At 56.3% G+C, this 115,343-nt stretch carries 97 protein-coding genes and 2 pseudogenes (2 of these 99 only partly in view); 50 read left to right on the top strand and 49 right to left on the bottom strand.

The annotated features are described in order from the left end of the window. The 6 genes from Electrica_RS17220 to moeA all read right to left on the bottom strand — a co-directional run. On the bottom strand, positions 1-737 hold the 5' portion of the coding sequence (locus Electrica_RS17220) for a DUF1479 domain-containing protein (protein ID WP_141965035.1). It extends 529 nt beyond the left edge of the window; 737 of the gene's 1,266 nt are visible here — the first part of the coding sequence; the start codon lies at positions 735-737; the stop codon falls past the left edge of the window. Positions 738-883: 146 nt separating this feature from the next. Next, on the bottom strand, positions 884-1,699 hold the full coding sequence (locus tag Electrica_RS17215; protein ID WP_141965034.1) for a Cof-type HAD-IIB family hydrolase: 816 nt from the start codon (positions 1,697-1,699) through the stop codon (positions 884-886). A 1,117-nt stretch (positions 1,700-2,816) separates the two neighbouring features. Further along, positions 2,817-5,249, bottom strand: coding sequence for a formate C-acetyltransferase/glycerol dehydratase family glycyl radical enzyme (locus tag Electrica_RS17210; protein ID WP_141965033.1), 2,433 nt, complete (start codon positions 5,247-5,249; stop codon positions 2,817-2,819). A gap of 4 nt (positions 5,250-5,253) precedes the next feature. Continuing rightward, complete coding sequence (locus Electrica_RS17205) at positions 5,254-6,153, bottom strand: glycyl-radical enzyme activating protein (protein ID WP_131047738.1); 900 nt, start codon at positions 6,151-6,153, stop codon at positions 5,254-5,256. 152 nt (positions 6,154-6,305) lie between these two features. After that, the gene (gene moeB / locus Electrica_RS17200) at positions 6,306-7,061 is read right to left on the bottom strand and encodes a molybdopterin-synthase adenylyltransferase MoeB (RefSeq protein ID WP_141965032.1); all 756 of its coding nucleotides are present in this window, start codon (positions 7,059-7,061) and stop codon (positions 6,306-6,308) included. Next, positions 7,061-8,296, bottom strand: a complete 1,236-nt coding sequence (gene moeA / locus Electrica_RS17195) for a molybdopterin molybdotransferase MoeA (RefSeq protein ID WP_141965031.1) — start codon at positions 8,294-8,296, stop codon at positions 7,061-7,063. Before moeA ends, moeB begins: the two co-directional genes overlap by 1 nt. 269 nt (positions 8,297-8,565) lie before the next feature. Between moeA and iaaA the strand changes: the two genes are divergently transcribed. The 5 genes from iaaA (at position 8,566) to gsiD (ending at position 14,880) form a co-directional block, all read left to right on the top strand. Continuing rightward, positions 8,566-9,507 (top strand): beta-aspartyl-peptidase, encoded by a 942-nt coding sequence (gene iaaA / locus Electrica_RS17190; RefSeq protein WP_100684020.1) that lies wholly within the window; start codon positions 8,566-8,568, stop codon positions 9,505-9,507. Between the two features lie 12 nt (positions 9,508-9,519). Further along, positions 9,520-11,376, top strand: coding sequence for a glutathione ABC transporter ATP-binding protein GsiA (gsiA, locus tag Electrica_RS17185; protein WP_141965030.1), 1,857 nt, complete (start codon positions 9,520-9,522; stop codon positions 11,374-11,376). A gap of 37 nt (positions 11,377-11,413) precedes the next feature. Continuing rightward, positions 11,414-12,955 carry a glutathione ABC transporter substrate-binding protein GsiB gene (gsiB, locus tag Electrica_RS17180; protein WP_141965029.1) on the top strand — a complete coding sequence of 514 codons (1,542 nt, stop codon included), beginning with the start codon at positions 11,414-11,416 and terminating at the stop codon, positions 12,953-12,955. 91 nt (positions 12,956-13,046) lie between these two features. Next, complete coding sequence (gene gsiC / locus Electrica_RS17175; protein WP_100684017.1) at positions 13,047-13,967, top strand: glutathione ABC transporter permease GsiC; 921 nt, start codon at positions 13,047-13,049, stop codon at positions 13,965-13,967. 1 nt (position 13,968) lies between these two features. Further along, on the top strand, positions 13,969-14,880 hold the full coding sequence (gsiD, locus tag Electrica_RS17170; protein ID WP_100684016.1) for a glutathione ABC transporter permease GsiD: 912 nt from the start codon (positions 13,969-13,971) through the stop codon (positions 14,878-14,880). 294 nt (positions 14,881-15,174) lie between these two features. Here gsiD and rimO read toward each other — a convergent pair whose 3' ends face one another. The 4 genes from rimO to Electrica_RS17150 form a co-directional block, all read right to left on the bottom strand. Further along, positions 15,175-16,497 (bottom strand): 30S ribosomal protein S12 methylthiotransferase RimO, encoded by a 1,323-nt coding sequence (gene rimO, locus Electrica_RS17165; protein WP_191119332.1) that lies wholly within the window; start codon positions 16,495-16,497, stop codon positions 15,175-15,177. A gap of 329 nt (positions 16,498-16,826) precedes the next feature. Then, the gene (ppk2, locus tag Electrica_RS17160; RefSeq protein WP_131047744.1) at positions 16,827-17,741 is read right to left on the bottom strand and encodes a polyphosphate kinase 2; all 915 of its coding nucleotides are present in this window, start codon (positions 17,739-17,741) and stop codon (positions 16,827-16,829) included. A gap of 22 nt (positions 17,742-17,763) precedes the next feature. Continuing rightward, positions 17,764-19,374 carry an inorganic phosphate transporter gene (locus tag Electrica_RS17155; protein ID WP_131047745.1) on the bottom strand — a complete coding sequence of 537 codons (1,611 nt, stop codon included), beginning with the start codon at positions 19,372-19,374 and terminating at the stop codon, positions 17,764-17,766. A 421-nt stretch (positions 19,375-19,795) separates the two neighbouring features. Next, positions 19,796-20,311 carry an Lrp/AsnC family transcriptional regulator gene (locus Electrica_RS17150; RefSeq protein WP_131048278.1) on the bottom strand — a complete coding sequence of 172 codons (516 nt, stop codon included), beginning with the start codon at positions 20,309-20,311 and terminating at the stop codon, positions 19,796-19,798. A 276-nt stretch (positions 20,312-20,587) separates the two neighbouring features. Between Electrica_RS17150 and Electrica_RS17145 the strand changes: the two genes are divergently transcribed. The 5 genes from Electrica_RS17145 (at position 20,588) to Electrica_RS17125 (ending at position 29,247) form a co-directional block, all read left to right on the top strand. Beyond that, positions 20,588-22,072, top strand: coding sequence for an amino acid permease (locus tag Electrica_RS17145; RefSeq protein WP_131048279.1), 1,485 nt, complete (start codon positions 20,588-20,590; stop codon positions 22,070-22,072). Then, positions 22,069-22,950, top strand: coding sequence for a universal stress protein (locus Electrica_RS17140; protein WP_141965028.1), 882 nt, complete (start codon positions 22,069-22,071; stop codon positions 22,948-22,950). Before Electrica_RS17145 ends, Electrica_RS17140 begins: the two co-directional genes overlap by 4 nt. A gap of 113 nt (positions 22,951-23,063) precedes the next feature. Then, a complete protein-coding gene (gene cphA, locus Electrica_RS17135; RefSeq protein ID WP_141965027.1) occupies positions 23,064-25,802 on the top strand; it encodes a cyanophycin synthetase in 2,739 nt (912 codons plus the stop codon). 103 nt (positions 25,803-25,905) lie between these two features. Then, complete coding sequence (locus tag Electrica_RS17130; RefSeq protein WP_266095168.1) at positions 25,906-27,996, top strand: cyanophycinase; 2,091 nt, start codon at positions 25,906-25,908, stop codon at positions 27,994-27,996. A 93-nt stretch (positions 27,997-28,089) separates the two neighbouring features. Continuing rightward, positions 28,090-29,247 carry a succinylglutamate desuccinylase/aspartoacylase family protein gene (locus tag Electrica_RS17125; protein ID WP_131048283.1) on the top strand — a complete coding sequence of 386 codons (1,158 nt, stop codon included), beginning with the start codon at positions 28,090-28,092 and terminating at the stop codon, positions 29,245-29,247. A 36-nt stretch (positions 29,248-29,283) separates the two neighbouring features. Here the strand turns inward: Electrica_RS17125 and Electrica_RS17120 are convergent. Continuing rightward, positions 29,284-29,451 (bottom strand): annotated as a pseudogene (locus Electrica_RS17120) (MFS transporter); the annotation flags it as partial. A 147-nt stretch (positions 29,452-29,598) separates the two neighbouring features. Between Electrica_RS17120 and bssR the strand changes: the two are divergent. Continuing rightward, the gene (gene bssR, locus Electrica_RS17115) at positions 29,599-29,982 is read left to right on the top strand and encodes a biofilm formation regulator BssR (protein ID WP_100684092.1); all 384 of its coding nucleotides are present in this window, start codon (positions 29,599-29,601) and stop codon (positions 29,980-29,982) included. 140 nt (positions 29,983-30,122) lie between these two features. Beyond that, a complete protein-coding gene (locus tag Electrica_RS17110) occupies positions 30,123-31,211 on the top strand; it encodes a PQQ-dependent sugar dehydrogenase (protein WP_228267431.1) in 1,089 nt (362 codons plus the stop codon). 2 nt (positions 31,212-31,213) lie between these two features. On the opposite strand, the gene Electrica_RS17105 is transcribed toward Electrica_RS17110, so the two are convergent. Further along, on the bottom strand, positions 31,214-31,840 hold the full coding sequence (locus Electrica_RS17105) for a glutathione S-transferase family protein (RefSeq protein ID WP_131048285.1): 627 nt from the start codon (positions 31,838-31,840) through the stop codon (positions 31,214-31,216). Between the two features lie 256 nt (positions 31,841-32,096). Here Electrica_RS17105 and dacC point away from each other — a divergent pair, with 256 nt between their 5' ends. Next, a complete protein-coding gene (gene dacC, locus Electrica_RS17100) occupies positions 32,097-33,299 on the top strand; it encodes a serine-type D-Ala-D-Ala carboxypeptidase (protein WP_100684012.1) in 1,203 nt (400 codons plus the stop codon). A gap of 28 nt (positions 33,300-33,327) precedes the next feature. Here dacC and deoR read toward each other — a convergent pair whose 3' ends face one another. Further along, entirely contained in the window at positions 33,328-34,086 is a 759-nt protein-coding gene (deoR, locus tag Electrica_RS17095; RefSeq protein ID WP_141965025.1) for a DNA-binding transcriptional repressor DeoR, read from the bottom strand. A 70-nt stretch (positions 34,087-34,156) separates the two neighbouring features. After that, on the bottom strand, positions 34,157-34,750 hold the full coding sequence (gene ybjG / locus Electrica_RS17090) for an undecaprenyl-diphosphate phosphatase (RefSeq protein ID WP_131048287.1): 594 nt from the start codon (positions 34,748-34,750) through the stop codon (positions 34,157-34,159). Positions 34,751-35,076: 326 nt separating this feature from the next. Here ybjG and Electrica_RS17085 point away from each other — a divergent pair, with 326 nt between their 5' ends. Then, positions 35,077-36,315 carry an MFS transporter gene (locus tag Electrica_RS17085; RefSeq protein ID WP_131048288.1) on the top strand — a complete coding sequence of 413 codons (1,239 nt, stop codon included), beginning with the start codon at positions 35,077-35,079 and terminating at the stop codon, positions 36,313-36,315. A gap of 46 nt (positions 36,316-36,361) precedes the next feature. Here the strand turns inward: Electrica_RS17085 and Electrica_RS17080 are convergent, their stop codons facing one another. After that, positions 36,362-37,174, bottom strand: a complete 813-nt coding sequence (locus Electrica_RS17080; protein WP_141965024.1) for a Cof-type HAD-IIB family hydrolase — start codon at positions 37,172-37,174, stop codon at positions 36,362-36,364. Beyond that, positions 37,174-38,376, bottom strand: a complete 1,203-nt coding sequence (locus tag Electrica_RS17075; RefSeq protein WP_141965023.1) for an MFS transporter — start codon at positions 38,374-38,376, stop codon at positions 37,174-37,176. Before Electrica_RS17075 ends, Electrica_RS17080 begins: the two co-directional genes overlap by 1 nt. 158 nt (positions 38,377-38,534) lie before the next feature. On the opposite strand from Electrica_RS17075, the gene Electrica_RS17070 reads away from it, so the two are divergent. Continuing rightward, the gene (locus Electrica_RS17070) at positions 38,535-39,083 is read left to right on the top strand and encodes a TetR/AcrR family transcriptional regulator (RefSeq protein WP_131048291.1); all 549 of its coding nucleotides are present in this window, start codon (positions 38,535-38,537) and stop codon (positions 39,081-39,083) included. Positions 39,084-39,545: 462 nt separating this feature from the next. Here the strand turns inward: Electrica_RS17070 and Electrica_RS17065 are convergent, their stop codons facing one another. Continuing rightward, entirely contained in the window at positions 39,546-41,231 is a 1,686-nt protein-coding gene (locus Electrica_RS17065) for an aspartate:alanine antiporter (protein ID WP_100684090.1), read from the bottom strand. A gap of 268 nt (positions 41,232-41,499) precedes the next feature. On the opposite strand from Electrica_RS17065, the gene Electrica_RS17060 reads away from it, so the two are divergent. Beyond that, a complete protein-coding gene (locus Electrica_RS17060) occupies positions 41,500-41,883 on the top strand; it encodes an inner membrane protein YbjM (protein WP_141965022.1) in 384 nt (127 codons plus the stop codon). Positions 41,884-41,889: 6 nt separating this feature from the next. On the opposite strand, the gene Electrica_RS17055 is transcribed toward Electrica_RS17060, so the two are convergent. Continuing rightward, entirely contained in the window at positions 41,890-42,153 is a 264-nt protein-coding gene (locus Electrica_RS17055; protein ID WP_004859945.1) for a GrxA family glutaredoxin, read from the bottom strand. A gap of 204 nt (positions 42,154-42,357) precedes the next feature. Between Electrica_RS17055 and Electrica_RS17050 the strand changes: the two genes are divergently transcribed. From Electrica_RS17050 to Electrica_RS16995, 12 genes are all read left to right on the top strand, one after another. Then, a complete protein-coding gene (locus Electrica_RS17050; protein WP_131048293.1) occupies positions 42,358-42,645 on the top strand; it encodes a YbjC family protein in 288 nt (95 codons plus the stop codon). Beyond that, entirely contained in the window at positions 42,629-43,351 is a 723-nt protein-coding gene (nfsA, locus tag Electrica_RS17045) for an oxygen-insensitive NADPH nitroreductase (RefSeq protein ID WP_100684000.1), read from the top strand. The genes Electrica_RS17050 and nfsA overlap by 17 nt, the downstream gene beginning before the upstream one ends. Before the next feature lie 113 nt (positions 43,352-43,464). Then, the gene (rimK, locus tag Electrica_RS17040; RefSeq protein ID WP_141965021.1) at positions 43,465-44,367 is read left to right on the top strand and encodes a 30S ribosomal protein S6--L-glutamate ligase; all 903 of its coding nucleotides are present in this window, start codon (positions 43,465-43,467) and stop codon (positions 44,365-44,367) included. Between the two features lie 88 nt (positions 44,368-44,455). After that, on the top strand, positions 44,456-44,935 hold the full coding sequence (locus tag Electrica_RS17035; RefSeq protein ID WP_131048294.1) for a type III secretion system chaperone family protein: 480 nt from the start codon (positions 44,456-44,458) through the stop codon (positions 44,933-44,935). A 348-nt stretch (positions 44,936-45,283) separates the two neighbouring features. Then, positions 45,284-46,396, top strand: a complete 1,113-nt coding sequence (gene potF, locus Electrica_RS17030) for a spermidine/putrescine ABC transporter substrate-binding protein PotF (protein ID WP_100683997.1) — start codon at positions 45,284-45,286, stop codon at positions 46,394-46,396. Between the two features lie 187 nt (positions 46,397-46,583). Beyond that, entirely contained in the window at positions 46,584-47,717 is a 1,134-nt protein-coding gene (gene potG / locus Electrica_RS17025) for a putrescine ABC transporter ATP-binding subunit PotG (protein WP_100683996.1), read from the top strand. A 10-nt stretch (positions 47,718-47,727) separates the two neighbouring features. Beyond that, entirely contained in the window at positions 47,728-48,681 is a 954-nt protein-coding gene (gene potH / locus Electrica_RS17020; RefSeq protein WP_131048295.1) for a putrescine ABC transporter permease PotH, read from the top strand. After that, positions 48,678-49,523 carry a putrescine ABC transporter permease PotI gene (gene potI / locus Electrica_RS17015; RefSeq protein ID WP_004859959.1) on the top strand — a complete coding sequence of 282 codons (846 nt, stop codon included), beginning with the start codon at positions 48,678-48,680 and terminating at the stop codon, positions 49,521-49,523. Before potH ends, potI begins: the two co-directional genes overlap by 4 nt. A gap of 75 nt (positions 49,524-49,598) precedes the next feature. Beyond that, positions 49,599-50,072 carry a YbjO family protein gene (locus Electrica_RS17010; protein WP_100683993.1) on the top strand — a complete coding sequence of 158 codons (474 nt, stop codon included), beginning with the start codon at positions 49,599-49,601 and terminating at the stop codon, positions 50,070-50,072. 42 nt (positions 50,073-50,114) lie between these two features. Beyond that, complete coding sequence (gene rlmC / locus Electrica_RS17005) at positions 50,115-51,245, top strand: 23S rRNA (uracil(747)-C(5))-methyltransferase RlmC (protein ID WP_141965020.1); 1,131 nt, start codon at positions 50,115-50,117, stop codon at positions 51,243-51,245. Between the two features lie 78 nt (positions 51,246-51,323). Next, positions 51,324-52,040: a response regulator transcription factor gene (locus tag Electrica_RS17000; protein ID WP_100683991.1), complete on the top strand. Its 717-nt coding sequence runs from the start codon at positions 51,324-51,326 to the stop codon at positions 52,038-52,040. Beyond that, positions 52,037-53,515, top strand: coding sequence for a sensor histidine kinase (locus tag Electrica_RS16995; protein ID WP_100683990.1), 1,479 nt, complete (start codon positions 52,037-52,039; stop codon positions 53,513-53,515). Before Electrica_RS17000 ends, Electrica_RS16995 begins: the two co-directional genes overlap by 4 nt. Positions 53,516-53,592: 77 nt before the next feature. Here Electrica_RS16995 and artJ read toward each other — a convergent pair whose 3' ends face one another. Beyond that, positions 53,593-54,324 (bottom strand): arginine ABC transporter substrate-binding protein ArtJ, encoded by a 732-nt coding sequence (gene artJ / locus Electrica_RS16990; RefSeq protein WP_131048298.1) that lies wholly within the window; start codon positions 54,322-54,324, stop codon positions 53,593-53,595. 103 nt (positions 54,325-54,427) lie between these two features. After that, a complete protein-coding gene (locus Electrica_RS16985; RefSeq protein WP_228267378.1) occupies positions 54,428-55,534 on the bottom strand; it encodes a KpsF/GutQ family sugar-phosphate isomerase in 1,107 nt (368 codons plus the stop codon). 66 nt (positions 55,535-55,600) lie between these two features. On the opposite strand from Electrica_RS16985, the gene Electrica_RS16980 reads away from it, so the two are divergent. Genes Electrica_RS16980 through Electrica_RS16965 form a run of 4 tightly spaced genes read left to right on the top strand, consistent with a single transcriptional unit; the run spans position 55,601 to position 60,215 of the window. Further along, positions 55,601-56,320, top strand: a complete 720-nt coding sequence (locus Electrica_RS16980) for a DeoR/GlpR family DNA-binding transcription regulator (RefSeq protein WP_141965019.1) — start codon at positions 55,601-55,603, stop codon at positions 56,318-56,320. A gap of 29 nt (positions 56,321-56,349) precedes the next feature. Further along, a complete protein-coding gene (locus Electrica_RS16975) occupies positions 56,350-57,654 on the top strand; it encodes a four-carbon acid sugar kinase family protein (protein WP_165785372.1) in 1,305 nt (434 codons plus the stop codon). A gap of 18 nt (positions 57,655-57,672) precedes the next feature. Next, positions 57,673-58,671, top strand: coding sequence for a 4-hydroxythreonine-4-phosphate dehydrogenase PdxA (gene pdxA, locus Electrica_RS16970; protein ID WP_141965018.1), 999 nt, complete (start codon positions 57,673-57,675; stop codon positions 58,669-58,671). 47 nt (positions 58,672-58,718) lie between these two features. Beyond that, positions 58,719-60,215 (top strand): GntP family permease, encoded by a 1,497-nt coding sequence (locus Electrica_RS16965; protein WP_131048301.1) that lies wholly within the window; start codon positions 58,719-58,721, stop codon positions 60,213-60,215. A gap of 39 nt (positions 60,216-60,254) precedes the next feature. On the opposite strand, the gene artM is transcribed toward Electrica_RS16965, so the two are convergent. The 5 genes from artM to Electrica_RS16940 form a co-directional block, all read right to left on the bottom strand. After that, on the bottom strand, positions 60,255-60,923 hold the full coding sequence (artM, locus tag Electrica_RS16960) for an arginine ABC transporter permease ArtM (RefSeq protein WP_100683983.1): 669 nt from the start codon (positions 60,921-60,923) through the stop codon (positions 60,255-60,257). Further along, positions 60,923-61,639: an arginine ABC transporter permease ArtQ gene (gene artQ / locus Electrica_RS16955; protein WP_131048302.1), complete on the bottom strand. Its 717-nt coding sequence runs from the start codon at positions 61,637-61,639 to the stop codon at positions 60,923-60,925. The genes artM and artQ overlap by 1 nt, the downstream gene beginning before the upstream one ends. 6 nt (positions 61,640-61,645) lie before the next feature. Beyond that, positions 61,646-62,377 (bottom strand): arginine ABC transporter substrate-binding protein ArtI, encoded by a 732-nt coding sequence (artI, locus tag Electrica_RS16950; RefSeq protein ID WP_131048303.1) that lies wholly within the window; start codon positions 62,375-62,377, stop codon positions 61,646-61,648. 19 nt (positions 62,378-62,396) lie between these two features. Continuing rightward, entirely contained in the window at positions 62,397-63,125 is a 729-nt protein-coding gene (gene artP / locus Electrica_RS16945; RefSeq protein ID WP_100683980.1) for an arginine ABC transporter ATP-binding protein ArtP, read from the bottom strand. 222 nt (positions 63,126-63,347) lie between these two features. Further along, positions 63,348-63,866, bottom strand: coding sequence for a lipoprotein (locus Electrica_RS16940; RefSeq protein ID WP_131048304.1), 519 nt, complete (start codon positions 63,864-63,866; stop codon positions 63,348-63,350). 116 nt (positions 63,867-63,982) lie between these two features. Between Electrica_RS16940 and Electrica_RS16935 the strand changes: the two genes are divergently transcribed. Both Electrica_RS16935 and Electrica_RS16930 read left to right on the top strand, forming a co-directional pair. Continuing rightward, the gene (locus Electrica_RS16935; protein ID WP_100684089.1) at positions 63,983-64,303 is read left to right on the top strand and encodes a heavy metal-binding domain-containing protein; all 321 of its coding nucleotides are present in this window, start codon (positions 63,983-63,985) and stop codon (positions 64,301-64,303) included. A 32-nt stretch (positions 64,304-64,335) separates the two neighbouring features. Beyond that, positions 64,336-65,136, top strand: a complete 801-nt coding sequence (locus Electrica_RS16930) for an N-acetylmuramoyl-L-alanine amidase (protein WP_142255920.1) — start codon at positions 64,336-64,338, stop codon at positions 65,134-65,136. Between the two features lie 7 nt (positions 65,137-65,143). Here the strand turns inward: Electrica_RS16930 and Electrica_RS16925 are convergent, their stop codons facing one another. From Electrica_RS16925 to poxB, 4 genes are all read right to left on the bottom strand, one after another. Then, positions 65,144-66,157: an NAD-dependent epimerase/dehydratase family protein gene (locus Electrica_RS16925; RefSeq protein WP_141965017.1), complete on the bottom strand. Its 1,014-nt coding sequence runs from the start codon at positions 66,155-66,157 to the stop codon at positions 65,144-65,146. Positions 66,158-66,253: 96 nt separating this feature from the next. Continuing rightward, positions 66,254-67,687 carry an SDR family oxidoreductase gene (locus Electrica_RS16920; RefSeq protein ID WP_141965016.1) on the bottom strand — a complete coding sequence of 478 codons (1,434 nt, stop codon included), beginning with the start codon at positions 67,685-67,687 and terminating at the stop codon, positions 66,254-66,256. Positions 67,688-67,697: 10 nt separating this feature from the next. Continuing rightward, complete coding sequence (gene ltaE / locus Electrica_RS16915) at positions 67,698-68,699, bottom strand: low-specificity L-threonine aldolase (RefSeq protein WP_141965015.1); 1,002 nt, start codon at positions 68,697-68,699, stop codon at positions 67,698-67,700. Between the two features lie 152 nt (positions 68,700-68,851). Further along, positions 68,852-70,570 carry a ubiquinone-dependent pyruvate dehydrogenase gene (gene poxB / locus Electrica_RS16910; protein ID WP_141965014.1) on the bottom strand — a complete coding sequence of 573 codons (1,719 nt, stop codon included), beginning with the start codon at positions 70,568-70,570 and terminating at the stop codon, positions 68,852-68,854. Positions 70,571-70,721: 151 nt separating this feature from the next. Here poxB and Electrica_RS16905 point away from each other — a divergent pair, with 151 nt between their 5' ends. Beyond that, the gene (locus Electrica_RS16905; RefSeq protein ID WP_141965013.1) at positions 70,722-71,156 is read left to right on the top strand and encodes a DoxX family protein; all 435 of its coding nucleotides are present in this window, start codon (positions 70,722-70,724) and stop codon (positions 71,154-71,156) included. Positions 71,157-71,365: 209 nt separating this feature from the next. Here the strand turns inward: Electrica_RS16905 and hcr are convergent, their stop codons facing one another. The 4 genes from hcr to aqpZ form a co-directional block, all read right to left on the bottom strand. Beyond that, positions 71,366-72,334 carry an NADH oxidoreductase gene (hcr, locus tag Electrica_RS16900; RefSeq protein WP_131048310.1) on the bottom strand — a complete coding sequence of 323 codons (969 nt, stop codon included), beginning with the start codon at positions 72,332-72,334 and terminating at the stop codon, positions 71,366-71,368. 11 nt (positions 72,335-72,345) lie between these two features. Continuing rightward, the gene (gene hcp, locus Electrica_RS16895) at positions 72,346-73,998 is read right to left on the bottom strand and encodes a hydroxylamine reductase (protein WP_100685454.1); all 1,653 of its coding nucleotides are present in this window, start codon (positions 73,996-73,998) and stop codon (positions 72,346-72,348) included. Positions 73,999-74,195: 197 nt separating this feature from the next. Further along, positions 74,196-75,095: a lysine exporter LysO family protein gene (locus tag Electrica_RS16890; RefSeq protein ID WP_141965012.1), complete on the bottom strand. Its 900-nt coding sequence runs from the start codon at positions 75,093-75,095 to the stop codon at positions 74,196-74,198. Between the two features lie 143 nt (positions 75,096-75,238). Further along, positions 75,239-75,934, bottom strand: a complete 696-nt coding sequence (gene aqpZ / locus Electrica_RS16885; RefSeq protein WP_131048311.1) for an aquaporin Z — start codon at positions 75,932-75,934, stop codon at positions 75,239-75,241. 393 nt (positions 75,935-76,327) lie between these two features. On the opposite strand from aqpZ, the gene Electrica_RS16880 reads away from it, so the two are divergent. From Electrica_RS16880 to macB, 3 genes are all read left to right on the top strand, one after another. Next, positions 76,328-77,986 carry an ATP-dependent endonuclease gene (locus Electrica_RS16880; RefSeq protein WP_100685457.1) on the top strand — a complete coding sequence of 553 codons (1,659 nt, stop codon included), beginning with the start codon at positions 76,328-76,330 and terminating at the stop codon, positions 77,984-77,986. Positions 77,987-78,087: 101 nt separating this feature from the next. Continuing rightward, a complete protein-coding gene (gene macA, locus Electrica_RS16875) occupies positions 78,088-79,203 on the top strand; it encodes a macrolide transporter subunit MacA (RefSeq protein ID WP_141965011.1) in 1,116 nt (371 codons plus the stop codon). Next, the gene (macB, locus tag Electrica_RS16870; RefSeq protein WP_141965010.1) at positions 79,200-81,146 is read left to right on the top strand and encodes a macrolide ABC transporter ATP-binding protein/permease MacB; all 1,947 of its coding nucleotides are present in this window, start codon (positions 79,200-79,202) and stop codon (positions 81,144-81,146) included. The genes macA and macB overlap by 4 nt, the downstream gene beginning before the upstream one ends. A 68-nt stretch (positions 81,147-81,214) precedes the next feature. Here macB and cspD read toward each other — a convergent pair whose 3' ends face one another. Beyond that, positions 81,215-81,436, bottom strand: coding sequence for a cold shock-like protein CspD (gene cspD, locus Electrica_RS16865; RefSeq protein ID WP_004860015.1), 222 nt, complete (start codon positions 81,434-81,436; stop codon positions 81,215-81,217). 325 nt (positions 81,437-81,761) lie between these two features. On the opposite strand from cspD, the gene clpS reads away from it, so the two are divergent. Both clpS and clpA read left to right on the top strand, forming a co-directional pair. Further along, complete coding sequence (gene clpS, locus Electrica_RS16860; RefSeq protein ID WP_004860017.1) at positions 81,762-82,079, top strand: ATP-dependent Clp protease adapter ClpS; 318 nt, start codon at positions 81,762-81,764, stop codon at positions 82,077-82,079. A 30-nt stretch (positions 82,080-82,109) separates the two neighbouring features. Beyond that, positions 82,110-84,389, top strand: coding sequence for an ATP-dependent Clp protease ATP-binding subunit ClpA (gene clpA, locus Electrica_RS16855; RefSeq protein ID WP_100685460.1), 2,280 nt, complete (start codon positions 82,110-82,112; stop codon positions 84,387-84,389). A 130-nt stretch (positions 84,390-84,519) separates the two neighbouring features. Here clpA and infA read toward each other — a convergent pair whose 3' ends face one another. The 5 genes from infA to trxB all read right to left on the bottom strand — a co-directional run bounded on the left by infA (position 84,520) and on the right by trxB (position 90,546). Next, complete coding sequence (gene infA, locus Electrica_RS16850) at positions 84,520-84,738, bottom strand: translation initiation factor IF-1 (RefSeq protein ID WP_002211347.1); 219 nt, start codon at positions 84,736-84,738, stop codon at positions 84,520-84,522. Between the two features lie 373 nt (positions 84,739-85,111). Then, complete coding sequence (gene aat / locus Electrica_RS16845; RefSeq protein WP_100685492.1) at positions 85,112-85,816, bottom strand: leucyl/phenylalanyl-tRNA--protein transferase; 705 nt, start codon at positions 85,814-85,816, stop codon at positions 85,112-85,114. Positions 85,817-85,974: 158 nt separating this feature from the next. Next, a complete protein-coding gene (gene cydC, locus Electrica_RS16840) occupies positions 85,975-87,696 on the bottom strand; it encodes a heme ABC transporter ATP-binding protein/permease CydC (protein WP_141965009.1) in 1,722 nt (573 codons plus the stop codon). Then, positions 87,697-89,463 carry a heme ABC transporter permease/ATP-binding protein CydD gene (gene cydD, locus Electrica_RS16835; protein WP_141965008.1) on the bottom strand — a complete coding sequence of 589 codons (1,767 nt, stop codon included), beginning with the start codon at positions 89,461-89,463 and terminating at the stop codon, positions 87,697-87,699. It lies immediately after the preceding gene. Between the two features lie 114 nt (positions 89,464-89,577). Beyond that, the gene (gene trxB / locus Electrica_RS16830; protein ID WP_100685463.1) at positions 89,578-90,546 is read right to left on the bottom strand and encodes a thioredoxin-disulfide reductase; all 969 of its coding nucleotides are present in this window, start codon (positions 90,544-90,546) and stop codon (positions 89,578-89,580) included. 534 nt (positions 90,547-91,080) lie between these two features. Between trxB and lrp the strand changes: the two genes are divergently transcribed. The 8 genes and pseudogenes from lrp (at position 91,081) to Electrica_RS16790 (ending at position 103,241) form a co-directional block, all read left to right on the top strand. After that, positions 91,081-91,575, top strand: a complete 495-nt coding sequence (gene lrp / locus Electrica_RS16825) for a leucine-responsive transcriptional regulator Lrp (protein ID WP_002439523.1) — start codon at positions 91,081-91,083, stop codon at positions 91,573-91,575. 135 nt (positions 91,576-91,710) lie between these two features. Further along, entirely contained in the window at positions 91,711-95,637 is a 3,927-nt protein-coding gene (gene ftsK, locus Electrica_RS16820) for a DNA translocase FtsK (RefSeq protein ID WP_141965007.1), read from the top strand. 123 nt (positions 95,638-95,760) lie between these two features. Continuing rightward, positions 95,761-96,372, top strand: coding sequence for an outer membrane lipoprotein chaperone LolA (gene lolA / locus Electrica_RS16815; protein ID WP_100685466.1), 612 nt, complete (start codon positions 95,761-95,763; stop codon positions 96,370-96,372). An 8-nt stretch (positions 96,373-96,380) separates the two neighbouring features. Then, the gene (gene rarA, locus Electrica_RS16810; protein ID WP_141965006.1) at positions 96,381-97,724 is read left to right on the top strand and encodes a replication-associated recombination protein RarA; all 1,344 of its coding nucleotides are present in this window, start codon (positions 96,381-96,383) and stop codon (positions 97,722-97,724) included. 91 nt (positions 97,725-97,815) lie between these two features. Then, a complete protein-coding gene (gene serS, locus Electrica_RS16805) occupies positions 97,816-99,108 on the top strand; it encodes a serine--tRNA ligase (RefSeq protein WP_141965005.1) in 1,293 nt (430 codons plus the stop codon). Between the two features lie 201 nt (positions 99,109-99,309). Then, entirely contained in the window at positions 99,310-101,748 is a 2,439-nt protein-coding gene (gene dmsA / locus Electrica_RS16800; protein WP_141965004.1) for a dimethylsulfoxide reductase subunit A, read from the top strand. A gap of 10 nt (positions 101,749-101,758) precedes the next feature. Next, a pseudogene (locus tag Electrica_RS16795) lies at positions 101,759-102,376 on the top strand (DMSO/selenate family reductase complex B subunit). 1 nt (position 102,377) lies between these two features. Continuing rightward, positions 102,378-103,241 carry a dimethyl sulfoxide reductase anchor subunit family protein gene (locus Electrica_RS16790; protein ID WP_141965003.1) on the top strand — a complete coding sequence of 288 codons (864 nt, stop codon included), beginning with the start codon at positions 102,378-102,380 and terminating at the stop codon, positions 103,239-103,241. On the opposite strand, the gene Electrica_RS28450 is transcribed toward Electrica_RS16790, so the two are convergent. Then, positions 103,199-103,513 carry a hypothetical protein gene (locus Electrica_RS28450; protein ID WP_167686245.1) on the bottom strand — a complete coding sequence of 105 codons (315 nt, stop codon included), beginning with the start codon at positions 103,511-103,513 and terminating at the stop codon, positions 103,199-103,201. The genes Electrica_RS16790 and Electrica_RS28450 overlap by 43 nt on opposite strands. Here Electrica_RS28450 and Electrica_RS16785 point away from each other — a divergent pair. Further along, complete coding sequence (locus Electrica_RS16785) at positions 103,512-104,660, top strand: MFS transporter (protein ID WP_100685472.1); 1,149 nt, start codon at positions 103,512-103,514, stop codon at positions 104,658-104,660. The two genes, Electrica_RS28450 and Electrica_RS16785, sit on opposite strands and share 2 nt — an antisense overlap. Before the next feature lie 56 nt (positions 104,661-104,716). On the opposite strand, the gene Electrica_RS16780 is transcribed toward Electrica_RS16785, so the two are convergent. The 5 genes from Electrica_RS16780 to Electrica_RS16760 are packed head-to-tail and all read right to left on the bottom strand — an operon-like array spanning position 104,717 to position 108,489. Continuing rightward, on the bottom strand, positions 104,717-105,157 hold the full coding sequence (locus Electrica_RS16780; protein ID WP_141965002.1) for a PTS sugar transporter subunit IIA: 441 nt from the start codon (positions 105,155-105,157) through the stop codon (positions 104,717-104,719). Positions 105,158-105,209: 52 nt separating this feature from the next. Further along, a complete protein-coding gene (locus Electrica_RS16775) occupies positions 105,210-106,121 on the bottom strand; it encodes a transketolase family protein (protein ID WP_141965001.1) in 912 nt (303 codons plus the stop codon). Further along, a complete protein-coding gene (locus Electrica_RS16770) occupies positions 106,121-106,918 on the bottom strand; it encodes a transketolase (RefSeq protein ID WP_044352287.1) in 798 nt (265 codons plus the stop codon). The genes Electrica_RS16775 and Electrica_RS16770 overlap by 1 nt, the downstream gene beginning before the upstream one ends. Positions 106,919-106,930: 12 nt before the next feature. Next, a complete protein-coding gene (locus tag Electrica_RS16765; protein ID WP_095095648.1) occupies positions 106,931-108,196 on the bottom strand; it encodes a PTS ascorbate transporter subunit IIC in 1,266 nt (421 codons plus the stop codon). Between the two features lie 17 nt (positions 108,197-108,213). Further along, on the bottom strand, positions 108,214-108,489 hold the full coding sequence (locus Electrica_RS16760) for a PTS sugar transporter subunit IIB (RefSeq protein ID WP_131048323.1): 276 nt from the start codon (positions 108,487-108,489) through the stop codon (positions 108,214-108,216). A gap of 122 nt (positions 108,490-108,611) precedes the next feature. On the opposite strand from Electrica_RS16760, the gene Electrica_RS16755 reads away from it, so the two are divergent. After that, entirely contained in the window at positions 108,612-109,460 is an 849-nt protein-coding gene (locus Electrica_RS16755; protein ID WP_131048324.1) for a MurR/RpiR family transcriptional regulator, read from the top strand. 89 nt (positions 109,461-109,549) lie between these two features. Here Electrica_RS16755 and pflA read toward each other — a convergent pair whose 3' ends face one another. The 4 genes from pflA to ycaO form a co-directional block, all read right to left on the bottom strand. After that, positions 109,550-110,290 (bottom strand): pyruvate formate lyase 1-activating protein, encoded by a 741-nt coding sequence (gene pflA, locus Electrica_RS16750; protein WP_131048325.1) that lies wholly within the window; start codon positions 110,288-110,290, stop codon positions 109,550-109,552. Between the two features lie 348 nt (positions 110,291-110,638). After that, a complete protein-coding gene (pflB, locus tag Electrica_RS16745; RefSeq protein WP_141965000.1) occupies positions 110,639-112,921 on the bottom strand; it encodes a formate C-acetyltransferase in 2,283 nt (760 codons plus the stop codon). A 51-nt stretch (positions 112,922-112,972) separates the two neighbouring features. Further along, on the bottom strand, positions 112,973-113,830 hold the full coding sequence (focA, locus tag Electrica_RS16740) for a formate transporter FocA (protein WP_100685476.1): 858 nt from the start codon (positions 113,828-113,830) through the stop codon (positions 112,973-112,975). A 384-nt stretch (positions 113,831-114,214) separates the two neighbouring features. Next, on the bottom strand, positions 114,215-115,343 hold the 3' portion of the coding sequence (gene ycaO, locus Electrica_RS16735) for a 30S ribosomal protein S12 methylthiotransferase accessory factor YcaO (protein WP_131048326.1). Its footprint extends 632 nt past the window's final position; the window shows 1,129 of its 1,761 coding nt (coding positions 633-1,761); its start codon lies off the right edge, out of view; its stop codon occupies positions 114,215-114,217.

Here is a 115,343-nt window from a genome sequence, read left to right as displayed (position 1 = left end):
TACTCTTCGACTTCGGTACGGTGCGCCGCATCCCACGGATCATAGGCATCAATATTGCCGTTAAAGACGTTGGCGAAGACGCGCTGATAGGCCGGCAGCAGCCAGCGCTCCAGCGCGCCGGAATCGGTGTGTGCGCCCAACCCTTTCGAGGTGGTTCCCGGCGGGCGGCGGCGGATGCGATCCGGATAGATAACGCTCACGTCCGGGTCGAACCACTGCTTGCCATCATGGTTAAAGGTCCACAGGCGGTTGAGGAAGGACTGTACGGCCGCCATCTCATCGCTCTGGCGCGCCTGCATCTGCGCCTGTGACCAGTAGATCGGGTAAATCTCCGGGCGTGAAGCGTCAAGTGAGCCGAAGAAGGTATCGCCCGGGCCTTTGTAGACATCGTCGAAATGGTTACGGTCAAGATATTCAAGCATCGCGTTATCCCAGGCCAGCGCCCGTTCACGCGAGAAGTGGCCTTTGATGACCGCGCAGCCGCGACGCTTAATGGCCTCGCGCTGGGCGTCACTGACTTTCCCTTGCGCGATATCGCTGAACGGGATCACCGGCCAGACATCCTCGCCGCGGGCTTTCAACGCCTCAATCTCTTCCAGGCGGGCGCTAATCTTTGCGCTGAGGCGATCGAATACCGCCTGCACATCGCCGATTTGCGCGCACAGATGCTGTTTCATTTGACGAATCGCCGATTTGTGGTCGGCGGGTAATGTTTCGTGGGTGTAGATAGCAGCCATGGTGACCTCATTCAGCTTTCATCTTTCATTCGAAAGTATTAAATCTTACAAACGTTAATTTAGGTTAAATTTAAGTTAATGCAAGTTTAAAAATCAGAGGGGGCGCACAAAATGAAAAAACCGGGACAGGAGGCCCCGGTCAGCGGTCAGCAGGAGAAGGGCGGCGTCTTATCGAGCACGGCCTGAATGACCTTCAGCGCGCCGTGATGGTTGTTATCGTCGGTCGTGTAATCGGCGATAGATTTAATGCTTGCGGCGGCATTGCCCATGGCGAAAGCGTATTTCACCAGCTTCAGCATTTCCGCATCGTTGCCGCTGTCGCCGATGGCGACGCACTCCTGCGGCGAAAGCTGCCAGCGTTTGAGCAGGCGGCTGATGCCGTTCGCTTTATGCAGGCCGGGAATGATTAAATCAACGAAGCCGAAACCGCTGGTCACGGGCTTCATAATGCCATCGAGCGAAACGTGCAGTTTATCGATAAGCTGCGGGATATCGCTATCGGGCAGATTCAGCGAGAATTTGAACAGAGTGTCGTTAATGTTCTGATAATCGCTGATTCGCTGCAGGCGATGATAGTGTTTTGCCATCAGGGCAACGAAAGCGTCGGGCGCCTTGTCGCTGACGTAGGCGCTCTCCAGGCCACAGGCGACGAAGTTCAGCTGGCTGTCTTTCAGCAGCTCGCCAATCACCACCTGGGATTCATGGCGGGTCAGCTCGCCGTGGAACAGCTGTTGGCCGTGTTCGTACACCAGCGCACCGTTCTCGGCGACAAAAGAGATCTGCTCGCGAATTTCCGGGAAAAAAGAGATCAGCTGATAGTACTGGTTGCCGCTGGCGACAACAAATTCAATACCCTGCTGCTGAAGCTGCGCGAACTGCGCGAGAAAACGCGGGCGATCGTACTGCCTGGCGTCATTGAGAAAAGTTCCGTCCATATCGGTGACGATAACTTTAACGGTCATAACAGATGCTCCTGGCTAACTTTGACCAGTAACATTCTAATTACAATGTGACCTGAAGCACAAATTTATTTCGAATGAAAGTTTGCGTTGCCTTATGTGCAGGAGAAAATCCCCGGGTGGCGGCGTAAACGCCTTACCCGGGCTAGGGGTGTGAACCCGTAGCCCGGCTAAGCGCAGCGCCAGCCGGGGGTTTTGCTTGCGGCGGATGTCTGGTACGGGTGATGCTCTCGTCCCCGGGTGGCGGCATAAACGCCTTACCCGGGCTACGGCCCGCAGAGGGCTGTGACCTGTAGCCCGGCTAAGCGCAGCGCCAGCCGGGGGGGTAGTTGCGGCATATGTCCGGTACGGGCGATGCTCTCGTCCCCGGGTGGCGGCATAAACGCCTTACCCGGGCTACGGCCTGCAGAGGGCGGTGAACCCGTAGCCCGGCTAAGCGTAGCGCCAGCCGGGGGTTTTGCTTGCGGCGGATGTCCGGTACGGGCGATGCTCTTTTCCCCGGGTGGCGGCGTAAACGCCTTACCCGGGCTACCGTTCCTCAGAGGGCGGTGAACCCGTAGCCCGGCTAAGCGCAGCGCCAGCCGGGGGTTTTGCTTGCGGCGGATGCCCGGTACGGGCGATATTCTCGTCCCCGGGTGGCGGCGTAAACGCCTTACCCGGGCTACCGTCCCGCAGAGGGGTGTGAACCCGTAGCCCGGCTAAGCGCAGCGCCAGCCGGGGGTTTTGCTTGCGGCGGATGTCCGGTACGGGCGATGCTCTTTTCCCGGGTGGCGGCGTAAATGCCTTACCCGGGCTACGGCCCGCAGAGGGCGGTGAACCCGTAGCCCGGCTAAGCGCAGCGCCAGCCGGGGGTTTTGCTTGCGGCGGATGTCTGGTACGGGCGATGCTCTTGTCCCCGGGTGGCGGCGTAAACGCCTTACCCGGGCTACCTTCCTGCAGAGGGGGGTGAACCCGTAGCCCGGCTAAGCGCAGCGCCAGCCGGGGTTTGCTTGCAGCGGATGTCCGGTACGGGCGATGCTCTTTTCCCCGGGTGGCGGCGTAAACGCCTTACCCGGGCTACCGTTCCTCAGAGGGCGGTGAACCCGTAGCCCGGCTAAGCGCAGCGCCAGCCGGGGGGGACTTACAGCGTATGCTCGGTACGGGCGATGATATCGTCCTGGGCATCCGGCGACAGGGCGGTGAAGAACGCCGAGTATCCCGCTACGCGGACCACTAAATCACGATACTGGTCAGGGTGCTTCTTCGCTTCCAGCAGCGTCTCCCGCGATACGATGTTGTACTGGATATGCCAGCCTTTATGCACTTCGAAGAAGGTACGCAGCAGCACCATTAGTTTCTGCTTATCGGACTCGTTCTCCAGCGTCGCCGGGTTCAGCTTCTGGTTAAGCAGCACGCCGCCGAGAATCGACCCGGTCGGCAGCTTGCCGACGGAGTTGATGACCGCCGTCGGCCCCAGATGGTCGGTCCCGGAAGCCGGGCTGGCCCCTTCCGCCAGCGGCGAGTGCGCTTTACGTCCGTCCGGCGTGGCCATCGTCTGGGCACCAAACGGCACGTTCGCGGAGATGGACGAGGTACCGGCGTAATAGTTGCCGCCGATTGGACCGCGACCATAGCGCGGATTGCGGTACTGCTTCAGCTCATCGATATAGGTCTGGTACGCGCGCGCCAGCAGGGTATCCACGCTGTCATCATCGTTACCGTACTTCGGTGCGCCGTTGATTAAGCGCTGACGCAACTGCTCGTGGGTCAGGCCTTCAAAGTCTTCCGCCAGCGCTTTCGCCAGCTGCTGCTGACCGATTGCCCCCTGCTCAAACACCAGCTTTTTCACGGCGACCAGGCTGTTGCCGAGGTTGGCAATACCGACCTGCAGACCGGAAACCCAATCGTATTTGGCGCCGCCTTGTTTAATGCTCTTCGCCCGCTCGATGCAGTCATCGACCAGCGCCGAGCACAGAATATCGTGGACGTTCTCTTCCAGCATGGTATCGACGACGTACTCAATCTCGATCGATTTGCGCGTGTAGTAGCGGATCTGCGTATCCCAGTCTTCCAGCACCTGCTCGAAGCGGGTGAAGTTGCCTTTCGACAGCGCGTGCTCCTGCGGCAGGAACACCTGGCCGCTGGTGGCGTCGCGGCCGCCTTCCAGGGCAGCGAGCATCACGCGGGCGAAGTTGATAAAGCTCATCCCGGTGCAGCGATAGCCCCACTTGCCGCCGACGGCGGTTTCGATGCAGCCGATAGCCGCGTAGTCGTAGGCATCCTGCGGTTCGATGCCGAGTTTGATGAATTCCGGAATAACGATTTCGTCGTTATTAAACGCCGGCATCCCGAAGCCGCAGCGAATGACCTGGACACAGGCGTCAAGGAAGTCGTTACTCATACCGGCGTGGTAGCGCACGCTGAGGTTCGGCTGGGTGGAGCGCAGACGGCCGCAGGATTCGAGAATCGCCCACGAGAGCGGGTTCACCGCATCCTGCGCCTTGCCGTTCACCAGGTTCTGGCCGCCGATGGTCACGTTCTGGTATAGCGGGCTGCCTGCGGAGGCTTTCGAGTGCGAGCCGGAGCGAATTTTGTTCACTTCCAGCAACTTCAGCCAGCAGCTGTGCAGCAGCTCAATTGCCTGTTCGCGCGCCAGCGACTGTTGCAGCTCGACGTCGCGACGGTAGTACGGGTAGAGGTACTGATCCATGCGGCCGAAGGAGACCGAATGACCGTTGGACTCGATCTGCAAAATGAGCTGAATGAAGTAACACAGCTGTAGCGCCTGCCAGAACGTTTTTGGCGGTTGATGGGCGATAATGTCGCAGTTTTCGGCGATGGCCAGCAGCTCGTCGCGGCGCGTTTCGCGTGTCTCGGCGGCAGCCATGGTACGGGCCAGGCTGGCAAAGCGTCGGCAGTGCTCGCTCACCGCCGCCAGCACGATATCAATCGCTTTGAGGAACTGCTCACCGTGCAAATCTTCCAGCACCGTAAGGTTGATGCGCGAGCGGCGCTCGGCCACTTTGGCGCGCATGCCGTCGAGACCTTTTTCCAGCAACAGCGGATAGTTGACCGCAAGGTGAGCGTCACCGGAGGTCATATTACCTTCCGCTTTAATAATGCCGGTGGCCAGCAGCGCTTTTTGCTCGTCGGTAAACATGCCGTAGCAACGATCCTGCACGGTCTGGCCGCGCCACCACGGGCAGATCGCATGCAGCACCCGCTTGTTCTCTTCGCTGACGGCGAAACCGGCCCCCGGACGATCGGCCAGATCATCGATCTCTTTTTCAATCCAGCTGACGGTATATTCCGGGAAGATCGGCGCGGCGCGGACTTCGCTTGCCTGGTTGCCGACGATCAGCTCGTCGTGTTTGATCCAGATAGTCCGCTCCGCCAGGTGATGGGCCAGCGCCAGCGCGCGGCGTACCGGGACAGGCTTATCCAGATGCTGCTGATAAGCGGCGGTGTAATGCTGCGCGCGCTCGGTGCATACCGGCGGCTTAACGATATGTACCAGCGCCATTTTATGCGCCTGAATGCGAGCGCTCAGCGTATCCAGTTTCAGGGTCGTCATAAGTTTATCCTCGTAAAGTAGCCGTTAAACCTTTGCTCTGAGCATAGTGCTGCGCGAAAGCGAGCAGCTCGGGGGCAGCAAGCGGTTTGTCCGGAGCGGTATAGGGCTGACTGAGTAACTGATATTTGTTCATTCCCAGCGTGTGGTACGGCAGGAAGTGAATCTCCTCGACCTTCAGACGGTCGGCGGCAAAATCGGTGATGGCGGTAATGGCGGCTTCATCGGCATTAAATCCCTGAATCAGCGGCACGCGGATGATGATTTTTTTCCCGGCCTGCGCCACGCGTTGCAGGTTATCCAGTACCCGGCGAGCGCTGCCGTCCGTCCACTGCTTGAAAATCGCTTCGTTCACGTGCTTCAGGTCGGCGAGAAACAGATCTACCCACGGCAGCGAAGGCGCAATATATTTCCACGGCACGTGCAGACAGGTTTCGACGGCGGTGTGAATACCGGCTTCATGACTGGCCCGCAACAGCTGCTGCGCCAGCTCAGGGTTCATAAACGGCTCACCGCCCGAGAGGGTAACGCCGCCGCCGCTGCGGTCGTAGAATGGTTTATCGCGCAGTACCGTGGTCATAATCTCCTCCACCGACTGCTCTTCGCCGCAGACGGTGAGTGCGGTGGTCGGGCAGCATTCGCGCAGCCGCGCATAGTGGTCATCGGTGAGCTTTTCGCGCTGGATAATCAGGCCATCCAGCTTGCGGGTTATCACCTCCGGCGCCGCCTGCTGGCACAGATCGCAGCCGTCGAGACACAGACGAGCGTCATACAGCAGATCCGCCGTGCGGGAACGACTTTCCGGATTCTGACACCAGCGGCAACCCAGCGAGCAGCCTTTAAGGAAGACGACGGTGCGAATTCCCGGGCCGTCGTGGGTTGAATAGCGCTGAATGTTGAAGATCATATCGAGCCCTCTTTCTTCATATGAAGATTAAATTGCTTTCGAATGAAAGTTACCTTGATGCAAATCAACAAGCAGAACGGATACGATCGGGGAGAACAGGGAAAGGTGTCGCGGGTCACAGATTATCCGGCGACGGTCGCCGCCGGGGAAGATTAATGGCTTGCGCACACCTCGCACTGCAGGTTACGCGGTAGCTTCATTTCACGGAACTGGCAGGTCATCGCGTCGTAGATGACGATTTTGCCTGCCGCCGGCGTGCCGTAGCGGCTGAGTACTTTAATCGCTTCCATCGCCTGTAACGCGCCGATGACACCGACCAGCGGCGCCATCACCCCCGCCTCAACGCAGGTGAGGGCATTGTCGCCGAACAGACGACTCAGGCAGCGATAGCACGGCTCTCCCTCCCGCCAGGTAAAAACGCTGATCTGGCCTTCCATGCGAATCGCCGCGCCGGAAACCAGCGGCGTTTTGTGGCGGAAACAGCCGGCGTTAAGCTGGTTGCGGATAGCGACGTTATCGGTACAGTCGAGCACCAGGTCATGGGCGGCGATCTGCGCCCACAAGGCCTCTTCTTCCAGCACAGCATTCAGCGTCGTGAGCTGTACGTGCGGGTTGATGCGTGCCAGCGCGTCGCGCGCGGAGTCGACCTTCGGCTGACCGAGGGTCGCATCGCTGTGCAGCGTCTGGCGCTGCAGGTTGGAGAGCGACACGGTGTCGAAATCCAGCAGCGTGAGCTGACCGACGCCCGCTGCCGCCAGATACTGTGCCGCCGCGCAGCCGAGCCCGCCGAGGCCAACCACCAGCACCCGCGAGGCTTTCAGCCGCTCCTGGCCGTCAAAGTCGAAATCGCGCAGGATGATTTGACGGTTGTAGCGCAGCATCTCCTCATCGCTCAGTTCGACCGCCATTACAGCCCCCCGAACAGATGGTTAAAGGGTTCGACTTCAACCCATTCGCCTGCTTCAACGGCGCCGCGTTCGCGTTCAAGGACGATAAAACAGTTGCCGATACTGAAAGAACTGAAGATATGCGACCCCTGATGACCGGTCGATTCAACCACCAGTTCACCGTCCGGATTGCGTCGCAGCACGCCGCGCTGGAAGTCGAGACGGCCCGGGGATTTCTTCAGCCGCGTAGCGGCGCGAACGCGCAGGCGCATCGGCTGAGCCTGGCCGCTGTTACCCGCCAGTTTTGCCAGCAGCGGCTGCACCAACTGATAGAAGGTGAGGGTGGCGGACACCGGATTACCCGGCAGGCCGCAAAACCAGCTGTTGCTCAGTTTTCCGAAGGCAAAAGGTTTACCCGGCTTGATGGCCAGCTTCCAGAAGCCGATTTCGCCCAGCTCTTCGAGTATCGTTTTGGTGTAGTCCGCTTCGCCGACGGAGACGCCACCGGAGCTAATCACCACGTCAGCCTGCCGGTCGGCCTCGATAAACGCCTCGCGCAGTCGGGCCGGGTCGTCAGGGATGATGCCGAGGTTAATCACCTCGCAGCCCAGTTGCTCCAGCATCAGATGGACGGCGAGGCGGTTGGTATCGTAAATTTGCCCGTCGCCCAGCGGCTGGCCCGGCAGCTGCAGTTCATCCCCGGTCGAGAACACCGCGACGCGCACTTTGCGCACCACCGCAACCTCGGCAATTCCCAGCGAAGCGAGCACCGGCAGTTCGGCGACGGTAAGCGGGGTTCCTGCCGGGAAGACCACGGCGCCATCGGCGATATCTTCCCCACGGCGGCGAATGTTTTGCCCGGCTTTGACCGGCGCGACGAAGCGGATGCCCTCTTCGCTCTGCTCCGTCTCTTCCTGCATCACCACCGCGTCGCAGCCTGGCGGAACCGGCGCCCCGGTCATGATGCGAATACAGCTTCCCGCAGGCCAGAGCGCGTGGAACGGCTGTCCGGCGAACGCTTTACCCGCAACCGGCAGCGCCGCGCCGTCGGCGAGGTCGGCCAGACGGACGGCATACCCGTCCATCGCCGAGTTATCAAACCCCGGGACGTCCAGCGGCGAAATGAGATCATGGGCGGTTACGCGCGAAAAGGCCTGCAACAGCGGGACGGTTTCCACCGCGCTGAGCGGTGTAATTCGATTGAGCATCTGAGTCAGGGCTGTGTCGAGCGGCATCAGTCCGGCGGTAAAATCCATGGGCTTCTCCTGCGGGCAAATCATCGAAAACACCTATTATGACAGAAAAGCGCTGACGGCTATATGCCTCCACGGTACGGGGTTTACACCGCACCCGGCGTTTTCTATATTCAAAAATTGTATAGGACAGTCAGCACGATAATGATATTTATACATAAAATCATCCTCGATACGTCAGGAGTACAGCTGGAAAAGAGCGGGTTATCCGTCGCCAGTCAGAAGCGGTTTGCAGGACGTATCAAGACACTTTATCGCTAAGGGATCGCTGAATGGGCAAGGCGGTGATAGCAATTCATGGCGGGGCGGGGGCGGTTACGCGCTCAGCCCTGACGCCGGAACGGGAACGACAGTACGTGGCGGCGCTTTCAGCGATCGTCGATAGCGGGCAAAAAATGCTGGCGGCAGGCGCCAGCGCGCTGGATACGGTGACGGAAGCGGTGCGGCTGCTTGAGGAGTGTCCGCTGTTTAACGCGGGTATCGGATCGGTCTTTACCCGCGATGCAACCCATGAACTGGATGCCTGCGTGATGGACGGTAACCGGCTGCAGGCCGGGGCGGTCGCCGGGGTAAAGCATTTGCGTAATCCGGTGCTTGCCGCGCGAATGGTGCTGGAACAAAGTCCGCACGTGCTGCTGATTGGCGAGGGAGCGGAAGCGTTTGCCGTCTCCCATGGCATGGACCGGGTCGGGAACCATCTGTTTTCGACCACCGAACGGTTACTTCAGTTGCAACAGGCTCAGGCCGCCGATGAGATTGTGCTCGATCATCAAGCCGCGCCGCTTGATGAGCGCCATAAGATGGGGACCGTCGGCGCGGTGGCGCTGGATTTGGCCGGTAATCTGGCGGCGGCGACCTCGACCGGCGGCATGACCAATAAGCTCCCCGGCCGCGTCGGCGACAGCCCGTTACCGGGAGCCGGTTGCTATGCCAATAACGCCAGCGTCGCCGTCTCCTGCACCGGAACCGGCGAAGTGTTTATGCGCACGCTGGCGGCCTACGATATTGCGGCGCTGATGGAGTACGGCAATCTCAGCCTGTATGAGGCCTGTGAGCGGGTGGTGATGGAAAAACTACCGGCGCTCGGCGGCAGCGGTGGCCTGATTGCCATCGACAGAGAAGGCAACGTGGTTCTGCCATTTAACAGCGAAGGCATGTATCGGGCCTGGTGCTATGCCGGGGATACGCCGACGATTGGTATTTATCGGGAATAAGGGGGACGCACGTTGCCGCATAGTCAAGAAATCGACGCCGATGATGTTCTGGTGGTACGCGATCTGAACGTGGCGTTTCGCCAGCAGCAGGAGCGGTTTTCCGCGGTGTGGCAGCTGTCGTTTACCCTGCGACGGGGCGAAACGTTAGCCATCGTTGGCGAATCGGGTTCGGGAAAATCCGTCACCGCGCTGGCGCTGATGCGCCTGCTCGATAGGGCGGTAAGCGAGGTCAACAGCGGGGCGCTGTGGCTGCGCCGCCGCAACCATCAGGTCGTCTCCCTGAGCGAGCAGTCAGCCGCAGGAATGCGCAGCGTGCGCGGGGCGGACATGGCGATGATTTTCCAGGAGCCGATGACCTCGCTCAATCCGGTGTTTACTATCGGAGAGCAGATTGCCGAATCTATTCGTTTGCACCAGGGGCTGGGGCATGATGCGGCGCTGCGCGAAGCGAAGAAAATGCTCGATCAGGTCAGGATCCCCGAGGCGGAAACGATGCTCTCGCGCTACCCCCACCAGCTTTCCGGCGGAATGCGCCAGCGGGTGATGATCGCGATGGCGCTCTCCTGTCGTCCTGCGGTTCTGATTGCCGATGAGCCAACGACGGCGCTGGATGTGACTATCCAGGCGCAGATTCTCCGGCTCATTGCCGTGCTGCAAAAAGAGATGGCGATGGGGGTAATTTTTATTACTCACGATATGGGGGTGGTCGCCGATATTGCCGATCGGGTACTGGTGATGTACCGCGGAGAAGCGGTGGAGAGCGGCACGGTGGAGGCTATCTTCCGCGCGCCGCAGCATCCCTACACTCAGGCGCTGCTGGCCGCCGTCCCGCGGCTCGGGTCGATGCGCGGTAGCGATCTGCCGCGTCACTTTGCGTTATTGCAGCAGCCCGCCCCCGATGAGGGGGAGCAGAATACCGTCGTCGCCGGCGAACCGATTCTTAAAGTGCGCGATCTGGTGGCGCGTTTTCCGCTGCGCAGCGGCATTCTGAATCGCGTCACCCGCGAAGTCCACGCGGTGGAGAAGGTCAGCTTTGATTTGTGGCCAGGAGAGACCCTCTCTTTGGTCGGCGAGTCCGGCTGCGGGAAGTCAACCACCGGCCGGGCGTTGCTGCGGCTGGTGGCGACGCAGGGCGGGACGATAGTCTTTAACGGCGAACGGATTGATACGCTGGCAACCAGCAAACTTCAGGCGCTGCGCCGCGATATCCAGTTTATTTTCCAGGATCCGTTTGCCTCGCTCGACCCGCGACAAACCGTGGGCTATTCGATTATGGAGCCGCTGCGCGTACATGGTATGGCGGAAGGAGAGGCGGCGCGAGCGCGCGTCGCCTGGCTGCTGGAGCGGGTCGGTTTGCAACCGGAACATGCCTGGCGCTATCCGCACGAGTTTTCCGGCGGCCAGCGCCAGCGTATTTGCATCGCCCGCGCGCTGGCGCTCAATCCGAAAGTGGTGATTGCCGACGAGGCCGTGTCCGCGCTGGATGTTTCCATCCGCGCGCAGATTATTAATCTGATGCTCGATTTACAGCGCGAAATGGGCATCGCATTCCTGTTTATTTCACACGATATGGCGGTGGTTGAACGCATCAGCCATCGCGTGGCGGTGATGTATCGTGGGCGCATTGTCGAGATAGGCCCGCGGCGTGCCGTGTTTGAAAACCCGCAGCACCCTTATACCCGCAAATTGATGGCCGCCGTACCGGTCGCCGACCCGACGCATCGTCATCCGCAGCGCGTACTGCTCTCTGACGAACTGCCGGGCAATATCTATAAACGCGGGGCCGAGGTCAGCAGCATGCCGTTACAACAGGTAGGGCCGGGCCATTTTGTCGCCACGGAACCCGTCGCCGACGTGCTGGGAAGATAGCAACGACATCAACAGTACAGCCTTTCAGGAGAACAACATGACACAACGTGTATTACGCAGAGGGTTGCTGGCGCTGGTCGTCACGTTAGCGCTGGCGGCAAGCCCGGCTTTTGCCGCGAAAGACGTGGTCGTGGCGGTCGGCTCTAACTTTACGACCCTCGATCCGTATGATGCCAATGACACCCTGTCCCAGGCCGTCGCCAAATCGTTCTATCAAGGGCTGTTTGGCCTGGATAAAGAGATGAAGCTGCAAAACGTGCTGGCGGAGAGCTACACCATCTCGCCGGACGGGCTGGTTTACACCATCAAACTCCATTCCGGGGTCAAGTTCCAGGACGGCACCGACTTTAACGCCGAGGCGGTGAAGGCTAACCTCGACCGCGCCAGCAATCCTGATAATCACCTCAAGCGCTACAACCTGTATAAAAATATCGCCAGTACCGAAGCCGTTGATCCGACGACGGTGAAAATCACCCTCAAGCAGCCGTTCTCGGCGTTCATCAATATCCTGGCCCACCCGGCCACGGCGATGATCTCTCCGGCGGCGCTGAAAAAGTACGGCAAAGAGATAGGCTTCCATCCGGTGGGAACCGGGCCATATAAGCTGGACACCTGGAATCAGACCGATTTCGTGAAGGTGACGAAGTTTGCCGGTTACTGGCAGCCGGGCCTGCCGAAGCTGGACTCGATAACCTGGCGTCCGGTGGTGGATAACAACACTCGCGCGGCGATGCTGCAAACCGGCGAAGCGCAGTTCGCTTTCCCCATCCCTTATGAGCAGGCGCCGCTGCTGGAAAAAAACAGCAAGCTGGAGCTGGTGGCCAGCCCCTCTATCATGCAGCGTTATATCAGCATGAACGTGACGCAAAAGCCGTTCGATAACCCGAAAGTCCGCGAAGCTATCAACTACGCCATCAACCGCCAGGCGCTGGTCAAAGTGGCGTTCGCGGGCTATGCGACGCCGGCCACCGGTGTCGTACCGCCATCTATCGCCTATGCCGAGAGCTTCAAACCGTGGCCGTATGACCCGGCGAAAGCCCGCGAGCTGCTGAAAGAGGCCGGTTTCCCTAACGGTTTCAGCACCACGCTGTGGTCATCGCATAACCACAGTACCGCACAGAAAGTGCTGCAGTTCACCCAGCAGCAGCTGGCGCAGGTGGGGATTAAGGCCCAGTTGACGGCGATGGATGCCGGGCAGCGTGCGGCGGAAGTTGAGGGGAAAGGGCAGAAAGAGAGCGGGGTGCGGATGTTCTACACCGGCTGGTCGGCTTCAACCGGCGAAGCTGACTGGGCGCTGTCACCGCTGTTTGCTTCGCAAAACTGGCCGCCAACCCTGTTCAACACCGCGTTTTATAGCAATCCGCAGGTGGATAAAGATCTGACGGAGGCGCTGAAAACTACCGACGTGAAAGAAAAAACGCGGCTCTATAAAGAGGTGCAGGAGACTATCTGGAAAGAGTCCCCATGGGTGCCGCTGGTAGTGGAAAAACTGGTCTCGGCGCACAGCAAAAATCTGAGCGGTTTCTATATCCAGCCGGATACCGGGTTTAGCTTCGAACAGGCGGATTTAGCCCAGTGATGGACGGGACTCAGCCCCTCTCCCGCAGCGGGAGAGGAAGATGGCGTTCATGCTCGTCAGCGGCCGATGGGGATGCCAGCAAGGGGGGACGATGCTCAATTACGTGATTAAGCGTCTGCTGGGGCTGATTCCCACGCTGCTGATTGTGGCGGTGCTGGTGTTCCTGTTCGTGCATCTGTTGCCCGGCGATCCGGCGCGGTTGATTGCCGGACCGGAGGCCGATGCGCAGGTGGTGGCAATGGTGCGCCAGCAGCTGGGGCTCGACCAGCCGCTGCACGTGCAGTTCTGGCACTATATCACCAGCGTAGTGCAGGGCGATTTCGGCACCTCGATGGCGTCGCGCCGCCCGGTCAGCAGCGAAATAGCCAGCCGGTTTATGCCGACGCTGTGGCTGACGCTGGCGAGCATGAGCTGGGCGGTGGTCTTCGGCATGGCGGCGGGCATTGCGGCGGCGGTGTGGCGTAATCGCTGGCCTGACCGGCTGGGGATGGCGCTGGCGGTGACCGGTATTTCGTTTCCGGCGTTCGCGCTCGGTATGCTGCTGATGCAGGTCTTCTCGGTGGAGCTGGGCTGGCTGCCGACGGTGGGCGCCGACAGCTGGCGGCACTATATTCTGCCTTCCCTGACGCTGGGGGCGGCCGTTGCGGCGGTGATGGCGCGTTTTACCCGCGCCTCTTTTGTCGATGTCCTGCACGAAGATTATATGCGCACCGCGCGCGCCAAAGGGGTCAGTGAGACCCGGGTGGTGCTGAAACACGGTCTGCGCAACGCCATGATCCCGGTGGTGACCATGATGGGGCTGCAGTTCGGTTTTTTGCTCGGTGGGTCGATAGTGGTCGAGAAGGTCTTTAACTGGCCAGGCCTTGGGCGACTGCTGGTGGATTCGGTGGAGATGCGTGACTATCCGGTCATTCAGGCGGAAGTCCTCCTCTTTTCGCTGGAATTTATTCTTATTAATTTAGTGGTGGATGTCCTGTACGCCGCCATTAACCCGGCTATCAGGTACAAGTAAGGTGCGATTGCTCAACTGGAGAAGGCAGGCGGTTATTAACGCCATGCCGGGAGTTAGGCCCGGACAAATACGCACGCCGTGGCGTGAGTTCTGGCGGCGATTTCGTCGTCAGCCGGTGGCGATGGGCGCCGGTATATTTGTCCTGCTGCTGATTGCGGTCGCGCTCGTGGCGCCGTGGATAGCGCCGTTCGATGCGGAAAACTATTTTGATTATGACCGGCTCAACGATGGCCCGTCGATGATGCACTGGTTCGGGGTAGATTCGCTCGGGCGCGATATCTTTAGCCGGGTGCTGGTTGGCGCGCAGATTTCGCTGGCGGCCGGCGTGCTGGCGGTGCTGATCGGCGCGGCGATCGGCACCGTGCTTGGTCTGCTGGCCGGGTATTATGAAGGCTGGTGGGATCGCATCATCATGCGCATTTGCGACGTGCTGTTCGCCTTCCCGGGGATCCTGCTGGCGATTGCGGTGGTGGCGGTGATGGGCAGCGGTATGTCGAATGTGATCATTGCGGTGGCGATTTTTTCGATCCCGGCGTTTGCCCGCCTGGTGCGCGGCAATACTCTGGTGCTCAAACAGCAGACCTTTATTGAATCGGCGCGTAGCATCGGCGCCAGCGATATGACGATTCTGTTCAGCCATATTTTGCCCGGTACGGTATCGTCGATCGTGGTCTATTTCACCATGCGTATCGGGGTGTCGATTATCTCCGCCGCCAGTCTCTCTTTCCTGGGGCTCGGGGCGCAGCCGCCGACCCCGGAATGGGGAGCGATGCTCAATGAAGCGCGGGCGGATATGGTGATGGCGCCGCACGTAGCGCTGTTCCCGGCGATTGCGATTTTCCTGACGGTGCTGGCGTTTAACCTGCTCGGGGACGGCCTGCGCGATGCGCTGGATCCGAAGATAAAGGGGTAGGGTGTGACTCCCCGGTGGCGCTGGCGCTTACCGGGGCTACGGATTGGTGCGGGTTAGTGCGGATGAGTGCGGTTTTGTCGCCCGGCTCGGGTGCGATGCGCTGGAGTCGAAGATAAAGGGATAAGGTGCTGTTCCCCGGTGGCGCTGCCGCTTACCGGGGCTACGGGTGAGAGCGGTTTGGTGCGGATGAGTGCGGTTTGGTGCGGATGAGTGCGGTTTGGCGGGGATGAGTGGGATTTTGTAGCCCGGATCAGGCGCGTTAGCGCCGCAATCCGGGGATAAGAGGGCGTGGGATTAAACCCGGCTGCCCCACAGGTCGTATTCGTCGGCATGTTCGACTTTCACCCGGACGACATCGCCAGGTTTGACCTTCGTTTCGCCGTTCAGGTAGACCGCGCCGTCGATTTCCGGCGCATCGGCCATACTGCGGCCAATGGCGCCTTCTTCGTCCACTTCATCGATCAGTACCGTTATCTCGCGGCCGATTTTCTCCTGCAGGCGCTCGGCAGAGATCTGCTGTTGCAGCTGCATAAAGCGGTTCCAGCGCTCTTCTTTCACCTCTTCAGGCACCTGATCCGCCAGCTCGTTAGCGGTTGCGCCTTCAACCGGGCTGTACTTAAAGCAGCCTACGCGGTCAAGGCGAGCCTCTTTCAGGAAGTCGAGCAGCATCTGGAAATCTTCTTCCGTCTCACCCGGGAAGCCGACGATGAAGGTCGAACGCAGGGTCAGGTCAGGGCAGATTTCACGCCACTGTTTGATGCGCGCCAGCTGACGGTCGGCAGAACCCGGGCGTTTCATCAGTTTCAGAATACGCGGGCTGGCATGCTGCAGCGGGATATCCAGATATGGCAGAATTTTACCTTCCGCCATCAGCGGGATCACGTCATCGACGTGCGGGTACGGATAGACGTAGTGCAGACGGACCCAGATCCCCAGTTTCGCCAGCTCTTCACACAGGCTGACCATGCTGGTTTTTACCGGCGCGCCGTTGTGGAAACCGGTGCGGTGCTTCACATCGACGCCGTAGGCGGAGGTATCCTGAGAAATGACCAGCAGCTCTTTGACGCCGGCATCGGCCAGGCGTTTGGCTTCGGACAGCACTTCACCAATCGGACGGCTGACGAGGTCGCCGCGCATCGACGGGATAATGCAGAAGGTGCAGCGATGGTTACAGCCTTCGGAAATTTTCAGATAGGCGTAATGACGCGGCGTCAGCTTCACGCCCTGTTCTGGCACCAGGCTCAGGAACGGGTTGTGTTTAGGCTTCGGCGAATAGTGATGGACATGCTCCAGAACCTGCTCATAGCTGTGCGGCCCGGTTATCTCCAGCACTTTCGGATGTACTTCGCGAATCTGGTCTTCTTTCGCGCCCAGGCAGCCGGTCACAATAACTTTGCCATTTTCTTTTAACGCTTCGCCAATGGCTTCCAGGGACTCCTGAACGGCGCTGTCGATAAAGCCGCAGGTGTTGACGATAACCATATCGGCATTGTCGTAGGTGGGAACCACGTCATAACCTTCGGTACGCAGCTCGGTCAGGATGCGTTCTGAGTCGACGAGGTTTTTCGGGCACCCTAATGATATAAATCCAATCTTAGACATTTTTTGTACAATCATTGCTCAGGAAAACGTGGAGTATACATTATGCCGAAGCTGTTCAGCTATATCAGATGGTCAAGCGATCGTCTGGAGAAAGGGACGGCCAGCAACAGGCAGGACGCGGCGATAGAAGAACATTTTCGGCCATCAGCGGTACTTTTCCGGCGCCAGGCTATTTAGCAGCTCATGAGGCCGTTCACTGCGCTATTCAGTCAGCCAGCGGGCGGTGATTTCCCGTACTTTATTCCGCGTTCTGAACAGGTAAAAATCCAGGATGTCTGTCATGGCAGAATGCAGGAAGGAGATGGCGGGGACTTATTTTTGCGCATAAGACCCCGCGCTTGACATTAATACCTTTCAGGGACAATCATATTATCCGGCACCGGGTGACGATGGTACTCAGGATTGCGTTTGCGCGGTGGGAGGGTAATGATATGACTTTCGCCTTCCTCGTACGGCACCTGATGCAGCAGATGGCTGATGCAGTTGAGCCGCGCCTTTTTCTTATCCACCCCCTGAACCACCCACCAGGGCGCTTCCGGAATGTTAGTGCGCTCTAACATCACCTCTTTGGCTTCGGTGTAGTCCTCCCAACGACGACGGCTTTCCAGATCCATCGGGCTGAGCTTCCACTGCTTAAGCGGATCATGAATGCGGCTGAGGAAACGCAACTCCTGCTCATCATCGGTAATCGAGAACCAGTATTTGACAATCTGGATCCCGCTACGGGTCAGCATTTTCTCAAACTCCGGCACGCTGCGGAAAAACTCTTCGTACTCTTCGTCGCTACAAAACCCCATGACCCGCTCGACACCGGCGCGGTTGTACCAACTGCGGTCGAACAGCACCATTTCACCCGCCGCCGGCAGGTGGGCGATATAGCGCTGGAAATACCACTGGGTACGTTCACGGTCGTTTGGCGCAGGCAGCGCCGCCACGCGGCAGGTACGTGGATTCAGACGCTGGGTGATACGTTTGATCACGCCGCCTTTACCCGCCGCATCGCGCCCTTCGAAGATGATAACCAGCCGGTGGCCGGTGCGCATTACCCAGTCCTGCAGTTTCACCAGCTCCCCCTGCAGGTGCAGCAATTCACGGAAGTACTGTTTGCGCCAGGCTTTCTTCTGATCGCTGTCCACTTCCGCATCGTCAAAACGCAAATCGTCCAGCTCCATCTCCAGCTCTTCGTCATAGCTGTCGTAAAATTCCTGTAGCAGACGCTGGTTGAAGGTGTCGTCGCGATTAAATTCATGCATAGACATAATCGTTTTCCGTATTGGCCTGTTAGATGTTGGTGAAAATCCAGTAAAGCGTCGCCGACAGCAATACTGAAACGGGCAGGGTGAGCACCCATGCCATTAGCAGGTTGCGCAGGGTGGACATCTGCAGGCCGGAGCGGTTGGCCGCCATGGTGCCAGCGATGCCTGAGGACAGGACATGAGTGGTCGATACCGGCAGACCGAAGGCATCCGCCGCGCCAATGGTCGCCATGGCGACCAGTTCAGCGCTGGCGCCCTGAGCATAGGTCAGGTGGGATTTGCCGATTTTCTCACCGACCGTCACCACAATACGTCGCCAACCCACCATGGTGCCGAGACCGAGGGCGATAGCCACCACCACTTTCACCCAGAACGGGATAAAGCGGGTGGCGTTGTCCAGCTCGCTTTTCAGGGCGTCCAGGTTGTGCTGTGAACGGGTGGCGATTTGCAGCTGTTTCTCGGATTTCAAATGTTTGATGGTTTCCGACGCCAGGTACATATCGTTACGGGTGTTGGATACCGCCTGGGCCGGGATCTTGCTGACCGAACCGTACTGGCGGATCTGATCGCCGATGGCGCCAACCATCTGTGCCAGTGCCGGCATGACGTCCGGGGTCAGTTCGCTGGTACGTACGTAGCTGGTCAGGACCTCACGAGGCTGTACCTGATTCACCGCCGGGAATTGCTGCAGTAAATCGTTGCGGGTCACTTCAGCCAGCGCGGCCACCCGCGGAATTTGTTCCGGCGGCATCGAGCGGTTCAGAGCGTAAGCAATCGGCATGGTACCCACCAGGATAAGCATAATCAGCCCCATACCTTTCTGCCCGTCGTTGGAGCCGTGGGCGAAGGAGACGCCGGTACAGGTGAGGATCAGCAGACCACGGATCCACAGCGGAGGAGGCATGTCGCCCTTGGGAGAGGTGTACAGCTGGCGGTTTTTAACCAACGCCTTCATCACCAGCAGCAGCAGGGCGGCGAACACAAAGCCAATCGCCGGGGACAGCAGTAGCGCATAGCCCACTTTTATCGCCTGCGCCCAGTCGACGCCGCTGGTCCCGGTACGTCCGTGGATCAAGGCGTTAGCCACACCGACGCCAATAATGGAGCCAATAAGAGTGTGTGACGACGACGCCGGTAACCCGAGCCACCAGGTGCCGAGGTTCCAGATGATCGCCGAGAACAGCAGGGCATATACCATAGCGAAGCCGTTGCCGGTGCCAGCCTGCAGGATAAGCTCCACCGGCAGCAGCGAAATGATGCCGAAGGCCACCACTCCGCTGGACAGCAGCACGCCGAGGAAGTTGAAGAAACCGGACCAGATCACCGCCACCATCGGCGACAGCGAGTGGGTATAAATCACGGTCGCCACAGCGTTGGCGGTATCGTGAAAGCCGTTAACAAATTCAAAACCTAACGCTATCAGCAACGCTAATCCCAGCAGGAGAAAAGGGATGTAATCGGTGTATACCGCGCCAGCATCATTGACATCATTAAAGAGGTTTATCCCCGCAAACGCTATGCCGATCGCTAATAAAAAAACAAAAAAAAGAACAGTTAACCGACTGTTCTTTTGGTGTATTTTAGGAAGGCTGGCTGTAGCCTCTCCGTTAGATTGAATAGCGTTATTCTCGCTCATAAATTACCTTTTAAAAACTAATTAATATATTGTTTACAACAGTTCGCAGGTCGGATTATTGTGGGGCAACATTACACATTTATTTCAAAATAATTAAATGTGTATAAAAACCCGCTTTATTGCCTGGTCATTAAACAAAAAGAAAAAATAACTTTAGTTAATATTCATCACTGCTATACGACAGATAACCGAATTAATACTCTGCTGGTTTTATTAAATTCAGCCACATATACATTACATCACACAAATAGCATCAGGTGGTTTAATCTGATAAATAACAGGTTACTGCGGTGGCATCCGCTCACGGGAGGGCGTAACCTTGCCGCCAGCGGACAGGTTTTTCTCTCTGTCCAAAGAAGGGGGAAGCGAAACGGGGCTGGTTGCTGAGAACGGGCCCCTCTTTTTTACGCTGGCTGGCGTTTTACTCAGACGTTTTCGCACAAGGTTCTATCAGATCCTCGAAGGCGAATCCGCGGTATGGTTTAATCGACTTAAGGACAATATAGCTTGATAGATTTGAGACTTTGGGGCCTATTTTTAATAGTTCATCAGAGAGCAGTTGATAGGCGCTGATATCAGGGCAAATAAAATGCGCCAGATAGTCTATCGGGCCACTAACTTTTGTACAATTAACAACATAGCGCATTGACTGAATGGCTGATTCGAACAGCTCGAAGTCCTCCAGGCTATGGTTGTTTAATGTTATTGCTGCGATAACATCAACATACCGGCATAATTTAGCAAGTTCAATGTGTGTTTGATAACCAATTATCACTCCCGCCTTTTCCATCCGTCTTACGCGGCTCAGACATGGGCTGGCGGATAAACCGACAGAATCGGCAAGTTCCTGATTAGTAATTCGTCCGTTTTTTTGTAGCTTGCTAAGTATTTTTAAATCAATTCTGTCCAGCGTCAGCGAACCATCACTATCTTTCATAAAGCCTCCAAACGTTTCAGGCAATAAACGTTAATATTTCATACATAAGTAAAATATATGCAATGGTCCGTAGCAGAGTTCTTTCTCTTATTTTAAAACTGGCGCAGCGCCTGTTTTTTAAGCAAATAAAGAATTTCAGCAATTCCTGTTTTCCAGGGGCTGTTATATCGAAACAAATTTCGAATATCTCGTCAACTTCGGCAGGACTTTTTCAGGTTTATTTCTGTAGGGTGGAAGGTAATCAATCAGGCGTTAATCGAGAAAGAGGTTGTTATCATGAAACATGGGGTATCTTTAAAACTACGCCTGATGCGTAAAAAACCGATAGACGATATGGTTGAAGACGCTTCTGCTCACGGAAGCAAACTTGGGCGTTCAATTACACTTTTCCAGTTAACCATGTTTGGCGTCGGCGCGACTATCGGCACGGGTATTTTCTTCGTGTTGAGTGAGCAGGTGCCGGTAGCCGGGCCTGCGGTTCTGATTGCTTTTCTGATTGCCGGGCTGACGGCGGGTCTGACGGCACTATGCTATGCCGAGATGAGTTCGATGATTCCTGCTTCCGGATCCTCTTATTCATACGCTTACGTGACGCTCGGGGAAGGTATCGCTTTTCTGGTCGCCGCCTGTTTGATCCTCGAATATGGCATTTCGGCGGCGGCTGTCGCTATTGGCTGGAGCGAGTATCTCCACAATCTTATTTTTAATATTAGCGGTCTTGAACTCCCCCGTTGGATGCTCTCGGCACCACTGGTTGCGGAAGGCTACAATCTGAAGCCGGGGGGCGATGGCCTGATTAATCTGCCCGCCGCCTGTCTTGTTTTTCTCTGTTGTCTCCTGCTGATGCGAGGGTCGAAAGAGTCTGCCCGAACCAATGCCATTATGGTGGTTATCAAACTCGGGGTGTTACTTCTGTTTATTGCCCTCGCGGCGACATCGTTTAATGCCGGTAATTTATTACCGTTTGCTCCTCATGGATTTGCCGGTATTAGCGCCGCCGCAGGCTCTATCTTTTTCACCTTTGTGGGCCTTGATGCGGTATCCACCGCGGGTGAAGAGGTCAAAAACCCGAAACGTAATTTACCGATTGCTATTATTAGCGCGCTGCTTATTGTCACGGTTTTTTATATCCTCGTGGCGTTAATGGCTTTGGGGGCGCAGTCGCAGAGCGAATTTAAGGGACAAGAGGCTGGACTTGCGCTGATCCTGCAGCATATTACCGGTGCAACCTGGCCTGCCGTTGTGCTTTCTGCCGGCGCCGTCGTCTCCGTTTTTTCTATCACCCTGGTCGTGCTGTACGGACAGACCCGGATTCTGTTTGCCATGTCGCGCGATGGTTTGTTGCCAAAGATTTTTCATAAAGTGAATCCGCGAACGATGACGCCGAATATGAATACCGCGATCGTCGCCTGCTTTGTGTCGGCAATTGCGGCATTTTTACCCTCATCAATACTATGGGATTTAACCAGCATGGGAACGCTGGTCGCCTTCACGGTAGTGTCTGCGGGAGTGATCGTTTTACGTTACTCGCAGCCCGATGCACCGCGTGGTTTTAAGGTGCCTTTCTTTCCGCTGTTACCGATTCTCAGCATTATTGCCTGCCTGTATTTGATTTCCAGCCTGTCGCTGATTGTATTCAAGCTGACCGCCATCTGGGCAATCCTGGCGGCGCTGTTTTACCTGACATATTCCGTTCGCCACTCGCGACTGGAGAAAAAACGCGACGGACAAAATCTGGCGAATAGCGAGGTGGCGGAATGAAATATCTGGTGGGTTTTTCAGCCGACCAGAGTGGTCTGGAGGCATTGCAACTGGCCGCCGTTTTAGCCCGCACGACCCACGGCAGCCTGGTGGTATGCACGCTGGTCCCCGAGGCGTGGGACCATCCCTCACTGGCGCGTATTGATCAGGAGTACGCCAGTTTTCTCTATCAGCATGCCGACCGTGCCCTGGCCTGCGCAAAGGCCGCGTTGCCTGCGGATATTTCAGCGGATTTCATTGCCCGCTCTGTCCCTTCCACCAGTGAAGGGCTCCTGCGAACCGCCAGCGAACTCTCGGCGGATTGTATCGTTATGGGATCGGCCCGGTCAGCGATTAAAGGGCGGTTTGATAGCGGGAGCGTGACGACCAATATGCTACAGAGCGCGGGGCTGCCGGTCATTTTAACGCCGCGCGGATTTACCGTCGCAGATAACGCGGTTGTACAGCGTATCACCTGCGCGGTTTCTGGTTCAGAGCACTCGCCGTTACTGGCGGAGCAGGCCGGCGAAATTGCGGCAACATTTGGCGTCAGCCTGAGACTCGCCACCTTTATTGTCCGTGATAAACAGATGTATCCAACGGGCGTGGGCTACAGCGCGGAGAACCAGGTCGCCAATCAGCTGCGCGTTCAGGCGCAGGCCGCGCATGATGCGATTCAACATGACTGGCATTCACCCGTTGTGCTTAGCAGCGTGCTTGGCGATGGCGAGGACTGGAAATCCGCGCTCGGCAGTATCGACTGGGAAGAGACGGAGTTGCTGATTATCGGCTCCAGCGATCGGGGGCAACTGATGCGGGTCTTCCTGGGCTCAAACGCCGGGAAGATTGCCCGTTTTGCCACCGTTCCGCGCCTCGTGCTCCCGCGGCGACCTGACTGAGTATCCCTGTTTATGCTTATGCGCATCGGTGACCGCTTGCCCTGGCGGGTAAGGGCATCAGCGATGGCAGACATTCTGTTTCAGATTTTCCAGAACGTAAGAAGGCGAATATCGTGAATATTATCTCTACCTCGGTTTATGTTGGTCCTAATACTTTTGCCAGAACTCCACTTATTCGCTTGTGCGTGGATGTGAATCCGCTCTATGCCAGCAAGCTTAATGCCCAGGGGAAGGCCGTTTTTGACGCGTTGAAAGCAGCAATACCGGGAATTTTCGCCGCTGAGGGTGAGGCGTTGCCCGGCGTGCAGGTTGAGGCGACCGGCGGGTTAATCGCGCTGATCGCGCTGCATTTACAGCGTCTGACCGGACTGGATGGCGAGCTGGCCTTTGCCATTGCCAGCGACCATGAAAATGAGGTCGAGGTCCTCTATAGCTATGAGTCGGAGGATATCGGACTGGAGGCGGGGGAGGTGGCCTGCGATATGCTGGCGGAACTGGCCCGCGCCGATGAACAGAGCGCCCCCGTGGATTTAGCTGACCATGTCGCACGTTTTATTCGCTATGCCGACAAATATTCGCTTGGACCTTCAGCGCTTGAACTGGTCCGGGCGGCGCAGGCGCGCGGTATCCCCTGGTATCGTCTTAACGACGCCAGCCTGATTCAGGTGGGACAGGGGAAATATCAAAAACGCATCGAAGCCGCGTTGACCAGCCAGACCTCCCATATCGCAGTGGAAATTGCCTCAGATAAAAATATATGTAACCAGTTACTGGGCGACTTAGGGCTCCCGGTCCCGCAACAGCGCGTGGTCTATGATGGGGAGGAGGCCCTGTCGGCCGCCAGACGTATCGGCTACCCGGTGGTGATAAAACCGCTGGACGGTAATCATGGCCGTGGCGTGACCGTCAATATCGCTGACGATGAGGCGGTTGAAATGGCCTTTACCGTCGCCAACGACGAAGGTAGCGCGGTGGTGGTGGAAAGCATGATAGCCGGCGACGACCATCGTCTGCTGGTGGTGAATGGCGAACTGGTCGCGGCAGCTCGCCGGGTGCCTGGTCACGTTGTTGGTGATGGCGTCCATACCATCAGCGCGCTGGTAGAAAAGGTTAATCAGGATCCGCGTCGCGGGATTGGTCATGAAAATGTCCTGACCCGGCTGGATCTGGATGAGCGGGCTCTGGCGCTGCTGGCGCTACGCGGTTATCACGCGGAAAGCGTTCCGCCGCTGGGCGAGGAGGTTTATCTGCGCAAAACCGCCAATATCTCAACCGGAGGTACGGCTGTCGATGTTACCGATATTATCCATCCAGATAACAAATTGATGGCAGAGCGCGCTATTCGTGCGGTTGGTCTGGATATTGGCGCAGTGGATTTCCTGACATCGGATATCACCAAAAGCTATCGTGAAACCGGTGGGGCCATCTGTGAGATCAATGCCGGACCCGGCCTGCGGATGCATATCTCGCCATCGGAAGGTAAGCCGCGTGATGTCGGCGGAAAAATTATGGATATGCTGTTCCCGGCAGGCAGCCAAAGTCGGGTGCCGATTGCCGCGCTGACCGGCACCAATGGCAAAACAACCTGCGCGCGTATGCTGAGCCATATCCTGAAAATGGCCGGTCATATTGTTGGTCAGACCTCCACCGATGCGGTTTATATCGATGGCAATGTCACGGTTAAGGGCGACATGACGGGGCCGGTCTCCGCCAGGATGGTCTTACGCGATCCGGCGGTAGATATCGCCGTGCTGGAAACGGCCCGCGGCGGCATCGTCCGTTCCGGGTTGGGGTATATGTACTGCGATGTCGGGGCGGTGCTCAATATCTCCTCGGATCACCTTGGTCTCGGCGGCGTTGACACCCTTGATGAGCTGGCCAAAGTGAAACGGGTTATCGCCGAGATTTCCCATGACACGGTCGTGCTGAACGCCGATAACGAATACACGTTAAAAATGGCGGCACATTCACCCGCAAAACACATCATGTACGTGACGCGTAATCGCGACCATATGTTGGTGCGCGAGCATATCCGTCTGGGCAAACGCGCGGTCGTGCTGGAGCAGGGGCTGAACGGAGAGCAAATCGTTATTTATGATAACGGAATGCAGCTCCCCCTGATGTGGACCCATGTCATCCCGGCCACGCTGGAAGGTAAAGCCCTGCACAACGTCGAGAATGCGATGTTCGCCGCAGGGATGGCGTATGCGCTGGGGAAAACACTCGATCAGATCCGTAATGGTTTGCGGACCTTCGATAACACATTTTTCCAGTCGCCGGGACGGATGAACGTCTTCGACGCGCATGGTTTCCGGGCCATTCTCGACTACGGTCACAACGAGGCCGCCGTCGGGGCGATGGTTGATCTTGTCGAGCGCCTGCAACCGCGTGGCAAAAAAATTGTCGGCGTGACCTGCCCGGGCGACAGACGTGACGAGGATGTCACCGCCATCGCGGCAAAAGTAGCAGGGCATTTCGACCGCTATATCTGCCATCGCGATGACGGCTTACGGGGACGTGCTCCGGATGAAATGCCGCGGCTGATGCGCGCCGCGCTGATTGCGCACGGCGTGGATGACTCGGCGATCCACATTGTTGAACAGGAAGAGGACGCGCTGAATACCCTGCTGGGGATGGCCGACCGCGACGATCTGGTTCTGTTCTTTTGCGAAAATATCACCCGTTCGTGGAAGCAGATCATTCATTTCAAACCTTCCTTCGCCGACACAACAGAGCGTGTCGTGTCTGCGCATTATCTCCAGGAACAGGCTTGCGATGTGCCTGACGGCTATAAAGTCATTAGCGACGCGCGTGGTTTACTGATTATTCCTGACGCTGGACAGCCCAACTGAGAAACTTATGACCAATTGCATGAACCCCGATAATGGCAGATGTCCCAGACTTGCGGTCATTGGCGGCAGACTGGAGGACGACAACGCGGCAATCTACCAAGAGATGCATCGTCTTTCGGACGGTCGCATGGTGATTTTCCCGACGGCCTCTTCCGAACCCAAAGTGGTAGGAGAGGAGACGGTCGCGGTTTTTCAGGCCTATGGCTTCGATGTTGTGCTGGCGGAGGTCTATGGCGAAGGGGCAGCGCAAGCTGCCTGCGACCCGCAAATAGTGGCGCTGGTTCACGACTACGGTAGCGTCTTTTTTACCGGCGGCAATCAGTCATTTATCACCGATGCGCTGGCCCCGGCGGGCGTCGCCAGCCCGTTATTAACAGCGATCCGCGATGTTCATGCCCAGGGCGGGCTGGTCGCCGGCTCAAGCGCGGGCGCGGCGATGATGTCAGACACCATGATTGTCGGCGGCACCTCGCTGGAGGCGGCGACCTTCGGTGTCATCACCTCGCCTGAACAGCCGGGCATGCTGCTGGGCCGTGGCCTGAATCTGTTTCACTGGGGCATTGTCGATCAGCACTTTATTAAAAGAGGCCGCCTCGGGCGGCTGATCGTCGCCATGATGGAAAGCGACATTCCGTACGGCTTTGGGATTGATGAGAATACGGCGCTGTTCGTCAAGGGAAACGATGCGTATGTCATTGGCGAATATGGCGTATTTGTGCTTGATATGCGTGCGGCGCAGTATGACTACGCCCTCAGAACGGCGAAGAATATCCTTATCAGCTATCTCGACGACGGCGATGGCCTCGATCTGCGCAATATTGAACCACGGGTCGGCTCACAAAAAATGCCGGTGACTCGTCAGGATGTTGCCTACAGTGCGCCAGCCCGTTCGCTACGAAACGTCTTCGGCGCTTATACGCTGTACGATCTGCTGGCGAGGCTGGTATTAGGCGATCCGCTAAATTACACCCACGATCATGCCAGCGCCATCGATCCCAAAAACGCGATGGCGGCCACCATTGAATTTGCGCGGCTCCCTGAGGTTTCGCAGTCATTCATTGCCATCAGAAATAATGAGTTGCGCATGACGGCCATTCGTTTTCAGGCAAGCCTGGTCAGCCATAAGCTCAATGCGTCGCAGTTGAATGCGAGTCAATATAGCGCATTGTCACGCGATTACGGCATCAAGCCACGGCCTGAATCCCGGCTACTGCTCCTGGGTTCGACGCCGTTAGCCCGCGATGCCCACTTATTTGATGACCTGCTGAACGCCTGTTCGAATGAGGTGGGTATTATCGCCGCCGCCTCGGCCGAACCGCGTAGTGACGCGAGGGAATATTTGCGCGCGCTGGCGGATCGCGGCATCCATGCCGTTGATTTTAATATTACCATCGACAATATCGAACGCCTCAGTCTGGATCGCGCCCTGATCGAGCGGATTGCGGCGCTGAAAACCATTATCCTCACGGGCGGTAACCAGATTCGCCTGGTTGAAGCCTTACTCCATCGCGGCGAAGTGACCCCGGTGTTGCAGGCATTAGTGCGGGCTTATTGCGCAGGGGCCACCCTTATCGCCATTGGCGGCGCGGCGGCGGCGCTCTCGGGATTCATGATCGCAGGCGGCAGCTCTTATGAAGCGCTGCGTTTTGGGATTGCATCGGATATGGGACGACGCGGTCTGGTGATTCAGGAGGGGTTGGGGCTGTTTGGCTCTGGTATTGTGGACCAGAACCTCGCCTCCGCCCGTCGTCTGGGCCGTCTGGTTGTCGCCTGCGCGGAAGAGAATGTGCGTTATGGTCTGGGGATCTGTGAGGACAGCGGTTTTATCAGCAATCACGATAATTCGTTACTCACGGTGGTCGGGGCCAGAGGGGTTGTGCTGGTGGAAACTGACCCGACGCAGATAGTCCTGCAGGGTGATGATTTTATCGCCGCCGGCACCCGATTGACCTTCGCCTTGCCCGGTGACGTCATCGATCTGAATACCGGCACACTCCGGCGCCAGCAAGCAGATGAACCGGCGGACGCCGCGCTTCGCCAGCTTATGACCGATTTTATCGATGAGTGCGGCGGTAGCGATGGGTATTCTTGCGCAGAACACAGGGACTCCGGGCCGCTTTCACTACGTTTTAACGCTATCGGACAGGGCTGCGGGCTGCTGAATATGACCTGTTTACGGGAGCGGCATGGTTAATTCATCGACAACAGGTACGGATAGTGACTCACCCGCGCCAGAGACTGGCGCTAACATTGCACAGAGCATAACCGCGCGTTTCAGGATAAAAATATGAATGAACATCAGGTTTCGGCCGTTGAGAATACCCACACGCGGCAGAATATTACGCTGCCTGCTAGCGGGACAGGAGCAATACATAACCTCTCAATCCTGCGCTTTGGGAGCCCCGGGGCGCGACCAAAAGCCTATTTGCAGGCGGGCCTGCATGCGGATGAATTTCCGGGGATGCTGGCGCTGCATTATCTGAGCACTATGCTGACCGAGGCGGCGGCACGCGGACGCATCGTCGGCGAAATCGTCATCCTGCCGCAGGCCAATCCCATTGGTCTGGCGCAACAGGATAGCGGTTTCCTGCTGGGGAGACACGATGTTGAAAGCGGGGACAATTTTAATCGTCACTATCTCGACTTTACGCTGGCGATGGGGGAGCGTCTGTCAGACAAACTAACCCCGGACAGCCAGCTCAACCGTGCGATTATCCGAGCGGAAATGGCGACATTGCTTGCCGAACAGCAGCCGACCACCGCCTTAGCGGCGCTGCGTCACACGCTGTTGTCTCTGGCTTACGATGCTGATTTTGTTTTCGATCTCCATGCTGATAACCAGGCGTTGCCGCATATGTATGTGGGAACCCCGCTTTGGCCTGACGCCCAGGATATCGCCGCGGAATTGGGCGTTCGCGCGGTGTTACTGGCTGAAAAATCAGGCGGAAATCCGTTTGATGAAGCCTGCAGCGCTCCGTGGTGGGAACTGGCCCAACGCTACCCGGATTACCCGATCCCGCTGGCTTGTCTGGCGACAACTCTGGAACTGGGCTGCAATGATGATGTCGATGTGCGTCTTGCGCAGGATCAGGCGGCCGCATTATATCGTATTCTGGAAAGGCGCGGCGTTATCGAGGGACCAACCGATTCCGACCTTCCGCGCTTGCGTTGTGAAGCCACGCCGCTCACGGCGATGTCGCAGGTGAAAGCGCAGCATGCTGGTCTTATCGTGTACCGTTTACGTACCGGAGATACGGTAAGAGCGGGCGATGTGGTGGCAACGATTATTGTGCCTGCGGGGGAGGAGGTCGAGGTGATCGCCGAAACTGATGGCATCCTTTTCGCCCGTCACAGTCAGCCTTATGCCTGGCAAGGAAAGGTGATAGGGAAAATCGCGGGGAGCGTGCCGCTGGCTACCCGCCAGGGCAATTTACTCACCGATTAATTCCGCCGAAGGCCGTTATCTGGCTGCGGCGCAGCCAGATAACGTGGCGTACCCGCGGTTGCCTTCTTTCGGGGTAAGGAACGGCAATGAGAAGTACTGCGCAAACTGCCTGTCGTAGGTGTCATAAATCTGCGTGACGAATAAGGTAAAGATCAGCAGCATCGAGAACTGCCTGGTTTTCGCCAGCTCCAGCGCATGGGAGAGCTACAGGCGCGCCGGTAGCGATTTTGAACATAAATGTAACATTGTAAATGATGTTAATTAACCAGGAATTATTGACCTCGCGCATCCTTTTGTACAAAAAATAGCCATATTCTGATAATGGTAATGGATGACAGAGGAGGAACTATGATGAGCGTTGACAGACTGTATCGTAACCTTCTGAATAAGCTGATTAATGCCAATATTGATCTCCACGCTTATTTGCAGTTACGCAAAGCGAAGGGCTATATGTCAGTCAGCGAAAATGAGCATCTGCGTGATAACTTGTTCGAACTGTGTGGTGAAATGCGTGAACACGGGCTGCGGTTGCAGCACGAGCTTGCACCGGAGGAAAAGGATGCACTCCGTCTTGCGGGTGGAGCCATCGCGTCTGCGGCGGTTTGCCTGATGAGCGGGCATCATGACTGCCCGTCATATATTGCGGTTAACGTAGAGACGCTAGAACGCTGTCTGGCTGAGCTGACGATGAATATTCATAAACTGAATAAACGAGCGTCAGTGACCCACGTCTGAATTCAGGGGGAGGCGAACTCCCCCTGCTTAAGGTTATGTAAAAATCCTCTCCTGGTTTGCCTCGCTGGCTACTCTTAGCGCATTACCGAAAGTATTGCCGATGAAAGGAGAATGCTATGCGCCAGGTCGCCATTTCGCTGATGCTCGCCACCCTGCTGTTTCCCGCCGCGACCCTTGCCGGGAAGGTACGCGTCGAGGTCTTGCAAAATCAGCTTGCGCATCCGTGGGCGCTGGCCTTTTTGCCCGATGACCAGGGAATACTGATAACCCTGCGTTCAGGCGAACTGAAGCGCTGGCGGCAGGGGGAAGGTCTTTCGGCCGCGATAACCGGCGTCCCCACGGTGTGGGCCAGCGGCCAGGGCGGGTTGCTTGACGTGGCGCTGGCCCCGGATTTTACCCGCTCCCGCCGGGTCTGGCTGAGCTTTGCTGAAGTCGGCGATGAGGGTAAGGCCGGTACCGCCGTGGGCTACGGTCGTCTGAGTGACAACCTTCAGCATCTGGAGCATTTTCAGGTCGTCTTCCGCCAGCAGCCGAAGCTCTCCACCGGCAACCATTTCGGCGGGCGGCTGGTTTTCGATGGGAAAGGATATTTATTCATCGGGCTGGGCGAAAATAACCAACGCCCTACGGCCCAGGATCTGGATAAACTGCAGGGAAAAGTGGTGCGCCTGAGCGAAGACGGCACAGTCCCTGCCGATAATCCTTTTGCCGATCGCGCGGGGGCGAGGCCGGAAATCTGGTCTTATGGCATCCGCAATCCGCAGGGGATGGCGATGAACCCCTGGAGCGCTACGCTGTGGCTCAACGAACACGGGCCGCGCGGCGGCGATGAGATCAATATTCCGCGCAGGGGCAAAAACTACGGCTGGCCGCTGGCGACACACGGGGTCAACTACAGCGGCCTGCCGATTCCCGAAGCGCAGGGCACGGCGGTCGCCGGAACCGAAGCGCCGCTTTTCGTCTGGAAGCGTTCTCCGGCGGTGAGCGGGATGGCGTTTTATGCGGCGCAGACTTTCCCGCAGTGGCAGCACAAGCTATTTATCGGGGCGCTGAAGGACCAGTCGCTGATTGTTCTGAAGGTGGATGGCGATAAGGTGCGCGAAGAGACGCGCCTTCTGCGCGATCGCGGCAAGCGTATTCGCGATGTGCGCGTCGGACCCGACGGCTATCTGTATGTGTTAACCGACGAGTCCAACGGCGAACTGCTGAAGGTGAGCCCGGCCGAATAGCATCAGGTGACCGGAATCATCACCACATCGCGCCACGCCTGGCGTTCATTAAGCTGCTGATACCAACGCTGCAGGTGCGGACGCGGCTGCCAGGTGTCCACCATCTCCATCAGGTTATAAACGAACGGCGCCACGGCGATATCGCCGAGGCCAAAGGCCTCTCCGGACAGCCAGGCAGAGGTGGCCAGTTCAGCGTCAAGAATAGCGAAAAGCGCTTCACAGGCGGCAATACCGGCGGCGATGGCTGCCGGATCGCGCTTATCCTCTGGCGTTCTCACCAGTCCCATCAACACCGGACGGTGGGCGGGAGAAAGCGAACCGTTCGCCCAGTCCATCCATTTGTCGCTCTGCGCGCGCTGGCGCGGCGAAGCGAGCCATAAACGGTCCTGACCATACTCGGCGGCCAGATAGCGAATAATGGCGTTCGATTCCCAAAGGACGAGGTCACGGGCATCATCTTTCAACAGCGGCACCAGACCGTTCGGATTCATCGCCAGATATTCCGGGTCATGATTTAAGCCAAACTCCAGCCCTGCCATAATATGCTGATATGGAAGCTCCAGCTCCGCCAGCGCCCAGCGTACTTTCTTCACATTCGTCGAGTTATTTCTGCCCCATAGCGTAATCATATCGGTTCCTGCCTGTTATTGAGCCGTCGTTGCATCATGGTAAGCAATCATGTTGGAATAAACATAATATTTAGGCAATCATGATCAAAAAAATTGCTCTGTTTTCAGCAGGGAGCGAGGTTATTGCGTAAACTTTAAAAACTTTACCAACTCGCTGTTTCTTTAAGGTCATTTGTACGCTTTACTCACCGGCTGCTGCTGCGCCGATAGAGTGTTGCGGCATATTTTGTTTGGAAAGGATACTTGGGTGGCTCTTATGACGCATGACGCTTTTTCCCTTCGCGGCCTCGTGGCAGGCTGCGCGCTTCTCGTTCTTGTCGCACCTGCGGTGCAGGCTGCGGAACAACTCCCCGATGCCCCGTCGATCGACGCCCGAGCCTGGATCCTGATGGATTACGCCAGCGGTAAAGTGCTGAGCGAGGGCAACGCCGATGAAAAACTCGACCCGGCGAGTCTGACCAAGATAATGACCAGCTATGTCGTCGGGCAGGCGCTGAAGGCGGGCAAGATTAAGTCCACCGATATGGTCACCGTCGGTCGCGATGCCTGGGCTACCGGTAACCCGGCGCTGCGCGGGTCATCGGTGATGTTCCTTAAACCAGGGATGCAGGTTTCGGTCGAAGACCTGAATAAAGGCGTGATTATCCAGTCCGGTAACGATGCCAGCATCGCGATCGCCGACTATGTGGCAGGGAGCCAGGATGCATTCGTCAGCCTGATGAATGGCTATGCGCAAAAAATGGGGCTGACCAACACCACCTTTATGACCGTGCACGGTCTGGATGCGCCGGGCCAGTTTAGTACCGCGCGCGACATGGCGCTGCTGACCAGGGCGATGATTCATGACGTCCCTGAAGAGTACGCCATTCATAAAGAGAAAGAGTTTACCTTCAATAAGATTCGTCAGCCGAACCGCAACCGTCTGCTGTGGAGCTCAAACCTCAACGCGGATGGCGTCAAAACGGGGACCACCGCCGGCGCAGGCTACAACCTGGTCTCCTCGGCAACCCAGGGAGACATGCGTCTGATTGCCGTGGTGCTTGGCACCAAAACCGATCGTATTCGTTTTAATGAATCCGAAAAGCTGCTGACCTGGGGCTTCCGTTTCTATGAAACCGTGACGCCGATTAAACCGGATGCCACCTTTATCACCCAGCGCGTCTGGTTTGGCGACAGCAGCGAAGCCAAACTCGGGGCGGGCGAAGCCGGCTCGATTACCCTGCCGCGCGGCCAGCTGAAAAACCTGAAAGCCAGCTATACCCTGACGGATACGCAGCTGACGGCGCCGCTGAGCAAAGGGCAGGTGGTCGGGACCATCGACTTTAAACTCAATGATAAAACCATCGAGCAGCGCCCGCTTATTGTCATGGAAGCGGTCAATGAAGGCGGCTTCTTTAGCCGGATGATGGACTTCGTGCTGATGAAACTGCACGGCTGGTTCGGTAGCTGGTTCTCGTAATCAACAGGCCGCGCCCTGCGGGGCGCGGTCAGTAGAGCAGTGAAATCTGTTTTTCTTTCGCCAGCGCAAGCAGATCCTCATCCGGGCAGACATCGCTGGCAATCACATCAAAACGCGATAAATCGCCCATCCGCGCCGGTCTGACCTTGCCAAATTTACTGTGATCGACAACCAGCACGTGGTAGCGCGCGCTGCTCATCGCCCAGTGTTTAACCGGCAGTTCCTCGAGGTTATAGCAGGTGGCGCCCTGCGCGCAGTCGATCCCGGCCGCCGAGTAGAAGGCAATGTCCGGGCACAGATGGCTGAGGGTATCCTGCAGGCTGAGCGGTTTAAAAATGGCATTGCTGGCATGGAACTCGCCGCCGCAGAGAATGGCCCGACACTGCGGTTTTTCCTGCAGCGCCAGAAAAGTGTTCAGCGAATAGCAGATGCCGGTAAAAGGCAGGGCGTTATCAATCGCGTCAATGATCCAGGGCGTGGTTGTTCCACAGTCGAAAAAGGCCATCTGATGGGCTTCAAGCAGCGCGGCAGCGTGACGGGCGGCACGGCGTTTTTCGTCCACCAGACGGGTTTTCTGGTCGCTGAGCAGGTAATGGGTTGCGCTGCGCGGCTCCAGAACGATATAACCGCCTAACAACACCACCGGGCCATTATGGCCGTTCAGGTCGCGACGAATGGTCATTTCTGATACGCCAAGCAGCGCGGCGGCCTCTTTTAGATGAAGCTTATCGCTGCGCTTGAGCGCCTGAATGAGCTGGCTGATGCGTTCATCACGACGTGTTTCCATATTCCCTCTACCCTGAAATCGCCCGGCATCGGCAGGGCGTCAGTGGGCAATTTTACCTGCCCGGAGAGGGTTAGTCACGCACCCAGCCTTTACGAATCGGCAGGGAGAAGCAAACCCGGTACAGCTGCTGCAGAGATTGATACAGCGCCTGGCCACCGGCCGGCCACAGTAGTCCGGCGGCCAGACAACCGCACATCCCGGTCAGCAGGCCGCCCAGCATATCCAGCGGCCAGTGAACGCCAAGATAGACGCGGGACCAGGCGATCGCCGCGGCGGTCGCCAGCAGCGCGATCCCGGACCACAGGCGATGCCAGAACAAGAAAGCCAGCGCAAAGGTAAAGCTGATGGTGCCGTGATTGCTGGGGAAGGAGTTATTCGGCGCGTGATGCAGGAACTGATAGCCGACGCCTGCGGCAAACGGGCGCTCATGCGGGAAGAGCAGGCCAAAAATCCATGACAGACTCAGGCTAATCGCCAGCGCGAGGAACACTTTAAACACCAGCTGCCGCTGGTTTGGCCCCCAGAGCCACAGCGCAGCGGCCAACAGAGGCACAATCAGAATCACCTGTTTGGCAATGAAGGTCGCCAGTGCGATGAGCCACGAGGGTGAGGCGGGGGTGGCGTTGATTAAGGCAAACAGCGTGTCGTTGATATTTTCCAGCATAGATTCAGACTCTTGGTATCCGATAGCAATCAGCCGCCCACCTTAAAAAACGGTGGCGATAAATTAAAGCAGTATTGTCTTAATTATCAGCTTGTTAAGAAGCTGCTGGCGCGGCATGCCGTGGCGAAGATGTCGCAGGGAATGAGTATATCGCCTGTAACCTAATTGAAATATAAACGAAATATAGACAGGTTTAATTAAAATGGCGGTGAGAGCGGCGGGCGGAAGGCGCGTTGCGCTATTTTTCATTGTCACTCACAATTCACTATCTCCTCCGCAAGACTTTCATTAAACTTTGCGCGATTTTTGTTTAACTAAGAGATTGCATGCAGAATTATTCGCTTTCAGGAAAACGCCTCGGACGGCAGGCGCTTTTGTTCCCGCTCTGCCTGGTGTTATACGAATTTTCCACTTATATCGGTAACGATATGATCCAGCCGGGAATGCTCTCGGTGGTGGAAGAGTTTCAGGTAGGCAATGAATGGGTGCCGACCTCGATGACCGCCTATCTCGCCGGCGGCATGTTTTTACAATGGCTGTTGGGACCGTTGTCGGATCGGATCGGCCGTCGCCCGGTGATGCTCACCGGGGTGGTGTGGTTTATCGTCACCTGCCTGGCCACTCTGCTGGCGCAGACCATTGAGCAGTTCACGCTGCTGCGCTTTTTGCAGGGGATTAGCCTGTGCTTCATCGGCGCGGTGGGGTATGCCGCCATTCAGGAGTCGTTTGAGGAGGCGATGTGTATCAAAATCACCGCCCTGATGGCGAACGTTGCGCTGATTGCCCCGCTGCTCGGTCCGCTGGTGGGGGCGGCGTGGGTGCACATCCTGCCGTGGGAAATGATGTTCGTGCTGTTTGCCGTGCTGGCCGCTATTGCCTTTGTGGGCCTGCAGCGCGCGATGCCGGAAACCGCGACGCGGATGGGCGAGAAGCTGTCGATGAAAGAGCTGGGTCGCGATTATGGCCTGGTGCTGAAGAATCTGCGCTTCGTCGCCGGCGCGCTGGCGACCGGGTTTGTCAGCCTGCCGCTGCTGGCGTGGATTGCCCAGTCGCCGGTGATTATTATCAGCGGGGAAAACGCCACCAGCTATGAGTATGGCCTGCTGCAGGTGCCGATTTTCGGCGCGCTGATTGCCGGTAACCTGGTGCTGGCGCGACTGACCTCGCGGCGTACGGTGCGCTCGCTGATTATTCTCGGCGGCTGGCCGATTATGTTCGGGCTGCTGCTCTCTGCGGTGGCGACGGTGGTATCGAGCCATGCTTATTTGTGGATGACCGCCGGGCTGAGCGTCTACGCCTTCGGGATCGGGCTGGCGAATGCCGGGTTGGTGCGCCTGACGCTGTTTGCCAGCGACATGAGTAAAGGCACGGTTTCGGCCGCGATGGGGATGCTGCAGATGCTGATTTTTACCGTCGGCATAGAGGTCAGTAAGCATGCGTATGAGCAGGGGGGGAGCGGGGTATTCAGCCTGTTCAACTTGCTCAGCGGCGTAGTGTGGCTGGCAATGATTGTCTATTTTCTCAAAGACAAGCGCGTCGGAAACTCCAACGACCCGCAGGCATAACGTCGGGCGTTCCGGGTGTGGCACGACTGCCGCACCCGGACGAAAATCAAGCGAACGGCGCTTCGCGATTCAGCACTTTGTCGATGATCTGCAGCACACCTTCTTCATTGTTATGCGGCGCATCGTAGCGGGCAACGGCTTTCACCGGCTCTGCTGCGTTGGCCATGGCAAAACCAAACCCGGCATGTTGCAGCATTTCAATATCGTTTCCGCTGTCGCCAAAGGCGACGACTTCATGATTCTCAATGCCCCAGCGCTGTTGCAAAATACGCAGGCCGTTGGCTTTGTGCACACCGGGAATAATCAGGTCGATACTGCCGTAGCCGGTTGCCACGGCGGTCACCATATCGCCCAACGCCGCGTGTAGCTGCGGCTGGATTTGTGCAATCAGATGATCGGGCACGTTGAGGCCGAATTTCAGTATCACGTCATCGATATGGTTGAAGTCATCCACCAGCTGCAGGCGATGATAATATTTCGCGGCGACCGTCTTTAACTCATCGTTATAGCGATTCAGGGTATACGCGCTGCCTTTGCCGCAGGCGATGATTTCAATATTGGTCAGCGTCTGCAGATAGTCGATGACGGTGTGGAAATGATCTTTCGGCAGTTGACAGTTAAAAACGTCATCGCCGGCGCTGACCACCCAGCCGCCATTTTCGGCGACAAAGGCTATCTCGTGGGCAATGTCCGGAAAAAATGAAATCAGCTGGTAATACTGGTTGCCGCTGGCGACGACAAAACGAATATTCTGCTCGCGCATACGCTGATACTGGTTCAGAAAGCGCGAGCGATTGTAGGTTTTGGCATCGCTTAAGAAGGTACCATCCATGTCTACCGCAATCAGTTTGATGCTCATTAACTGTTCTCCATGACAGGTTCATGTTGTGGTTTTGCTACCGCTCTGGCGACCAGTGCCGCCACCATGACCAGACCCAGCACTACCATCATGGCGCTGCGCAGGCCGAAGTGTTCTCCAAGGAAGCCCAGCAGCGGCGGCCCGACCAGGAAGGCAAGATAGCCGGTTATCGCCACCACGCTGACGCGCTTCGGCGCATCGGGACCGGTGTCGCTGGCGGCGGAAATGGTCAGCGGGAAACCGAGCGATGCGCCAAGTCCCCACAGCAGTACCGAGACGCCGGCTACCCACGGGTTGTCGACAAAGATAATCAGGCCGATGCCCAGCGCGCCCATGACGGCGCTGGCACGTACAACCGTGACCCGGCTGTAACGATCGATAAACCAGCCGCCGGTAAAGCGGCCTAGTGTCATCCCGAGGGTGAAACCGGCGTAAATCAAGGAGCCAGAGGTGGGGCTGAAGCCGTGGCCGTCCACCATCAGCAGCGGCAGCCAGTCGTTGGCGGATCCTTCAGCAAAGGCCATTGCCAGCACCACAACGCCAATCAGCAACAGCTGAACATCACGCCATACCGGCAGACCTTTTTCCTCATGATGCGCGCTTTCAGCCGCATTTTTTCCGGTCCCATCAGGGATGGCGCGAATCGCTATCGCAATCGGGGCAATCGCCACCAGCGCGGCCAGCAGAATATGCGGCGCGGCGGGCAGACCAAAACCGGTCACCGCCATTCCTACACCGGCGCCGAACAGCGTACCGAAGCTGTAAAACCCGTGCATCATCGGCAGCACGGTTTTATTCATTTCCCGCTCGACGGCGGCGCCTTCGACGTTAATGGCCACCTCCGCCGAACCGAAGCTGGCGCCGAAAATGGCCAGCCCGATGGCAAACAGGATGGCTGAGGTGAGCCACAGCGCCACGCTGAGCACGAGCATGCCGACCACGGCGCACGACATGGTGGTGCGAATCACCTTACGGGTGCCAAAACGTTTGACCAGCCACGCCGAGCAGAGAATCCCGCTCATCGAACCAATCGACAGGCCAAATAAAACGATGCCCATTTCCGCCGTTGACAGCGTCAGCAGGTCACGGATCGCCGGAGTACGGGTAGCCCATGAGGCCATCAGCAATCCAGGGATAAAGAAGAACATGAAGAGGGCCCAGAGTCGGAGCTGTAAAGCCCGGCGGGAGGTTTGCGCTGTCATCCGTAAACGCCTGTGAATGAGAAGATAGAGACAACAGTAGCAAGATTGTGTACATTTGTACATATTCTTCAGCATGCGTATTCGGGCAAGGACCGGGCGCCAGGGAGCGCGACATTGCTGCCGACAGCATGCGCATGACAGCGACTAAGAGGAAAGATATGGCCCGTCGACCGAACGATCCGCAGCGCCGGGAGCGCATTTTGCAGGCGACGCTGGATACCATTGCCGCCCACGGGATCCACGCGGTCACCCATCGTAAAATTGCCAGCTGCGCGGAGGTTCCGCTAGGCTCGCTGACCTACTATTTCAGCGGCATTGACGCGCTGATAGAAGAGGCGTTTCGCATTTTTACCCGCGATATGTCCGCGCAGTACCAGCAGTTTTTTACCGCGGTCAGCAGCCGTGAAGAGGCCTGCGATGCCATTGCCGAGCTGATCTTCAGCGCCCAGGTGACGACCGCGCGAAATATGGAGTTGATGTATCAGCTGTATGCGTTTTGCAGCAGCCAGCCGGCGCTGAAGGCGGTGATGCAGCACTGGATGCAGCGCAGCCAGCAAACCCTGGAGCAGTGGTTTGAACCGGAGACGGCTCGCGGGCTGGATGCGTTTATCGAAGGAATGACCCTGCATTTTGTCACCGATAGCGCGCCGCTCTCAAAGCAGGCTATCCGCCTGATGGTCGGACGGCTGGCCGGAGAGGGGCAATAGCCCAATAACGCGCTGCACGCGGAGAACTTCGAAATAAACATTGTGGAGTCAGCAGGAAAGTGGCGAGGCGTCGCGAACGGGTCATCTTGTTCCTGGCGGATTGTGCGTGTAACACTGGCGCTTCACCCGGCGTATCAGTGTACATCAACCGGTGGTTCAGAGGGGGCACGTCTCCATAAAGCCTGGGACAACAGAAATGGGGTGAGGAGCATGCACATGGGAAGATACCCGGCTGATGGGGTGGTGGTGGTCGCGCTACCGCCACTGGTACTGCCCGGTGGTGGTAACTGAATAATTTTAAAGGTCATAAAATTCAGGCAACAAAAAACCCATCAACCTTGAACCAAAATGGCGGGGTTGATGGGCTCCACAAAATGGGGACATCAAAGAAAAGCAGTGGCACTACTTATGACTGACGGCCAAGAGAAAAGTTCTGCCTCTGTCCCATTTTTTCTTAAATATTTACTGTAGCCCTGGCCAGATGATGACAATCAGCGTCCCCGCGAGAGTCAGCAGCACGTTGGCAATCGCATACGTACCCGCATAGCCCAGCGCCGGAATGTTGCTGCGCGCGGTGTCGCTGATGATTTCCATCGCCGGGGCGCAGGTACGCGCCCCCATCATGGCGCCAAACAACATCGCGCGGTTCATGCGCAGCACATAGGCGCCAAACAAGAAGCAAATCACCACCGGCACCAGGCTGACGATAAGACCCGCCGCCAGCATCTGGCCGCCGATGGTGCCCAGGCCGTGACCAATCCCGGCGCCGGCGCTCAGACCGACCCCGGCCATAAACACCATCAGGCCGAACTCTTTCACCATATTCAGCGCGCCCTGCGGAATGTAGCCGAAGGTCGGGTGGTTGGCGCGCAGGAAGCCGAGCATGATCCCGGCAAACAGCAGCCCCGCCGCGTTACCGATACCAAAGCTGAAAGAGCTAAACTGGAAGGTGATCATGCCGATCATCAGGCCGACGATAAAGAAGGCGCAGAAGGCGAGCAGGTCGGTCACCTGGCTGTGAATGGAGATAAAGCCGATGCGGTCGGCAACGGTTTTCACGCGTCGCGCATCGCCGCTGACCTGTAATACGTCGCCTTTGTTGAGCACCACGTTATCGTCGATAGGCATTTCAATCTGGCTGCGAATGACGCGGTTTAAGAAGCAGCCGTGATCGGTGAGCTTCAGCTGCGCCAGACGGCGGCCTACGGCGTTGTGGTTTTTCACCACGATCTCTTCGGTGACGATGCGCATATCCAGCAGGTCGCGGTCGAAGACCTCTTTGCCGTTACGGAAGCTGGGATCAAGGCGGGCATGGGCGTCCGGGTAACCTACCAGCGCGATATCATCGCCCATCTGCAGGACGGCATCGCCATCCGGGTTCGCCAGAATGCCGTTACGGCGAATACGCTCGATGTAGCAGCCGGTTTGCCGGTAAATCCCCAGCTCGCGCAGATTTTTACCATCAGCCCAGGCGACCAGCTCCGGGCCGACGCGATAGGCGCGGATCACCGGCAGGTAGACTTTACGTTTGGAGTCGGTATCGAGCCCGCGTTCACGCGCAATCTGCTGGGCGCTGGTTTGCAGATCCTGATGCTGCAGCTTCGGCATATAGCGCGCGCCAACGATCAGACTGACGAGACCAATCAGATAGGTCAGGGCGTAGCCCAGACTCAGGTGGTCGAGGGAGAGTGCCAGCCGATCGCTGGGCAGGCCAAAGTGGCGAAGCGTATCCCCCGCACCGACCAGCACCGGCGTTGAGGTCATGGCACCGGCGAGCATCCCGGCGGTCAGGCCGATGTCCCAGCCGAACAGTTTTCCCAGCCCCATCGCCAGCAGCATCGCGCTGCCGACCATCACCAGGGCGAGCATCAGATAGTTTTTTCCGTCGCGGAAAAAAATAGAAAAAAAGTTGGGACCCGCTTCCACGCCAACGCAAAAAATAAACAGCATAAAGCCCAGATTTAGCGCATCAGTGTTAATACTGAAATGCTGCTGACCTAATAATAATGAAACCACTAAAACGCCAATAGAATTACCAAGTTGTACCGACCCGAGGCGAAGTTTCCCGAGACAAAGCCCCAGGGCAAGTACAACGAATAATAACAGGATGTAATTCCCGTTTAACAAATCTGCGACGTTTATATTCACGAAAGCCAACTTCTCATTTACTAGTAAGTTGTTGAAGGAAATGGTTATTTGGTCTAAGGTTGGTCCAGTGTTCGCGTTGTCCCGAACCCTGTTCTGGCATCCCGTTATAACCAGTAAAAACAGAGCCGGTAGTTTAATCCTTCCTGGATGCTGCGGCTAGTCACAATCGTTTTTACGCCGGTGGGGGCTAAATTGGCATGGATTGCCGGAATGCTTTATCTGACTGGGCGAAAGTTAAGTGGGTTAGAAGCAGAATCAGGAGGATGTTGTGAAATATGAGCGTGCCTGGGTGGGTATTACCTGTGGGTTCTTTCTGTTTATCGTAGTGTGTTTACTGCTGTTACTGCATATGAAAGACGTCTTTCGGGCTACCGGTCATCCTGAAGTGGGACTGCTCTGCTTTTTGCTGCCCGGTGCGGCCGCCAGCTGTCTCTCTCCGGGGCGGCGCGTCATCCAACCGCTGGTGGGGGCGATTCTTGCAACCCCTGTCTGTCTGCTGATCATGCGGCTTTTTTTTGCGGCTCAGCGTACCTTCTGGCAGCAGCTGGCGTGGTTGTTTAGCGCGGTGTTCTGGTGCGCGCTGGGGGCGCTGTGCTTTTTGTTTATCTGCGCCTGGCTGGATACCAGACGCAATCATTCGTCAGAGGAATGAGTCGGCTCAGGCAAACAGACCGAGATTCTCTTTCGCCCAGGCTTCAAAATCGGTGCAGCCGCCGATATGTTTTTGATCGACAAAAATCTGCGGAACGGTCTCAACCGGTTTGCCTACGGTCTTTTCCAGGTCGCTCTTGCTGATGCCTTCGGCGTGGATATCAACATAGCGATAGTTGAAATCATCGCGTTCATTGGTCAGTTTCTCTGCCAGCTCTTTGGCGCGTACGCAATACGGGCAACCAGGGCGACCAAAAATAACGGTAAACATACTTTCTCTCCTTAAATCTCAGCCGGGTGGCGAATGGCGGCTATGATGCCGCGTTATGTCGGCGAGGAAAAGAAGGTTCTGCCTTTTTCTTCGATGGTTTAAGGCTATGTTTGATAACTGCCTTCGTGGTTAAATTATTATACTGTGTCTGCCGCGCGCGATGAGCCAGAAGGCCGCGCGCAAAACATTGACTGGAGGAGTGCTATGCGATCGCCTGCCGTTTTGCCGAAAAGCGTTCTGCTGGTAGAGGTCATCGGGATTGTGCTGTTGACCCTCGCCTGGCTCTCGCTCAATCAGTACCTGCAGCTGCCGGCGCCGTTTTCCAGCCCGACGGCGGCGATGCTGATGATCTTCGCCGGGATCCTGCTGATGCTCCCGGCCGCGATAGCATTAATGTGGCGAATGGCCAGGATCGTCGCGCCACAGCTGACCCACACTCCGGAACCCACTTCTTCATCAGACAGAGAAAAACAAGATGACGCCGACCATTGATCTGCTGCGTAGCCACCGTTCCATCCGCCACTTTACCGATGCGCCGATTGGCGACGAACAGCGCGAAGCTATCATCGCCAGCGCGCAGGGTGCTTCAAGCTCGAGCTTTTTACAATGCAGCTCCATTATTCGCGTCACCGATCCTCAGCTTCGTCAGCAGCTGGTTACGATGAGCGGCGGCCAGCAGCACGTTGCGCGCGCGGCGGAGTTCTGGGTCTTTTGCGCCGACTTTAACCGCCTGCTGCAAATCTGTCCGGATGCCCGGCTGGGGCTCGCCGAACAGCTGCTGCTGGGCGCGGTGGATACCGCAATGATGGCGCAAAATGCGCTGGTCGCCGCCGAATCTCTGGGCCTCGGCGGCGTCTATATCGGCGGGATCCGCAATAGTATCGAAGGGGTGACCGAACTGCTGAAGCTGCCGCAGCACGTCCTGCCGCTGTTTGGCCTGTGCCTGGGATGGCCTGCCGATAATCCGGACGTGAAGCCGCGCATGCCCGCAGCTATGCTGGTGCATGAAAATACGTACCAGCCGGTGGATGAGGCAGTGCTGGCGCAATATGATGAGCAGATGGCGCAATACTACCTGTCGCGCGGCAGCAACACCCGCCGCGATACCTGGAGCGACCATATTCGCCGTACCATCATTAAGGAAAGTCGCCCGTTTATTCTCGAATATCTGCATAAGCAGGGGTGGGCAACGCGCTGATTACGTGTACACTGCTGCCTGCTTCCCGCCCCGCTATTTGGCGGAGCGGGCGGTCGTGGCGCAATTAACATATTGCAGGCCCGCCGGAGCGGGCCTTGTTGCAGAGGTGCAGGGTGAAAATTGCTATATTATCCCGGGATGGAACGCTTTATTCCTGTCGTCGCCTGCGTGAAGCCGCGCAAAAACGCGGCCACCAGGTGGAAATCCTCGATCCGCTTTCCTGCTATATGAACGTGAGTCCGGTGGCCTCATCGATGCACTATAAAGGACGTCAGCTCCCGCATTTTGATGCCGTGATCCCACGCATTGGTTCCGCGATTACCTATTACGGAACCGCCGCCCTTCGTCAGTTTGAACTGCTCGGTAGCTATCCGCTCAATGAATCGGTGGCGATAACCCGCGCCCGCGATAAGCTGCGCTCGCTGCAATTGCTGGCGCGCCAGGGGATCGATCTGCCGCTGACCGGCATTGCGCACTCCCCGGACGACACCAGCGACCTGATTGCCATGGTTGGCGGCGCGCCGCTGGTGGTTAAACTGGTGGAGGGGACCCAGGGCATTGGCGTGGTGCTGGCGGAGACCCGCCAGGCGGCAGAGAGCGTGATTGACGCCTTCCGCGGCCTGAACGCGCATATTCTGGTTCAGGAATATATCGCCGAGGCGAAAGGGCGGGATCTGCGCTGTCTGGTCGTGGGTAATGAAGTGGTGGCGGCTATCGAGCGGCGGGCGAAAGAGGGCGATTTCCGCTCTAACCTGCACCGCGGCGGGGTGGCGACGGCGGCCACGATCAGCGATCAGGAACGTGAGATGGCCATCAGGGCGGCGCAAACCCTGGGGCTGGATGTCGCCGGGGTGGATATCCTTCGCGCGACCCGTGGGCCGCTGGTGATGGAAGTGAACGCTTCTCCGGGCCTGGAAGGCATTGAAACCACTACCGGAATTGATATCGCCGGGCGCATGATCGCCTGGATTGAGCGTCAGGCCACGCCAGAATTTTGTCTGAAAATGGGCGGATAACCGGCGCGGGCGACACTTTCATGGTATGCGCTGCGTTTTTTGCGTAAGCTATGGCGTCGTTTTTCTACAGTAAGAGGTCACAGGTCATATGGATTCACTGGTCGTTCCGGGTCTGGATACGCTACGTCACTGGCTCGATGAGTTAGGTATCAACTTCTTTGAGTGTGATTCCTGCCAGGCCTTGCATCTGCCGCATATGCAGAATTTCGACGGCATTTTTGATGCGAAGCTCGATCTGGTGGATAACGTCGTGCTCTTTTCGGCGCTGGCAGAAGTGAAGCCTTCGGCGCTGCTCGGGCTTGCCGCGGATCTTTCGGCAATTAACGCCAGTTCGTTGACCGTCAAAGCCTTCCTCGATATTCAGGATGACAATCTGCCCAAACTGGTGGTGTGCCAGGCGCTATCCGTCGGCGTCGGTATTAGCGTCGAACAGTTTGGCTGGTTCTTCCGCCAGAGCGAAGAGCAGATCTCTATGGTTATCCTTGAAGCGGCAGCCAACCAGGTGCTCTATAAAGCCGAAGAAGAAGAGTACGCCGCGGAAGATATTCAGCACCATTTTCTTCACTAAACCTGTCGATGAATAGCGCAGCCACTGCCATAGCGGCTGCGTATTACGTGCTTTTATTCTGCATTTCACCTTCCGTTAAAGAATTTTTCACCGCCATTCAGCCGCTTTTGGCTTATCACGTAGACCGTTATTGCATAAAAAATTGATAAAAGGCGTTATTTTACCTGGGCTATAGCCTCTTATTCTGGCTACAGTTATTCTGACGATGCTTCCAGTTGCGGGCAACCATTCCGGGAGAGGACCTCTCTCCTTTTCTTAGGCAATGAGAAAATATGCATGATTATTGCATGCAGACAAGTGCGTATATTAAGCCCGCTTGTTAACGGGCATTGAGAAGGAAAAAGAGATATGACCGCCTTTGGTAAAAAATGGTTAACAGGTCTGGTTACGGGTGCGTTGATGGCCGTCTCTGCCGGTTCACTCGCCGCTGAACAAAAAACCCTGCATGTTTATAACTGGTCTGATTATATTGCGCCGGATACGGTGGCAAATTTTGAAAAAGAGACCGGCATTAAAGTGGTGTACGACGTTTTTGATTCCAACGAAGTGCTGGAAGGCAAATTAATGGCGGGCAGCACCGGTTTTGACCTGGTGGTCCCGTCCGCCAGCTTCCTTGAACGTCAGCTGGCGGCAGGCGTCTTCCAGCCGCTGGACAAGAGCAAGCTGCCAAACTGGAAGAATCTTGACCCGGAAGTCCTCAAGCTGGTCGCCAAACACGACCCGGATAACAAGTACGCGGTGCCGTACCTGTGGGCGACTACCGGCATTGGCTATAACGTCGATAAAGTGAAAGCCGTGCTCGGTAAAGATGCGCCGCTGAATAGCTGGGATCTGGTGCTTAAGCCGGAGAACCTTGAAAAACTGAAAAGCTGCGGCGTCTCCTTCCTCGATGCGCCGGAAGAGATTTTCGCCACCGTCCTGAACTATCTGGGCAAAGACCCGAACAGCACAAAAGCCGATGATTACACCGGCCCGGCGACCGATCTGCTGCTGAAACTGCGGCCGAATATCCGCTACTTCCACTCTTCGCAATACATTAACGACCTTGCTAACGGCGATATTTGCGTCGCCATCGGCTGGGCTGGCGATGTCTGGCAGGCGGCGAATCGGGCAAAAGAAGCGAAGAACGGCGTGAATGTCTCCTACTTTATTCCCAAAGAGGGGGCGCTGGCGTTCTTTGATGTCTTCGCGATGCCAGCGGATGCGAAAAATAAAGATGAGGCTTATCAGTTCCTTAACTATCTGATGCGCCCGGAAGTGATCGCCAAAATCAGCGATAAGGTGTACTACGCTAACGGCAACAAAGCCTCCACGCCGCTGGTGAGCGAAGCCATCCGTAATAACCCGGCTATTTACCCGCCGGCCGATGTGTTCGCCAAACTGTTCACCCTGAAGGTGCAGGATCCGAAAATCGACCGCGTACGCACACGTGCGTGGACGAAAGTCAAAAGCGGGAAATAAAACCTGATGGCCCGGTTCACCGGGCCTGAAAAGGTCTGACCCGGCCGGCTGGTTTCGCCATGCGGCCGGGCAACAAACGGATAAAAGTGCAGCGAATACATGCACCAGGATGGTGCACCTGCACTGTAAAGTTCAATGTATGGCAACCGGGCCATACGGTGGTAGTTTTTTGCCGGAGAGCACCCGAGTGAACGACGCAATTCCCCGCCCACAAGCGAAAACCCCCAAGGCGCTGACCCCGCTGCTGGAAATCCGTAATCTGACGAAGTCTTTCGACGGGCAGCACGCCGTCGATGACGTCAACCTCACGATTTATAAAGGTGAAATCTTCGCGCTGCTGGGCGCATCCGGCTGCGGCAAATCGACGCTGCTGCGCATGCTGGCCGGCTTTGAGGAGCCGACGGCCGGGCAAATTATGCTCGATGGCGTAGACCTGTCGCGCGTGCCGCCCTATCAGCGGCCCATCAATATGATGTTTCAGTCCTACGCGCTGTTCCCCCATATGACGGTGGAGCAGAACATTGCCTTTGGCCTGAAACAAGACAAGCTGCCGAAAGCTGAAATCGCCAGCCGGGTGCAGGAGATGCTGGCGCTGGTGCATATGCAGGAGTTCGCCAAACGCAAACCGCATCAGCTTTCCGGCGGCCAGCGTCAGCGCGTGGCGCTGGCCCGTAGCCTGGCGAAACGACCAAAACTGCTGCTGCTTGATGAGCCGATGGGCGCGCTGGATAAAAAGCTCCGTGACCGCATGCAGCTGGAAGTGGTGGATATCCTCGAGCGCGTGGGGGCCACCTGCGTCATGGTGACCCACGATCAGGAAGAGGCGATGACCATGGCGGGACGTATCGCCATTATGAACCGCGGGAAGTTCGTGCAAATCGGCGAGCCGGAGGAGATCTACGAGCATCCGACCACCCGCTACAGCGCGGAATTTATCGGCTCGGTCAACGTATTTGAAGGGGTGGTCAAAGATCGCCTGGAAGATGGTCTGGTACTGAGCTCGCCGGGGCTGACGCACCCGCTAAAAGTCGACCCTGATGCTTCCATCGTCGACAATGTACCGGTGTGGGTCGCTCTGCGCCCGGAAAAAATTATGCTCTGCGATGAGCCGCCGGCGGATGGCTATAACTTTGCGACAGGAGAGGTGATACATATCGCCTACCTCGGCGACCTGTCTATCTACCACGTACGGTTGCAAAGCGGACAGATGATCAGCGCTCAGTTGCAGAACGAACACCGCCACCGCAAGGGCACGCCAACCTGGGGCGATGAAGTGCGTTTGTGCTGGGATGCCGACAGCTGCGTTGTTCTGACGGTGTAAGGAGAGGGCGATGAGTATATTAGAACCACCGGCCGGGGTGAAAAAAACGGGCGGTTTTGCCCGATGGCTCACGCGTTTGCAGATGGCGCATGGTCGCAAGCTGGTGATCGCGCTGCCCTATCTGTGGCTGATTCTGCTGTTTCTGCTGCCGTTCCTGATCGTCTTTAAAATCAGCCTGGCGGAGATGGCGAGAGCGATCCCGCCTTACACCGATCTGTGGGAGTGGGCGGACGGTCAGCTCACGCTGACGCTGAACCTCGGCAATTTCCTGCAACTGACCGATGACCCGCTCTATTTCGAAGCCTATCTGCAGTCGCTGCAGGTGGCGGGAATTTCGACATTCTGCTGCCTGCTGCTCGGCTATCCGCTGGCATGGGCGGTGGCGCACAGCAAACCGTCTACGCGCAATATTCTGCTGCTGCTGGTGATCCTGCCGTCGTGGACCTCATTCCTGATCCGCGTTTATGCGTGGATGGGCCTGCTGAAAAGCAACGGCGTACTGAATAATTTCCTGCTGTGGACCGGGGTTATCGATCGGCCGCTGGAGATCCTGCATACCAATCTGGCCGTTTATATCGGTATTGTATACGCCTACCTGCCGTTTATGGTGCTGCCTATCTATACCGCGCTGACGCGGATTGACTACTCGCTGGTGGAGGCGTCGCTGGATCTGGGTGCCCGGCCGCTGAAGACCTTCTTCCAGGTGATCGTCCCGTTGACCAAAGGCGGGATTATCGCCGGTTCAATGCTGGTCTTTATCCCGGCGGTCGGGGAGTTCGTGATCCCGGAACTGCTGGGCGGTCCGGACAGCATTATGATCGGGCGCGTTCTGTGGCAGGAGTTCTTTAATAACCGCGACTGGCCGGTCGCCTCAGCGGTGGCTATCGTAATGCTGCTTCTGCTGATCGTGCCGATTATGTGGTTCCACAAACATCAGCAAAAACAGATGGGGGATCATGGATGAATGATTTGCCGGTAGTCCGTTCGCCGTGGCGAATTTTAATCCTCGTGCTCGGCTTTACCTTTTTGTATGCGCCGATGCTAATGCTGGTGATTTACTCATTCAACAGCTCGAAGCTGGTGACGGTGTGGGCGGGTTGGTCGACACGCTGGTACAGCGAGTTGTTCCATGATGATGCGATGATGAGCGCCGTCGGGCTGAGTCTGACTATCGCCACCTGCGCGGCGACGGCGGCAGCGATTCTGGGCACCATTGCCGCGGTGGTGATGGTGCGCTTTGGCCGCTTCCGTGGTTCGAACGGCTTTGCCTTTATGATTACCGCGCCGCTGGTGATGCCGGATGTCATTACCGGGCTGTCGCTGCTGCTGCTGTTTGTCGCGCTCGGGCACGCCATCGGCTGGCCGTCGGATCGCGGCATGCTGACCATCTGGCTGGCGCACGTCACCTTCTGTACCGCCTATGTGGCGGTGGTGATTTCGTCGCGCCTGCGTGAACTGGACCACTCTATTGAGGAGGCGGCGATGGATTTAGGCGCGCCGCCGCTGAAGGTCTTTTTCATCATTACCCTGCCGATGATCATGCCAGCGGTTATCTCCGGCTGGCTGCTGGCGTTTACCTTATCACTCGACGATCTGGTCATCGCCAGCTTCGTTTCCGGCCCTGGAGCCACCACCTTGCCGATGCTGGTCTTCTCCAGCGTGCGTATGGGGGTGAACCCGGAAATCAACGCCCTGGCAACCTTAATCCTCGGCGTGGTCGGTATTGTTGGTTTTATCGCCTGGTATTTGATGGCGCGCGCAGAAAAGCAGCGGGTGCGCGATATCCAGCGTGCAAGACGCAGCTGAAGCCCCTAAAATCTACGGTAATACTGGTATCGGCGTCGCGATGGTGCGACGCCGTTTTCATGGAAGACGTTTCCGTTGGGACTGTTTACAAAAACTCGTTCATCTCATGCGCGTCTTAACGTTCCTGCGCTGGTGCAGGTGGCGGCGTTCGCCATTATTTTGATTCGCGGCGTGGATCTGCTGATGATCCTCAATCAGCTGGGGATCGGTGGGATAGAGGCGTTTATTCATCGTAGCGTGCAGACATGGACCCTGACGCTGGTATTTCTCTCCAGCCTGCTGCTGGTCTTTATTGAGATCTGGTGCGCATTTTCACTGGTGAAAGGGCGGAACCTGGCGCGCTGGATCTTTCTCCTGACGCAAATTATTGTCACCGGTTATCTCTGGGCGGCCTCGCTGGGGTATGGCTATCCGGAGCTGTTCAGTATTGCCGGCGAGTCAAAACGTGAAATTCTGCGTTCTCTGGTGATGCAAAAACTGCCTGATTTTCTGGTGCTGGCGCTGCTGTTTGTTCCGGCGTCGTGTCGACGGTTTTTCCGACTGCAATAACGGTGATACAATCCCCGCCCCTGATTTCTGGAAGGTCTTTTTATGCACTGCGCACTCTATGACGCGGGCCGCTGTCGCTCCTGTCAGTGGCTGGAACGGCCGTTAACACAACAGCTCGCCAGTAAAATGGCCGACCTCAGAACGTTGTTGGCGGACAGCCCGGTCGTGACATGGTTTGAGCCGGTTTCCGGCCCGCAAGCCGGTTTTCGCAACAAAGCCAAAATGGTGGTCAGCGGCAGCGTTGAACGCCCGCTGCTGGGGATGTTGCACCGCGATGGCAGCCCGGAAGACCTGACCGAATGTCCGCTTTATCCGGCCAGTTTTGCGCCGGTTTTTGCCGCGCTGAAACCGTTTATCGCCCGCGCCGGGTTAACGCCCTATAACATCGCCCGCAAGCGCGGCGAGCTGAAGTATCTGCTGCTGACGGAAAGCCAACTGGATGGCGGCATGATGCTGCGTTTTGTGCTGCGCTCGCTGACAAAACTGGAACAGCTCCGCACCGCGCTGCCGTGGCTGCAGGCGCAGCTCCCGCAGCTGAAGGTGATTACCGCCAATATTCAGCCGGTACATATGGCCATTATGGAAGGCGAGCAGGAGATTCTCTTAAGCGAGCAGCCGGCGCTGGCGGAGAACTTTAACGGCGTACCGCTGTGGATCCGCCCGCAGAGTTTCTTTCAAACCAACCCGAGCGTTGCCAGCCAGCTGTATGCGACCGCTCGCGATTGGGTGCGCCAGCTGCCGGTCAAGCATATGTGGGATCTGTTCTGCGGAGTGGGGGGCTTTGGCCTGCACTGCGCCACGCCGCAAATGCGCCTGACCGGGATTGAGATTGCGCCGGAGGCTATCGCCAGCGCGAAGCAGTCTGCCGCTGAACTGGGCCTGAGCAATCTGCATTTTCAGGCGCTGGACTCGACGCAGTTTGCCACCGCGGAGGGCGAGATTCCTGAGCTGGTGCTGGTCAACCCGCCGCGCCGTGGGATCGGCCGCGAGCTGTGCGACTATTTATGCCGTATGGCGCCGCCCTTTATTATCTACTCCAGCTGTAACGCGCAGACGATGGCGCAAGATATTGCGCGGCTGCCGGGCTATCGGGTTGAGCGGGTGCAGCTGTTTGATATGTTCCCTCATACCGCCCACTACGAAGTGCTGACGCTGCTGGTTCGCGAAGTTTAAACAAAATGTGAACTCTTCTGCTGGCGTAAATCGGGTAAGCTTGACTCATAACAGCGTGAAATGAGCGGAGCACTATCCATGGCAAAGAAAATCCTGTTGGTCGAAGATGACGACGATATTGCCGCGTTGCTGCGTTTAAATCTGCAGGATGAGGGATATCAGATTGTGCATGAAGCGGACGGCGCGCAGGCGCTGGTGCAGCTGGAAAAGGGCGGCTGGGATGCGGCGATTCTTGACCTGATGCTGCCCAATGTCGATGGGCTGGAGATTTGCCGGCGCATTCGCCAGATGACCCGCTACCTGCCGGTGATTATTATCAGCGCCCGCGCCAGCGAGACGCACCGCGTGCTGGGGCTGGAAATGGGGGCGGACGACTACCTGGCCAAACCGTTTTCGGTTATCGAACTGGTTGCGCGAGTCAAAGCGCTGTTTCGCCGCCAGGAGGCGATGGGGCTCAATTTGCTGATGGATTCCGGGCGTATTGATTGCCACGGTCTGAGCATCGACCCGCTTTCGCGCGAAATCAGACTGCATGACGAACTGGTGGATCTGACGCCGCGCGAATTTGACCTGCTGTACTACTTTGCCCGCCATCCCGGCGAGGTCTTTTCTCGTCTGGCTCTGCTTGACCGCGTCTGGGGCTACCAGCATGAAGGCTATGAGCATACGGTCAATACGCATATCAACCGCCTGCGCAGTAAAATCGAACGCGACCCGGCGGAGCCGGAAATCATTCTGACGGTCTGGGGCAAGGGCTATAAATTCGCGCCCGCGCGTAAAGGAGCCGGGCAATGATGCGTCGCTTAAGCCTGAGCCAGCGCCTGGCGTTGGTGTTCACTTCGCTGCTGCTGCTTTGCGCGGCGGCGGTCTGCGTGGTTCAGCTGTACAGCAGCGCGCAATACGGTAATGCGATGGTCCAGCGTCTTTCGGTCGGGCTGGCGCAGCAGATTGTTGCCCGTGAACCGCTGCTCGATGCGCGGGGCCAGGTTAATCGCGAGGCGCTGAAACCGCTTTTCGACCGGCTGATGGTCTTCAATCCCAGCGTCGAGCTCTATCTGGTCTCTCCTGACGGCGAGCTGCTGGCGGATGCTGCGCCGCCGGGCCATATCAAACGCCAGCGCGTTGACATCGTGCCGATCCAGACGTTTCTCTCCGGTGGCACCTGGCCGGTGTACGGCGACGATCCGCGTAGCCAGGATCAGCGCAAGGTGTTCAGCGTGGCGCCGCTGAATGTCGACGGCCAGCTGCGCGGCTATCTCTATATTATCCTGCAAGGGGAAACCTTTAATGAGCTGGCGGCCAGCGCCTGGCAGAAGACGCTGGGAAGCCTGCTTGTCTGGACGCTGCTGCTGGTGGCCCTGTTTGGTCTGCTGGCCGGCGGACTGGCCTGGTATTGGGTGACGCGCCCGGTACGCCAGCTAACCGCGCAGGTGGGGATCCCCGGAGAAGACAGCATCGGGGCGATTAAACTGCTGGCGGCGCAAGCGCCGGATCCGCATCCGGGGAATGAAGTGGCGATCCTGCATAACCGGTTTATCGACCTGGCCCGGCAGATCGCCGGACAGTGGGATCGGCTAGCTGACAGCGATCGCCAGCGGCGTGAGTTTATCGCCAATATTTCTCACGATCTGCGCACTCCGCTGACGTCGCTGCTGGGCTATCTCGAGACGCTGACGCTGAAAGCCGATCGGCTGAGTGCGGAAGAAAGCAAACGCTACCTCAATATTGCGCTGCGCCAGGGGAATAAAGTCCGCTCTCTTTCCCAGCAGTTGTTTGAGCTGGCGCGCCTTGAGCATGGCGGCATCAAGCTGCAGCCGGAGAAATTTGTGCTGGCGGAGCTGGTTCAGGACGTGGCGCAGAAGTTCGACCTGGCGATTGCCACCCGCCATATCCGCTTACAGCTCTCGCTGGCCGGGGGATTGCCGCCGGTGGTGGCGGATTTATCGATGATGGAGCGGGTGTTGACCAATTTGCTGGATAACGCGATTCGCCATACGCCGGATGGCGGCAATATCAGCCTGACGGCCCGTCAGCAGGGGGCGGAGATGGTGGTTGACGTCGCCGATAGCGGTCCCGGCGTTGCTGGCGAGCTGCGGGCCACATTGTTTGAGAGGCCTTCGGTGCTGGAGCCCGGCCAGAGCCCGGAATCACGAGGCGGGTTGGGGCTGATGATTGTGCGGCGGATGCTGCAACTGCACGGCGGTGATATTCACCTGGTGGATGTGCCGGCAGGGGCCAGCTTCCGCTTTACCCTGCCGTTGCGCTCATAGCGTGGGTTCCCCGTTCGTGACGTACTGGCCGGGGAGAGCGACCCGGAGCAGACATGGCGCCCCGGGTCAGCGGAGGATTACTGCGGGAACCACTGATTGCTGATTTTCTGATACGTGCCGTCCGCTTTAATCGCTTTCAGCGCGCCATTGAGTTTTTCCAGCAGCGCCTTGTTGTCCGGACGTACCGCGATGCCGAGGCCGGTGCCGAAGTATTGCGGGTCGGTCACTTTAGGCGTGGCGACGCCCAGCTGTGGGTTGGTCTTCAGCCACTCATTCACCACCGCGGTATCGCCAAACACCCCGTCAATACGGCCATTTTTCAGGTCGATAATCGCGTTCTGATAGCTATCATAGGCGACGGTTTTGACTTCCGGATGTTTGTCCTGCAGATATTTCTGGTGGGTAGTGCCGTTTTCCATGCCAATACGTTTGCCTTTCAGATCGGCAAAGGAGTGGAAGGCGTCTTTTTTAGCGATAACCAGCGCCGAGTTAGCGTAGTACGGATCGGTAAAGGCGACCTGCTTGCTGCGCTCCGGGGTAATGTCCATGCCGGAAATCACCGCGTCATATTTTTTAAATTTCAGCGCCGGGATCAGGCTATCGAAAGCGTGGTTGGTAAAGGTACAGTCAGCCTGCATCTGTTTGCACAGTGCTTTCGCCAGATCCAGATCGAAACCGACGATCTGATTGTTAGCATCCATGGATTCAAAAGGAGGGTAGGTCGCCGAAACGCCGAAGCTGATCTTCTCTGCTGCGGCCGCGTTAAATGCGGTAGTGGCGAACATTGCGGCTAACAGTAACTTCTTCATGCGTGTTGCTCCCGTCTGTCAATATTATGGTCGTTCGTCGTTTCCTGACGTGGAATCACCATGCCAAAAAATGAATTTATATTCAATATAAATGTATTTTTATTTAGTTTTCTGCTGGAAATATGTTCAGGAGATCGGTTAAATGCAGCAATCCGACAACCTGCTTGTCGTCGTTAATCACCGGCAGTACGCTGACGGGAGCCGGCTGATGCTGCTCCATGGTCCTGATCGCCTCATCAATTAACTGGTGTTGACCAATGCAGGTCGCGAAAGGGTTCATCAGCTCCCTCACCGGGGTCTGTAAGAAGAGGTTGTTGTACATGATATAGCGGCGGATATCACCGTCGGTAATAATGCCTTCCAGTTCATTGCGGCCATTGACAATCAGCGCTGCCCCGGAGAGATAGCGGGTCATGATAAACAGCGCATCGAGTATCGTCGACTCCCGACCGATAAGACAGGCTTTTTCGCCGCTGCGCATTGCTTTCCCGACCGTTAATAGCCGCCTCCTGCCGAGCGAACCGCCGGGATGGTAGAGGGCAAACGCCTCTTTGCTGAAGTTTCGCTCTTGCATCAGGGTCACGGCAAGGGCGTCTCCGATAGCCAACGCCAGGGTGGTGCTGGTTGTCGGGGCAAGATCCAGGGGGCAGCATTCGTGCTCAACCTGAGCGGAAATAACCACGTCGCTGTATTTTGCCAGGAGGGAGTCAGGGGTTCCGCATATCGCAATAATGGGCACGCCTGTTCGCTTGAGCGCGGGGAGCATATTGACGACTTCGGTCGTTTCGCCGCTGTTGGAGATAAGGATCACGACATCTTCGCGGCTGACTCTTCCCAGGTCGCCGTGCAGCGCTTCGCCCGGGTGCAGATAAAATGAGGGAGTGCCGGTGCTGGCGAGGGTGGCCGAAATCTTATGCGCGATATAGCCGGGTTTGCCCATTGCGCTTAGCACCACCTTGCCCGGTGCATTTAATATAATATTTATCGCTTGTGCAAAGCTCTCATTAATATTAGAGGTTGCACTAATTATTGCCTTTGCTTCTTCATGCAATACGTTACGGCCTCGATTAATTAATTCCTGAATGTTTCTTGTTTTATTATTCATAACGAGTTCCTTTAGTCGTTTATCGTTATTATGGTAGGCCCGATCACAATACTCTTTTAATTTTGTGATTGAGTGAATGAACTGTGAATTTGTGATTTTATTCACATCTCCATATTTAAAAAACGGTTAGCTTAAAAATCGAGTGAAGCTAACACTCAGCGAGATAATGTCATGACACGCTATTCAAAAACGCAAAGGGTGCGTCGTATTATTGAGATGCTTGACGTTAATCATTCCACTACTATTAACCAGTTAGCTGAATACTTTACAGTTTCACATATGACAATTCGCCGTGATGTTGAGGAACTCCAGAAGAACGGGCGGGTCAAGGTTATATTCGGTGGGCAAATTATTAAGGGATTCATTAACGAAAGTCCGGAATATAAAGATAAAGCGCAGCACAATATTGCATGGAAGAAAGAGGTAGCGCTCCAGGCCTATAAACTCTTGCGTCCTGGCGAGATTGTTTTTATGGACGGTGGTACCACGGTGAAACAGCTGGCCTGGTTAATAGATATTCCACTAACGGTGATCACTAACGATATTTCTACCGCCTATATTTTGAATGACCGACCCAACATTAAATTGTTTATTTGCCCCGGTGAGTTAGTCAGGGAAAGCCGCTCAGCCTATTGTACCGAGACGCTGCGTTACCTGAGCGAGCATTATACCGACCTCGCTTTTATCGGGGCCGATGGTTTTGATGAGAATTATGGCGCAATGACGACCACGCAAAGTAAAGCGGACTGCAAGTGGATGGCAATGAGCCGTGCCGCAAAGTCAGTCCTGCTGGTGGATGAGAGTAAACGAAATGTCTTCTGCCATTACAAAATAACCGATTTGGCGGAATTCAGTCAGGTCATCGTCAATAGCGATTCGCTGATGAGGTGACATCAACCCGATACGGAGAGGGAAGCACTGTGAAAATTGCAATAATTGCGGACGATTTAACCGGCGCAAATGCGACCGCCGCGCTGTTAAGTACCAAAGGGTTTACGACCATGACCTGTCTGGATAACGACGCTGAAGAGGCGCAGCGCTTTGATGTGGTTTCATTTTCTACAGATTCCCGCTCTGTTTCCTCTGTTGAAGCCTACAGGCGGGTAGCGGAATGCGTCGCGCGGATTAACCCCGAACAGACGTTGATCAGTAAGCGCATTGATTCAACGCTGCGCGGTAATTTGGGCGCTGAAGTTGATGCGGTCATCGATAGCTTCCCCCATCTGATGGCTATCGTCGTCCCCGTTTATCCCTCCAGCGGGCGTATTTGTGTGGGAGGCTCGCTGCTGGTGGATGGCATTCCGCTACAGAATACCGCAATGCGCAACGATCCTAAAAACCCCATGCTGGAATCGTCGGTGGTGGAATTGTTCCGCCAGCAGACCAATAAAAACGTCAGCTATATTTGTCTGCGCGATGTGTTGCGTGGCGAAATCACGCTGACTAAAAAACTGAAGGAGTTGTATTGCGCTAACGTGCGTATTGTCATCATCGATGCGACAACCGGCGATGATATTCAGCAGATAGCCCAGGCGGTACAGAAAGCAAAAATTCCCTGTTTTTGCGTTGACCCCGGCGTGTTCACCGCGCAGCTCGCATGGTTAAAATTTTCATCCGGACGCAGGCGGACCAATAAAGTTTTTCTGGCCATTGGCAGCGTTTCTGATTTAACCCAGCGGCAAATAAAAAAATTACGCTACGAGCGCGAAGTGTATATTGAAACGCTGTCGGCAGAAGAGTTAATTAATTTTTCTCTTCACCCGGAAAATGCCGCCCAGCTCGTTGACCGGTTAATTGATAAAACCCGGACCTGTGATGTGGTCGGCATTGATTCTGTCGAGGCCCCTGAGCATATATTCAGGCTAGAAACGCTCGCTAAAAAATTTGCGGTCGACAATCATCAGGTCAGCTGCATGATTAATAGCGGTATCGCCGAAGTCGTGGCTCAGGTGTTGAAGAAAGAAAAATCGCCGATCAGCGGACTCTACGGTAGCGGCGGCGATGTGATGGTCAGTATAACCAAACGATTAAAAGGCAGTGGCGTAGTATTAAAAGACGAAGTTGAGCCGCTGGCCGTCTATGGAAAGTTAGTTGGCGGACTGGCTGATGGGCTGCCATTAATTACCAAAGGCGGATTTGTCGGGAATGATAATACTCTGGTGCACTGCATTGATTATTTAGTGACGAAAGTCTCGGGTAACACTGCCATTACCGAAACTGTGTAAATATAAAAGGAGTTAATTATGAGACCGTTGGTGGTTATTCCAATGGGGGATGCTGCTGGCATCGGCCCGGAGATTACCGTAAAAACCCTGGCGTCGGAGCATGCGCAACAATATGCCAGAATGGTCGTTGTCGGCAATAAAACTATTCTGGAACAGGCGATGAAGTTTTCCGGCGTATCGTTATCAATTAACGTCATTTCTGGCGTGAATGAGTATATCGATCGACCGGGATTAATGAATCTTATTGAGACCGGAGATCTCAATATTGACGTGTTTAAAGCGGGAGAGATTCAGGGGCAGTGCGGCAGGGCGGCCTATGACTGTATTGAGAAAGCGGTAAAGATGACGCTATGCGGCGACGTCGATGCGGTGGCGACGACCCCGATTAATAAGGAGTCGCTGAGGGCCGGGGGCGTTGATTTTATCGGACATACCGAGATATTTGCTCATCTCACGAATACCCACGATCCGCTGACCCTGTTTCAGGTTCGCACGCTGCGGGTTTTCTTCCTGACGCGCCATCTCTCTCTGGTTGAGGCGATCCGCAGCCTGACGCCGGAGAAAGTATGCGATTACGCGCTGCGCTGTACGCGTGCGCTGCAGCAGCTTGGCGTGCCACAGCCCAAACTGGTGGTGGCCGCGATTAATCCCCACGGCGGCGAGCACGGCCTGTTTGGCCATGAGGATGATGACGTTCTGTTGCCGGGTATTGAGCTCGCGCGTGACCAAGGCATAGCGATTGAGGGGCCAAAACCGGCCGACAGCGTATTCCATTTTGCTCTGCAGGGGGCATGGGATGCCGTGCTGTCGCCGTATCATGACCAGGGGCATATCGCCACCAAAATGGTGGACTTCCACCGCACCATTTCTATCACCAGCGGCATGCCTGTCCTGCGAACTTCCGTTGATCACGGTACCGCAAATGACATTGCGGGGAGGGGAATTGCCGATCCGGTCAGCCTGATTGAAGCGGTCAGGCTGGCGGCACTCTACGCGCCTTATTACAAAAAACAATAACCTGTGGCGGGCGTCACCGCCCGCTGCCTCAATAATCCGAGGTGAGTATGTCTGATAAACCAGTGGAAGCCGCCGCGACGGGAATGAGTCCGGCATTGAAGGGGGCGCTAGTCCTTGGCATTGGGTTAATCATTTTTAACCCTGGAAGCACCAGCGGGGAGGAGCTCGACAGTTTCCGCGTGATTGGCGGACTGCTGGTCGCAATAGCGGCGCTGCTCTTTATGATCCTTAAAACGCGCATTCCCGCGTTTCCCGCATTGATCATTGCCGCGGTGATTACCGGCTCGTTGGGCGGGATGAAAAGCGAAATGATGATCGCTTCTGTCACCAGGGGCTTTGGCGGGACGTTAGGCAATATCGGCATCGTGATTGGCTTTGGCGTGATGATGGGCTCGCTGCTGCAGATGAGCGGAGCCTCTAAGCGCATGGCGATTTCGTTTATCAACCTGCTGGGCAAGGGACGTGAGGAGCTGGCGCTGGTGATGATCGGTCTGATCGTCTCAATGGCCGTATTCTGCGATTCGGCGTTTATCGTTCTGGTACCGTTGGTTAAGGCTATCTCCCGTTCAACGGGTAAATCGGTGGTTGGCTTAGGGGCAACGCTTGCGGCCGGATTAGTGATCAGTCATAGCATGATCCCGCCTGCCGTTGGTCCGTTTGGCGTGGTATCGCAGTTCAATATGCCGATTGGCCGGTTTATGCTCTGGAGCATGGTCGTGGCGGTACCGGTGGCGATAGCCGGATTCCTGTATACCCGACGTCTTGGCAACGCTATTTTCCTGATCCCGACGGCAGACGGCAGTGGTTTTACCCGTGAACGCCCCCTTGCCGGCGAGGAAAGCGTGCAGCAGGAGGAGTCTCTGCCGGGTAAAGTGATTTCGTTTGCTCCGCTGATGGTGCCGATCGTACTGATTCTGCTGGCCACCTTCTTCAAGGAGTTCGGCTACATTGACCCGGAGAGTCATACGTGGCAGCAGTCGTTAGCGCAGATGGTCGTCGCTATCGGCCATCCGGTTACGGCGGTGGGGACCGGGTTACTGATCGCCATTATTGGGCTGGGTAGCCGTTACGAGCGTAAAGAAGTCACCCAAAATATGGAAAATGCGATTCGCTCGGCGGGGATTATCTTTCTGGTTATCGGCGGCGGCGGGGCGCTGGGTATGGTGCTGCGTGATTCCGGCGCCGGCAATATGATAGCCGATTACATTATCCGCACAGGCGTTCCGGGTGTCTTGCTGCCGCTGACCATTTCGACGCTGGTGCGTTTAATTCAGGGGTCTGGTACGGTGGCGATGATTACCGCGGCGAGTATTACCGCCCCGATGATCGGGACCTTAGGCGTGGATCCGGTGATTGCTGGCCTCGGCTGTACGGTAGGCTCCTTTATGTTTTCCTACTTTAACGATGCCTATTTTTGGGTTGTGAACCGCTCGCTCGGCGTGACTGAAGTCCAGGAGCAGATCAGAGTGTGGAGTATCACCTCGACTATCCTCTGGGCGACCGGGTCGGTCACCCTACTGCTGATTAACGCGCTGTGCTTTTAAGAGATAAAAAAAGGGATCCCTCAGGGATCCCTTTTAGGGTTAATTCCGTCGTTCGAATGCCAGCGCTCGACGCTCCACTAACCGCATCAGCAGCGTCAGCAGACCGTTGACGATGAGATAGACGATGCCGGCCGCGCCAAACACCATGACGTCGTAGGTGCGTCCGTACAGCAGCTGGCCGTGTCCCATGACTTCCATCAGCGTAATGGTGTAAGCCAGAGAGGTACTTTTGAACACCAGCACCACCTCGTTGGAATAAGAAGAGAGGGCGCGCTTAAAGGCGTACGGCAGCAGAATCGCCAGCGTGTCTTTCTTGCTCATGCCCAGCGCGCTACAGGATTGCCACTGGCCGTCAGGGATGGCGCGGATCGCACCATAAAACAGCTGGGTGGTGTAGGCGGCGCTGTTCAGGGACAGAGCTATCATGGCGCACAGCCAGGGTTCAGAAATCAGATGCCACAGCACCGGGTAGTCCTGCAAAGAGGGGAACTGACCTGGACCATAGTAAATCAGGAAGATCTGCACCAGCAGCGGCGTACCGGTAAATAAGGTGATATAAGCGCGAACAATCCACACCAGCACCGGCGTTTTCAGCGTCAGGACGATGGTGAAAACCAGCGACAGGATCAGCGCGACGACGATCGACGCCGCCGTCAGCGTCAGGCTGGTATGCAGCCCTTTTAGCAGTTCGGGTAAGTAATCGAGCATCAGCCTGGTCTCCGTTCGAAGCGCGTCGCACGTTGGTCAATACGTTTGAGGATGTACTGACTGAGCAGGGTGATGACCAGATAGATCGCCGCCGCGATGATATACCAGTTAAACGGTTCCTGAGTGCGGGTAGCGATGCTCTTGGTTTGCAGCATCAGATCGTTGACGCTGATTAAACTGACCAGTGCGGTATCTTTCAGCAGAACCAGCCACTGGTTGCCGAGGCCCGGCAGCGCATGACGCCACATTTGCGGCATCACCAGACGGAAGAAGATAGCCCCTTTCGACAGCCCCAGCGCCTGGCCTGACTCCCATTGTCCCTGAGGTACCGCCTTGAGCGCCCCGCGCAAAGTTTGCGAGGCGTAAGCGGCGTACAGCAGGGACAGCGCGATGGCGCCGCACAGGAACGGACTGACGTCGAAGTCTTCAATCTGCATCTGTACCGGAATCTGCACAAAACCAAGATTGATCGTAAAACCGTCAGAGAGCGTAAGCAGTAGCTGTGAGGAGCCGAAATAGATAAACAGGACCACCAGAATCTCCGGTAGCCCACGCAGAATCGTGACCACGCCGGTTGCGAACCATGCCAGCGGGCGCCATTTCACTGACTCCAGCACGGCAAACAGCATCGCCAGCACCAGGCCGATGATCAGCGCGCAAACGGCAAGGCCGACGGTCATCCCGGCGGCGCTTGCTAAGGGAAAAATTTCATTCATTTAGCGTTACTTCTGAAACCATTTGCTGTAGATGGTCTGGTAAGTCCCATCTTTTTTCACTTTTTCCAGCGCAGCATTAAATTTCTGCTGCAGCTCGGTATTGCCCTGGCGCAGCGCAATGCCCAGACCGGTGCCGAAGTAGTCTTTATCCGTGACCTTATCGCCCACCGCGGCCAGCTTCGGATTGCTCTTCAGCCATTCGGTGACGACGGCATTATCGCCAAACACGGCATCAATACGGCCATTTTGCAGATCCAGTTTCGCATTCTGGTAGCTGTCATACGGCACGGTGGTGATTTCAGGGTGTTTGTCATTAATAAATTTCTGGTGCGTAGTCCCGTTCTGGACGCCGACTTTTTTGCCTTTCAGCTGCTCGAGGCTGGTGAATTTACCCTTCTGGCCGACAAACAGCGCCGAGTTTTCATAGTAAGGCGTGGTGAACAGCACCTGCTTTTCACGCTCAGGCGTGATATCCATCCCGGCCATCACCGCATCGACGCGGCGGAATTTGAGGCTGGGGATCAGGCTATCGAAGGCCTGGTTGGTAAAGGTGCAGGTGGCATCAATTTCTTTACACAGCGCGTTGGCCAGATCGACATCAAAACCGACAATTTTATTGTTGGCATCAATCGATTCAAACGGAGGGTAGGAGGCCTCAGTGGCGAAACGAATGGTCTGGGCGGCAGTAGCTGACAGGCTCATGCTGGCCAGGATCGCGGCAATCAGTACTTTTTTCATCGTCATTTCCCCGAAAACATCAATGTGAAAGATAGTTTTTAAACGCGTCGGTCTGCGGATGCGTAAAGCAGCTGGCATCCCCTTGTTCAATGATGTGACCATTTTCCATATACACCACGCGGCTTGCCGTTTTACGCGCCACTTCCACTTCGTGGGTGACGATAACCTGCGTAATGCCGGTGCCGGCCAGCTCGCGAATAATGCTGACGATCTGAGCGGTGATTTCCGGGTCGAGCGCTGCGGTAGGTTCATCAAACAGCAGGACCTGGGGTTCCATCATCAGCGCCCGCGCAATGGCGACGCGCTGCTGCTGGCCACCGGAAAGATGCAGCGGATAACGATCGCTGTAGGGCTTGAGACGAAGACGTTCCAGCAGTTTTTCGGCGCGAGCGAGCGCCATGTCTTTACTTAACCCCAGCACGCGGCAGGGGGCTTCAATCAGGTTTTGCTGCACCGTCAGGTGCGGCCACAGATTATACTGCTGGAAAACCATACCCACGTTCTGGCGCAGCTCGCGAATGGCTTTGTCAGAAGGCGTTTTGGTAAAGTCGAAGTGGTTACCGGCGATATGTAATGTCCCGGAACGCGGCATTTCCAACAGGTTGAGTACGCGAAGCAGCGAGCTTTTCCCGGCACCACTCGGGCCGAGCAGCACCAGCGTTTCCCCCTGCGGGCAATCCAGCGTGATGTCGAACAGCGCCTGATGCGCGCCGTAGAAGCAGTTAATGCCGTTTAGTTTAATACTCATCTGGGCTGTCTGATACGAATAGCTATTGAGGCCGCAAATACTACCTTTGACAGAATAGTTATGCAATATTTATGCGTTAAAAGTTAAATGTAAACCGCATTTACCTCTAAAATTAGCACAAAATATGGGTTCGTGGGGTAGGGAGGCTCGAATGTCGGCATAACTGAAGAAATACCGACATTTTACCGGAGTTATCGTTTCAGCGGCGTAGGTTCCACGTCCTTATCCGCGTTTTTCAAGACTCTGTTGCAGGGAACCGGCCGGGGCACGAGAGTTAATGCCAAGGTAACGTACGTCATCGACGGCCCAGCACTGGCCTTCCTGAATCATCAGCACTTCATCCTGCCAGCTTTGGCTGCCCTGTTTTAAATCGACGCGCAGAGGGATATTGCGGGCATCGCGGTTTGGAATGGTGGAGGCGCTGGCCACGCTGGCGCTATCGGCCGGGGTTGTCGAGCTGGAGAAGAGGTTCGATTGCAGCAGCGAGCTGCGGGACGGATCCTGGCGGGCATCGTTTAATAATCTGGCCAGATCGTCGCTGAGATAAGGACGCAGGGCCGTCAGGTCGTTGTTTCGGTGCTGGATCTGATAATCGTAGAATTTCTGCGCCACCTCATCCGGTCCACCTTCGATGCAGGCCCCGCTGCGGGTGCCATTATCTTTATAGGCGGGGGTGACGGTGGTACAGGCACTCAGCGCGAGCGCGCACGGGATAATAAAAGCAACGAGTTTGTCGCGCATAATGATTTCCTTATAGGCTCACTACGTTAAAATATCTCTTCAAGCATAGCGTATCGATACGACAATGTGCTTGACTCTCTGAGCTAACACCTTGAACGCAAAAGAAGGACTTGATGATGCAATTTTCAACGACTCCCACCCTCGAAGGGCAGCCTATTGTGAAATATTGCGGTGTCGTGACGGGAGAGGCTATCCTCGGCGCGAACGTTTTTCGCGACTTCTTCGCCAGCATCCGCGATATCGTCGGTGGTCGCGCGGGGTCCTATGAAAAAGAGCTGCGCAAGGCGCGGGAGATAGCGTTTGGCGAGATGGGCGAGCAGGCAAAAGCGCTGGGTGCCAACGCGGTCGTCGGTATCGATATCGATTATGAGACGGTGGGCAAGGATGGCAGCATGCTGATGGTTTCCGTCAGCGGCACGGCGGTACAGACACGGTGAGGATACGCCCTGGACTGAGCGTCGCGCTGCTAATGCTGCTGCTGGCGGGCTGCGCGACAGAAAAGGGAATTATTGACCGCGACGGTTACCAACTCGACACTCGCCATCCGGCACAGGCCGCCTACCCGAGAGTGAAAATATTAGTCATTCACTATACCGCCGATGACTTTGACGTTTCCCTGGCGACCCTGACGGATAAAGAGGTCAGTTCGCACTATTTGATTCCCGAGCGGCCCCCGCTGCATCACGGCAAACCGCGGATCTGGCAGCTGGTGCCGGAACAAGATTTGGCCTGGCACGCGGGGATTAGCTTCTGGCGCGGCAGCACGCGCATTAACGATACCTCTATCGGCATTGAGCTGGAGAACCGCGGCTGGCAGAAAAACGCGGGGACGAAAAGCTTTACGCCGTTCAACCCGGCACAGATTAATGCGCTGATGCCGCTGGCAAAAGATATTATTGCCCGCTACCACATTGCGCCGCAAAACGTGGTTGCCCACGCCGATATTGCCCCGCAGCGTAAGGACGATCCCGGGCCGTTATTCCCATGGCGGCAGCTGGCGGAGCAGGGTATTGGCGCGTGGCCGGATGCCGGTCGGGTGGCGTTTTATCTCAATGGCCGACCGTCGTATCAAGCGGTTGATAGCGCAGAGCTGCTGGATACGCTCTCTCGCTATGGCTATCAGGTCACGCCGGAGATGACCCCGGCGCAACAGAAACGGGTCATTATGGCCTTTCAGATGCACTTTCGCCCGGCGCGCTGGGATGGCGTCGCCGATGCTGAAACCCAGGCCATCGCCGAGGCGCTGCTGGAAAAGTATGGCCAGGGATAACCTGCGGTTAGCGGTGTAATTTGCCGTGGTCCTTCAGCCAGGCGGCGGTGCGAATAATGCCGTCATCGAGCGTAACCACGGGTTGATAACCCAGCTCTTGCTGAGCGCGGGAGATATCGAGGGTAAAGTCAAAGTTCAGCTTGGAGACGCCGTAGTGGGTAAAGGCGGGTTCTCTGGCTGATTTATTGCCGAAATGCTCCATACTGCGGGCGATAATATCCAGCATCGGGTAGGGTACGGAGCGGATCCGGCATTTAATGCCCAGTTCATCAATCAGCTTCTGCACGATGCTGTGCAGCGTACGCGGTTCGCCGTTGGTGATATTCCAGGCGCGGCCGGAGGGCAAGCTGTCGCACAGCGGCTGGCTGGCGAGCCACATCGCATGCACCGCATTTTCATAATAGGTCATATCAACCAGCGCGCTGCCGCCGCGTGGCAGCAGGACGCTACCATAGTGCTGCATCATTTGCGCCAGGCGAGGAATAAACACTTTATCATGGGGGCCGAACAGGCTCTGCGGACGCAGAATGGTAAAGCGGGTATTGGGGTTCGCCTGAGCCAGCAGATGAATGACCTCTTCACTGGCCGCCTTGCTGCGGGCAAATTCATTGGCGAAACGCTGCGGGCGGAAATCTTCCTGCACATCGCGATGATGGTGATAATCAAAATAGAGCGACGGGGAGGAGATATGAACGAAATTACGCACCCCCCAGGCAACGGCCCACTCTCCGAGACGGCGGGTGGCCCGCACGTTAGCGAGATCAAAAGCCTGCTGCGTACCCCAGGGAGAGGTAAAGCTTGAACAGTGCCACAGGGTATCGATACCGGCGAGCATCACTTTAGCCTGCGAAGAAACCAGTTCGGTTAAATCGGCAGGCACAAACTCGGCGCCCATTTTGCTCAGAAGCTTGCCCATCGCTTCATTACGCCCGGTGGCTCTGACGCTGATGCCTTGATGACGCAGATATTCCACCGCGTTGCGGCCTAATCCGCTGGTCGCGCCGGTAACCAGTACCTTCATATCAACCTACTGTCCCAGAAAAGAATTTCGTGCGCATTTTTCCGTGATTCTCCTCATGATGCAATGAGAATGATGAAAGAATGCCACACATACTGCCTATTTGCCTGTGATTTGTTCGGCCAGCCGGGCAATGCGTCGCGCCATGCCGCGAAAGATAAACAGATGCGCCGGGATCATCAGCAGCCAGTAGAACAGCCCGGGCATGCCGTGAGGATGCCACCAGGCGCGGACATCCAGCTCGCGGCGATCGCCTTTATCTCTGAGCGTAAAACTCAGTCGTCCCAGACCCGGCGCTTTCATGCCGAATAGTAAGGTTAGCTGCTTTTCCGGTTCGACGATAATGACCTTCCAGCTGTCCACCGTATCCCCGGTCTGCAGGTTGGCGCGATCGGGACGGCCTTTCGCCAGCCGGTGGCCGACCAGCAGGTCCATCATCCCGCGGATTTGCCACAAAATGTTGCCAAAGAAGTAACCCTCTTTGCCGCCGATTTGATTAACCACCTGCCACAGCGCCGCCGCGCTGGCGCGGGTGCTGATCGTACAACCGGCCTGTTTAGGGTAGTAGCCATACTCCGGCCGCCAGCGGGCAAACGCCTGGGCGTCATAGCCCCAGTCGCTGGAGTTCGCCAGCTGCTCTTCGTCTTTTAACGTGCGGCGCACCGCCTCATTAAAGGAGATAAGCGGCTGGGGGATCAGCGCGCGCAGGGCGCGATCGTCGGCGATCAGATCGTGCTTTAGCCCCTGAATCAATGCCCGGGCGATGGTGGGAGGCACCGACGTGATCACGTTGAGAAACCACACCGAAATCCAGCGGGTGGGAAACGGAATCGGGATTAACAGGCGCTGCTTGCCGCTCACCGCCATAAAGCGAGTGAACTGCTGCTGGTAACTTAATACTTCTGGTCCGGCGGCTTCCAGTATCCGATGAGCGCTGGCCGGATGATGCAGCAGTTGCACCAGATAATAGAGCAGGTTCTCCAGCGCGACAGGCGTCGTTCGCGAGCGAACCCAGCGCGGCGGCGTCAGAACCGGCAGATTGTAGACCATATCGCGCATCACTTCGAAAGCGGCGGAACCGGCGCCGATGATAATTCCCGCCCGCAGTTCGGTGACCGGGACGGCGGCTTCCCGCAGAATGTCGGCGGTGATTTGCCTGGCGCGCAGATGATCCGATTGTTCCGCTTCCGGCGCCTGCAGGGAACTGAGAAAAATCAGCTGCCGGACTGGCGTGACGCGCAGGGCATCACGAACGTTGACCGCGACCCGGCGCTCGTGGGCAATAAAGTCGCCGCCTTCGCCCATTCCGTGCACCAGATAATACACGGTATCCGCCTGCGCCAGCAGGGCGGACAGCCCCTGCGGTTGGTTAAGATCGAGCGGCTGGCAGCTTACGCCCGGGAGATTGAGCTTTTGCAGTCTGTCGACATGGCGCGCCGCCGCCAGCACCGGGTAACCCTGCTCGCTTAATGCCTGCACCAGATGCTGGCCGATATAGCCGCTGGCGCCGAGCACCAGAATGTGTTGCGACACGCCGGGCTCCTTAGCGTTGCAAAAATGCCTGCCAGTGGCCGACGACGTCCGCAAGCTGCTGGCGGCTGACATCCAGATGCGTCACCAGGCGCACGATCGGCGAAGCATTGATCAGCACGCCGCGCTGCTGCATAAATGCCCCCAGCGCTGTGGCGTGCTCTTCCCCCACGCGGACAAACAGCATGTTGGTATCATGCCGGGTCACGTCGGCGCCAATGGCGCTGAGTTGCCCGGCCATCCACGTCGCATTATCGTGATCCTCTTGTAGCCGTTGGACGTTGTTTTGCAGGGCGTAGAGGCCCGCCGCCGCCAGAATCCCGGCCTGGCGCATGCCGCCGCCGACCATTTTCCGCCAGCGGGTGGCGCGGCGAATGTACTCGTGGCTACCGACCAGCAGCGAGCCGACCGGCGTACCCAGCCCTTTGGAGAGACAGATAGTGAATGAATCACAGTACTGCGCGATGTCGCGCAGTTCGCAGCCGTAATCAACCACCGCATTGAAGATACGCGCGCCATCAACGTGCAATGCCAGATTATGCTTACGGGTAAACTCCCATGCCTCCTGGAGGTATGCGCGCGGCAGAACCTTACCGTTGTGGGTGTTTTCGAGGCTCAGCAGGCGTGTCGGGGCAAAGTGGATATCGTCAGGTTTAATCTTCGCGGCGACCTTATCCAGCGGCAGAGTGCCGTCTGCGGCGGCATCGATCGGCTGTGGCTGAATGCTACCCAGCACTGCCGCTCCGCCCGCTTCATACAGATAGTTATGCGCGCCCTGGCCGACGATATACTCTTCGCCGCGCTGGCAGTGGCTTAGCAGACCGACCAGATTAGCCTGGGTGCCGGTGGGCAGGAACAGCGCGGCTTCTTTAGCGGCCAGCTGTGCGGCGTAGCGCTGAAGTTCATTTACCGTCGGGTCGTCGCCATACACGTCGTCTCCGACCGGCGCGGCCATCATCGCCTCCAGCATGGCGGGGCCTGGCCGGGTTACGGTATCACTGCGTAAATCTATCACGGCATTTCCTTCTGGGTCGATCATCCCGCAGGCGGCTGCTGTCGCGCGCCTTTTGTGTCCCCGATGACAGGCGCGGTGCTGTCGTCGGGGATGCTCGGGCGCGCCGCATCGCGGCATCAGGCATGATTTCAGAGATTAACGAAAAGAATGTTTTACCTGAGCCAGTTGGTTTTCGCCAGTTCGATGACCTCATCGCCGCGTCCGCTGATAATGGCACGCAGCATGTACAGACTAAATCCTTTGGCCTGCTCCAGTTTGATCTGCGGCGGAATGGCCAGCTCCTCTTTGGCGACGACAACATCCACCAGCACCGGGCCATCGGTACTAAACGCGGTCTGTAACGCGCTATCGACCTCGCTGGCTTTTTCGACGCGGATCCCTGTTATCCCGCAGGCTTCAGCAATGCGGGCGAAATTGGTGTCGTGCAGTTCGGTACCGTCGGTCAGATAGCCTCCGGCTTTCATTTCCATTGCCACGAAGCCGAGGACGCTATTATTAAAGATGATAATTTTCACCGGCAGCTTCATCTGCGCCAGCGAGAGAAAGTCGCCCATCAACATGCTAAAACCACCGTCGCCGCACAGCGCCACCACCTGGCGATCCGGCGCTGCCGCCTTGGCGCCAATCGCCTGCGGCATGGCGTTAGCCATCGAACCGTGGTTAAACGACCCGATCAGGCGGCGTCTGCCGTTCATTTTCAGATAGCGCGCGGCCCAGACGGTCGGTGTCCCGACGTCGCAGGTGAAAATTGCGTCGTCGGCGGCAAAATGACCGATCTGCTGCGCCAGATACTGCGGATGAATCGCTTTGTCGCTCGGCTTTGCCAGATCATCGAGCCCTTTACGCGCTTCACTATAGTGCTCAAGGGCTTTATCCAGAAACGTGCGGTCGGTTTTCTCTTCCAGATGCGGCAGCAGCGCGCCGAGCGTGGACTTAATATCGCCAACCAGCGCCATATCGACTTTGCTATGGGCGCCGATGCTGCCGGGGTTGATATCAATCTGGATAATTTTGGCGTCGGTGGGGTAGAAGGCCCGGTAGGGGAACTGGGTGCCCAGCAGCACCAGGGTATCGGCATTCATCATGGTATGGAAACCCGAGGAGAAGCCAATCAGTCCGGTCATCCCGACATCATAGGGGTTGTCATACTCAACGTGCTCTTTACCACGCAGGGCATGGACGACAGGGGCTTTTAATTTCGCGGCAAACTCGACCAGCTCTGCGTGCGCGCCAGCGCAGCCGCTGCCGCACAGCAGGGCGATATTACTGGCATAGCGCAGCACCTGCGCCAGCTTTTTGATCTCTTCCTCCGGCGGCGTGACCGTCGGCAGCGGCGCGGCGTACCAGTGGGTGCTGGCGCTCTCCGGGGCGGCTTTCAGCGCCACGTCGCCGGGCAGCACCACCACCGATACGCCACGGTTAATCACCGCTTTACGCATCGCGATGGCCAGCACCTGTGGGATTTGCTCTGGCGTGGAGACCAGCTCGCAATAGTGGCTGCATTCACGAAACAGCTCCTGCGGATGGGTTTCCTGGAAATAGCCGCTGCCGATTTCACTGGAGGGAATATGGGCGGCGATGGCGACCACGGGAACATGATTGCGATGGCAGTCGAAAAGGCCGTTAATGAGATGGAGGTTACCCGGGCCGCATGAACCTGCGCATACTGCCAGCTCTCCGGTTAACTGCGCTTCGGCGCCAGCCGCAAAGGCGGCGACTTCTTCATGTCGGGTGGGCATCCAGGCAATGGTGCCCATCCGGTTCAGGCTATCGCTCAGTCCGTTGAGGGAGTCGCCGGTGACGCCCCATATGCGTTTTACGCCGGCCTGTTCAAGTGTTTTTGCTATATATGCCGCCACGGTTTGTTTCATGGTTCTCCAGCTCCTTTTTGTGATAACGCCTACAAGCTTAGATGAAACTGATGGGCATGCCGGTGAATCACCCTGATAAAAATCAATTCTTCATGCGCAATGATTAGGCATAATCTGATCGGGTCTCAGGTGCAAACAGGAATCATTTCAAATGATAAAGTCACTGTTAATCAATGTTAATAAAATGCTAGCGAAAGACGATGTCGGCAAACTCTTGTTACGACTTACCGTGGGCGGGCTGATGTTGTTTCATGGATTACACAAACTGTTTGAGGGGGTAGATGGCATCAGCGGCATGCTGGTGGCGAAAGGGTTGCCGGGATTTATCGCCTACGGCGTCCTGATTGGTGAAGTGGTTGCGCCGTGTCTGATTATTCTTGGTATCCTCACCCGACCAGCAGCGCTGGTGCTGGCGTTTACGATGATCGTCGCATGGCTGATGGTTGGCACCGGTGAAACTTTTGCGTTGGATGCGGTTGGTGCATGGGCGCTCGAAAGCCTGGTCTATTTCTTTACTGGCGCGCTGGCGATTGCCTGTCTTGGGGCGGGGCGTTTCTCGGTGGCGGGAAATTCGGTCTGGCGGTGAGGTATTGCCGGATGACGCTGCGCTTATCCGGCCTACATCGACGCCCACAGGCCCGGTAAGCGTCATCGGATGGCGCTGCGCTTATCCGGCCTACAGCGACTCCCGTAGGCCCGGTAAGCGTCAGCGTCACCGGGCATTTTTATCGGTTGGCACGGAGTTTATCCGACCGACAAATGACAACGATTCTCGCCGGTCGGACACGTCTACGATCAGGCGAGAACCAGATCGCCCTGTGGATGGCAGGAGCAGGCCAGCACGTAGCCGTCAGCGATTTCTGCCTCGCTCAGCGTCATGGTGCTGCTGACCGTGTAATCGCCGGAAACCACTTTGGTTTTGCAGCAGCCGCATACGCCTGCGCGGCAGGCGACGGTCACCGGCACCTGGTTGCTTTCCAGCGCCTCCAGCAGCGTGGTGCCGACCGGCGCATAAAACGCTTTCGCCGGCTGCAGTTTGGTGAACTTCAGTCCGTCGCTGGCCGCTTGTGCCACCGGCGTAAAGAACTTCTCTTTAAAGAAGCGGGTCACGCCAAGCGCGGCGACTTCCTGTTCGACCCAGTCCATATAAGGCGCTGGTCCGCAGGTCATGACCGTCCGGGCCGCGAGATCCGGCACGCTATTCAGTAACTCGGTGGTCAGACGCCCGGCGACAAAACCGTGGGCGGCGTTGTTTTCCGCGACCAGCGTCACCGGATACTGCCGCCACTCATCGGCGAAAATCACCTCCTGAGGCGAGCGAATATTGTAAATCACCTGCACATCGGCCTGCGGACGATATTTGGCCAACCAGCGGCGCATCGACATAATCGGCGTGACGCCGCAGCCGGCGGCCAGCATCAGGAACTTATCATCGGCTTTATCTTCACAGGTGAACTCACCCATCGCGTCGGACAGCCAGAGATAATCTCCGCGTTTGAGGTCACGGGTCAGCCACTGTGAGCCCGCGCCCTCGTCAATCCGGCGAACGGTCAGCGTAATGTATTCGCTGACCCCCGGGGTTGAGGAGAGGGTATAGGCGCGCAGCGTTTCCGCCGAATGTCGTACGCTCACCAGCGCATATTGCCCGGCGCGGTACGGATAATAGTCGTGACACAGCAGCGAAATTGTCCAGACATCCGGCGTCTCCTGATGGATGTGATGAACCTGCATCCGCCACGGGCACTGATGGGTTGGCATGGTCATTCTCTTACTCCTTACGCGCTCAACAGCTGCTGCATGTCTTGTTCTACGGTCGTCACTGAACGCAAGCCGAACTTCTCATTGAGAATAGCCAGCAGGTCCGGCGTGAAGAAGCCCGGAGCGGTTGGGCCGGTCACGATGTTCTTCACTCCCAGCGAAAGCAGGGTCAGCAGAATAACGATCGCTTTTTGCTCAAACCAGGAGAGTACCAGCGAGAGCGGCAGATCGTTGACGCCGCAGCCCAGTTTCTCTGCCAGCGTCACCGCCAGAATAATCGCCGAGTAGGCGTCGTTACACTGACCGGCATCCACCAGACGCGGCAAACCTTCGATATCACCGAACTCCAGTTTGTTAAAGCGGTATTTACCGCAGGCCAGGGTCAGGATCAGGCAGTCATCCGGCACGCTGGTGGCGAAATCGGTGAAGTAATTACGTTCGCCGCGCGCGCCGTCGCAGCCGCCAACCAGGAAGATATGGCGCAGTTTTTCACGGCTCACCAGGTCGATGAGGGTATCCGCGGCGCCCAGTAGCGTCTGGCGACCGAAGCCGACGGTGATCAGATGCGGAATTTCGCTGTACGGGAAGCCCGCCATCTGCTGTGCCTGAGCGATAACCGGAGCAAAATCATCCCCTTCGAGGTGACTGACGCCCGGCCAGCCGACAATGCTGCGGGTCCAGATACGGTCATCATAGGCGCCAACGGTCGGGTCGATAATGCAGTTTGAGGTCATCACCACAGGCCCCGGGAAGCGGGCAAATTCTACCTGCTGATTTTGCCAGCCGCTGCCGTAGTTACCGATCAGGTGTTTGAATTTACGCAGCTCCGGATAGCCGTGCGCCGGCAGCATTTCACCGTGGGTATAGACGTTAACGCCGGTGCCTTCGGTCTGCTCCAGCAGGTTGTACAGATCTTTCAGGTCGTGGCCGGAGATCAGGATGCACTTGCCTTCGCTCGCTTTGACGTTGACCTGAGTCGGCGTCGGGTGACCATATTTAGACGTTTCACCGGCATCCAGAATGCTCATCACGTTGAAGTTCATCTGGCCAATTTCCATTGAACACTCCAGCAGAGCGTTCAAATCGGCGGGCCAGGTACCCAGCCAGGCCATGATTTTGTGGTACTGCGCATAGATGTCATTGTCGTACTGACCGAGAACGTGCGCGTGCTCCATATAGGCCGCTGCGCCTTTCAGACCGTACAGACACAGCAGACGCAGGCCGAGGATGTTCTCGCCAATGGCCGCTTTATCTTTATTCGGGGTAAATTCGGCCGCCTGACGCTGCAGGTCGCCGAGATCATCGCTCACCAGTTGCAGATCGGCCATCGGGTTATCGACGCTGGCGGTCGCATCCACGCTCAGGCACCGTGCTTTCAGCGCCTCGCGCATGGCAATAGCCTCACGCGCGTAGCCGACAATCCGCGGGGAGTCGAAGTTAACGTTGGTCAGCGTAGAGAAAAATGCGCGCGGGGCAAAATTATCAACCTCATGATCGATGATGCCATATTCACGGGCTTTTACCGCCCAGGCAGACAGACCTTGTAGGGAAGCAATCAGCAGATCCTGGAGATCGGAGGTTTCTGCCGTTTTACCGCACATACCCTGCGCGTAAGAGCAGCCGTTGCCTGCCGGGGTACGGATGGTTTGTTCACATTGCACACAAAACATGGTCACACCTTTAAAGTTATATTTGATATACATGTTTAAGGTTATGCCTGCAAAAGAAGGGAGAAAAGGTATTTCTGATACAATTTAAAGGGAGATTGATTTAGCGCAAATTTGGTAGCGACAGGTTACCGCCACGAGGAGCGATCTTTTCCCCCGACGGCGGCGAATACCGTCGCCGGGGGCAGAGCGAAGGCGCTTCAGGCGGTGAAGAGGGCGATCAGCACTGGCACCAGCAGGCTCAGCACAAAACCGTGAACGATGGCGGCAGGGACAATCTCGACGCCGCCGGAACGCTGTAAAACCGGCAGGGTAAAGTCCATTGAGGTGGCGCCGCACAGCCCTAATGCCGTGGAGCGGCTGCGGCGAACCAGGCCGGGGATCAGCATGATGGCCAACAGCTCGCGGGAAAGATCGTTGAAGAATGCGGCGCTGCCGATGACCGGGCCAAAGGATTCGGTCATCAGGATCCCGGAGAGCGAATACCAGCCTAAGCCGGAGGCCATTGCCAGACCGGTCTTCAGCGGCAGGTCGAGAATAAAGGCGTTAATCACGCCGCCGGCTAATGAACTCACGGTGACAACCACCGCCACAATCATGCCGCGGCGATTAAGCACAATTTGACGTAAGGTCATTCCGTTATTACGCAGCTGAATACCAATCAGGAACAGCAGGAAGATCAGCGTATATTCGCTCGCCTCGGTGGCATGCTGTAAAAATGACAAACCGCTCAGACCAATCAGAAAACCAATAAGCACCACGCCGCACAGCTGCAGGGATTCCATCGCCATTGCGATGCGGGAAGGTAATTTCTCCTGCCGGTGCTGGTGGCGCCACGGCATTTTCTGCTCCAGCCACATTAATGCGGCAATATTACACAGCAGAATAACAACCACGCTGACCGCCGCATAATGAAGAATGGACAGCAGGTTGCTGGATAAATTGTCGAGGAAGGCGAGACTAATCCCCATGAAAAAGAGGATGACGTAGACAATCCAGCTCAACAGTCGCGCAATAAGTTTTAGTGCCGAAGGGTGACGCAGAGGAATAAGGTAGCCGACAATCAATGGCAGCAGAATGATTAATAATCCCGAAAACATGAACGATCTGGTCCTTGCAGAATGAGTTGAGCGCCACTGACACTACCCAAATCAGAGAACCGAGTAAAGCTGTGCCTGAAAAGAAAGGCCCGGCATTGCGGTAATGCCGGGCCTTGCGTGAAAGCAGATAACCCGATAAATGGTTAATCGCGTTTTTCCAGCAGCGTGCGATACAACACGCCGCCAAGGATACCGCCGATAATCGGCATCACCCAGAATAACCACAGCTGCTGCAGCGCCCAGCCGCCCTGGAAAATCGCCACCGCGGTGCTTCGCGCCGGGTTAACAGAGGTATTGGTAACCGGAATGCTGATCAGGTGGATTAAGGTCAGCGCCAGGCCAATCGCAATCGGGGCAAAGCCGGCCGGCGCATTTTTATCCGTTGCGCCATGAATCACTAGCAGGAAGCCGCAGGTCAGGACAATTTCAATCACCATGGCGGACAGCATGGAGTAGCCGCCCGGCGAGTGTTCCCCGAAGCCGTTGGAAGCAAAGCCGCTGGCCGCGGCATCAAAACCGGCTTTACCGCTGGCAACCACATACAGAACGGCGGCAGCAATAATACCGCCCACAACCTGAGCGATAATATAGCCAACCACGTCCTTCGCCGGGAAACGACCGCCGGCCCACAGGCCTAAAGTGACCGCCGGGTTGAAGTGTCCGCCGGAAATATGACCGACGGCAAATGCCATGGTTAATACGGTTAAACCGAAGGCTAAAGCCACCCCGGCAAACCCAATTCCCAGCTCCGGGAAGGCAGCGGCGAGCACTGCGCTACCACAGCCACCAAACACAAGCCAGAATGTACCAAAACATTCCGCTGCTAATTTTCTGAACATAACCACCTCAAAAGAATAATGTATACGGGCATACTTTTTGATGCCGTTCTTTATTTATCAACGTAAAGGATGATGATAAAAATAAAACGACGCTATTTTATGGGTGTTCGTCATCCTGCGGCTAGCGAAATAACTCGATATAATTTGATTTGGGGCAATGTGTCTTAATCCTTACACCATTACCAATTGTAGAAAAGTGTAGAGCAAAAATAATAAAGATAACCACGTTTGCGTATAAGTTATTTTCTAAATAAATGACATGATTAATAATTATAATTGATTATTATCATTCATCGTCCCGGAGCCGCGTGTGGGCCGGTAGTGTCATGTTGACGCATGTATCGCTATACTGCTGATTATTGAAGGAGAAAGTGGTTACTGAGCGGAGGAGATATGCATCTTGAGCGGGTAGAAATCGTCGGTTTTCGCGGCATCAATCGTTTATCGTTGATGCTGGAGCAAAATAACGTTCTGATCGGCGAGAATGCATGGGGTAAATCCAGCCTGCTGGATGCGCTGACGTTACTGCTTTCGCCGGAGTTCGAACTCTATCACTTCGTCCGCGATGATTTCTGGTTTCCGCCGGGCGATGTCCAGGGACGTGAACATCATCTGCATATCATTTTGACCTTCCGCGAGAATGAACCCGGTCATCATCGGGTACGTCGTTTTCGTCCGCTGAGCAACTGCTGGGTGCCCTGCGAGGATGGCTATCAGCGCATTTTTTATCGCCTGGAGGGCGAGCTGGCCGATGATAACAGCGTCATGACGCTGCGTAGCTTTATCAACAGCAAAGGCGAGGCGCTGGCGCTGGACGATATTGACGAGATGGTGTGCCACCTGGTGCGCCTGATGCCGGTTCTGCGCCTGCGCGATGCGCGTTTTATGCGGCGAATTCATAATGATTCCGTCCCGCACTCGCCGCAGATTGAGATAACCGCTCGCCAGCTGGATTTTCTCTCCCGCGAGCTGGTGAATCACCCGCAAAATTTAACCGATAGTCAGATACGCCAGGGGCTGTCGGCTATGGTGCAACTGCTGGAACACTATTTTGCCGAGCAGAGTAGCGCGCAATCCCGTCACCGCCTGATGCGTCGTCATTCGCACGATGAACAGCGCAGCTGGCGTTACCTGGATATTATCAACCGGATGATTGATAAACCCGGCGGCCGCAGCCATCGGGTTATCCTGCTTGGTCTGTTTTCAACCCTGCTTCAGGCAAAAGGGACGGTGCGGCTCGACCGCGACGCACGGCCTCTGCTGCTGATTGAAGACCCGGAAACACGTCTGCATCCGATTATGCTGTCGGTTGCCTGGCATTTACTGAATTTGCTGCCTCTGCAGCGCATCACCACCACCAACTCCAGCGAACTCCTGTCGTTGACGCCGGTGGAGCACGTCTGCCGACTGGTACGCGAATCCTCGCGCGTGTCGGCCTGGCGGCTTGGGCCGGGAGGAATGAATGCGGAAGACAGCCGGCGCATCGCTTTTCACATCCGCTTTAACCGCTCATCCTCACTGTTTGCCCGCTGCTGGCTGCTGGTTGAAGGGGAGACCGAGACCTGGGTGATTAACGAACTGGCCCGGCAGTGTGGACACCATTTTGATGCTGAAGGGATTAAGGTTATTGAGTTTGCTCAGTCGGGCCTGAAGCCGCTGATCAAATTTGCCCGTCGGATGGGGATCCAATGGCACGTGCTGGTCGACGGCGATGAGGCGGGGAAAAAGTATGCAGCGACGGTTCGTAGCCTGCTCAACGATGACCGCGATCTTGAACGCGATCACCTGACCACGCTTCCGGCGCTGGACATGGAACACTTTATGTATCGCCAGGGTTTTAACGATGTTTATCATCGGGTGGCGCAGTTACCGGCAAATGTGCCGATGAATATGCGACGGGTGATTACCAAGGCGATTCACCGCTCGTCAAAACCGGATCTGGCCATTGAGGTGGCGATGGAGGCCGGTCGCCGCGGCGTGGAGTCGGTGCCGACGCTGTTGAAGAAAATGTTCTCCCGCGTGCTGTGGCTGGCGCGCGGCCGCGCAGATTAAACGTGGCGACAATAAGAATGATTTAAATTTAGCGTTATGTTTTTACCCTCTGCGGATAGAATCACTACCTGGCTCTGCGGGTTAAAACATCAGGAACTTTTATGAAGCTCAATGGAAAACGCAGGAAAGTCTGGTGGCTGCTGGTCGTCGTGGTTCTGGCGCTGGCCTTCTGGGGATGGCGGATACTGGATGCTCCGCTGCCGCAGTATCAGACATTAGTGGTGCGCAAAGGCGATTTACAGCAGAGCGTGCTGGCCACTGGCAAACTGGACGCCCTGCGCAAAGTCGATGTCGGGGCGCAGGTGAGTGGACAGTTAAAAACGCTGCGCGTCAATATCGGCGACAAGGTCCAGAAAGATCAGCTGCTGGGGGTGATTGACCCCGAGCAGGCGCAAAACCAGATTAAAGAAGTCGACGCGACGCTGATGGAACTGCGCGCCCGGTTGAATCAGGCGCGTGCCGAACGCCAGCTTGCCGCGGCCACCCTCGCCCGCCAGCAGCAACTGGCCCGGCGCCAGCTGGTTTCCCGCCAGGATCTGGATACGGCGGCGACCGATTTGGCGGTGAAAGAGGCGCAGATCGGTACCATTGACGCGCAGATAAAGCGTAACCAGGCGACGCTGGATACCGCCAAAACCAACCTCGACTACACGCGGATTGTGGCGCCGATGTCCGGTGAAGTGACGCAAATCACCACGTTGCAGGGGCAAACGGTGATAGCCGCCCAGCAGGCGCCCAACATTCTGACCCTCGCCGATCTCAGTACCATGCTGGTCAAAGCTCAGGTATCTGAGGCGGACGTGATTCACCTTCGTGCCGGGCAAAAAGCCTGGTTTACCGTGCTCGGCGACCCGCTGACCCGCTACGAGGGGAAGCTGAAGGATATTTTACCCACCCCGGAAAAAGTCAACGACGCCATTTTTTATTACGCCCGCTTTGAAGTGCCGAATCCGCAGGGGATCCTGCGTCTGGAAATGACGGCCCAGGTGCATATCCAGATGGCGGAAGTCAAAAATGTCATCACCATCCCGCTCAGCGCGCTGGGCGATGCTATCGGCGATAACCGTTACCACGTCCGTCTGCTGCGTAATGGCGAGGTGAAAGAGCGTGAAGTGACTATCGGCGCGCGCAACGATACCGATGTGGCGGTGGTGAAAGGGCTGGATGAAGGCGATGAGGTGATCGTCGGCGAAAGTCGTACCGGGACGGCAAAATGACGGCGTTGCTGGAACTGCGTGATATCCGCCGCAGCTACCTCTCCGGCGACGGCAGTGTTGAGGTGCTCAAGGGCGTCACGCTGAGCATTGCCGCCGGTGAAATGGTGGCGATTGTCGGGGCATCGGGTTCAGGAAAATCGACGCTGATGAACATTCTCGGCTGTCTCGATAAACCGACCAGCGGCAGCTACCGCGTCGCCGGAACCGATGTCTCCTTACTCAGCGGTGATGCGCTGGCCCGCCTGCGGCGAGAACATTTTGGCTTTATTTTCCAGCGTTACCATCTGCTCTCGCACCTGACGGCAGCGCAGAACGTCGAAGTCCCGGCGGTGTATGCCGGGCGCGAGCGACGAGAACGCCTGGCCCGGGCGCATGATTTGCTGGTGCGGCTTGGTCTGGGAGAGAGGGCGGAATATCAACCTTCGCAGCTCTCCGGCGGCCAGCAGCAGCGGGTCAGTATCGCCCGCGCGCTGATGAATGGCGGAGAGGTGATTCTGGCCGATGAGCCGACCGGGGCGCTGGACAGCCGTTCGGGTGAAGAGGTGATGGCTATCCTGTACCAGTTGAAAGCGCAGGGGCACACGGTGATTATCGTCACTCATGATCCGCAGGTGGCGGCACAGGCCGAGCGGATCATTGAGATCCATGATGGGGAAATTGTGCGTAACCCGCCGGCGAAAAGTCCGACTGGCGGCGGGGTCGTCCGCCCGTTGGCCGGGGAAGAGCCTTCCGCATGGCGCCAGTTTACCAGCGGTTTTCGTGAAGCGCTGGTCATGGCGTGGCGGGCGATGGCGGCCAATAAAATGCGCACGCTGTTGACCATGCTCGGCATCATCATCGGCATCGCCTCGGTGGTGTCGATCGTGGTGGTCGGCGATGCGGCGAAACAGCTGGTGCTGGCGGATATTCGCGCGATTGGCACCAACACCATCGATGTTTATCCCGGTAAAGATTTTGGCGATGACGACCCCCGCTATCAGCAGGCGCTGAAATATGACGATCTGCTGGCCATTCAGAAGCAGCCTTGGGTGCGTTCGGCGACGCCCGCGGTGTCAAAAAGCCTGCGTCTGCGTGCGGATAACATCGATGTTGCCGCCAGCGTGGAAGGGGTCGGGCCGCAGTATTTTAATGTCTACGGCATGACCTTTAGCGAAGGTAATACGTTTAATGAACTGCAGCTCAACAGCCGGGCGCAGGTGGTGGTGCTGGATAGCAACACGCGTCGCCAGCTGTTTGCGCATAAAACGCGGGTTGTCGGGGAGATTATCCTCATCGGCAATATGCCGGCGACCATCATCGGCGTCGCCGATGAGAAGCAGTCGATGTTCGGCAGCAGTAAAATCCTGCGCGTCTGGCTGCCCTACACCACCATGGCCGGAAGAGTGATGGGGCAATCGTGGCTCAATTCGATTACCGTTCGCGTCCGGGAAGGGTATGACAGCGCCGCCGCCGAACAGCAGTTGCTGCGTTTGCTTGAGCTGCGCCATGGCAAAAAAGATGTTTTTACCTGGAATATGGACAGCATCTTGAAAACGGCGGAACGGACCACACATACACTACAGCTGTTTCTGACGTTAGTGGCGGTGATTGCGCTGGTGGTGGGCGGAATCGGCGTCATGAATATCATGCTGGTGTCGGTGACCGAACGAACGCGTGAAATCGGGATTCGGATGGCAGTCGGGGCGCGGGCCAGCGACGTGCTGCAGCAGTTTCTGATAGAGGCTGTTTTAGTCTGTCTGGTCGGCGGCGCGCTGGGCGTGACGTTATCGCTGATGATTGCGGTGGTTCTGCAGCTGTTTTTACCCGGCTGGGAGATAGGCTTTTCTCCGCTGGCGCTGCTGACGGCGTTTTTGTGTTCGACGTTAACCGGCGTGCTGTTCGGTTGGCTGCCGGCGCGAAACGCCGCGCGTCTCGATCCGGTGGATGCGCTGGCCCGCGAGTAGAAACAAAAAAATGCCAGTCAGAAGGACTGGCATTTTACTGGCAGGATGTACACAATGAAGCAAAAGAGTTATGCAGCCGCTTCGGCTTCCACAGGAACAATCACGCTGGCGTGATTGCCTTTCGGCCCCTGGTGAACATCAAACCGAACGGCTTGTCCGGCTTTTAGCGTTCTGTAACCATCCATCTGGATGGTGGAGTAATGGGCGAAAATGTCTTCGCCGCCGCCCTCAGGGCAAATAAAACCGAACCCTTTGGCATTGTTGAACCACTTAACAGTACCCATTTCCATACTTCGACATCCTTCGTAAATCTTTATAGGTAAGATGGAATGAACCGGTGGTGGAGTGACGAGTTGTGCAAATGCTCGCCAACTCTCGCCAGTACAATTTAGAGAAATACGGAAATGCGTCAAGCAATTGACGATGGCAGGAGGCGAAAAATGCGTCAAAATTTGAAGCAGTTAACGCTATTGCCGGGGAATGTGACAGACATCGCGGATGGAAGTAATAGATGATAGTTATCTATGATCTATTGTAGATTTGCGATGTGCATAGCCTCTGGTCATCGACAGGCCGCCGCCTGTTGGCAACAGCAACCGATGATGAATACTGACGATGAGTAAGAGAGATTGGCTGGACTTTGATCAGCTGGTAGAAGACGAAGTTCGTAATGAGCTTAAACCACCATCTATGTATAAAGTGATATTGCTCAATGATGACTACACTCCAATGGAGTTTGTTATTGACGTGTTACAAAAATTCTTTTCTTATGATGTAGAACGTGCAACGCAACTGATGCTGACGGTTCACTATCAAGGTAAAGCTATTTGTGGTGTATTTACCGCAGAAGTGGCGGAGACCAAAGTCGCGATGGTGAATGAATACGCGAAGGAGAACGAGCATCCATTGCTGTGTACGCTAGAGAAAGCCTGAAGACAGGCGTGAAAATTGGGGGAGGTGCCTATGCTCAATCAAGAACTGGAACTCAGTTTAAACATGGCTTTCGCCAGAGCGCGCGAGCACCGTCATGAGTTCATGACCGTCGAGCACTTGCTGCTGGCGCTGCTCAGCAACCCCTCGGCCCGCGAGGCGCTTGAAGCGTGTTCCGTGGACCTGGTGGCGCTGCGTCAGGAACTGGAAGCCTTCATCGAACAGACCACACCCGTTCTGCCCGCCACGGAAGAAGAGCGTGACACCCAGCCTACGCTGAGTTTTCAGCGCGTGCTGCAGCGTGCCGTCTTCCATGTACAATCCTCTGGCCGCAGCGAAGTAACCGGCGCTAACGTCCTGGTCGCGATTTTCAGCGAGCAGGAATCACAGGCGGCCTATCTGCTGCGTAAACATGAAGTGAGCCGTCTTGACGTCGTCAACTTCATCTCTCACGGTACACGCAAAGACGAGCCGAGCCAGTCTTCCGATAACAGCGGAAGCCAGCCCAGCAACGAAGAGCAAGCAGGCGGGGAGGAACGTATGGAAAACTTCACCACCAATCTTAATCAGCTTGCTCGCGTTGGCGGGATCGATCCGCTGATCGGCCGCGAAAAAGAGCTGGAGCGCGCGATTCAGGTGCTGTGCCGTCGGCGTAAAAATAACCCGCTGCTGGTGGGCGAGTCCGGCGTGGGTAAAACCGCGATTGCCGAAGGTCTGGCCTGGCGAATCGTTCAGGGTGACGTGCCGGAAATCATGGCCGATTGCACCATCTACTCGCTGGATATTGGCTCCCTGCTGGCGGGCACAAAATATCGCGGCGATTTTGAAAAACGCTTCAAAGCGCTGCTGAAACAGCTTGAGCAGGATACCAACAGCATTCTGTTCATTGATGAAATCCACACCATTATCGGTGCGGGCGCGGCGTCAGGCGGCCAGGTCGATGCCGCCAATCTGATTAAACCGCTGCTCTCCAGCGGCAAGATTCGGGTAATGGGTTCCACGACCTATCAGGAATTCAGCAACATCTTCGAGAAAGACCGGGCGCTGGCTCGCCGCTTCCAGAAGATAGACATTACCGAACCTTCCGTCGAAGAGACGGTGCAGATCATCAACGGCCTGAAGCCGAAGTACGAAGCGCACCACGATGTGCGTTATACCGCGAAAGCGGTGCGTGCGGCGGTGGAGCTGGCGGTGAAATACATTAACGATCGCCATCTGCCGGATAAGGCCATTGACGTTATTGATGAAGCCGGGGCGCGGGCGCGGTTAATGCCGGCCAGCAAACGCAAGAAAACCATCAATGTCGCCGATATCGAGTCCGTGGTGGCGCGTATCGCCCGTATTCCTGAGAAGAGCGTCTCGCAGAGCGATCGCGATACGCTGAAAAATCTCGGCGATCGCCTGAAAATGCTGGTCTTTGGCCAGGGCAAAGCGATCGAAGCGTTAACCGAAGCGATCAAGATGGCGCGCGCGGGCCTCGGTCACGAACACAAGCCCGTCGGTTCCTTCCTTTTTGCCGGGCCGACCGGAGTCGGGAAAACCGAGGTCACCGTGCAGCTGGCGAAAGCGCTGGGCATTGAGCTGCTGCGTTTTGATATGTCCGAATATATGGAACGTCATACCGTCAGCCGCTTAATTGGCGCGCCTCCGGGATACGTTGGTTTCGATCAGGGCGGGCTGCTGACCGATGCGGTGATTAAACATCCGCATGCGGTACTGCTGCTTGATGAGATCGAAAAAGCGCACCCGGACGTCTTTAACCTGCTGCTGCAGGTGATGGACAACGGTACGCTGACCGACAATAACGGTCGCAAGGCGGACTTCCGTAACGTGGTGCTGGTGATGACGACCAACGCCGGCGTGCGTGAAACCGAGCGTAAATCAATTGGTCTTATCCAGCAGGACAACAGCCCTGATGCGATGGATGAGATCAAGAAGATCTTTACCCCGGAATTCCGCAACCGCCTCGACAACATTATCTGGTTCGATCATCTGTCTACCACGGTTATCCATCAGGTAGTGGATAAGTTCATCGTCGAGCTGCAGGTTCAGCTGGATCAGAAAGGCGTCTCGCTGGAAGTCAGCCAGGAAGCGCGTGACTGGCTGGCAGAAAAAGGCTACGACCGGGCAATGGGCGCACGTCCGATGGCACGCGTAATTCAGGATAACCTGAAAAAACCGCTGGCTAACGAACTGCTGTTCGGCTCCCTGGTGGACGGCGGGCAGGTCACCGTTGCGCTGGATAAAGAGAAGGGCGCGTTGACCTATGACTTCCAGAGCGCGCAGAAGCACAAACCAGAAACGGCGCACTAAGACCGCTCTGTGAGAGGAAAAACCGGCCTGCGGGCCGGTTTTTTTACGCCGTTTTTAACCGGCTGCAGATATGAAAAGACCGGGAATTATCCCGGCCTTCAGCATCTGACGCCACGAGGGCGGAAAACTATCAGCGACTACGGAAGACAATGCGGCCTTTGCTCAGGTCGTACGGGGTCAGCTCAACAGTCACTTTGTCGCCCGTCAGAATGCGGATGTAGTTTTTACGCATTTTACCGGAAATATGCGCAGTTACCACGTGACCGTTTTCCAGTTCTACGCGGAACATTGTGTTAGGCAACGTGTCAAGTACGGTGCCCTGCATTTCAATATTGTCTTCTTTGGCCATCTAGTCCTCTGGGGTATCACTACCGTAGTTTTGAACCGGCAAGATAATGCCGAAGTTCAGCGCGTAAGTAAAGGTTTACGTTTGTGCGCTTTATCTTTCAGGCTGCCTTCGCTCGCTCGGTTACATAGTTATTGACGCAGCCAGGCGCTTTGCGGTGCTACCTGACGCATCGAAAATTATTCATTGAAGTAGGTTTGGCGCATTGCCCGGAATTCACACGGATAAGCCGCATGACAGGCGCAAACGTAAAGGGGAGTGACAGAACGATGGGCGTTATCTGACTCTTATTATTCCCAAACGGCGGCGGGGCAACAGGCAGAAGCTACTCTACTGCGCAATTATACCATCACGATAAAAAATGTGCTGAAAACATTTACACATTGCCGGTAAATAGCACCCTGGGCACCCAGAATCTTTCCGGCAGACGACGGGCGCGCAATACCGACAGCGCATCGAGATAATCGCGGCGGGGGATTTCGATGGCGCCCAGCGAAGCCGTGTGTTTATTCAGGACCTGGCAATCTATTAATTTCCCGCCGTCGCGGATAAATGCCTGGCAGAATATCAGCAAGGCCGTTTTCGACGCATTTTCCGCGCGGCTGAACATCGACTCGCCGCAAAACAACGCGCCTTGCGCTACGCCGTACATGCCTCCCACCAGCGTCTCGCCTTGCCACACTTCAATCGAGTGCGCATGGCCAAGCTCATGCAACTGGTGATAGGCCTTGACGATGCCGGGGGTGATCCATGTCCCTTCATCACGATTGTCGGCGCAACCTTCAATCACCTGACCAAATGCGTGGTTTAGCGTCACGCGATAGGGCGAGCGCTGGTGAAAACGCTTCATGCTGCGGCTGAGATGGAACTGCCCGGGCCACAATACCGCCCGCGGATCGGGGGACCACCATAAAATCGGATCGCCCGGAGAAAACCAGGGGAAAATCCCGTGCTGATAGGCCATAAGCAGACGCGACGGACTGAGATCGCCGCCGAGCGCCAGCAGGCCATTGGGTTCGCGTAACGCTCCCTCCGGGGAAGGGAAGGCAATGGACTGACGAGAGAGCTGAACCAGACGCATTTTAACCTCAATACGCACCAGGCAATTGTTCAATATATTCGCGGTTTTTCAAGCGCACGGTCCGTCGCCATGCCGGCAAAGCCAGCGCAGCGGACCGCTCTTTTCAGCACGCCAGAAACTCATTGAGTATATACGCAAAACGGCGTAAATCAGCCGGACTACAGACGCTGCTTAAACTGGTAGTAACGCCCCTGTTCAGCCAGCAGCTCCGCGTGACTACCTTGCTCAATAATCTTGCCGTTGTCCATGACAATTATCCGATTAAAACGCGCCAGTCCACGCAGGCGGTGGGTCACCATCAGCACGGTTTTTTCGCGCATCGCTTCAGCCAGTAAATCGAGGATCTGGCTCTCCGTCGTCGCATCAAGACCTTCGGTCGGCTCATCGAGCAACATCAGCGGCGCATCGTGCAGCAGCGCGCGGGCAATGGCCAGTCGGCGCAGTTCGCCGCCGGAAAGCTGGCGACCGCCTTCGCCCAGCCAGGCATTGAGACCGCTATCTTCCAGTAATTTTTCCAGCCCGACGCGTTCCAGCACTTTCATCAGCTGGACATCGCTGGCACCGGGGGCGGCCAGCGACAGGTTATCGCGCAGCGTGGCGCTAAACAGATGCACACGTTGCGGAACCACGCTCATCGCCTGACGCAAGGTTGCTTCATTGAGTCGGGTTAACGGCTGGTCGTTGAGTAGAATCTCGCCTTGAGCCGGATCCCAGGCGCGGGTCAGAAGCTGCAGCAACGTGGATTTACCGCAACCGGTGCGGCCCAGAATGGCAATATGCTGCCCTGCGCCAACCTGCAATGAGATATTTTCCAGCGCCGGGGAAGGCTGCTGCGGATAGCCGAAGGTGACCTGGTTCAAGGTCAATGACACCGGTCCGAAAGCCTGCGCGTCGCCGGCGGTGAAAGTGACTTCTGGCTGTTGCCCGGTAATCTGCGTGATTCGGCGGGCGGAAGCCATAACCTGTCCAAGATGCTGAAAGGCACCGGTGACCGGCGCCAGCGCTTCAAATGCCGCCAGCGCGCAGAAGACAAAAAGGGCGATCAGCGCGCCAGGCTGGCTGTTGCCGCCCACGCCAGCGGAGGTGAGCCACAGCATAGCAACCACGGCAACGCCACCAATCAGCAGCATCAACGCCTGCGACAGCGCCGTCAGCTCTGCCTGACGACGCTGGGCATCCTGCCAGCGCTGCTCGGTTTTCTCCAGCTGTTTGCGGTAGCGGTCGCTGGCGCTGAACAGCATCAGTTCAGCCTGTCCTTGCAGCCAGGCGGTGAGCTGTTGACGGTACTGCCCGCGCATTTGTGTGATGTTCTCACCGGCGGGTTTCCCGGCGCGATAAAACAGCGGCGGCAGAACCAGCAGGGTCACCAGCATAATACCGCCCAACGTCAGCGCCAGCGTAACATCGAGCATGCTCAAGCCTGCGGTGACCACCACAATGACAACCAGCGCGCCAATCAGCGGCGAGATAACCCGCAGATAGAGATGATCCAGGGTATCGACATCGGCGACTACCCGGTTAAGGAGTTCGCCCTGGCGAAAACGCGCCAGCCCGGCAGGGGAGAGGGGGAGTAGTTTACTGAAGGTAAACACCCGCAGATGCTGTAACACGCGGAAAGTGGCGTCGTGGCTGACCAGACGTTCGAAATAGCGGCCGGCGGTACGGATAATCGCTGCGCCGCGAACGCCGGCTGCCGGCAGCATATAGTTGAAACTGTAAATACCGGCGACGCCAACGACGGCAGAAGCGGATAAGAACCAGCCTGACAGCGTCAGCAGGCCGATACTGGCCAGCAGGGTGACGATAGCCAGCACCACGCCGAGGATCAGCAGCCAGATGTGCCGTTTGTATAACGCCAGATAAGGTAATAGCGCGCGCATTTAAATCTCCTCCTGACGGTGGGCTAACAGGGCGGCAAAAGGCCCGTTGGCCATAGCCAACTGGCTATAGGTCCCTTGTTCAACAATCTGCCCATTCTGCATCACCCACACGGCATCCCAGTCGGCGATGCCTTCCAACTGGTGGGTCACCATCAGCGTCGTTTGCTGCGAAGAGGCGTTAAAGAGCGCCTGCATGACCCGCTGTTCGCTATGCGCATCAAGGCTGGCGGCCGGCTCATCCAACAATAACAGCCGGCACGGTACCAGCAGCGCCCGCGCCACGGCGATGCGCTGCGCCTGCCCGACGGACAGACCAGCGGCCTGATCGCCGACCGGCGTATTAATCCCCTGCGGCAACTGGGAGATGAATTCGCTGACCCAGGCCTTATCCAGCGCGAGCTGAAGCTGCGCTTCGCTGGCTTCCGGCCAGGCCAGCACAACGTTCTCGCGTAGCGTGGCGGCGGGGAGCTGCGGGTTCTGCCCGACCCAACTGAGCAGACGATGCCACCGGCCGGCGTCAAGCTCGCGCAGTTCAACGCCGTTGACCGTCAGTGAACCGTCGTAGGGGAGAAAACCGGTCAATGTATTCAACAGCGAACTTTTACCGGAACCGCTCTGCCCGACCAGTACGACGCGTTTACCGGCAGGGAGCGTAAAGTTCAGCGGCCCCGCCAGGACTTTACCTTCCGGCGATTTGACGACCACATCGCGCGCTTCGAGACGAATCAGTTCGTTGTCGCTGAGGGTCTTCTCACCACGAGTCTCCTGCGCCAGCGGTTTTTCCATAAACGTTTTCAGACTATCCGCGGCGCCGATAGCCTGCGCTTTGGCATGGTAAAAGGTGCCTAAATCGCGCAGCGGCTGGAAAAACTCCGGCGCCAGGATCAGGGCCAGGAAGCCGGACATCAGGGTGACGCCGATGCCGTAGTGGCCAAAGTTAAGCTCTCCGAGATAGGAGAAACCGAAGTAAACCGCGACCAGAGCAATGGAGAGCGAGGTGAAAAACTCCAGCACGCCGGAGGAGAGAAAGGCGAGGCGTAACACTTCCATCGTCCGCTGACGGAAATCCTGGGAAGCATGGCGAATATTGTCCGTTTCCGCTTCGCCGCGGTGAAAGAGGCGCAGCGTTTCCATCCCGCGCAGGCGGTCGAGAAAGTGGCCGCTCAGGCGAGCCAGCGCCAGAAAGTTGCGGCGATTCGCCTCCGCCGCGCCCATGCCGACCAGCGCCATAAACAGCGGGATCAGCGGGGCGGTGCCGAGAAGAATCAGCGCCGCCGCCCAGTTGATTGGGAAAATGGTGATCACAATCAGCAGAGGGACGCAGGCGGCGAGAGTCATCTGCGGGAGATAACGCGCGTAGTAATCGTGCATGTCATCAATTTGCTCAAGCACCAGCGTCGCCCAGCTTCCGGCGGGTTTCCCCTGAATCCACGCCGGACCGGCCTGCTGCAGGCGATCGAGCACCTTGCGGCGTATTTCATAGCGAATATGTTGCCCGGCATAGAAACCTACCCGCTCGCGCAGCCATATCACCCAGGCCCGAAGAACAAAAATCAGCACCAGGATGATAAACGGCAATAGCAACGCCGTCGCCGGAATATTTTCCATAATCATGCGATGAAGGATTCGCGCCAGTACCCAGGCCTGACCGACGATCAGCAGGCCGCTAATGACGCCCAGCGCGCGGGAAATCATCAACCAGCGACGGGAGAGAATGCTTTGCTCTTTTAACCAGCGGGTTAACTCTTGTTGACGGCTTTTATTCATTGCGCACTTAGCAGGTGTAGTTATGAGGTTTTTAGGCCACGCAATGTTACAACGAGGAAAAAATAAAGGCGACTTTTCGTCGCCTTCTTTACCTTTGTTACTGACTTGTAAAGATTATTTGCAGGCGTCAGCTAAACCATCAAGATAGCGTTCAGCATCCAGCGCCGCCATACAGCCGGTACCGGCAGAGGTGATGGCCTGGCGATAGATATGGTCCATCACATCGCCCGCGGCGAATACGCCCGGAATGCTGGTCTGGGTGGCATTGCCGTGGATCCCGGACTGCACTTTGATATAGCCGTTTTCCAGCGCCAGCTGGCCTGCGAAAATAGCCGTGTTAGGGCTGTGGCCAATCGCGACAAACAGGCCCGCGACCTCCAGAGACTCAATATTGTCGGCATTCTGCGTATCACGCAGACGCAGACCGCTGACGCCCATCTGATCGCCCGTCACTTCTTCCAGCGTGCGATGGGTATGCAGCACGATATTGCCATTGGCCACTTTATCCATCAGACGATTGATCAGGATTTTTTCCGCGCGGAAAGTGTCACGGCGGTGAATCAGGTGGACTTCGGAGGCGATGTTAGAGAGGTACAGGGCTTCTTCCACCGCGGTATTGCCGCCGCCGATGACGGCCACTTTCTGGTTGCGATAGAAGAACCCGTCACAGGTCGCGCAGGCGGAAACGCCGCGTCCTTTGAAGGCATCTTCTGACGGCAGCCCCAGATAGCGCGCGGAAGCGCCGGTGGCGATAATCAGCGCGTCGCAGGTGTATTCGCCGCTGTCGCCGACCAGACGGAAAGGACGGTTTTGTAGATCGACGCTATTGATATGGTCGAAAATAATCTCGGTATCGAATTTCGTCGCATGTTCGTGCATCCGCTCCATCAGCAGCGGTCCGGTCAGATCGTTAGGATCGCCCGGCCAGTTTTCCACTTCCGTGGTGGTGGTCAGCTGACCGCCTTTTTCCATGCCGGTAATCAGTACCGGCTGCAGATTTGCGCGCGCGGCGTAGACTGCAGCGGTATATCCCGCAGGTCCAGAACCAAGAATAAGCAGTTTACTGTGTTTGGTCGTGCCCATGAGATCCCCATAATTTATTGGCATACATTGGGCTGGATTGTAGGGAATTTGTTGTCGTAAAAAAAGAGCACAGCAATTTTGTTAACGATACGTGCAATAGAGGACGCCAATTAACTGGCGATTTTACGTGCGAAGAATATAACTAATTCTACTGTCAGCAAGACAATTATAAGAGGAAAACATGAGAATCACCGGGGGCGGATAATGAATATCTGGCATCTTGTACTAAAAATCGATGTTTTGCTTTGACAATCCCCTGTGCTTTTGCGAAAACATTCATGGAAGACAAAAAGCAGTGTTTCGCGTGCGGCGAATTTTCATGCACGCAAATGCCATTTTTACCGGGTTAGCGAAATCTACGCATGGTGTGGACAGACGCCATGCGTGATGTCGGTGGCTGCCGTCAGGCAACGGGCTTCTCACGTACCCCTGGGGTTACCCGATGTCGTATGCGGGTAAGAACAGGATGGACTCGGGCAGTGAAGGCTCTGAGTCGGAACAGGAGTAGGGAAGGAATACAGAGAGACAATAATAATGGTAGATAGCAAGAAGCGCCCTGGCAAAGATCTCGACCGCATCGATCGTAATATTTTGAATGAGCTGCAAAAAGACGGGCGTATTTCAAACGTCGAACTTTCTAAACGGGTGGGACTTTCCCCGACGCCTTGCCTTGAGCGCGTGCGTCGTCTGGAAAGACAGGGTTTTATTCAGGGCTACACGGCGCTGCTCAACCCGCACTATCTGGATGCATCACTTCTGGTATTTGTTGAGATTACTCTGAATCGTGGCGCGCCGGATGTGTTTGAGCAATTTAACTCTGCAGTGCAAAAACTTGAAGAAATTCAAGAGTGTCATCTGGTATCCGGTGATTTCGACTATCTGTTGAAAACCCGCGTGCCGGATATGTCAGCGTATCGCAAATTACTGGGCGAGACCCTGCTACGTCTGCCGGGCGTGAACGATACCCGCACCTACGTGGTAATGGAAGAAGTCAAGCAAAGTAATCGTCTGGTAATTAAGACACGCTAACACGGAACAGGTGCAAAATCGACGTAGTTTGATTACACTCCTGTTAATCCATACAGCAACAGTGCCGGGGTGACCCGGCACTGTTGTCCGTTTTAGCAGCAGGCAGGAAACAGCCTGATACCTGGAGAGCCTTTTTTGAGCCAGGAATACACCGAAGACAAAGAAGTCAAACTGACCAAGTTAAGCAGCGGGCGCCGACTCCTTGAGGCGTTGCTCATCCTTTGCTCCCTGTTTGCCATCTGGCTGATGGCGGCATTACTCAGCTTTAATCCCTCGGATCCCAGCTGGTCGCAAACGGCCTGGCACGAACCTATCCATAACATAGGTGGAATCCCGGGAGCCTGGCTTGCCGATACGCTATTTTTCATTTTTGGCGTAATGGCTTATACCATTCCGGTGATTATTATCGGCGGTTGCTGGTTCGCCTGGCGTCATCAGGAGAACGACGAGTACATCGACTACTTTGCCGTTTCGCTACGCCTGATTGGCGCACTGGCGCTGATTCTGACCTCCTGCGGTCTGGCCGCGATTAACGCCGATGATATCTGGTATTTCGCCTCCGGCGGCGTGATCGGCAGTTTGCTGAGCACCACTCTGCAACCGTTGCTGCACAGCAGCGGCGGAACCATTGCGCTGCTCTGCATCTGGGCGGCGGGTTTAACGCTGTTCACCGGCTGGTCGTGGGTTAGCATTGCCGAAAAACTCGGCGGTGCGATTCTGTCTGTTCTGACATTTGCCAGCAACCGTACCCGTCGGGACGATACCTGGGTGGATGAAGACGAATACGAAGACGATGAAGACGACTACGACGACGCAGCGAAGCCGCAGGAGTCTCGTCGTGCGCGCATTTTACGCAGCGCGCTCGCGCGTCGTCAGCGTCTGGCCGAGAAATTCTCCAATCCGATGGGGCGTAAAACCGATGCCGCGTTGTTCTCCGGCAAGCGTATGGATGATGCCGAAGAGGATGTGCAGTTCAGCGCCAACGGGGCCCCCGTCGCAGCGGACGATGTCCTCTTTTCGGGGGCCAGTGCGGCACGTCCTGGCGATGCTGACGATGTGCTGTTTTCTGGCGCCAGCGCGGCGCGTCCGGGGGATTTTGACCCTTACGATCCGCTATTAAATAGCCACAGCATTGCCGATCCGCTGGCTGTAGCAGCAGCGGCAACCGCCGCGCCACAGGTATGGGCCGAACCGGTAGCTGAGCAGGCGCCGGTACAGCAGCCGGTTTACCAGCCGGAACCGTCGTACCCGCAGCATCAGGCATATCAGCCTGAGCAGGTGCCGGTACAGCAGCCGGTTTACCAGCCGGAACCGTCTTACCCGCAGCATCAGGCGTATCAGCCTGAGCAGGCGCCGGTACAGCAGCCGGTTTACCAGCCGGAACCGTCGTACCCGCAGCATCAGGCGTATCAGCCTGAGCAGGCGCCGGTACAGCAGCCGGTGTACCAGCCGGAACCGTCTTACTCGCAGCATCAGGCATATCAGCCTGAGCAGGTGCCGGTACAGCAGCCGGTATATCAGCCGGAGCCACCGGCTCCTGCCGTAGCGCCTGAAGCGCCGCAGGAGGATGTGAAGCCACAGCGTCCGCCGATGTATTATTTTGAAGAGGTTGAAGAGAAGCGAGCGCGTGAGCGCGAGCAACTGGCCGCCTGGTATCAGCCGATCCCTGAACCGGCAAGCCCGGTCGCCACACGGCCTGTTACACTGCCACCAGCGCCTTCGGTCGAAGCCGCAGCGGTAACTACCCTTGCCGCCGGCGTACAGCAGGCGACGAGCGCGGGTGCAACGGCGGCGGCCGCTTCCACCGCGTCATCCGCTGCGCCGCTGTTCAGCCCGGCATCCGGTGGGCCGCGCGCGCAGGTGAAAGAGGGGATTGGTCCAAAACTGCCGCGCCCTAATCATGTCCGCGTCCCCACGCGCCGCGAACTGGCTTCTTATGGCATTAAGCTGCCGTCACAACGTATGGCTGAAGAGCGCGCGCGTAAAGCTGAACTCAATCAGGCCTATGACGATGAGCCGTTAACGGATGAAGAAGTGGACGCGCTGGAACAGGACGAGCTGGCTCGCCAGTTTGCCGCCACTCAGCAGCAGCGTTACGGCGAAGTCTATATGCAGGATGAAGAGGATGATTCCGCAGCGGAAGCTGAACTGGCCCGTCAGTTTGCGGCGTCGCAGCAGCAGCGCTACAGCAGCGAACAGCCGCAGGGCGCAACGCCGTTCTCTCCTGCGGATTATGATTTCTCGCCGATGAAAGCGCTGGTCGATGATGGTCCGAGTGAACCGCTGTTCACACCGATGCCGGAGACACAGCCGCCGGTGCAGCAGTACCAGCAGCCGGCCCAGCGGTATCAACAACCGGTGCAACCGTCGCCGGTACAGCAACCGTATCAGCAACCTGCGCAGCCGGTTCAACCTCCGCAGATGGCGCAGCAGCCTCAGCCTGCCGCACAGAGCTATCAGCCGCAGCAGGCCCCTCAGGGCCATATGCCGCAGCAGACAGCCGCCGCGCAGCCGCCGCAGGATAGCCTGATTCACCCGCTGCTGATGCGTAACGGCAACAGCCAGCCGATGCAACGGCCGACGACGCCGCTGCCGTCGCTGGATCTGCTGACGCCGCCGCCGAGCGAGGTCGAGCCGGTGGATACCTTCGCGCTGGAGCAAATGGCGCGCCTGGTTGAGGCCCGTCTGGCGGACTTCCGCATTAAAGCGGATGTGGTGAACTACTCACCAGGCCCGGTTATCACCCGTTTCGAACTGAATCTGGCGCCGGGCGTGAAGGCCGCGCGGATTTCAAACCTGTCGCGTGACCTGGCCCGTTCCTTGTCCACCATTGCGGTGCGTGTCGTGGAAGTGATTCCAGGTAAGCCGTACGTGGGCCTGGAACTGCCGAATAAAAAACGCCAGACCGTTTACCTGCGAGAAGTGCTGGATAACACGAAATTCCGCGATAACCCATCGCCGCTCACCGTGGTACTGGGGAAAGACATCGCCGGCGATCCGGTCGTTGCCGATCTGGCAAAAATGCCGCACCTGCTGGTGGCCGGTACCACCGGTTCCGGTAAATCGGTGGGGGTCAACGCCATGATCCTCAGCATGCTGTATAAAGCGCAGCCGGAAGATGTGCGCTTCATTATGATCGACCCGAAAATGCTCGAACTGTCGGTCTATGAAGGGATCCCGCATCTGCTGACCGAAGTCGTCACCGATATGAAAGACGCCGCTAACGCACTGCGCTGGAGCGTGAACGAAATGGAGCGTCGCTACAAGCTGATGTCGGCGCTCGGCGTGCGTAACCTCGCGGGTTACAACGAGAAGATCGCCGAAGCGGCGCGGATGGGCCGGCCGATTCCGGATCCGTACTGGAAACCGGGAGACAGTATGGACGCCGTCCATCCGGTGCTGGAAAAACTGCCGTATATCGTCGTCCTGGTAGATGAGTTCGCCGACCTGATGATGACCGTCGGTAAGAAGGTCGAAGAGCTGATCGCGCGTCTGGCGCAGAAAGCGCGTGCGGCGGGTATTCACCTCGTGCTGGCAACGCAGCGTCCGTCGGTTGACGTCATTACCGGTCTTATTAAAGCGAACATCCCGACGCGTATCGCATTCACCGTCTCGAGCAAGATTGACTCGCGTACTATCCTCGATCAGGGCGGCGCGGAATCACTGCTGGGGATGGGGGATATGCTCTACTCCGGGCCGAACTCGACCATGCCGGTGCGTGTCCACGGCGCGTTCGTTCGCGACCAGGAAGTGCACGCCGTGGTTCAGGACTGGAAAGCGCGCGGGCGTCCGCAGTATGTTGACGGCATTACGTCGGATAGTGAAAGCGAAGGCGGCAGCGGCGGCTTTGACGGTGGTGAAGAGCTGGATCCGTTGTTCGATCAGGCGGTGAACTTCGTCACTGAAAAACGTAAAGCCTCTATCTCCGGCGTTCAGCGCCAGTTCCGCATCGGGTACAACCGCGCGGCACGTATTATCGAACAGATGGAAGCGCAGGGTATTGTCAGCGAGCAGGGCCATAATGGTAACCGCGAAGTGCTGGCGCCGCCGCCCTTCGAGTAAGTGCAAAGTTGGGTAAATAAGCGCAAAATCAGCCTGTTCTGCTGTTCCGTCGTGCCAGGCGGTCCTACATTAGGAGGCAGAAGAGGCTCCCGCGTCGGGAGTGACGCACATTAAGGAATAACAATGAAAAAACTCGCAATCACCTGTGCATTACTGTCTGGATTTGTTGTGAGCCAGGTGTGGGCGGATGCCGCCAGTGATTTGAAAAGCCGCCTTGATAAAGTGAGCAGCTTCCATGCCAGCTTCACCCAAAAAGTGACTGATGGCAGCGGTAACGCCGTCCAGGATGGGCAGGGCGACCTGTGGGTTAAACGTCCGAATCTGTTTAACTGGCATATGACCCAGCCGGATGAAAGCATTCTGGTCTCTGACGGGAAGACCCTGTGGTTCTACAACCCGTTTGTTGAGCAGGCAACCGCCACCTGGTTGAAAGACGCCACCAGCAACACGCCGTTTATGCTGATTGCCCGCAACCAGTCCAACGACTGGCAGCAGTACAACATCAAGCAAAACGGCGATGATTTTGTCCTGACGCCAAAAAGCGGCGGCGGCAACCTGAAGCAGTTTACGATCAACGTTGGCCGCGACGGGACCATCCATCAGTTCAGCGCGATAGAGCAGGATGACCAGCGCAGCAGCTACCAGCTGAAGTCTCAGCAAAACGGCGCGGTCGATGCATCTAAGTTCACCTTTACACCGCCGAAAGGGGTGACGGTGGACGATCAACGTAAGTAGAGGCGAGTGTGAGCAATCTGTCGCTCGATTTTTCCGATAATGCGTTTCAACCTCTGGCCGCCCGCATGCGGCCAGAAAATTTAGCGCAGTACATTGGCCAGCAGCATCTGCTGGCGCCGGGGAAACCTTTGCCGCGGGCGATTGAGGCCGGGCATCTGCATTCGATGATCTTATGGGGGCCGCCCGGCACCGGTAAAACCACGCTGGCTGAAGTGATTGCTCGCTATGCCAGCGCCGATGTTGAACGAATCTCGGCGGTAACCTCCGGCGTAAAAGAGATCCGCGAAGCGATCGAGCGCGCCAGACAGAACCGTAATGCCGGGCGCCGCACCATTCTGTTCGTTGACGAAGTCCATCGTTTTAATAAAAGTCAGCAGGATGCCTTTTTGCCGCATATTGAAGACGGCACCATCACCTTCATCGGCGCGACGACGGAAAACCCCTCGTTTGAACTCAATTCCGCACTGCTATCCCGGGCGCGCGTATACCTGCTGAAATCGTTGTCCAGCGAGGATATTGAGCATGTGCTGACGCAGGCGATGAACGATAAAGATCGTGGCTACGGCGGGCAAAATATCGTGCTGCCGGATGATACCCGCCAGGCGATCGCCGGGCTGGTTAACGGCGATGCGCGCCGGGCGCTCAATACGCTGGAAATGATGGCCGATATGGCGGAGACGGATGCCTCCGGCAACCGGGTGCTGAAAGCGGAACTGCTGACCGAAATTGCCGGCGAGCGCAGCGCCCGGTTTGATAATAAAGGCGACCGTTTCTACGATTTGATTTCCGCGCTGCACAAGTCCGTTCGCGGCAGCGCGCCGGATGCGGCGCTGTACTGGTACGCTCGTATCATTACCGCCGGCGGCGATCCGCTGTATGTGGCCCGACGCTGCCTGGCTATCGCTTCGGAAGATGTTGGCAATGCCGACCCGCGTGCCATGCAGGTTGCGCTCTCTGCCTGGGACTGTTTTACCCGGGTGGGGCCAGCGGAGGGCGAGCGTGCGATTGCGCAGGCTATTGTTTATCTCGCCTGCGCGCCGAAGAGCAACGCGGTTTACACCGCATTTAAAGCCGCCATGGCCGATGCCCGCGAGCGTCCGGACTACGATGTGCCGGTGCATCTGCGTAACGCGCCAACCCGCTTGATGAAAGAGATGGGCTATGGGCAGGAGTATCGCTATGCCCATGATGAGCCAAACGCCTATGCTGCCGGGGAAGCCTATTTCCCGCAGGAAATGGCCCAAACTCGTTATTATCGGCCCACAAATCGGGGGCTGGAGGGCAAAATTGGCGAAAAGCTCGCCTGGCTTAGCGAACAGGATCAAAATAGCTCCATAAAACGCTACCGCTAACAGAGGCGTTGCGGTAAGGTTATCAAGATATCCCGGTGGTCGTAGTCTGCGGCCACTTTTCTTTTATTTATTCGATAAGCACAGGATAAGCATGCTCGATCCCAATCTGCTGCGTACCGAGCCAGACGCAGTCGCTGAAAAACTGGCACGCCGGGGCTTTAAGCTGGATATAGATAAACTGCGCGCTCTGGAAGAGCGTCGTAAAGTTCTGCAGGTTGAAACGGAAAATCTGCAGGCGGAGCGTAACTCCCGATCGAAATCCATTGGCCAGGCGAAAGCGCGCGGGGAAGATATCGAGCCATTACGCCAGGAAGTTAACAAACTTGGCGAACAGCTGGATGCGGCGAAAGCCGAGCTGGACGTGTTACTGGTAGAGATCCGCGATATCGCGCTGACTATCCCTAACATTCCGCACGACGACGTGCCGGCCGGTCGCGACGAAAACGACAACGTTGAAGTCAGCCGCTGGGGGACGCCGCGCGAGTTCGATTTTGACGTCCGCGATCACGTGACGCTGGGCGAAATGCACGGCGGACTGGACTTTGCCGCTGCCGTTAAGCTGACCGGTTCCCGCTTTGTGGTGATGAAAGGGCAACTGGCCCGCCTGCATCGTGCGCTGGCGCAGTTCATGCTGGATCTGCATACCGAACAGCACGGCTACAGTGAAAACTATGTGCCGTATCTGGTCAACCAGGAGACGCTGTACGGTACCGGTCAACTGCCGAAATTTGCCGGCGATCTGTTCCATACCCGCCCGCTGGAAGAAGAAGCCGACAGCAGCAACTATGCGCTGATCCCGACCGCTGAAGTGCCGCTGACCAATCTTGTTCGCGATGAGATCATCGACGAAGACGATCTGCCGATCAAAATGACCGCCCACACGCCGTGTTTCCGTTCTGAAGCCGGTTCCTACGGTCGTGATACCCGTGGCCTGATTCGTATGCATCAGTTCGACAAAGTAGAAATGGTGCAGATCGTGCGTCCGGAAGATTCGATGGCGGCGCTGGAAGAGATGACCGGCCATGCGGAAAAAGTTCTGCAGCTGCTGGGGCTGCCATACCGTAAAGTGGCGCTCTGCACCGGCGATATGGGCTTCAGCGCATGCAAAACGTATGATCTGGAAGTCTGGGTTCCGGCGCAGAACACCTACCGTGAAATCTCCTCCTGCTCTAACGTCTGGGACTTCCAGGCGCGTCGTATGCAGGCACGCTGCCGCAGCAAGTCCGACAAGAAAACTCGTCTGGTGCACACGCTGAACGGTTCCGGGCTGGCGGTGGGTCGTACCCTGGTCGCGCTGATGGAAAACTATCAGCAGGCGGATGGTCGTATTGCGATCCCGGAAATTCTGCGCCCCTATATGCGTGGCCTCGAATTTATCGGCTGATTTTTCTACCTGCTTCTCAAAAGCGCCTTCGGGCGCTTTTTTTTAATCCCCTTATTGATGCCGGGCAATAATCCCTCTGGCGATACCCTCCATACTCCCTTGGTGTTAACACAGCATAAAAAACTATAAAAAATTAAATTCGTTATATGTACATCTATACAACGAATGTCAGTGAATTGTGAGCAACCAAAGCGAGTACCCATGAAAATTAAAGCCCCCGATGCTTTACTGGCTGCCGAAGTAAGCCGGCGTGGTTTAATGAAAACCACGGCAATTGGCGGTCTGGCGATGGCCAGTAGCGCATTTACCCTACCATTTACACGTATTGCCCATGCTGCCGACGCTGTGGCGCCGGTGAATGAAACGGTCACCTGGAGTGCCTGTACCGTGAACTGCGGCAGCCGCTGTCCGCTGCGCATGCATGTGGTGGATGGCGAAATTAAATACGTTGAAACGGATAATACCGGCGACGACAACTATGACGGCCTGCATCAGGTACGCGCCTGTCTGCGCGGGCGTTCCATGCGTCGCCGCGTCTACAACCCCGACCGTCTGAAGTATCCCATGAAGCGCGTTGGCAAGCGCGGTGAAGGAAAATTTGAGCGCATCAGCTGGGAAGAAGCATTTGATACTATCGCCAGCAATATGCAGCGCCTGATTAAAGATTACGGTAACGAATCGATCTACCTGAATTACGGTACCGGTACGCTTGGCGGCACCATGACCCGCTCCTGGCCGCCTGGAAAAACGCTTATCGCCCGTCTGATGAACTGCTGCGGCGGTTACCTTAACCATTACGGCGATTACTCGTCGGCGCAAATCGCTGCGGGCCTGAACTACACCTATGGCGGCTGGGCCGACGGTAACAGCCCGTCGGATATCGAAAACAGCCAGCTGGTGGTGTTGTTTGGCAACAACCCTGGTGAAACACGCATGAGTGGCGGCGGGGTAACGTACTACCTGGAACAAGCGCGGCAAAAATCCAACGCCCGGATGATCATCATCGATCCGCGTTATACCGATACCGGTGCCGGTCGTGAAGATGAGTGGATACCGATTCGACCTGGCACCGACGCCGCGCTGGTTTCCGCGCTCGCCTGGGTGATGATCACCGAAAATCTGGTCGATCGGCCATTCCTCGATAAATACTGCGTCGGCTATGACGAGAAAACGCTGCCTGCCGATGCGCCGGCCAACGGCCACTACAAGGCTTATATCCTCGGTCAGGGTCGCGACGGCATTGCCAAAACGCCGCAGTGGGCATCGACGATCACCGGAATTCCGGCCGCTCGTATTGTGCAACTGGCACGTGAAATTGCGACAGCCAAACCTGCCTTTATCAGCCAGGGCTGGGGGCCGCAGCGCCACGCGAATGGTGAAATCGCCACCCGCGCTATCTCGATGCTGTCGATTCTGACCGGCAACGTTGGCATCAACGGAGGTAACACCGGCGCGCGTGAAGGCTCGTACGACCTGCCTTTCGAGCGTATGCCGACGCTGGAGAACCCCGTTGAGACCAGCATCTCCATGTTTATGTGGACTGACGCGATTGAACGCGGCCCGGAGATGACGGCGTTGCGTGACGGCGTGCGCGGTAAAGATAAGCTGGACGTGCCTATCAAAATGATCTGGAACTATGCCGGTAACTGTCTGATTAACCAGCATTCTGAGATCAACCGCACCCATGAAATCCTGCAGGATGATAAGAAGTGCGAAATGATCGTGGTGATCGACTGCCACATGACCTCGTCAGCCAAATATGCCGATATTCTGCTGCCGGACTGCACTGCTTCCGAGCAGATGGACTTCGCGCTGGATGCCTCGTGCGGCAACATGTCCTACGTTATCTTCACCGACCAGGTGATTAAACCGCGTTTTGAGTGCAAAACGATTTATGACATGACCACGGAACTGGCAAAACGCCTCGGCGTTGAGCACAAGTTTACCGAAGGCCGCAGCCAGGAAGGCTGGATGCGTTATCTGCATGAGCTTTCCCGCAAGGCTATCCCGGATTTACCGGACTTCGATACCTTCCGTCAGCAGGGGATTTACAAGCAGCGCGATCCGGAAGGCCATCATGTTGCCTATAAGGCATTCCGTGACAATCCGCAGGCTAATCCGCTGGAGACCCCGTCGGGCAAAATTGAGATCTATTCCCAGGCGCTGGCGAACATTGCCGCCACCTGGGAGCTGCCCGATGGCGATGTGATCGATCCGCTGCCGATTTATACGCCGGGCTTTGAAAACTATGACGATCCGCTGACGACGAAATTCCCGCTGCAGCTGACCGGTTTTCACTACAAATCGCGCGTTCACTCCACCTACGGCAACGTCGATGTGCTGAAGGCCGCCTGTCGTCAGGAGATGTGGATTAACCCGCTCGACGCGAAACAACGCGGCATCGCCAACGGCGATCGCATTCGTATTTACAACCATCGCGGTGAAGTGCATATCGAAGCCAAAGTCACGCCGCGAATGATGCCTGGCGTTGTCGCGCTGGGTGAGGGCGCCTGGTATAACCCGGACGCAGGACGTGTGGATCAGGCGGGGAGCATCAACGTGCTCACCACCCAACGCCCGTCGCCTCTGGCGAAAGGTAACCCATCGCACACGAACCTGGTCCAGGTTGAAAAGCTGTAAGGAATAACCGATGACAACTCAATACGGATTTTTTATCGATTCTGCTCGTTGCACCGGTTGTAAAACCTGCGAGCTGGCCTGTAAAGACTTCAAAAACTTAACCCCGGACGTCAGCTTCCGCCGCATTTATGAATATGCGGGCGGCGACTGGCAGTAGGACAACGGCGTCTGGCACCAGAACGTCTTTGCCTATTACCTGTCCATCGCCTGTAACCACTGCGAAGATCCGGCCTGTACCAAAGTGTGCCCGAGCGGCGCTATGCATAAACGCGATGATGGTTTTGTGGTGGTGGATGAAGATGTGTGCATCGGCTGTCGCTATTGCCATATGGCCTGCCCGTACGGTGCGCCGCAGTACAATGCCGCCAAAGGGCATATGACTAAGTGTGATGGCTGCTACCAGCGCGTCGCCGAGGGTAAAAAACCGATTTGCGTCGAATCCTGCCCGCTGCGCGCGCTGGACTTTGGCCCTGTCGAAGAGCTGCGTGAGAAACACGGCAAACTGGCGGCGGTTGCACCGCTGCCATCTGCGCACTTTACCAAACCCAGTATTGTCATCAAACCGAACGCCAATAGTCGTCCGTGCGGTGATACAACCGGCTATCTGGCCAACCCGAAGGAGGTGTGAGATGGGAAGTGGATGGCATGAATGGCCGCTGATGATCTTCACGGTCTTTGGACAGTGCGTGGCGGGTGGTTTTATCGTCCTGGCGCTGGCGCTGATGAAAGGCGGTTTGTCGCATGAGCAGCAGCAGCGCGTAGTGCTGAGCATGTTTGGCTTATGGGTGCTGATGGGGATTGGGTTTATCGCCTCAACCCTGCACCTGGGGTCGCCGATGCGGGCTTTTAACTCGCTTAACCGGGTTGGTGCTTCGTCGTTGAGTAACGAAATTGCCAGCGGCGCCCTCTTTTTCGCCGTCGGTGGCATTGGCTGGCTGCTGGCGGTGGTGAAGAAACTGTCGACCGGGCTGCGCAGTCTCTGGCTGGTCGCGACGATGGTGCTGGGTATTATCTTTGTCTGGATGATGGTGCGTGTGTATAACACCATCGATACCGTACCGACCTGGTATACCGTCTGGACGCCACTGAGCTTCTTCCTGACGCTGTTGATCGGCGGCCCGCTGCTGGGCTATCTGCTGCTGCGGGTTGCCGGGGTGGATGGTTGGGCGATGCGTCTGCTACCGGTAGTCACGCTGCTGGCGCTGGTGGCCAGCATTATTGTGGCCCTGATGCAAGGCAGCGAGCTGTCGACGATTCACAGTTCTGTTCAGCAGGCTTCTGCGCTGGTGCCGGATTATGGCTCACTGATGGCCTGGCGTGTGGTTGCGCTGGTGCTGGCTGTGGCATGCTGGGTTGTTCCGCTGCTCAAAGGCTATCAGCCCGCCGTGCCGCTGCTAAGTCTGGCCTTCGTGCTGGTACTGGTGGGTGAGATGGTAGGGCGGGGCATATTCTACGGTCTGCATATGACGGTCGGTATGGCTATCGCCAACTGATAATCCGTTGCGCCAGGACGCCCGGTTCTGGCGCAACAAAAACGTGCTGTTTTTTCATGAAATTTTTCTACTGATATTCCCGCCGTTTTTTTCAAAAAATTAATAAAAACAATGGAATAATACAAAGAATAATTCTGTTGTCGCTCCGCTGGATGAAAAACTTCTATCGTTGCCCGTGAAACCGCCTCCTGCCTGATTTCTGGTGGATTGACAATGTTTTTAGCGGTGGCATGATGCGCACGAAATCTAAACTTCCTCACGGTTATATCCATGTCCATCTACACCCGGCCGGTGCAAATGTTGCTCTGCGGCCTGCTTCTGTTGACGCTGGCGATTGCGGTTTTAAATACCCTCGTCCCTCTTTGGCTCGCCCATGAAAATATGCCAACCTGGCAGGTCGGTATGGTGGGGTCATCCTATTTTACCGGTAATCTGGTGGGGACGTTGCTGGCAGGATGGGTCATTAAGCGTCTGGGATTTAACCGTAGTTATTATCTTGCATCTCTGATCTTTGCCGTGGGCTGCGTCGGGCTTGGCATTACCCTCGGTTTCTGGACCTGGTTCAGCTGGCGCTTTCTCGCCGGCGTTGGCTGCGCGATGATTTGGGTCGTGGTCGAAAGCGCGCTGGTTTGCAGCGGAACGTCGCGTAGCCGCGGTCGTCTGCTGGCTGCCTACATGATGGTTTACTATGTGGGAACCGTGCTGGGCCAACTGATGGTCAGCAAGCTGCCGACGGAGCTGATGAGCGTTCTGCCGTGGGTGACCGCGCTGACGCTGGCTGCAATTCTGCCTATGCTGTTTACCCGCGTAGTGAACCAAAGCGATGAACAGCATGAGCCGGCGCGGATCTGGCCAATGCTCAAGCTGCGTCAGGCCCGCCATGGCGTGAACGGCTGCATTATCTCCGGGATTGTTCTCGGGTCACTGTATGGATTGATGCCGCTGTGGTTGAACCATCAGGGGGTCAGTGACTCCGGCATCGGTTTCTGGATGGCGGTTATGGTCAGCGCAGGTATTCTGGGCCAGTGGCCGATCGGCCGTATGGCCGACCGCTATGGTCGCTTGCTGGTATTGCGCGTTCAGGTTTTTATTGTGATTTTAGGCTGCCTGGCCATGCTTAGCGGCGCGGCAATGGCTCCGGCGCTGTTCATCCTTGGCGCATCGGGCTTCACGCTGTACCCGGTAGCAATGGCCTGGGCCTGTGAGAAAGTCGAGCGCCATCAGCTGGTCGCCATGAACCAGGCATTGTTGATGAGCTATACCATCGGCAGCTTGCTCGGGCCAACCTTCACCGCCATGCTGATGCAGAATTTTTCCGACAACCTGCTATTCATCATGATTGCCAGCGTGTCGTTTATTTATCTGCTGACGCTGCTGCGCAAAGCCGGCCATCATCCGACGCCGGTGGCGCACGCGTAATTTTTCTTCCGGCCTTCGCTATGGTGATAATCAAAGGGGACGTTGTCCCCTTTGATTTATTTGCCGCCAGCGACGAGCGCATCAAGCTGGCTCTGATGCTCCACCCTGGTGAGCCGATGCAGCTGATCCCCCTCATCCAGCCAGCAGACTAATCGCTGGATCATCTGAATATGCTGTTCGCTATTGGCCGCGGCCAGGACGATAATCAGGCGCACATCGGGGTGATCGGGAAACGCCACGGCTTCGGCGCAGCAAACCAGTGAGAGCACGCTGTGCGGGCCCAGAACCCCTTCATCCGGGCGGGCGTGCGGGAGGGCAAATTCCGGAGTGAGTATGTACCAGGGGCCATTTTTCTCGGTAGCGCTGATGATGGCATCCGCATAGCCGGCGCTGATTTTCCCCTGCTGCGCCAGCGGACGGCAGGCCAGCTTAATCGCGCCGCGCCAGTCCAGACTATGCGCGGTGTACTGACAAGCGGCAAATAATTTTTCATCCATGTCGGCTCCTTAAATAGCGAGCCGGTCAGTGGGCGACCGGCTCGTGCGACGGTCAGCGAAGCGCGTTATACAGCGCCTCGCCGGAGATGCCGTATTTTGCCTTGAGCTGCCGGCTGTTTCCCGACTCGGTGAAGGTATCCTGCGTTCCCAGGCGTGTCAGGCGCGCCGGATGGGCCGCCTGGGCCATCGTTTCGGCTACCTGACCGCCAAGGCCGCCGTTTACCGTGTGATTCTCCAGCGTGGCGATCAGCGGGCAGTCTTCTACCAGCGCATAAAATTCCTGCTGGTTAAACGGTTTGAGCGTCGCCACGTGGATGAGCTTGCCTTTTTTGCCGCTGGCAACCAGCTTTTCATAGCCTTCGCTGGCCTGTTCCAGCACCGTGCCCTCAAAGAGAATGGCGAACTCGTTGCCGCTGCTGGCGATAGCCGCGATATCGGTGACCCGGGGTATCACGCTCTTATCGCGCACCGGCATCGGTTCACGCGCCACGCGGATATAAACCGGGCCTTTGATTTTTGCCGCCTGCTCAAAGGCGTCGGCTATTTCTTCGGCATCTGCCGGCGTCAGGATCGTCAGTCCCGGTAGCACACGGGTCAGGGCAAGATCCTCCAGCGCGTGGTGCGAGGCGCCGTCCGGTCCGTCATCCATTCCCGGATGGCTACCTACCAGCTTGACGTTGGCTTTGGCGTAGCAGGCCTGTCGCAGTTGAGTCCATGCCGTCCCCGTCACAAACATCGCAAAATTGACATAGAAGGGGATATAGCCCTCAAGCGCCTGACCCACGGCAAAACTCATCGCTGAACCTTCCGCAATCCCCATTTCGAAGAAGGCCTCCGGGTAGCGCGCCTGAAACTGATCGGTGCGGGTTGAACTGGCTAAGTCACTATCGATAGCGACGATGGGGTAGCCTTTTTCTTTCAGGGCAATCAGTGCATTACCGATCTCATCACGCGGTGCTTTCATCACTGTAACTCCTCCATTGCCTGCTGGTATTGTTCGTTGGTCGGGGTTTTTGAGTGCCAGTCGCCGTTATTTTCCATATAGCTGACGCCGGAGCCCTTGGTGGTATGGGCAACGATGGCCACGGGCTTGCCTTTCAGATGGCGGGAGAGCATCAGGGTGTCGGCCACCTGGTGCATATCATTACCGTTATGCAACTCCAGCACGTGCCAGCCGAAGCTGCGGATCTTATCCGCCAGCGGCTCGAGATTAACCACCTCATTGACCGGATCGTGGGAAGAGAAGCCGTTGTAATCGATAATCGCGACCAGATTATCCATTTTCATATGCCCGGCCTGCTGCAAGGTTTCCCAGATTTGCCCTTCGTGCATTTCGCCATCGCCGATGATGGCAAATACCCGATGAGGCTCGTCGCGCCGCTTTTTAGCGGCTGCCATACCGAAGGCGACGGATAGCCCCTGGCCGAGCAAACCGGTCGTCGCGTCGACATCTGGCAGCGATTTTATGCTGGGGTGTCCCTGCAGGCGCGAGTTGATCTGGCGGAAGGTATTGAACTCGCTGCGATCGATTTTCCCTTTTTGGTAAAGCATGGCGTACTGCGCGGCAACGGCGTGCCCTTTGCTCATAACGACGCGCGCGCGGGGCGAGGCCGCCAGGTCAACCTCCTGATAATAGATCCAGGTGAGGATATCGATTATCGATAAGGCGCCGCCCGGATGGCCAATGCCGGACTCATAAATCATCGTGACAATATCGCGGCGAGCGGCGAGCGCATGGGACTTCAGTTCATCAATGTTCATGTTGTTTCCTCCTTATGGCAGCATTTTGCCGATGTAGTACACAACCAGGCCCAGGGCGACAAAGTCGGTTTCCGGGAAGCTGGTTCCCGACAGGCCGACGGACTCCATGATGGGGTAGATCAAAGCAGGACCGATGCCGATCAGGATCCCGGTGACGAAGCTGCCGGCGATAGCTCCTTTCCAGCCGCCCGAAGCGTTACCAAATACCGCCGCGGTGGCGCCGATAAAGAAATAGGGGATCGCCACCGGAATAATGACGGTTTGCCCGAGGATCGCCAGAAAGCCCATCACCACCAGCCCGCCAACAAATGAAGAGATAAATCCCAGTACCGTGGCGGTTGGCGCATACGGGAAAACGACCGGACAATCGAGGGCGGGTTTGGCGTTGGGAATGAATTTCTCCGAAATGCCGAGGAAGGCCGGGACAATTTCAGACAGCAGCAGGCGTACCCCGGTAATGATGATGTACAGAGACGCGGTGAAAGTGAGCGACTGGAACAGAGGGTAAACCAGCCAGTGCATTCCGCCAGCCGCCGCCGTGACCGCTTCTTTCCCGGCGGCGAGCGCCGCAATGTAATAGAAAATACTGACCGAGATTGATACGGAGACGATGTAATCTTTAAAGATCCCCAGCCAGCCGGGCAGGTTCAGCTTTTCGGTCGACTGCTTAGGATCGCCCACCTTTGAACCGATCCATCCGGATGCCGCGTAGGCCAGCGTCACGTAGTGCCCCATCGCAATTTCATCATTACCGGTGATTTTTCTCATCCACGGCTGGGCAATTGCCGGGTACAGACAGGCGGCCAGCCCCAGCAGGATTGAACCGACAATAATGGTGGTCATGTCGCTATAGCCGAGCGCTTTCAAGGTGACGGTCAGCAGGGCCGAGAGATAGAGATTATGCTGTCCGGTGAGAAAGATGTATTTGAAAGGGGTCACGCGGGCAAAGAACAGGTTCCAGCCAAAACCAATCACCATAATGAGCGAGACGCACATCGCGAATTTAGTTTGCGCCAGCCCGGTCAGCGCTTCCGCCAGTGGCATAACGCCTTTCAGACCAAAGCCATCGCTGAATAATGTCTGAAAATTGCCGAGAGAGGTCACGGCCAGCCCGGCCCCACCGGCAAAAACCAGAAAGCCGACAATGGTTTTGAAAGTCCCGGAGAGCACTTTTTCAATGGGCTTTCGTTGGATCAATAAGCCAATTAATGCGATAAAACCAACTAAAAGTGGGGTGACGCCCAGAATGTCGAATACAATAAATCTGAGGAAATCCATATTGCCTCCGGGAGAGGTTAGTTGTGCTGGATTACGCGGATAAGCGCTGATTCCATTTCTTCACTGTTCATCAGGTCGGTGATACCGATAGCGTTAAACCCGGCAGCTTCGACTTCATCGGTGAGATCGCGCATCGTGATCACGAAATCAATATCTCGCCAGGTTCGTAAACCTGAGAGAACGTCGTGTTCCAGTTCGATATCCCAGCCGTGTTTATCGATGATTTTTTGTGCTTTTATTTTGAGCATTAAGGAACTACCCATACCGGTGCGACAGACGATGAGACCTTTCATGAGATGTTCTCCTGTTTGTAAAAATAATTATTTTTATTTGTTTGTGTGAGATAATAATTATTATCTTTAGTGCGAAACGAAAGATGTGACTGTGTTTGCATTTTGAGCAAGAAAGGCAAAAAATGAGCCAGATAGATAACAACCTGTTGATAAACATACGGAATGGGTCTTCAGAACTCAGCCCGATACTGGAGAAAGTGGGCCGTTTTATTGCGGAAAATCCTGATTTTGTGATGCGGCATACGATTTCAGAACTGGCCGACTCTGTTGATACCAGCGAGGGCAGTATCACCCGTTTTTGTCGGGCGTTTGGATTTAAAGGTTTCTCAGATTTCAGAACGGCACTGGCGGTTGAGCAGGGGGCTGCCCGCTCGGAAGGCGGCGATGACGACGATATTGCGCCGGTGCTGGCGAGCATTCGCGATAGCAATACCATTATCGATGCTCAGGAGCTGCAAAGCGCAGCGGTTTGGCTGAATGCGCTGAATAACATCGCTATTTATGCGGTGGGTACGGCGGTGCCCGTTGCCCTGTTTCTACAAATGAATTTAATTAACATGGGCAAAGTTGCCAGCTTCGTCGATCGCTCTTATCCGGCGGCGATCCCGATATCAACCGATCGGCAAAAGACGGGAATTATCGTCGTGCATACCGAACAGGCCTCGGCGGATATGATGCAGGCTTTGACGCTGGCGAAGCAGCAAGGGGTGAAAATATTGTCGCTGACCCGCGGCACGTTTACGCCGCTGGCCCGTTTATCGGACTGGAACCTGCAGGCCGCGGTGGCTTTACAGGGAGAAGGTGAATCAGGATTTGCCGAAATTGCGGGAGCGATGATGGTTGCCGATCGAATGCTTCGCGCGCTGGAGGAGCAGGATGAGCGCTATGCGGAATATCGTAAGGCGCATCAGAAACGCATTTTTTCGATTGAAAGCGTGGCTAATAAGCTGTCGCAATACTTTATGTCGTAATGATTGCCGAAGCGTTTTACACCCGGATAAGACGTTCTGCGCCGCTATCCGGGGAAAATTCTGCTTAGCTGGCCACGCCGCCCGTCGGCTTAGTACATCACCTTATGACCATACTGCTCGAGGATGCCTTTGACCCGCTCCATGGTCTCTTTCTTCGGCGGGTGTACGCCATCCAGCTTGTACTCTTCACCCATCGCGACCCATTTGTGCTTGCCTAGCTCGTGATAGGGGAGCAGTTCGATTTTTTCGACATTGCCCATATCGCGGGTAAACTCGCCGAGGCGGTGCGCGGAGTCATCATCGTCAGACCAGCCGGGAACCACCACGTAACGAATCCAGACTTTGATGTTTTTATTCGATAAATAGCGGGCAAACTCCAGCGTACGGTGGTTAGAGACGCCAACCAGATTCTGATGGATCTCATCATTCATCTGTTTGAGGTCGAGCATGACCAGATCGGTCACTTCAAGCAGCTCGTCAATAACCGGGTCGTAGCGACGGACAAAGCCGTTGGTGTCGAGGCAGGTATGAATGCCTTCTTTGTGGCAGGCGCGGAACCAGTCGCGCACAAACTCGGCCTGCAAAATCGCCTCACCGCCCGATGCCGTAACGCCGCCGCCGGAAGCATTCATAAAGTGGCGATAGGTCACGACCTCTTTCATCAGGTCTTCGACGGTGACTTCGGTTCCGCCGTGGGTATCCCAGGTGTCACGGTTGTGGCAATACAGGCAGCGCATCAGGCAGCCCTGGAAGAAGGTGATAAAGCGAATCCCTGGCCCATCGACAGTGCCACAGGATTCGAAGGAGTGAATACGACCAATAGTTGACATTGCGGTGATATCTCCAGATTCGGCCCTTCCGGGGCCTGTGATGCACAGCTCAAACCGGCTGTGTTTAAGAGCCAGTCCCATTAGGCTATTTTACTTGCCATTTTGAACCTGGGCAGTGCTCACAATCCTCACGTACTACGTGTAGGCTCCGGTTGCTGCGCGCTGTCCGTGTTCAAACTGGCTGCGACAATGACGCCTGATGGGATAGGCTCTAAGTCTGTTTTGGCTGTTATCCATAGAGTATAGATAGCGGACAAAAGAGACTGGGGTGGAGAGGGTGTTAAAAAGGCCCCACTTGCGTGGAGCCTTTATTGTACGCTTTTTAAATCGCGATTTCAGTCACAACCATTACATGGTCTGAGTGAAGGTACGTGTGATAACGTCCTGCTGCTGTTCTTTAGTCAGGGAGTTAAAACGTACTGCATAGCCAGATACGCGGATGGTCAGCTGCGGATATTTTTCCGGGTTTTCCATCGCGTCGAGCAGCATTTCGCGGTTCATGACGTTGACGTTCAGGTGCTGACCGCCTTCGATAGACGCTTCGTGGTGGAAGTAACCATCCATCAGGCCAGCAAGGTTGGTTTTACGCACTTCGTCGTCTTTACCCAGCGCGTTTGGCACGATAGAGAAGGTGTAAGAAATACCATCTTTCGCGTAAGCAAACGGCAGTTTAGCCACGGAGGTCAGAGAGGCAACCGCACCTTTCTGGTCACGACCGTGCATCGGGTTAGCACCTGGTCCGAACGGCGCACCGGCACGACGACCGTCAGGGGTGTTACCGGTTTTCTTACCATAAACCACGTTAGAGGTGATGGTCAGAACGGACTGAGTCGGGATAGCGTTGCGATAGGTAGTGAGTTTCTGAATTTTCTTCATGAAACGTTCTACCAGGTCAACCGCCATGTCATCAACGCGAGAATCGTTGTTACCGAACTGCGGGTATTCGCCTTCGATTGCGAAGTCAACAGCCAGGCCGTCTTCGTCACGAATCGGTTTAACTTTCGCATATTTGATAGCAGACAGGGAGTCAGCCGCAACGGACAGACCTGCGATACCACATGCCATGGTGCGAATGACGTCACGGTCATGCAGCGCCATCAGAGAGGCTTCGTAGCTGTACTTGTCGTGCATGTAGTGGATAACGTTCAGCGCGGTGACATACTGCTTAGCCAGCCAGTCCATGAAGTGATCCATACGGTCCATCACTTCGTCGAAGTTCAGAACGTCGCCTTTGATAGGTTCAGATTTCGGACCCACCTGCATTTTCAGTTTTTCATCAACGCCGCCGTTGATAGCGTACAGCATGGTTTTCGCGAGGTTAGCACGCGCACCGAAGAACTGCATTTGCTTACCAACAACCATCGGGCTTACGCAGCATGCGATAGCGTAGTCGTCGTTGTTGAAGTCCGGACGCATCAGGTCATCGTTCTCATACTGCAGAGAAGAGGTATCGATAGACACTTTAGCGGCGAATTTCTTGAAGTTCAGCGGCAGTTTTTCAGACCACAGAACGGTGATGTTCGGCTCCGGAGAAGGCCCCATGGTGTACAGGGTGTTCAGGAAGCGGAAGCTGTTTTTGGTGACCAGAGTACGGCCGTCAACGCCCATACCACCGATGGATTCCGTTGCCCAAATCGGGTCGCCGGAGAACAGTTCATCATATTCCGGAGTACGCAGGAAGCGAACCATACGCAGTTTCATGACCAGGTGGTCAATCATTTCCTGAGCGTCTTGTTCGGTGATTTTTCCTGCTTTGATATCACGTTCGATGTAGGCATCCAGGAAGGTGGATACGCGACCGAAGGACATTGCTGCGCCGTTCTGAGACTTAACCGCGGCCAGGTAGCCGAAGTAGGTCCACTGGATAGCTTCCTGTGCGTTGGTTGCCGGACCAGAGATATCGCAGCCATATTTCGCTGCCATTTCTTTGATCTGACCCAGAGCACGGTGCTGTTCAGAGATCTCTTCACGCAGACGGATAGTCGCTTCCAGGTTTACGCCGTTTTCCAGGTCAGACTGCAGAGACAGGAACTGCGCGTATTTGTCTTTCATCAGGAAGTCGATACCGTACAGCGCAACGCGACGGTAGTCACCGATGATACGGCCACGGCCATACGCATCCGGCAGACCTGTCAGAACGCCAGACTTACGGCAGTTCAGAATGTCTTTGGTGTACACATCGAATACACCCTGGTTATGGGTTTTGCGGTATTCGGTGAAGATTTTTTTCAGCATCGGGTCCAGTTCGCGATCGTACGCTTTGCAGGAACCTTCAACCATTTTGATGCCGCCGAACGGGATAATCGCACGTTTCAGCGGTTTTTCAGTCTGCAGACCAACGATTTTCTCAAGAGCTTTGTTGATGTAGCCTGCGTCATGAGAAGTGATGGTGGAGGCAAGGGCGGTGTCGAAGTCAACAGGCGCGTGAGTGCGGTTTTCCTGTTTAACACCTTCCATAACGTTGTCCCACAGCTTGGTTGTCGCTTCAGTTGCGCCAGCCAGGAAGGACTCGTCGCCTTCATACGGGGTATAGTTTTTCTGGATAAAGTCACGTACGTTGACTTCTTTCTGCCAGTCACCTTTCGCGAAACCTTCCCAGGCTGTGGCTAACTTTTCATTAAGCTCGGACATGTAACACCTACCTTCTTAAGTGGATTTTTTATTTACTGCCTGAAACGGCCCTTAGTGATGGTCGTCGCCACGCAGGTAAATGACCCAGTATGTCAACCCAACCAGCAGACCACCGCCGATAATGTTCCCGATAGTTACCGGAATCAGGTTATCAGTAATGAAGTTCATCACGGTCAGGTGAGAGAAATTTTCCGGAGCAGAACCAATAGCGGTCCAGAATTCCGGGCTTGCAAAGTCGCGGATTACGATACCCAGCGGGATCATAAACATGTTAGCGATACTGTGCTCAAAGCCGCTGGCAACAAACATCGCTACGGGGAGCACCATAATCATGGCTTTATCCATCAAACTGCGGCCGGAGTAGCTCATCCACACCGCCAGACAGACCATCAGGTTAGCCAGGATACCCAGACACACGGCTTCAATAAATGTATGGTGCATTTTGTGGTCGGCGGTTTGCAGGACGTTAAGGCCCCAGGCTCCGTTGGCGGTCATATGCTCGCCAGATAACCACATCAGCAATACAAACAGCAGCGCGCCTATCAGGTTACCAACATAGACGTTGAGCCAGTTTCTTGCCAGTTGACCCCAGGTAATTCGTCCGCTGGCTTTCGCCACGACGATAAGAACGGTGGAGGTAAACAGGTCGGCACCGCAAATGACGCAAAGAATCAGGCCGAGTGAAAAGCAGATCCCTCCGATCAGTTTAGCAATCCCGAAAGGCATCGCGGCAGTGCCGGTTGTCGCCGTAATATAGAAGACAAAAGCGATGGAAATGAAAACACCAGCGGTAATCGCCAGATAAAACGTCTTCATCGGGTGCTTTGTCGCTTTGTAGACACCTGCTTCTTCGGCGACTTTCGCCATGGCTGCAGGGAGTAAAAGATCAAAAGGGTTGTCAGCTTTCACACTAACTCTCTCTTTATAAAAGTTGGCGGTGAGATACTAACAAAGCATTATAGAAGGGAATTTGATGTAGATCATATCCCACCGGAACTATAAGCCCTGGATATGTGTGGTTTTTACTTGTTATGGTGATAAGTGTATGTTTTAAATTAAAAAAATAAATTTTAAAATTTACAAATTATGTTGATTTTTTTCATTTTGGCCGCTGCGGACGGTTAATTAAAATGGGGTATTTTTTATTAAAATTAACAATCCTAAAGTGATGCGTAAAAAAAGTTTACTGTAAATTAACGTTGCAACTACAAATTAGCCGCAGGGCTATTTAACGATGAAAAACGGGGTCCTTATCGACCCCGTGAATAATGTGGCTGGCAGTAAAATGAAGCCTTATTTAGCCCAGAATGCCGCTTTTGCCCGCTGCAGTTTTTCATAGGCTTTCAGTAAGGACTGATGGGCCGGGAAAGCCTGCAGATCGCTATCTACGGCCTGCAGACCATAGAACGGCGCTTCACCGCTCATCGCCGCGCTGGCGGCTTCTACCGCATCAGCACCGTACATGCGGATAAAGGCATTCAGATACTGCAGAGGCTGACGTTCTTCTTCCTGACTGAGCAGCAGCAGCGTCTGCAGGCAGCGGTAGTAGTTCGCGCGCTCGGCACTGAAGATTGAGGCATTGAATTCAATGGTCCATTCCGTCCAGATCAGCGCCTGCTCCAGATCGCCGCCGGCCAGCGCCAGCATCGCCTTCAGCTCACCAATGCGCAGCGTATACCAGCCATTGTCTTTGCCTGTCGCCAGGCCCAGCAGCTCACGCACGCGGGTAAAGTCGTCATTCCCTTCATCGTCCAGCTGTTCGATCAGCGCCAGATAATCTTCTTTATCCCATTCGCTGCCCGGCAGGGAGAGAAGAGTTTCGCGCAGATGGCTGCCCATGCTGTTATTGGCCAGCCACAGATCTTCTGCCGGGTAAATGTCTGACATTCCCGGAACGATGATGCGGCAGGCGTAGACGCTCAGGTGCTCATAATCGGCGATGTAAACTTCTTTATCTTCTGCTTTAAAGATAGCCATCAGGGTGGCGAACTCTTCTTCCGTCGTGCCGGAGAAGCTCCAGTCGACGAACGGGTAGTCGGCATCCTGTTTGAACATATCCCAGGAGATCAGGCCGCTGGAATCGATAAAGTGGGTTTCAAGGTTGGCGTGTTCAGCCACTTCTTCGTCATCGAAGGTTGGTGGCGTAAAGACATCGAGATCTTTCAGGCTACGACCCTGCAGCAGTTCGGTGACGGTACGTTCCAGGGCGACGCCGAAGTCCGGATGCGCGCCGAAAGAGGCGAAGCAGGTTCCGTTCGTCGGGTTAAACAACACCACGCAGATAACCGGGTATTTACCGCCCAGCGAGCCATCGTAAGCAAAAATCGGGAAACCTTCGGCCTCCAGCTTATTAATGGATTCAACCACGCCCGGATAGCGCGCCATGACCTCTGCCGGAATTTCTGGCAGGCTGATGCTTTCA

The organism is Klebsiella electrica, from assembly GCF_006711645.1.
Classification (GTDB): domain Bacteria; phylum Pseudomonadota; class Gammaproteobacteria; order Enterobacterales; family Enterobacteriaceae; genus Klebsiella; species Klebsiella electrica.
Note: the sequence above shows the minus strand (reverse complement) of the source record. Positions and strands in the feature narration are given on the sequence as shown.

What these genes read in the sequence shown, in the direction of transcription:
- Electrica_RS17215 (WP_141965034.1), bottom strand. Translation starts at nt 1,699, where the DNA reads ATGACCGTTAAAGTTATCGTCACCGATATGGACGGAACTTTTCTCAAT.
- Electrica_RS17210 (WP_141965033.1), bottom strand. Translation starts at nt 5,249, where the DNA reads ATGACGACCCTGAAACTGGATACGCTGAGCGCTCGCATTCAGGCGCAT.
- Electrica_RS17205 (WP_131047738.1), bottom strand. Translation starts at nt 6,153, where the DNA reads ATGATCTTCAACATTCAGCGCTATTCAACCCACGACGGCCCGGGAATT.
- moeB (WP_141965032.1), bottom strand. Translation starts at nt 7,061, where the DNA reads ATGGCGGTCGAACTGAGCGATGAGGAGATGCTGCGCTACAACCGTCAA.
- moeA (WP_141965031.1), bottom strand. Translation starts at nt 8,296, where the DNA reads ATGGATTTTACCGCCGGACTGATGCCGCTCGACACAGCCCTGACTCAG.
- iaaA (WP_100684020.1), top strand. Translation starts at nt 8,566, where the DNA reads ATGGGCAAGGCGGTGATAGCAATTCATGGCGGGGCGGGGGCGGTTACG.
- gsiB (WP_141965029.1), top strand. Translation starts at nt 11,414, where the DNA reads ATGACACAACGTGTATTACGCAGAGGGTTGCTGGCGCTGGTCGTCACG.
- gsiC (WP_100684017.1), top strand. Translation starts at nt 13,047, where the DNA reads ATGCTCAATTACGTGATTAAGCGTCTGCTGGGGCTGATTCCCACGCTG.
- rimO (WP_191119332.1), bottom strand. Translation starts at nt 16,497, where the DNA reads ATGATTGTACAAAAAATGTCTAAGATTGGATTTATATCATTAGGGTGC.
- ppk2 (WP_131047744.1), bottom strand. Translation starts at nt 17,741, where the DNA reads ATGTCTATGCATGAATTTAATCGCGACGACACCTTCAACCAGCGTCTG.
- Electrica_RS17155 (WP_131047745.1), bottom strand. Translation starts at nt 19,374, where the DNA reads ATGAGCGAGAATAACGCTATTCAATCTAACGGAGAGGCTACAGCCAGC.
- Electrica_RS17150 (WP_131048278.1), bottom strand. Translation starts at nt 20,311, where the DNA reads ATGAAAGATAGTGATGGTTCGCTGACGCTGGACAGAATTGATTTAAAA.
- Electrica_RS17145 (WP_131048279.1), top strand. Translation starts at nt 20,588, where the DNA reads ATGAAACATGGGGTATCTTTAAAACTACGCCTGATGCGTAAAAAACCG.
- Electrica_RS17140 (WP_141965028.1), top strand. Translation starts at nt 22,069, where the DNA reads ATGAAATATCTGGTGGGTTTTTCAGCCGACCAGAGTGGTCTGGAGGCA.
- Electrica_RS17130 (WP_266095168.1), top strand. Translation starts at nt 25,906, where the DNA reads ATGCATCGTCTTTCGGACGGTCGCATGGTGATTTTCCCGACGGCCTCT.
- Electrica_RS17125 (WP_131048283.1), top strand. Translation starts at nt 28,090, where the DNA reads ATGAATGAACATCAGGTTTCGGCCGTTGAGAATACCCACACGCGGCAG.
- bssR (WP_100684092.1), top strand. Translation starts at nt 29,599, where the DNA reads ATGAGCGTTGACAGACTGTATCGTAACCTTCTGAATAAGCTGATTAAT.
- Electrica_RS17110 (WP_228267431.1), top strand. Translation starts at nt 30,123, where the DNA reads ATGCTCGCCACCCTGCTGTTTCCCGCCGCGACCCTTGCCGGGAAGGTA.
- Electrica_RS17105 (WP_131048285.1), bottom strand. Translation starts at nt 31,840, where the DNA reads ATGATTACGCTATGGGGCAGAAATAACTCGACGAATGTGAAGAAAGTA.
- dacC (WP_100684012.1), top strand. Translation starts at nt 32,097, where the DNA reads ATGACGCATGACGCTTTTTCCCTTCGCGGCCTCGTGGCAGGCTGCGCG.
- deoR (WP_141965025.1), bottom strand. Translation starts at nt 34,086, where the DNA reads ATGGAAACACGTCGTGATGAACGCATCAGCCAGCTCATTCAGGCGCTC.
- ybjG (WP_131048287.1), bottom strand. Translation starts at nt 34,750, where the DNA reads ATGCTGGAAAATATCAACGACACGCTGTTTGCCTTAATCAACGCCACC.
- Electrica_RS17085 (WP_131048288.1), top strand. Translation starts at nt 35,077, where the DNA reads ATGCAGAATTATTCGCTTTCAGGAAAACGCCTCGGACGGCAGGCGCTT.
- Electrica_RS17080 (WP_141965024.1), bottom strand. Translation starts at nt 37,174, where the DNA reads ATGAGCATCAAACTGATTGCGGTAGACATGGATGGTACCTTCTTAAGC.
- Electrica_RS17075 (WP_141965023.1), bottom strand. Translation starts at nt 38,376, where the DNA reads ATGACAGCGCAAACCTCCCGCCGGGCTTTACAGCTCCGACTCTGGGCC.
- Electrica_RS17070 (WP_131048291.1), top strand. Translation starts at nt 38,535, where the DNA reads ATGGCCCGTCGACCGAACGATCCGCAGCGCCGGGAGCGCATTTTGCAG.
- Electrica_RS17055 (WP_004859945.1), bottom strand. Translation starts at nt 42,153, where the DNA reads ATGTTTACCGTTATTTTTGGTCGCCCTGGTTGCCCGTATTGCGTACGC.
- Electrica_RS17050 (WP_131048293.1), top strand. Translation starts at nt 42,358, where the DNA reads ATGCGATCGCCTGCCGTTTTGCCGAAAAGCGTTCTGCTGGTAGAGGTC.
- nfsA (WP_100684000.1), top strand. Translation starts at nt 42,629, where the DNA reads ATGACGCCGACCATTGATCTGCTGCGTAGCCACCGTTCCATCCGCCAC.
- Electrica_RS17035 (WP_131048294.1), top strand. Translation starts at nt 44,456, where the DNA reads ATGGATTCACTGGTCGTTCCGGGTCTGGATACGCTACGTCACTGGCTC.
- potF (WP_100683997.1), top strand. Translation starts at nt 45,284, where the DNA reads ATGACCGCCTTTGGTAAAAAATGGTTAACAGGTCTGGTTACGGGTGCG.
- potH (WP_131048295.1), top strand. Translation starts at nt 47,728, where the DNA reads ATGAGTATATTAGAACCACCGGCCGGGGTGAAAAAAACGGGCGGTTTT.
- potI (WP_004859959.1), top strand. Translation starts at nt 48,678, where the DNA reads ATGAATGATTTGCCGGTAGTCCGTTCGCCGTGGCGAATTTTAATCCTC.
- rlmC (WP_141965020.1), top strand. Translation starts at nt 50,115, where the DNA reads ATGCACTGCGCACTCTATGACGCGGGCCGCTGTCGCTCCTGTCAGTGG.
- Electrica_RS17000 (WP_100683991.1), top strand. Translation starts at nt 51,324, where the DNA reads ATGGCAAAGAAAATCCTGTTGGTCGAAGATGACGACGATATTGCCGCG.
- Electrica_RS16995 (WP_100683990.1), top strand. Translation starts at nt 52,037, where the DNA reads ATGATGCGTCGCTTAAGCCTGAGCCAGCGCCTGGCGTTGGTGTTCACT.
- artJ (WP_131048298.1), bottom strand. Translation starts at nt 54,324, where the DNA reads ATGAAGAAGTTACTGTTAGCCGCAATGTTCGCCACTACCGCATTTAAC.
- Electrica_RS16980 (WP_141965019.1), top strand. Translation starts at nt 55,601, where the DNA reads ATGACACGCTATTCAAAAACGCAAAGGGTGCGTCGTATTATTGAGATG.
- pdxA (WP_141965018.1), top strand. Translation starts at nt 57,673, where the DNA reads ATGAGACCGTTGGTGGTTATTCCAATGGGGGATGCTGCTGGCATCGGC.
- Electrica_RS16965 (WP_131048301.1), top strand. Translation starts at nt 58,719, where the DNA reads ATGTCTGATAAACCAGTGGAAGCCGCCGCGACGGGAATGAGTCCGGCA.
- artM (WP_100683983.1), bottom strand. Translation starts at nt 60,923, where the DNA reads ATGCTCGATTACTTACCCGAACTGCTAAAAGGGCTGCATACCAGCCTG.
- artQ (WP_131048302.1), bottom strand. Translation starts at nt 61,639, where the DNA reads ATGAATGAAATTTTTCCCTTAGCAAGCGCCGCCGGGATGACCGTCGGC.
- artI (WP_131048303.1), bottom strand. Translation starts at nt 62,377, where the DNA reads ATGAAAAAAGTACTGATTGCCGCGATCCTGGCCAGCATGAGCCTGTCA.
- artP (WP_100683980.1), bottom strand. Translation starts at nt 63,125, where the DNA reads ATGAGTATTAAACTAAACGGCATTAACTGCTTCTACGGCGCGCATCAG.
- Electrica_RS16940 (WP_131048304.1), bottom strand. Translation starts at nt 63,866, where the DNA reads ATGCGCGACAAACTCGTTGCTTTTATTATCCCGTGCGCGCTCGCGCTG.
- Electrica_RS16935 (WP_100684089.1), top strand. Translation starts at nt 63,983, where the DNA reads ATGCAATTTTCAACGACTCCCACCCTCGAAGGGCAGCCTATTGTGAAA.
- Electrica_RS16930 (WP_142255920.1), top strand. Translation starts at nt 64,336, where the DNA reads ATGCTGCTGCTGGCGGGCTGCGCGACAGAAAAGGGAATTATTGACCGC.
- Electrica_RS16925 (WP_141965017.1), bottom strand. Translation starts at nt 66,157, where the DNA reads ATGAAGGTACTGGTTACCGGCGCGACCAGCGGATTAGGCCGCAACGCG.
- poxB (WP_141965014.1), bottom strand. Translation starts at nt 70,570, where the DNA reads ATGAAACAAACCGTGGCGGCATATATAGCAAAAACACTTGAACAGGCC.
- Electrica_RS16905 (WP_141965013.1), top strand. Translation starts at nt 70,722, where the DNA reads ATGATAAAGTCACTGTTAATCAATGTTAATAAAATGCTAGCGAAAGAC.
- hcr (WP_131048310.1), bottom strand. Translation starts at nt 72,334, where the DNA reads ATGACCATGCCAACCCATCAGTGCCCGTGGCGGATGCAGGTTCATCAC.
- hcp (WP_100685454.1), bottom strand. Translation starts at nt 73,998, where the DNA reads ATGTTTTGTGTGCAATGTGAACAAACCATCCGTACCCCGGCAGGCAAC.
- Electrica_RS16890 (WP_141965012.1), bottom strand. Translation starts at nt 75,095, where the DNA reads ATGTTTTCGGGATTATTAATCATTCTGCTGCCATTGATTGTCGGCTAC.
- aqpZ (WP_131048311.1), bottom strand. Translation starts at nt 75,934, where the DNA reads ATGTTCAGAAAATTAGCAGCGGAATGTTTTGGTACATTCTGGCTTGTG.
- Electrica_RS16880 (WP_100685457.1), top strand. Translation starts at nt 76,328, where the DNA reads ATGCATCTTGAGCGGGTAGAAATCGTCGGTTTTCGCGGCATCAATCGT.
- macA (WP_141965011.1), top strand. Translation starts at nt 78,088, where the DNA reads ATGAAGCTCAATGGAAAACGCAGGAAAGTCTGGTGGCTGCTGGTCGTC.
- macB (WP_141965010.1), top strand. Translation starts at nt 79,200, where the DNA reads ATGACGGCGTTGCTGGAACTGCGTGATATCCGCCGCAGCTACCTCTCC.
- cspD (WP_004860015.1), bottom strand. Translation starts at nt 81,436, where the DNA reads ATGGAAATGGGTACTGTTAAGTGGTTCAACAATGCCAAAGGGTTCGGT.
- clpS (WP_004860017.1), top strand. Translation starts at nt 81,762, where the DNA reads ATGAGTAAGAGAGATTGGCTGGACTTTGATCAGCTGGTAGAAGACGAA.
- clpA (WP_100685460.1), top strand. Translation starts at nt 82,110, where the DNA reads ATGCTCAATCAAGAACTGGAACTCAGTTTAAACATGGCTTTCGCCAGA.
- infA (WP_002211347.1), bottom strand. Translation starts at nt 84,738, where the DNA reads ATGGCCAAAGAAGACAATATTGAAATGCAGGGCACCGTACTTGACACG.
- aat (WP_100685492.1), bottom strand. Translation starts at nt 85,816, where the DNA reads ATGCGTCTGGTTCAGCTCTCTCGTCAGTCCATTGCCTTCCCTTCCCCG.
- cydC (WP_141965009.1), bottom strand. Translation starts at nt 87,696, where the DNA reads ATGCGCGCGCTATTACCTTATCTGGCGTTATACAAACGGCACATCTGG.
- cydD (WP_141965008.1), bottom strand. Translation starts at nt 89,463, where the DNA reads ATGAATAAAAGCCGTCAACAAGAGTTAACCCGCTGGTTAAAAGAGCAA.
- trxB (WP_100685463.1), bottom strand. Translation starts at nt 90,546, where the DNA reads ATGGGCACGACCAAACACAGTAAACTGCTTATTCTTGGTTCTGGACCT.
- lrp (WP_002439523.1), top strand. Translation starts at nt 91,081, where the DNA reads ATGGTAGATAGCAAGAAGCGCCCTGGCAAAGATCTCGACCGCATCGAT.
- lolA (WP_100685466.1), top strand. Translation starts at nt 95,761, where the DNA reads ATGAAAAAACTCGCAATCACCTGTGCATTACTGTCTGGATTTGTTGTG.
- serS (WP_141965005.1), top strand. Translation starts at nt 97,816, where the DNA reads ATGCTCGATCCCAATCTGCTGCGTACCGAGCCAGACGCAGTCGCTGAA.
- dmsA (WP_141965004.1), top strand. Translation starts at nt 99,310, where the DNA reads ATGAAAATTAAAGCCCCCGATGCTTTACTGGCTGCCGAAGTAAGCCGG.
- Electrica_RS16790 (WP_141965003.1), top strand. Translation starts at nt 102,378, where the DNA reads ATGGGAAGTGGATGGCATGAATGGCCGCTGATGATCTTCACGGTCTTT.
- Electrica_RS16785 (WP_100685472.1), top strand. Translation starts at nt 103,512, where the DNA reads ATGTCCATCTACACCCGGCCGGTGCAAATGTTGCTCTGCGGCCTGCTT.
- Electrica_RS28450 (WP_167686245.1), bottom strand. Translation starts at nt 103,513, where the DNA reads ATGGATATAACCGTGAGGAAGTTTAGATTTCGTGCGCATCATGCCACC.
- Electrica_RS16780 (WP_141965002.1), bottom strand. Translation starts at nt 105,157, where the DNA reads ATGGATGAAAAATTATTTGCCGCTTGTCAGTACACCGCGCATAGTCTG.
- Electrica_RS16775 (WP_141965001.1), bottom strand. Translation starts at nt 106,121, where the DNA reads ATGAAAGCACCGCGTGATGAGATCGGTAATGCACTGATTGCCCTGAAA.
- Electrica_RS16770 (WP_044352287.1), bottom strand. Translation starts at nt 106,918, where the DNA reads ATGAACATTGATGAACTGAAGTCCCATGCGCTCGCCGCTCGCCGCGAT.
- Electrica_RS16765 (WP_095095648.1), bottom strand. Translation starts at nt 108,196, where the DNA reads ATGGATTTCCTCAGATTTATTGTATTCGACATTCTGGGCGTCACCCCA.
- Electrica_RS16760 (WP_131048323.1), bottom strand. Translation starts at nt 108,489, where the DNA reads ATGAAAGGTCTCATCGTCTGTCGCACCGGTATGGGTAGTTCCTTAATG.
- Electrica_RS16755 (WP_131048324.1), top strand. Translation starts at nt 108,612, where the DNA reads ATGAGCCAGATAGATAACAACCTGTTGATAAACATACGGAATGGGTCT.
- pflA (WP_131048325.1), bottom strand. Translation starts at nt 110,290, where the DNA reads ATGTCAACTATTGGTCGTATTCACTCCTTCGAATCCTGTGGCACTGTC.
- pflB (WP_141965000.1), bottom strand. Translation starts at nt 112,921, where the DNA reads ATGTCCGAGCTTAATGAAAAGTTAGCCACAGCCTGGGAAGGTTTCGCG.